Source organism: Mobilicoccus pelagius NBRC 104925 (assembly GCF_000247995.1).
Lineage (GTDB): Bacteria > Actinomycetota > Actinomycetes > Actinomycetales > Dermatophilaceae > Mobilicoccus > Mobilicoccus pelagius.
The window spans coordinates 1-115,343 of record NZ_BAFE01000027.1; the positions used below are offsets into that span (position 1 = coordinate 1).

Below are 115,343 nucleotides of genomic sequence, written 5' to 3' on the forward strand. Positions count from 1 at the left end.
ATTCGCATTCCCCGGCGTTGAACCGGGGCGTCGACCATCGGGGGACGAAGAATGCCACCCAGAAGGTGACCCGGCACGTGCGGCCCGGCGCCGAACGCGCCTTCCTCCTCCGGTACATCCGGATCAACCTGCCCCGCACGACCCGAGTTCTCCTGGCCGCGGTCGTGGCCGGCATCGGTGCGGCGGCGGTGGCCGTCGCCACGGGCGCGCACGCCCCCTTCCCGGCGGCCGGCCCGGTCCTGTGGGTCCTCGCCTGCGCCGCCGCGGCGTTCGCCGTCGTCGCCCTCCTCACCCGGCTGCGCGTGTGGGGGGTGGGAGCGGTGCTCGCCGCGGTGACCGTGCTCGTCTACCTCGCGGGCGTCGTCGGCGACGCGCCCTTCGTGTGGAACGGCGGCACGATCGCCCAAGCCGCCACCTGGAACCTTCTGCTGTTCCTCCCCCTCGCCTACCTGGCCCTCTACTGGGCCCTGCGGTACGGCATGATCGTCGCCTCCCCCGACGACCAGAACTTCACGGACTGAGAAAGGCAACGGTCATGGAATTCGGATTTCCCGTGTGGTTGCGGGTCGAGCATTTCTTGAACCTCGTGTTCGTGTCTTTTCTCATCCGGTCGGGCATCGAGATCCTGGGCACCTATCCCAAGCTGTACCGCTCCCAGCACACGGTGCCCGGCACCGCCTGGGCGCAGTTCACCGTGCAATCCCAGGCCAAGCACAAGTACTACACGGTAGGCGGCGAATACGACGACTACTCCCCGCGGCTGTCGATGCCCGGCAAGGGCATGCTCGGCCTCGGCCGGTACTGGCACTTCATGACGGTCACGTTCTTCGTGATCACGTGGGTGGCCTACCTGGTGCTGCTCTTCGGCACCGGCCAGTGGCGCCGCTACATTCCCACCGACCTCGGCGTCGTCGCCCAGGCCGGGCGCGACATGATCGCCTACCTCGCGTTCACCGTGCCGCACGCGCCGGAGGGCCTGCCGTTCAACGCGATCCAGCAACTGTCGTACGCGGGCGTGGTCTTCGTCCTCACCCCGCTCGTCATCCTCACCGGCGCGTTCCAGTCACCGGCGATCGCCAACCACTTCTCGCGGCTCAACCGTGCGATGGGCGGCCGCCAGGTCATCCGTTCCCTGCACTTCCTCTGCCTCGTCGCCTACCTCGTGTTCGTCGTGATCCACGTGGCGATGGTGCTGTTGCACGGGTGGGGTCACGAGACCTCCAAGATGGTGTTCGGCCACAGCGACAGCCCCGTCACGGGTGGAGTGATCTTCGCGGTCGCCCTGGCCCTGCTCGTCGTGGCGCACGTCGCCGCCACGAGGTGGAGCCTGCGCGACGGGCGCGCCGTGGAGCGCGTGCACAACGTCATCGTGCGTCCCTGGTCCAACCTGCTGTACCGGCTGCCGGCCCGCATGCACTACGACCGGGACAACGTCACGGGCACCGACGTCGGGCTCAAGAACGCCACCCAGAACTTCCGCGGCTCGGGCCGTCCCCCCGAGACCGACGAGTACCTCGCGCTCATGGCCAACTGCTACGTCGACGACTACGCCCTCGAGATCGGCGGCTACGTCGAGCGGCCCATGACCCTCACGGTGCCCCAGCTCCGGGAGCTCGCCCAGGGCCACTCGCAGACGACGTTGCACCACTGCGTGCAGGGCTTCAGCTCGATCGGCAAGTGGCGCGGCATCCCCGTCTCGGCACTGCTGGAGCTGGCCGGGCCGCTGCCCGGCGCCACCGACGTGGTCTACGTGAGCTTTCAGAACATGGGTCGGGACGACGCCCTGTACGAGGGCGGCCTCTACTACGAGTCCAACCCGATGATCGAGGCCCTGCACCCCCAGACGCTCGTCGCGTTCGAACTCAACGACGAAGGCGAGATCGCCGCCAAGAACGGCGCCCCGGTGCGGTTGCGGGTCGAGACGTCCACCGGATTCCGCAGCATCAAGTGGCTCGAACGCATCGAGGTCGTCAACCGCTACGACATCATCGGCCAGGGCCGCGGCGGCTACTTCGAGGACGTCGACTTCTTCGACCGCAACCAGCTCATCTGAGCAGCGTGACCCGACAGGAGAACCCCATGGAGCGATTCATCCCCGACCCGCTCGACCGGGCCACGATCGACCGGCCCACACCCGCACCCACGTCCACCCCGCGGCCTCGGACCCAGGCCGAGCTCGACGCCTACATCGCCCGTCACCCGCGCCCGACGCGGGACACCTACGACGGCATGTACCCGCTGCACCAGGACATGGAACTCACCGACGAACAGGTGCGACTCGTCCTCGACTACGTGCGGGAGGTGGACTTCCACCTGCCGGGAGCGGGCCCGGAGGAGTTCCTCGTCGTGCGCTGGGCCCGGTACACCGGGTTCCAGTTCCTCCACGAGGATCTCGAGGCGTACGCCGTGGGTCTGTGGTGTACCCACCCCGGCATGGAGGACAAGCACACGTTCATCCGCATGTCGTGGGGTCAGCTCATGGGCGACCCCGACGCGCCCCGGCTGCCGGTCAACGAGCCCGTCCTCGCGAGCGACATGATGACCCTCGCCCCGCTGCGGGACACCCGCACCGGCCCCTCACGCACCGGCGTCGACGCCTACGCCTCGGACGAAGGGCGGCCCGGCGTCGACTTCGACCTCGCCGTGCTGGAACGCGCGCTGCAGGGCGTCGTCGACCACCACGCCACCGGGACGGGGCAGGAACTCGACCACTGGTGGACCCCCGCCGTGAACTGGGGAGTCGGGCTGGCCGGGCGCTACCCGCGACTCAAGTACTTCGAGTCGCGCGGCGAGCTCACGCCGGCCCAGCAGGCCCGCCTCGCCGCCTTCGAGGCCGAGGCGGAGCGCATCGGCGCCGCTCTCGACCAGCTCGGACTGGCCCACCCCGCCCCCGTCGCCGCCCGGGCGCTGGAGCAGGCCGCACGCGCGGAACGGGGCGCCTTCCGCCCCCGCCTGCGCATCCGTAACCCCCGCCCCGCCGCTCCGCGCGCCCAGCCGCAGAACGAGACCTGGAAGTCCTGACCAGAAAGGCCGTACCCGCCGTGTCCACCATGGTGATCTTCGGGCTCATCGCCTCCGTCGCCCTGCTCGTCGCCTTCGCCCTGCTCAACCTGGGCAAGCTCACCCCCGACGACTACCCCTATCAGGTGCTCAACTTCGTCGGCGCAGGATTCCTCGCCGCCTCCGCTCTCAACCCCTACAACGCCGGGGTCTTCTGGACCGAGCTCATCTGGTCGCTCCTCGGGCTCTACGGCATCGTCAAGATCTGGTCGGCGCGCCGCAGGTCCTCCCACCCGGCACCGGCCGCCTGACCACGACATCCTCGGAAGGAACGACGAACCATGGCTCTCTCCTACGAGATCGGCATCGCCGCCGGGATCCTCTTCGTGATCGGCTACGCCCTCCTCAACTTCGGGGTGCTCTCGTCCACGTCGCCGCTGTACCAGACGCTCAACCTGCTGGGGGCGCTCGGGTTCACCTACACCGCGATCGCGCCGTTCAACCCCGGGCTGTTCGTGACGGAGGCGGTGTGGGCCGTCGTGGCCGCCTACGGTCTCTGGAAGATCTGGGCAGGCCCCCGCCACGACGCGCCGGAGACGGCCCCGGGCGTGGCTCCCGCCTGATCCGCGGTCGGCGCCGGTCGATCCGCTGCGGGAGTTCCCTGCGGGCCGTGCTCGGCCTCCTTTAGGTTGGGGTCCATGACGGACCAGGTACGCGCCCGTTCCCGCCGCCGACACGACCCGGAACGGCGCGACCGGATCATCGCCGCCGCGCTGCGGGTCATCGCCGAGCGCGGCGTCACCGGCACCTCCATGCGTCGGGTGGCCGACGAGGCCGACGTGCCCCTCGGATCCATGACGTACCACTTCGCGGGCGTGGAGGAGTTGCTCCTGGAGAGCTTCACCCGCTTCACCGACTCCTCCGTGGCGGACTTCGACGCCGCGTTCGAGAGCGTGTCGACGCTGCAGGAGGCGCGGGAGGCTCTCGTGCGCATCCTCACCGATTCCCCCTACATGCGGGCCGACAACATCGTCATCGGCGCGGAGCTGTACTCCGCGGCCGCTCACGACCCCACCTTCCGGCCCGTGCACCTGGCCTGGATGCACCGTTGCCGACGCACGATCCGCGCCTACTTCGACGAGCCGACCACGCTCATGCTCGACGCGATGATCGAGGGTCTGTCGGTCCACCGCACCTTCGAACAGCACGTCCACCCGGACGAGATGGTGCGGGAGTTGATCGCGAGACTCACGCCCCCGGGGTCGTTCGTGTCCGCTCGCGCGAACGCGTGAGGTCGCCGGGCACGCGCGCGATGGCGCCGGGTCACCCCGTGCGCCGCCACACCGCTCTCGTGGCGGGCGGCGGCGCACGAGCGGCGGCGTGGATCAGCCGCGGCAGAACTCGACGAGCAGGCGGTTGACCTCCTCGGCGTGGCTGATGCCGAGACCGTGGGGTCCGTGCTCGATGACCTCCAGTTGGCTGCCGGGGACGGCCTGGTGGGTGCGCAGACCGGAGCCCTCGAACGGCACGGCGGCGTCGGAGTCGCCGTGGATCACGAGCAGCGGCCCGGTGATCGCGGGCAGGTCGTCGCGGAAGTCGGTCTTGCCCCACGAGGTCATCGCCTCGAGCGCGGCGGCCTTGTCCGAGAGCTTCGCGAGCGCGAACGCCTGCTGACGCTCCTGCTCGGTGACCATGAGCGTCTCGCCCGCGGAGAAGAACATGCGGGTGAAGTCCTCGTAGAAGTCGTCCTCGTCCTTGGCCAGCTGCGCGGACATCTGCGCGGCGAGGTCGGGGGTGAGGGGGCCGTCGGGGTTGTCGGGGCCCTTCATGAGGTACGGCGGGACGGCCCCGAGGAGCACGACCGAGCGGATGCGCTCCCCGCCGTGCCGCGAGAGGTACCGCACGACCTCCCCGCCGCCCATGGAGAACCCGACGAGGGTGACGTCACGCAGGTCGAGCTCGTCGAGGATGCCGGCGAGATCGTCGGCGAGGGTGTCGTAGTCGTACCCCTTCTTCGGCTTGTCGCTGCGGCCGAACCCGCGACGGTCGTACGTGACGACCCGGAACCCGGCCTCGGTGAGCGCGGGCACCTGCGGCGCCCACGACGCCCCCGACAGCGGCCAGCCGTGGATGAGGACGATCGGCCGCCCCGACCCGCCCGTGTCGTCGACGTGCAGCCTCACCTTGCGGAACAGGCCCTTGTCGGTGGTCACTTCGGTCATCGTCGCTCTCCTCGCGTCGGTGGGTGCCCGGGACGGTGTGCGCCGCGCCCGGGCGGCTCCCGTCGACTTACCCCGCGTGCACGCCTCCCATCCCCGCGCGGCGCGGTGCCCCCACCCTTGACCGGAACACTATGTTCCGGATAACCGATACGGTAGCGTTCCGCTTGTGGGGTGGCAAGGTGCCACCGGGTGGGCCGGTGGGTGCGGCGCCCCGAGGAGGAGAGGGAGGCGGGCCGATGCGCGTCGACGCGGAGGAGAACAGGCGGGCGCTCATCGCCGCGGCGTGGCGGCTGTTCTCGGAGCAGGGCCCACAGGCGTCGATGCGGGCCGTGGCCGCCGAGGCCGGGGTGGGCGTGGCCACGCTGTATCGCCACTTCCCGGCCCGCGAGGACCTGCTGCTGGGCCTCGTCGCGGAGGTGCACGAGCGTGTCACCGCGGTGGTACAGGCCCACACCGATGGGTGGGACGCCGACCCGGCGCGGGAGTGGGCCGGGTTCGTGCGTGATGTGGCCGGGCTGCGGCTCGGCACACTCGTCGGCGAGATGGCGCCCGTCGCCGCAGGGATCACGGAGTTCGAGGAGCGCACCGCCGAGCTGCGCGGCCGCACCCTCGGTGCGATCGAGAAGGTGCTCGGCCGCGCGCGGCACGACGGTCTCGCCCGCGACGACCTCGACGCGCCTCGCTTCTTCGCCGCGCTGTCGGTGCTCAGCCGCCCCCTGCCCGAGCCCGCCTCACGGCTGCTTCCCGACGGGGGTGAGTGGATCGTCGAGGTGTTCCTCGACGGGCTCGCCTGCCGTCCGAGCCGTCTGCCTGAGGTGAGCTGACTCCCATGACGTCGGGTGGGCTCACGTGTGCACGTGAGCCCACCCGACTCGAGGTGAGTCGACTCACGTGAGTGCGTGGCGCGCAGGACGGTGTCGCGGGTCTACCGCGCCGCCTCGGCGTGGGCGGGTTACCCTCACCGATGGTGCCGAGCGCACCGTGGTCCTCGGGTCGGTGACAGCGAACCGGGTGCCGGGCACGCGAGGTCGGGTGACAGCGACCGGAGGTGCCTCGACCGATCTCTTCCCCCGCTGGAGGTCGGACGACGCTCTCCGCCGGGCCTCGACCGAGGCCACGGCTGCCGCCGCCTGCCCGAGGGCAGGCCCGCACGAGTGGGGACACATGAAGATCTTGGTGACGGGCGCGACCGGTTACGTCGGGGGACGGCTCGTGCCGTTGCTCCTCGACCGTGGCCACGAGGTGCGCACGACGACGTCCGACCCCTCCAAGGAGGGCCCGTGGTGGAGCGACCGCGACGAGACCGTCGAGATGGACATCCTCGACGCCGACCAGGTCGCCGCCGCATGCGAAGGCGTGGACGCCGTGTACTACCTCATCCACGGCATGAAGGGTGAGGACTTCGTCGAGACCGACCGACAGGGCGCCACGAACATGGCGGAGGCCGTGCGGGCGCACGGCGTCGGGCGGGTCGTGTACCTCTCCGGGCTGGTGCCGCCGGTGGACCACGACGAGCTCTCCCGCCACATCGCCTCCCGCCTCGAGGTCGAGGAGATCCTCAGTTCGACCCCCGCGGTGACCATCACGCTGCGGGCCGCCGTGCTCATGGGCAGCGGGTCGACGAGCTTCGAGGTCATCCGGCAGGTGAGCGAACGGTTGCCGCTGCAGACCGTGCCCGACTGGATGCGCTCGCAGGTGCAGCCCATCGCGATCGTCGACGTCCTCGAGGCCCTCTACGGCGCGCTGTCCGTGCCGGGCCCGTCGCGGCATTACGACGTCGGCGGCCCCGACCGCATGCCCTACCCGGAGCTGCTGGAGACCTACGCCGACCTCGCGGACCTCACCCGTCCGCAGGTGACGATCCCGCTGCTGCCGACCCAGCTCGTCGGCACCCTCGTCGGGTCGCTCACCGACGTGCCCGCCCAGACCGTCGAGTCGCTCATCGAGAGCCTCCACCACGACATGGTGTGCGGCGAGGACGACTTCACGCGCGACCTCCTCCCCGAGGGGTACGAACTCCTGGGCGTCGAGGAGTCGATCCGCCGGTCGCTCGCGCCGCGCACCGCCGAACCGGCGCAGGCCGACCCCATGGGTCCGCTGCCGCACGACCCCGCATGGACCGACGGTGGCGACGCCCGGCCCGCGGTCGCGAAGGCCGTCGACGCGGCCAAGTCGATCCTCCCCGGCCAGGACGACTGACACCCCGCCCGCGACTCCCGCACCCCGCTATCCCACGTCACATCAGGAGAACTCCATGAGCGTCCTCAGCACGACCGTCCGCGCCACCCATCTGCTCACGAACGCCGCCTGGTTCGGCGGCTCCCTCATGGGCGCCGTGGGCCTCAACCCGGCCACCCGTGAACCCGACACGGCCCGTGAACGGCGGGAGGCCGCCGACACCGGCTGGAACCGGTGGGGCCCGGTGCAGGGTGCGGCGATCGGCCTGCACCTGCTCTCCGGTCTCGGGATCGTCGCCGACAACCGCCGTCGCGTCTTCGCGCACCCGCCGACGACGGCCGCCGTCGTCCTCAAGACCGCGACGACCGGTGCGGCGATCGCGTCCTCCCTCGCGGCGTGGAAGGTGGGGGAGACGATCGGTGACACCGGCGCCTCCGCGGACGACCGGGCCCAGGCCCGTCGCCACATCTCGTGGCTCCAGTGGGCGACACCCGTGACCACCGGCGCCCTGCTCGTCCTCGACGCCTACCTCGGCGAGCAGCAGCGCGGCGTCGCGGGCCTTCTCGACCGACCGATGGGTCGACGCTGACCGATCCGATGACGAGGGCCGGGTGGACGCACCACCCGGCCCTCGTGCCGTGCTCTCCAGGATGGCTGGACCTGTCGGCGCGTCACCCCTTCACGGTCGCGCGCGCCGATGCGCGCGCCGGCTTCTGCATGGCCGGGGTCTTCGGCGCGACTCATCACCGCCCACGCCGGCGGCAGGGCGGCGCGTCGCAGCTTCGCTGGTGATCCCGCGGTAGATCGCCGGGAGTCGTCGATGCCTGCGGTCGCAGGGCCGCCCATTCTCCGTTCGTCAGTTCGTGTTCCTTGTCGAGGGCGTGTCGGTACGCCTGTTCGAAGGTGGGGAACGAGCAGTCGTAGACCGTGCGCCACCGCAGCCACCCCACCCGCTCCTGAACGAGGACGTGATGGGGCGCGCGGCCGAAGACCCGGCGCACCGTCACGGCCAGGAGTGACCCTCCCAGGGCGTCCAACGGACTTCCACCATCGATGTGCGGGCCGATCAGCCACGTCGCAACATGTGACGGCTTTGCGATCACGAGGTAGACCGTGCCGTCCAGCGAGATCGGTTCACTCGCGTAGGGCGATGTCTGGTCCGAACCCTTCACATCCGTCTCTCTTCTGCCCCGACCCTGCTCCGCACACCGAGGCCACCCACATCGTGCGCCGAAGGGTGTGGGCCTCGCAGACCCGCGGCTCACGGCATCGGCACGGCCGATCGCCGTTTCGGAGCAGCGCGTCGCTGTTCGGAGTTCGGAAGGCCAGGGCATACCGGTCAACTCACGTAGACGTCGACAGGTCGGCCCTGGGCAGGGCACTCGATCAGAGGGGTCCGACGTGCACGCCTGCGGTTGCGCTGTTCCGTCACGGATTCGAGACCACAGGGACGAGGCAGTCGATCTCGCCCTCACGGCGGTAGCTCTCGATGTGGGGGCGGGTCGGGTCGTGGTCCGCGAGGTCGAAGAGCACGTCGAACGCCTCTCCGATCCGCTCGTAGATCGCCGGGGGCTCACCACGCAGGCGGAGGCGGAGGTAGTCACCGCCCGGGACGGTCGTCTCGTCGAGGCCGAGGGAGTCGTTGGCGTCGCCTTCCAGACGGGTCGCGCACATCCGGTAGACCCCGGTGCCGGCGAAGCAGAGCCCCATCATCCGACGTCCTCGGAGCGAGTCGAACCCGCGCTCGAACTCGGGCCAGGCGGCCTGGACGGCCGAGAGGTCGAGCGGCACGTCGCGGCTCACCGCGGACAGGTCGTCGAGGGTGACGACGTCGATGCGCCCCAGGGCGTGGTCGCGAGCATGGGTGTCCATGTCTCAGGACTACCGACGACCCCGGGGGTTTTCAAGGGGATCGGGACGTGAGTTCGGCGGAAGGGAGGGGGCACTCGCACCGAACCGCCGGGAGTGCGGCGCAGGATTCTCCCGCGCTCGAAGGGTGTCGTCGGCGGGATCGATCCGCGTACCGTGCGGGAAGACGCCCCGCGCCGCGACCACCCCGCATGTCTCGGCCGCTCGCGGTGGCCGTCGTCCGACAGACACGCAACGAGGGAGCACGACATGGCCGACGACACCATCCGCAGCGCCGACGTCATCGAGGCCGACCACGCGCGCGTCCTGCACTCGTGGTCCGCGCAGGGGTCGCTGCCGCCGTTCGAGATCGCGGGCGGCTCGGGCTGCGAGCTGTGGGACCACGACGGCAACCGCTACCTGGACTTCTCGAGCCAGCTCGTGTTCACGAACATGGGTCACGGCCACCCGCGCATCGTCGAGGCCATCGCGCAGCAGGCGAAGCAGCTCGCGACCATCGCGCCCGCCACCGCCAACGCGACCCGCGCGAAGGCCGCCCGCCTGGTGCTCGAGCGGGCACCGCAGGGATTCGAGAAGGTGTTCTTCAGCAACGGCGGCGCCGACGCCAACGAGAACGCCATGCGCATGGCCCGCCTCGTCACCGGCCGCGACAAGATCGTCAGCCGGTACCGCTCGTACCACGGCAACACGGGCGCCTCCATCGTCGCGACGGGAGACTGGCGGCGCTCCTCGAACGAGTACGCCCGCGGCCACGTCCACGTGTTCGGCCCGTACCTGTACCGCAGCGAGTTCTGGGCCACCTCCGTGGAGGAGGAGTGCGAGCGCGCCCTGCACCACCTGGAGCGCGTCATCCAGGCCGAGGGCCCCGAAACGGTCGCCGGCATCCTCCTCGAGACCATCCCCGGCACGGCCGGCGTGATGATGCCGCCGCCCGGCTACCTGCCCGGCGTGCGCGAGATCGCCGACCGCTACGGCATCGTCCTCATCCTCGACGAGGTCATGGCCGGGTTCGGTCGCACCGGGGAGTGGCTGTCGCTCGACGCGTACGACGTGCGCCCCGACCTCGTGACGTTCGCCAAGGGCGTGAACTCCGGGTACGTGCCCGTCGGCGGCGTCATGGTCGACGGCCGCATCGCGCACGAGTTCGACGAGCGCGTGTTCCCCGGCGGGCTCACCTACTCCGGGCATCCTCTCGCCGCGGCGGCGATCGTCGGGAACCTCGAGGCGATGGCCGAGGAGAAGGCCGTCGAGAACGCCGCGACGATCGGCCGCGACCACCTGGGCCCGGCCCTGGAGGCGCTCGCCGACAAGCACGACGCCGTCGGCGAGGTGCGCGGCACCGGCGTGTTCTGGGCCGTCGAGCTGGTCGCGGACCGCGACACCCGCGAGCCCCTCGCCGCCGCCAAGATCGGTGCGATCAAGAAGGCCTGCCAGGAGCGTGGCGTCGTCGTGTTCCCCTCGGCCAACCGCATCCACATGGTGCCGCCGTGCATCGTCACGCCCGACGAGGTGGCCCGCGCCGTCGACGCGCTCGACGCCGCGCTCGCGGCGCTCTGACGCCCGAACGGCACCACACCCTCGAACGGTCCCCGGAGGATCCGATGTCCCCCCTCACCCCCGCCCAGCTCGACGACGGCGCCCGTGACGTGACGGCCGACGTCGTGCAGTGGCGGCACCATCTGCACGCCCACCCAGAGCTGTCCAACCGCGAGGAGAAGACGGCGGCATACGTCGCCGACCACCTGCGCGGCCTCGGCCTGGACGAGGTGATCACCGACGTCGCCGGTCACGGCGTCGTCGGCGTGCTGCGCGGGGGTGGGGCAGGTCCCGACGGGTCGGGCTCCAAGGCGGGCGCCCGTACGGTCCTGCTTCGCGCCGACATGGACGCGCTGCCCGTGCGGGAGGTCTTCGACGAACCGTTCGCTTCCACCGTCGTCGACGAGGACTACCCGGGCGGGCCGTTCCCCGTCGCGCACGCGTGCGGGCACGACGCGCACACGGCGATGCTCATGGGCGCGGCGTCCGTGCTCACGGACGTGCGCGACGAGCTGCCCGGCACAGTCGTGTTCTGCTTCCAGCCCGCCGAGGAGGGCCCGCCCGTCGACGAGGAGGGCGGCGCGCAGGCCATGGCCGACTCCGGCGTCCTCGACCGGTTCTCCCCGACGGCGGCGTTCGGCATGCACGTCGCGCCGCTGCCGACGGGGATGATCGCGTACTCGCGCGGCAACGCCTACGCGGCGTCGTGCGTCGTCAAGGTCACCGTCATTGGTCGCCAGGTGCACGGCTCGATGCCGTGGCAGGGCGTCGACCCCATGCCGCCCGCCGCCGACATCGTCGCCGCCATGGGCCAGCTCTACCGGCAGGTCCCCGCCGGGGAACGCATCGCCGTGAGCGTCGGGCACGTGCAGGACGTGGGCCGGTTCAACGTCATCGGCGAACACGTCACCCTGTGGGGTACCGCGCGCGCGCTGCGCGCCTCCGTCACGGACGACCTGCAGGAGCGCATCCGCCGCACCGCCACGCACGTCGCGCAGGCGTACGGCTGCGAGGCCGAGGTCGAGTTCCTGCAGGCCGTGCCCGCGCTGCACAACGCGCCCGACTGGATCGACGCCGTGCGGCCCGTTCTCGAGGACCTCGTCGGCGAGGAGAACGTGCTCGAGATGCCCGGCGGCATGGGGTACGACGACATGTCCGTGTTCATCGGCGCCTACGGCGGCGTGTGCGTCAACCTCGGCGCGCAGGACGCCGTGCTCGACGGCGAGGAGCTGCGGCCCGCCGAGGGGGGGCCGCGGCGTCGCGCCCAACCACAACCCGGGCTTCTACGTCGACGACGACGTCCTCGCCACCGGCGTCGCCCTCCACGCCCGCCTCGCGGTGGGGCACCTCAGCGGGGACGTCGCGCCTCAGGCCTGACGCGGCGCCTCAGACGCCGGCGGGGGAGTGGTGCGCCGTACGGCGGAGGAAGTCCGCGAGCCGCGCGATGTACCCGGGCCGGTCGGCGAAGTACGCGCCGCAGTGGTCGACGCCGGGGCAGGGCACGAACTCCACCGTGCCCGGCGCGGCAGCAGCGGCGAGCTGCTCCGCGTGCGAGAACGGGATGATGTGGTCGTCCCTGCCGTGGACGAGAAGGATGGGTCGCGGCGCGATCCTGTCGATGACGTCGATGGGACGGACCTCCGCGAACCGGTAGCCGTATCGCACCCGGTTGACGAGGTCGGCCACCGGCACCAACTGCCCCGGGGGCAGGCGGAACTGGCGGATACCTGCCCCGACGACGTCGCTCATCGTCGCGAACGGCGAGTCGAGGACGAGTGCGGCGATGCGGGGGTCCTCGACCGCGGTGAGCAGCGCGGTCGCCGCCCCCATCGAGAACGCGACGACGGCGATGCGCACGTCCGGACGCCGTTGCGCCACCCAGTCGACCGCGGCACGCAGGTCGAGCTGTTCGTGCAACGCGAGCGACTGCGGGCCGTCGCCGGAATCACCGTTGCCGCGGAAGTCGAACATGAAGACGGCGTTCCCGGCTCGGTGGAGGCCGGGGCCGACTCCGAGCATGTCCGACTTGTTTCCGCGGTGGCCGTGGCAGCAGATGACGACGGTGTCTGCGTCGGGGTCGTCGAGGAACCAACCGACGAGCGACACGCCGTCCTCCGCCTCGAACCGGGCGGTCTCCTCCTCGAGCCCCACTTCGAACGGGGTGAACGTGTACGGGAGGTCGGGGCGTCGAGGCGCATTGAGGATCCATGCCGCGGTCGCGCCGACCCCGGCCGCACCCAACCCGAGGCCGGTCGACACCAGCCCTGCCGTTCGCGCGATCCTGCGTCGTCGTGCCGCGTTCATCCCCACTCCTCACCCGTGGTCCAGGAGAGTGCGCTCACACACCTCCGCCAGGTCGGACAGTAACCCCCATCCCTCGCACGCCCAGAGCCGGGCCCGGACACGACGACGGGGGTGGATCACCGTCGCGGTGATCCACCCCCGTCGGGTGGGCTCGCCTTCGGAGAAGGCGGGCGGTGTCAGTAGGCGCCGCTGCTCGTGAGCACGGCCCTGAACGTGCGGAACAGGATCTGCAGGTCACCGATCGGCGACCAGTTGTCGACGTATCGCAGGTCGAGGCGGATCGACTGCTCCCAGTCGAGGTCGCTGCGGCCACTGATCTGCCACAGACCCGTCATGCCGGGACGAACGTGGAGGCGACGCATCGCGTCGGGCTCGTACTGCTCGACCTCGGCCTGGCTCTGCGGACGCGGGCCGACGAGCGACATGTTGCCGATGAGCACGTTGAACAGCTGGGGCAGCTCGTCGAGGGAGAACCGGCGCAGGAACGTGCCGATGGGCGTGATGCGCGGGTCCTTCTTCATCTTGAACTGCACCTCGTTGCCCTCGTTGTACGCGAGGAGGGCGGCGAGCTGCTTCTCCGCATCGACGACCATCGTGCGGAACTTGTAGATCGTGAAGAACTCGCCACCAACGCCGACGCGCTTCTGACGGAACAGCACCGGGCCGGGCGAGGTGACCTTGATCGCGATGGCGATGGCGAGGAACACCGGCGAGAGGAGCACGACGAGGATCGCTGCGAGCGTGCGGTCCATGAGGCTCTTGAGGATGACCGAGCGGCGCGTCGCCGCGGGACGCTCGATGTGGAGCAGCGACATGTCGTTCGACTGACGCAGCGAGAGCCGCGGGCCGGCGACGTCGAGCAGGCCGGTGGAGACGACGAGTTCGACGTCGCGCTCCTCGAGGGCCCACGCGAGACGGCGAAGAGCCTTGCCGCGGAGCTCGGGGTGGGCCGTGACGGCCACCACCTCGGCGTCGCACAGGTCGACCGCGGAGATCGTCTCCAGGGCGGACCCCATGACCGGCACGCCCTCGATCGTCGTCGTCGTGTCGTCGCCACCGGCCTGCGAGGTGCAGACGGCGACGACGTCGAGACCCTGGTCGGGCGAGGACTTGATGTTGCGGATGAGCTCGGCGGCGGCGTCGGCGCGACCGACGACGACCGTGCGCTGCATGAGCTGACCCTGGCGGCGGTTGCGGTGCAGCCACGCCCGCATGAGGCGACGCACGAGCAGCCCGAGGGTGAACAGCCCGATGACGAGGGTGATGACGTAGAGACGACTCCACTGGGCCTTGACGAACAGGCCCCCGATGGCGAGGAGCGAGAGCAGCCCGACGACGGCACGGCCGACGGAGCGGTACTCCTCCTCGCTCACGCCGAGGTAGCGGCGTTCGTAGGCCCGACAGAGGCCGAGCGCCATGACCCAGAGCAGCGGCATCGCGAGACTCGCCGCGATGTACGACGGACTCATGTCGGCGCGACCCGGCCCGACGGCGAGTGCGAGGGCCACGGTGGCGCAGGCGCTCACCACGTCCCAGAAGACGACGCGGTGCAGGTACCTCTGCGACCACGACCCGGCACGCGAGGCGACCGAGAAGATGTCGCCGTCGATCGATGGAGCGAACGCGGTGCTTCCCCCGGGCACCTGCACTCGCTCGGCCGCGACGCGCGGGCGGCGCGCACGACGGTGCGCCGGCCGCGCTGCGGCTTCACGTTCGTGAATGGACAAGACAGCCCTCCGTGTTTCGGACACGGCCCGGGACGATCGAGATCGCCCGGCCCCCAGATTCCCCTTCGAGGTCCGCATCGGGTTCCTCCCCGCTGCGCATCGAAGCGCCCGGTCTCGCCTCGTTCGGGCCCGCGGGTGCGGGTCGAGCGGGGCGTGGACAGCGCCTCGAGGAGCAAACGACCGACTTGGACGGTGGTCCCACTCTACCGACCATGGCGACGCCGGGCCACCCGCCCGGCGTCGTCGTCGCATCCGGGCGTTCGTCCTGGTCGCATGCCCAGATGAACACACTACAGCCACAGGACCGTTCGATACGGAAAGGGGTGTCCGGATCTCGTGTGCATCCCAGATCGGTTGCCGCGTGTCGGACGCCGCGGGCTAGGGTGACCGACGATGTCCGGGGCCATCCGGCCCGGCAGCGATCGAGACCTGGGGGATGAGGTCATGACGGCATTCGACACCGCCGGCGGCGCCAACGGGACGCGTACCCGCGAGGGAGCGGGGCACACCTTCGAGGTGGTCCTCGTCACCTACCGCAGCCGTGCCCACGTCGAGGAACTCGTCGGGAGGTGGGGCACCGAGGTGCCCGTCGCGCTCGTCGACAACGGCAGCGGCGTGGACGGGCTCATCGAGTGGGCCGCGCAGCGCCCGCAGGTGCGCTACCTCGACGGAGGAGGAGTGGGCTTCGCCCGCGCCGCCAACATCGGCGCGTTCTCCTCGGAGGCGGAATTCGTCGTCTTCGTCAATCCCGACTCCCGGCCCACGGTCGCCGACCTGCGGGCCCTCGTCGAGGGTCTCGCGGCCGACCCCGTCTCCGCCTCGCACGCGGCGACGATGGCGGGCGCCGACGGCGACGTCGAGATCGGCGTCGCCGGATGGGAGCCCGACGTGTGGCGTACCACCGCCTACGCCGCGGGCCTGCACAAGAGGTGGCCGCGCGCCGGCGTCTACGCCAAGCCGGAAATCGGTGAGCGGCTCGCGGTCGACTGGACCACGGGCGCCTGCATGGCCGTGCGCACGGTCCAGTTCCGCCGCCTCGGTGGGTTCGACGAGTCGTTCTTCGTCTACTCCGAGGACATGTCCTTCGGTCGCCGTGCCCGTGAGGCGGGCCTGCGGCAGGTGCTCCGACCGGACGTCGTCGTCGCCCACGGAGCCGGCTCCTCCGGTGCGCCGTCGGCGGAGATGATGCGCCTCAAGGGCGCCTCGTTCCGCAACTACGTGCACCGCTACCACCCGGGCGTGCCCGCCGCGGTGATGTCGGGGACCCTCGCCGCGGGGTACCTCGCCCGCTCGGCACAGAAGCGCCTCACCGGTGGTGAGATGGCGCCGCTGTTCCTCGCGCAGGCGGCGGGTCTGCTCACCGGCCGTGCGTCCGTGGGTGGCCGCGAGGTCGCCCGGGCCCGCATGGAGGAGACCGCCCCGGCCGCGCGTCGTGCGCCGACCGGTGGGGCTCCCGAGGCGGGACGTCGTCCGATCCTCCTCGTCACCAAGGAGTTCGGCGAGCCCGCGACCTCCGGCGGGATGCTCCGCACGCTCGCCATCGCGCGGTGGCTCGCCCGTCGCGCCAACGTCGTCGTCGTCGCCCCCACGGGGGTCACCGGTGTCCGACGTCTGCCCGGCAGCGACGAGATCGTCCTCGAGCCGCTGCGGCAGGCACCGCGTCGGTCGCTCCTCGCCGACGCTCTCACCCTGCCGCGCTACCGCTCCGTCGGTGCGCCCCGCACGTGCGGGGCGGCGCTGCTCACCCAGGTCTCCGACACGCTGCGCGTGCTCGGCCCGTTCGGCGTGGCAGTCGTCGACCACACGTGCCTCTTCGGGGTCGCCGATCTCCTGCCCGACGACCTGCCCGTCGTCCTCAGCACCCACAACGTCGAGTCCGACCTCATGCGCCAGCGGGCCGGCGCCGAGAGCGGCCCGATGAAGGTCGCGGCTCACCTCGAGGCGGGACTCCTACGTCGGCTCGAACGCACCGTCGGCTCCACGTACCCCACCGTCGTGTGCACCGAGCACGACGGGGAGGTCGCCCGCGAGGACGGAGCACCCGCCGTCGCCGTCGCCCGCAACGGCGTCACGCCGCCGACCGGTCTCGACCGTGCCCGCGCCGTCGCCGACAACCCGCTCGGGACCGAGCTGCTCTTCACCGGCGCCCTCGACTGGCGTCCGAACGTCGGCGGCATCCTCTGGCTCGTCGAGAGTCCGCAGTGGGCCCGATTCGTCGAGACCCATCCGGGTGTCGTCCTCACTGTCGCGGGGCGAAACCCCTCCGACGACTTCCGCGCCCGCCTCGAGGCCGCCCCCGGGGTGCGCGTCGAGGCCGACGTGCCGAGCATGCGTCCGCTCCTGGAGCGTGCCCGCCTCGGCGTCGCCCCGCTCCTCGAGGGTGGCGGGTCTCGCATCAAACTCCTCGAGTACGTCGCCCACGGACTGCCGTCCGTCTCGACCGTCGTCGGTGCCTCCGGGCTCGACGGGCTGCCCGAGGACGCCATCGTCCAGACGCCCGAGAACCTCGACGCGTTCTGCGCCGCCGTCGACGTCGCCCTCTGCGAGGGTCCGACGACGCTCCCCGCGGACCAGGTCGAGGCGATGCTCGCCGTCTACGGCTGGACCCAGGCGCTCGAGCCCGCCGCCGCGGTGCTGCCGGGGGCCTACCGAGGCTGAGCGCCGACGGGCGGGTGTGGGGGAGACCCGCGCCCGCCCGTCGCCGAGTCCTGCCCCCCCCACGCGGGCGGCCCGTGCCGAGGGTGATGTTCCGCCGCGCCGACGTCGTCTCACATGATGGATGATCGGGGCCGTCGTGGACGACGCGGTCCACATGCCCGCCACGCGCGGCGAGGTGGCCTGCGCCGCGCTGATCCGGTTGGGGAGCACCGGCGTTCGCCGACACCTCGGCGATCGACACCTCCCGGACGCGCTCGTGGACGCTGCCCGGGCTGCGGGGCGGGGCTCAGGTGCGGGGCGTCGGTGGTCGATCGGCAGGCGTCTCACCACCCTGCCGAAGGATCGATCGCCACATGCCTTCCTCCACCCTGCTCCGCCCTGCCTCCGTGCTCACGGCGGCCGCGCTCGCCCTCTCTGCCACGGCGACGGGTGCCCTCACCCTCACCTCCACCGCGGAGGCCGCCACCGGCGACATCCGCATGACCGTCGCCCCGTCCGCGTTCACCGCCTCCGACGGGACGACGTGGGCCGCACGCAGCGGCTTCGACGGTGGTGACTACTCGCGGTCGTACACGTCCGGCACCATCAAGGGCGCCACCGACTCCCGCCTCTATCACCCCGAACTCGTCCGGTTCCACTCGTGGGCGAGGCCCGTCGAGAACGGCACCTACCGCGTCACGCTGAAGATGCGCGAGCAGTGGTGGACAAAGCCCGGGCAGCGCGTCTTCGACGTCACCGCCGAGGGGCGCACCGCGCTCTCGAACGTCGACATCGTCGCCGCCGTCGGCAAGGACGCCGCCTACGACCGCACCTTCGACGTCACGGTCACAGACGGTCGCCTCGACCTCGGCTTCCCGTGGAAGAAGGACTCGCCGCTGCTCTCGGCGCTGCAGGTCACCCGCCTCTCGGGCACGCCCGCCCCGACACCCACGCCCGCTCCGACGCCGACCCCCGCCCCGGCACCGTCCGGCGCGGTCGTCGCCCGCGTCGGCGCGACGTCGAGCCCCGTCAAGGACGCCGCGGGGAACACCTACGAGGCCGCCTCGGGATTCGCCCGGGGTGACGTGTGGGTCGCGCCGTCGACCATCAAGAACACGCCCGACCAGCAGCTCTACCGCCCCGAGCGTGTCCGTCTCACGACGTGGAGCCGCGCCGTCCCCAACGGCACCTACGACGTCACCCTGAAGATGCGCGAGGCGTACTACGACGGCGTGGGCCGCCGCGTGTTCGACGTCGCCGCCGAGGGCGTCCGCGTGCTCAAGGACGTCGACGTGTTCGCCGCGGTCGGCAAGAACGCCGCCTACGATCGCACCGTGCGCACCACGGTCACCGACGGAAAGCTCGACCTCTCCTGGACATCGAAGGTCGACAACGCCCTCGTCTCCGGAATCGTCGTGACGAAGGCCTCCGGCACGATGCCGTCCCCGACGCCCACCCCGACCCCGACGCCCACGCCGACGACGCCGGAGTCGACGACCGCGCCGAAGGCCGCGAAGGGCAAGCTCAGCGGCATGCACTGGGACTCCGGGATGTACCCGATGAACCGTGCCGGTGAGGTGACGAAGTGGGAGCAGAACCGCGGCCGCAAGGTCGACGTCATCACCGTGTTCCCGAGCCGTGAGTCCTGGGGCGCGATGCAGAGCACGTGGTTCATGGACGGCCAGCGCATTCCCGCCGGGTACGCCGGCACCCTTGACGTCGGCGTGCCGCTGTGGCCGAACGACGGCAACCTCGCCACCGCCAAGGCCGGCGGGTACAACGCGCAGTGGGAGAAGCTCGCCCGCAACATCGCGGCGAAGTACCCCAACGCCTACATCCGTCTCGGATGGGAGATGAACCTCCCCGGCTGGAAGGCCGCCGCCCACGCGAACACCGCCGAGGACTGGAAGACCGCCTACCGCCAGGCCGTCACCTCCATCCGCAAGGGTGGGCCGAACCTGCGCATCGCGTGGGTCGTCAACGAGGGGCCCGGCCAGACCGGCACCCCCGACGCCCGCGTCTTCTACCCCGGCGACGCCTACGTCGACCACATCGGCATGGACGCCTACGACTGGGACCCGCGCTACACGACCGACGCGAACATCGCCTACCACCGCGACGGCGCGTACGGCTGGAACTTCTGGCTGAACTTCGCCAAGCAGCACGACAAGACGTTCGTGCTCCCGGAGTGGGGCATCGCCCGCGCCAACCCCAACGGTGGTGGCGACAACCCGAAGTACATCAATTTCGTCTACGACTGGATGCTCAAGAACCGCGACTGGATCGCCTACGAGAGCTACTTCGACGAGACCGAGAGCTACATCCGCTCCGACCTCTTCACCGGCTACAACCCGGCCGCCTCGGCCGAGTACAAGCGCTGGATGTCGCTCCTCGGTCGCTCCTGACCGACACCCGCGACGCGTGATCGCCGACGGCCTCCGCCGGTGAGGGACGCCTTCGACGGTCCGCCGCCCCGGCCCCGGGGAGGTGGGCCGTCGCCGTTCCCGGAGGGGGCCGGGCGCTTCCCGCAAACGCCGGACGAGAACATGCGGGCGGGTCGAGGATGGAACGACACCGCGCGAAGGAGACGACGATGTCCGACCGAGCCCAGCACGCCACCCCTGCCCGCACCGGCGGCGAGGGATCCGGCGATCCCCGCGTCCAGCTCGACCCGCACCCCCTCGTGCGGTTGCTCGGCAAGCCGGCGGCGGAGTTCACGCGCGACGACCTCGTGCGGGCCGTCGAGGAGCTCGGTATCCGCATGATCGACCTGCGCTACGTCGCGGGCGACGGGCGGCTCAAGAAGCTCGACTTCGTCATCAACGGTCGCGAGCACCTCGAGTCGATCCTCACGTACGGGGAGCGGGTCGACGGCTCGAGTCTCTTCTCGTTCGTCGCCGCCCGCTCGAGCGACCTCTACGTCGTGCCGCGGTACCGCACCGCGTTCCTCAACCCGTTCGCCGAGGAACCGACCCTCGACCTCCTCTGCTCGTTCTACGACGGCAGCGGCGAACCACTCGCGTCCGCGCCGGAGAACGTCCTGCGCAAGGCAGCCCGCACCCTCGAGGAGCGCACCGACACCCGCCTCGAGGCGCTCGGAGAACTCGAGTACTACGTCTTCGACGAGGTGGACACGATCTACCCCGTCGTCGAGCAGCGCGGTTACCACGAGTCCCACCCCTTCAGCAAGTGGGGGAGCATCCGTCGCGAGGCGATGATGCACCTCGCGGAGATGGGCGCCCAGATCAAGTACGGCCACGCCGAGGTCGGCAACATCGTCCACGAGGGTCGGGAGATGGTGCAGGGGGAGATCGAGTTCCTCCCCGTCCCCCTCGAGGAGGCGGCCGACCAGGTCGTCCTCGCCAAGTGGGTGTTGCGGGAGGTCGCCTACCGTCACGGCCTCGAGGTGAGCTTCGCCCCGAAGATCGTCGTCGGGCAGGCGGGAAGCGGCTTCCACGTCCACACCCGCCTCGTCCGCGACGGGGAGAACGCGTTCGTCGGCGAGGACGGCCTCAGCGACGACGCCCGCAAGGTCATCGCGGGTTACCTCGAGCTCGCGCCCTCCCTCACCGCGTTCGGCAACACGGTCCCCACCTCCTACCTGCGCCTCGTGCCCCACCAGGAGGCGCCGACGTCGATCTGCTGGGGCGATCGCAACCGCTCCGTCCTCGTCCGCGTCCCCCTCGGGTGGGCGGGCGTCGGTGACCGCATGCTGCGCGACGCGAACCCGAACGAGCCCGCCGGGTCGCTCCCGCACCGCATCGACCCGCAGACCGTCGAGATCCGCAGCGGTGACGGCTCCGCACAGGTGCACCTCTACCTCGCCGCGATCGCCGTCGCGGCCCGTCACGGGCTCGAGTCGCCCGCTTCCCTCGAGATCGCCGAACGCCTCTACGTGAGTGAGGACGCGAGCGAGATCCCCGACCTCGACCAGCTCCCCGCCTCCTGCGCCGAGTCCGCCCGGGCGCTCCGTGCGATGCGCGCCGTCTACGAGGAGGGCGGCGTCTTCCCGGCCGGGCTCGTCGACGCGACGGCCGAGGACCTCGAGTCCTACCACGACCTCGGGCTCAGCGAACGACTCGAGGGCGACGTCGCGGGCCTCCGCACCCTCGTCGAACGTCACCTCCACTGCGGCTGACCGGGTCGGACGTCCGGGCCCGTCGACGACGGCGGGCCCGGTCGACCCCCGTCGTCGCGGCGGCGTCCACGGGGGACAATCGGCGCATGCAGACCCTCGCCCTCACCGAAGCCGACGAGCAACGTCGCGCGGCGCTGTCGCGGATGCGCACGCTCGCGACCTCGCTGTTCGTCCTCGCGATCATCGTCTTCGCGCTCACGATCCACCGCGTCGGCGTCCTCGGCTACGTCAACGCGACCGCGGAGGCCGCGATGGTCGGCGCGCTCGCGGACTGGTTCGCCGTCACCGCGCTGTTCCGTCACCCGCTCGGTCTGCCGATTCCGCACACGGCCCTCGTGCCGCGTAAGAAGGACACGTTCGCCAAGTCGCTCGAGGACTTCGTCTCGGGGCACTTCCTCACGGGGGAGGCGGCGCGGGAGCGGCTCCTCGCCTCGGACGCCACGTCCCGCTTCGGTGGGTGGCTCGCCGTGCCGGAGAACGCCGACCGCGTGGTCGTCCACGGCGCGAGTCTCGCGACGCGCGCGATGGGGCACGTCACCGACTCGGAGATCCGTGAGGTCGTCGCCCAGTCGGTGATGCCGCGTCTCGTCGACGAACCCGTCGCACCCCTGGCCGGCGCTCTGCTCGACCAGGTCGTGCGCGACGACGTGCACCGCCGCCTCGTCGACCTCGTCGTCGTCGAGGCACACGACTGGCTCCTCGACAACCCCGACACGTTCGCCTCGGTCGTGGGGGAGCGGGCGCCGACGTGGACGCCGCTGTGGGTGAACAGCATGGTCGTCGACCGGCTCCACACCGAGGCGCTCAAGTGGGTGGGCGACGTCCGGGACGACCCACACCACCGCATGCGTCTCGCCGTGGACGACCTGCTCCGCGACCTCGCCCGCAACCTGCGGGAGGATCCGGCGACGAGGCAGCGCGCCGAGGAGCTCAAGGCGACGTTCCTCGAGCATCCGCAGACCCTCGAGACCGCGATGGGCCTCTGGGGGATCCTTCGGCGCACCCTCACCGACGCGCTCGACGAACCGGGCGGTCGGCTCCGGACCCGCATCCACACCGAGCTCGTCTCGCTCGGCGAACGGCTGCTGAACGACGCCGACCTGCGCGCCCGTGTCGACAGGCGCGTCGGTGACGCCGTCGCCGGGCTCGTCGACACCTACGGCGCCGAGCTCGTGCCCGTCATCTCACAGGTCATCGAGCAGTGGGACGGCAAGGAGGCGGCCGACCGCATCGAACTCCACGTGGGTCGGGACCTGCAGTTCATCCGCATCAACGGCACCGTCGTCGGTGGCCTCGCCGGGCTGCTCATCCACACCCTGAGTCAGATGGCGCTCTGAGGCCCGACCCGTCGTGGGGGTTTCACCTGGTGGCTCTCGACGTGAAGTGCGCGGATTCGTGTAGAGGGGGAGCCTGGAGCCGAGGGGCAGAGTGCGACCTGGAATAGTGATCAACGTCTTCACGGCTCAAGGGGCTCTTGCCTCGTCCAGACGCGTCAGCAAACCCCCGCCCCGACGATGGATCATGGCCGGAGCCATCATCGGGGCGAGAGGATATTTGCGAAAGGATCATTCCTTCACCCGTGAGCGTTGGCGCTGCGCCCAGCATCCCGTGAGGAACTCTTTCGAGGATGCCGATCAGTCATTCGATGTGAATCACAGACGATCTTCTCGTTGCACTGATTTGCCGGACCGCCTGGATGTCGGGCGGCTCAGTGATACGTCGGGCGACTCACTGATACATCGAGGTGATGAGGTCGGCGTGGCGGCGCTCCACGGGACCGCGGCGCACCTTGAGGGTGGGGGTGATCTCGCCGGCGTCCATCGTGAGCGGCTCGGAGAGGAGACGGAACTTCTGGATCCGCTCGTAGCGGGCGGAGTCCCGACCGACGCGGGCGATGAGGTCGTCGTAGTACTGCTCGACCTCGCCACGAGCGAGGAGTTCCTCGGTCGAGTCGCTGGCCCAGCCCTTCTCCCGGGCCCGATGCTCGAGTTCCTCGAACGACGGCTGGATGAGGGCCGTGAGGTAGGGGCGTCCGTCACCGATGACGACGGCGGCCTCGACGAGCGGGTCCGCGGTGAGGGCCGACTCGATGGGGCCGGGGGCGATGTTCTTGCCCTGCATCGTGACGATGAGGTCCTTGATGCGGTCGGTGATGAGGAGGTAACCGTCGGCGTCGAGGTGCCCGACGTCACCGGTGTGGAACCAGCCCTCCTCGTCGATCACCGCGGCGGTCTCCTCGGGCCGGTTGTAGTAGCCAGGGGTGACGTTGTCGCCACGGACGAGGATCTCGCCGGTCTCGTCCGAGATGCGCACCTCCGTACCCGGCACGGGGCGCCCCGCCGTGCCGCTCTTCACCGCCCCCGGAGCGTTGCAGGAGACGAGCGGGGCGGTCTCCGTGAGGCCGTACCCCTGGTAGATGGGCAGACCCGCGGCGAGGAAGAACTCCTCGACCTCCTGACGCAGCGGGGCCCCGCCCGCGGCCATGACGTACTTCTCGCCGCCGACGACGTCGCGCACGTTGTGGAGGACGAGCCGGTCGGCGAGGGCGTGGCGGGCGGCGAGGGTGCGGGGGACGGGGCGGCCCTCGCGGCGGCGCCGCTGGACGTCGGCACCGACACGCAACGCCCAGTCGAAGAGCCGCCGCTTGACCCCCTCCCCGGCGAGCTGGTGCGCACCCGCGTAGACCTTCTCGTAGAGGCGCGGCACGGAGACGAACGTCGCCGGGCGGATGTCGAGCATCGCCGCCGCCACCGTCTTCGGGTCCGTGACCGAGCAGTTCTCCATGCCGCTCGCGAGCGCGCAGTACGTCCATCCCCGCTCGTAGGCGTGGCTGAGGGGAAGGAACGACATGTTCCGCTCACCGCGGGGGAGGCCGAAGAGGGTGTCGATGACGTAGAGCTCGCGGGAGTACGCGCGCTGCGTGAGGACGACACCCTTCGGGGCGCCGGTCGTGCCGGAGGTGTAGATGATCGTCACCGGTGTGTCCGGGTCGACCTCCTCCTCCTTGGCGGCGAACTCCTCCCGCAGCCGGGTGAGGGTCTCGGCGTCGCCGGGCACGGTGTCGAGGATCTGCGCGAGCGTGCGGACGGAGGCGCCCTCCGCTCCGGCCGTGTCGTCGGCGTGACGATCACCCGGCAGGAGGACGCACGGCATGTGCGTGTCGAGGTCGTCGTCGGTGGCGAGGGCCTCCTGCGTGCGGGCGAGTAGTTCCTCGGTGCCGCAGACGACGACGCGGGCGCCGCTGTCGCGGAGCACGTGGGCGATCTGGCTCGGCGTGCTCGTCGTGTAGATGGGGACCGTGACGAGCCCCGCGCGGAGGCAGGCGATGTCGACCATCGTCCACTCGGGGGAGTTGCCGGCGTGGATGGCGACGCGATCGCCGGGGGTGAGCCCCAGCTCGAGGACCGCGGTGGCGAGGCGGGCGGAGATCTCGTCGAGCTCGCGGTACGTCGTCGTCACCCAGTCGCCCCGCCGTCGGACCCGCAGGGCCACGAGATCGGCGTTGTCACGCAGGCTCGTGGTGATCCACGACGTGAGGGTGCGGTGGGACACGGGGGTTCCTCCAGGGGTGCGGACGGGTGACTTACTCCACCGTAAGTTACGGGACCGTCGGTGCAAGCGCGCGGGGGACTCCGGTGCGATCGTGGTGGCCGTGGGCTACCGTCGTCACGGCTCGCCGTCGAAGCCCGGCGGCCGCCCCGGTCCACACGCCAACCAGGAGAGACACCTCCATGCGCCGACTCGCCGCGCTCGCCCTCGCCGGTTCCCTCGTGCTCACGGCCTGTTCGGCGGGAGCGGGCAGCTCGGGCACCGGCGGACCCTCGGGGGCCCCCTCGACGGATCTCGCCGTCGGCATGATCGCCGAGCCTGCCAATCTCGACTTCACGCGCACCGACGGTGCGGCCATCCCGCAGGCCCTCCTCGACAACGTGTACGAGGGGCTCGTCGCGGTCGACGACGACGGCCGCGTCGTCCCGCGCCTCGCGAAGAGCTGGGATGTCTCGCCCGACCGGCGCACGTACGCCTTCCACCTCGTCGAGGGCGCCACCTTCTCGAACGGGCAGCCGTTCACCGCCGCCGACGCCGTGTTCTCCATCGACCGGGTGAAGAAGGAGTGGACGACCTCGCTCGCCCGCGCCATGGACGTCGTCGCGAAGGCGGAGGCGAAGGACGAGCACACCCTCGTCGTCACCCTGACCCGCCCGAGCAACGACTGGCTGTACCGCATGACGACCCGCATCGGCGCGATGTTCAGCCGCACCGGCGTCGACGACCTCGCGACGACGACGGTCGGCACCGGCCCGTACACGGTCGATCGGTGGAAGCGGGGTGACTCCCTCCACCTCACGCGTCGCGACGACTACTGGGGGACGACGCCGTTCTTCACCGGCGTCACGCTCAAGTACTTCAAGGACCCGACGGCGCTCGACAACGCGCTCCTCACGAACGCGATCGACGTCGTGTCCACCGTGCAGGCCCCCGAGTCGCTCGGTCAGTTCACGAACGACCCCCGGTTCCAGGTCGTCGAGGGCACGACGAACGGCGAGGTCGTCCTCTCGTTCAACCACGCGCGCCCGCCGTTCGACGACCCCGCCGTGCGCCGGGCGGCGCGGCAGGCGATCGACGAGAAGTCCCTCCTCCAGAGCTGCTGGGCGGGCCGGGGCACACTCATCGGCAGCATGGTTCCGCCCACCGACCCCTGGTACGAGGACCTCACCGGCCTGCGCCCCCACGACCCCGAGGCCGCCAAGGCGACCCTCGCCAGGAGCGCCCACCCCGACGCGACCGTGCGGCTGCGCCTGCCCACCCTCCCGTACGCCACCTCGTGCGGCCAGGTCGTCAAGAGCGACCTCGAGAAGGCCGGGTTCCGCGTGACGCTCGACCAACTCGAGTTCCCCGCCGCATGGGTCACGCAGGTGATGAAGAACGGCGACTACGACGCCTCGATCGTCGCCCACGTCGAACCCCGCGACCTGCCCACGCTGTACGGCAACCCCGACTACTACCTCCACTACGACAACCCGAAGGTGCGGGCCGCGATCGCCGCGGGCGACGCCGGGGACGAGAAGACGCAGGTCGCGAAGATGAAGGAGGCCGCCCGCCTCCTCGCCGAGGACGACGCGTCCGAGTGGCTGTTCCTCCTGCCCAACCTCGTGGTCGCGAAGAAGGACGTCACGGGCCTGCCGACGAACTCCGTCGGGGAGTCCTTCGACGTCACCGGCCTCGCCCGGGGCTGACGCGGTCCGCCATGCGCATCCTCCGACGGGTCCTCGGACTCCTCGTCGCCCTCGTCGTCAGCTCGGTGCTCGTCTTCGCGTTCATGCAGATCCTCCCCGGCGACCCGGCGCGGGTCGCCCTCGGTCTCAACGCGAGCGAGGAGTCGGTCGCGCGGCTCCGCGCCGAGTTCGGCCTCGACCGGCCGCTCCACACGCGCTACCTCGACTGGATCGGGGGGCTCCTCACCGGCGACTTCGGCACGAGCTACCTCTCCCACCTGCCCATCGGGCCCCAGATCGCCGACCGCTTCGGCGTCACCGCCTGGCTCGTCGCCGCGGCGATGATCGTCGCCGTCGTCCTCGCCGTCCCGCTCGGCACGATCGCGGCATGGCGACACCGCCACCCGATCGGCGCGGTGCTCTCGGCGGTGTCGCAGGTGGGTATGGCGATCCCCTCCTTCCTCGCCGGTGTGCTCCTCATCGCGGTGTTCGCCGTGCGGCTCCGACTCCTCCCCGCCGGGGGATGGACACCGCCGTCGGTCGACGTCGTCGCGTTCCTCCGCTCGCTCGTCCTCCCGGCGCTCGCGCTCGGGCTCGTGCAGGCCGCCGTCCTCACGCGGTACGTGCGCTCGGCGATCCTCGACGTCCTCCGCGAGGACTACCTCCGCACCGCCCGCGCCAAGGGATTCCGTCCGCTGCCCGCCCTCGTCCACCACGGGCTGCGCAACGCGTCGATCCCCGTCGTCACCGTCCTCGCGCTCCAGCTCACGACGATGCTCGTCGGCGCCGTCGTCGTCGAACGCGTCTTCGTCGTCCCCGGGCTCGGCAGCCTCCTCCTCGACGCCGTCGCCTCCCGGGACCTCCTCGTCGTCCAGGACGTCGTCATGGTCCTCGTCGTCTCCGTCCTCACGGTGAACCTCCTCGTCGAGGTGCTCTACGCCGTCCTCGATCCGAGGTCGGTGCGCCGATGAGCCGCCCCCACCGCGACCCCGTCCGCCTCACCCCGCGGCGCCGCCGCCGCGTCGACCCCTCCCTCGTCGTCGGGGCGATCCTCGTCGGCGCGCTCGTGCTCCTCGCGCTCGTCTCGTTCGTGTGGACCCCGTTCGATCCCCTCGCGATGGACGCCGGCACCCGCCTCGCCGCACCCGGACCCGAGCACTGGCTCGGCACCGACAAGTTCGGCCGCGACGTCGCGAGCCAGATCATGGTCGGCGCGCGCACGACCTTGCTCGTCGGCGTCGTCGCCGTCGGCGTCGCCGCCCTCGTCGGCGTCCCCCTCGGCATCCTCGCCGCGATGGGACCCGCCTGGCTCGGGGCGCTCCTCATGCGGGGCTCCGACATCCTCCTCGCGTTCCCCGCGCTCCTCCTCGCGATCATGCTCAGCGCCGTCTACGGCGGCAGCACGACGATCGCGATGATCGCCATCGGCATCGCCTCGATCCCGACGTTCGTGCGGGTCACGCGCTCAGGGGCGATGTCCGTGCTCCACGGCGAGTTCGTCCTCGCCGCCCGCGCCGCCGGACGCAGCGGCCTCGCCATCGCGTGGCGCCACGTCCTGCCCAACGTCGTCGGGCTCGTCATCGTCCAGTCCTCCGTCGCGTTCGCCATGGCGATCCTCGCCGAGGCGGCCCTGAGCTTCCTCGGCCTCGGCACTCCGCCGCCGACGCCCTCGTGGGGGCGGACGCTCCAGGAGAGCCAGGAACTCCTCTGGTCCGCGCCCCGCCTCGCGCTGTTCCCCGGCGTCGCGATCGCGCTCGCCGTCCTCGGGTTCAACCTCCTCGGTGACGGACTGCGCGACGTCCTCGACCCCCGGATGGGGGGTCGCTCGTGAGCCCGGCCCACGTCCCCGTCCCCGGCGGCCGCGACCGCGACGACGCGCGGCAGGTCGTCCCCTCCGGCCACGAGGCCGTGCCCGGCGCCGACACCGTGCTCCGCGTCGAGGGGCTCGGGGTCACGGCACACGGCCGGGACCTCGTCTCCGGTGTCGACCTGCACATCGAGCCGGGCGAGCGCGTCGGCCTCATCGGGGAGTCCGGCTCCGGCAAGTCCCTCACCGCCCTGAGCATCATGGGTCTGCTCGGCGAGAGCCTCACCCCGCGCGGCTCGATCCGCGTCGCGGGCGTCGAGCACGACGTCGTCGGCGCGGGGGAGCGGGCCCTCTCGGCGATGCGCGGACGCGACGTGTCGATGGTGTTCCAGGAGCCGATGACGGCCCTCGACCCGACGATGCGCGTCGGCCGCCAGATCGCCGAGACGATGCTCATCCGGCGCGGCCAGGAGCGGCCCGTCCACACCGAGGAGACGGCGAAGGACGCCGCGCTCGTCCTCATGGAGGAGCTCGGCATCCCCGACCCCGAGAACGCCTACCGCGCCTACCCCCACCAGCTCTCCGGCGGGCAGCGGCAACGCATCGTCCTCGCCATCGCCCTCGCGAACGACCCGCGTCTCCTCGTCTGCGACGAGCCGACGACCGCGCTCGACGTCACCGTGCAGGCGTTCGTCCTCGACCGCATCGTCCGGGCGACGACCGACCGCGGGGCCGCCGTCCTCTTCATCAGCCATGACCTCCCCGTCGTCGCCTCGGTGTGCAGCCGCGTCTACGTGATGAACGGGGGCCGGATCGTCGAATCCGGGCCGACCGAGCGGGTGTTCACGCGCCCGGCCCACCCCTACACCCGGCGCCTCATCGACGCCTCCACCCTCCCTCCCCGCGCCGAGCGGACGGGCGCGACCGCCACCCCGTCATCGACGCCTCGTGCGGCGACGCGGCCGGCGACCCGGACGACGACACGGACGCGGTCGGTGCCTCCGCCCGTCCCCGCGGTGCCCGCCGTGCTCGACACCCCCGCCGTGCTCCAGGCGAACGGCATCACCCGCACGTACCGCCGCGGCGGCCGGTTCGGGGGTGGTCGACGCATCGAGGCCCTCCGTGGCGTCGACCTGCGCGTCGAGGCGGGGGAGAGGGTCGGCATCGTCGGCGAGTCCGGCTCCGGCAAGTCGACGCTCCTGCGCATCGTCGCCGGGCTCGACGAGCCGACCTCCGGCACCGTGCTCGTCGACGGCCACCCGACGCGCTCCGCGGCCGACCTGCGGCGGGTGCGCGAACGCCTGCAGCTCGTCTTCCAGGACCCGATGGGCAGCCTCGACCCCCGGATGCGGGTCGCGGACGTCGTCGCCGAACCCCTCGTCGGCCTCGGTCGACCCGGCGGACGCGAGCGGGTCGACGAGCTCCTCACCGCGGTCGGGCTCTCCCCGGAGGCCGGGGAGCGCTACCCGCACCAGTTCAGCGGCGGGGAACGCCAACGGATCTCGATCGCCCGCGCACTCGCCCCGTCGCCCGGCATCCTCCTCGCCGACGAGCCCGTGAGCGCGCTCGACGTCTCCGTGCGGGCGCAGGTCCTCGGGCTCCTCTCGGGCCTCGTCGACGACCTCGGCCTCACGCTCGTCATGGTGAGCCACGACCTGTCGGTCATCCGGCACACGTGCGACCGGGTCCTCGTCATGCGTGACGGGGAGGTCGTCGAGAGCGGCCCCACCGAGAGTGTCTACGAGGACCCGCAGCACCCCTACACCCAGCGGCTCGTCGGGGCGATCCCGACGTTGGACAAGGCGCTCGCCGGCGTGGACGCCACCCGCCTCGCTCGGCCGCCCGCGGCGGAGGCCGCGCGGCGCCGACCGCACCGTCGGCACCGTCCGCATCGCCCCGGAGGCTCCCGATGACCCAGGCTGCACCCACGAACTCCCTCCTCGACGTCCCCGGTCTGCGCGTCGGGCACGCGGCCGCCACGGCCGAGGGGGCGCTCTCGGGGACGACCGTCGTCGTCGCCGCCCCCGACCTGCTCGGGGCGGGGGACGAGGGCGGCATCGTCGCGGGCGTCGACGTGCGTGGCGGTGGGCCCGGCACGAGGGAGACCGATCTGCTCGACCCGCGCAACGTCGTCGAGCGGGTCCACGCGATCTGCCTCACCGGCGGGAGCGCGTTCGGGCTCGGCGCGGCCGACGGGGTGATGGCGGGGCTGTTCGAGCGGGGGATCGGGCTGCCGATGGGCGCCCCCGGCGACGTCGTGCCGCTCGTGCCGTCGGCCGTGATCTTCGACCTCGGGCGGGGCGGCACGTTCGGGGCGTACCCCGACGCGACGACCGGACGGGCGGCGCTCGACGCGGCCCTCGGCGGGGAGCGACCCGCCGCCCCGCTCGGGATCGGCTGCGTGGGTGCCGGCCGCGGCGCCAAGGCGGGCGGTTTCAAGGGCGGCATCGGCACCGCGAGCGCGGTCTGCCCCGACGGGTCGACCGTGGCGGCGCTCATCGTCTGCAACTCCCTCGGCGAGGTCGTCGCCCCCGACGGGACGTTCCACGCGGGCGACGTGCTGCTGCCCGGCGACGGCGGCCCGGTGCGGGTGCCGTCCGCGGCGGAGCTCGACGCGTCGCGGGCGGCAGCCACCCGGGTGCCCCCGCAACCGGTGGGGACGCCGGGGCTCGCGACGACGATCGGCGTGGTCGCCACCGACGCGACGCTGACGAAGGCGCAGTGCGCCAAGCTCGCGGGCGTGGGGCACGACGGGATCGGCATCGCGATCCGACCCGCCCACACGATGCTCGACGGCGATACCCTGTTCGGCCTGTCGACGACGCGGCGGCCCGCACCCGATCTGTCCGTGTTCCACGAAATCCTCACGGCCGCCTCGCTCGTCGTCGCTCGGGCCGTGGTGCGTGCCGTGCTCGCGGCCGAGACGACGACCACGCCCGCCGGCACGTGGCGCTGCTACCGGGACGCGTTCCCCGGCGCCTTCACCGACGCTGCGGGCGGCGGGGCCGACGCGTGAATGACGCCCCGTCCCTCACGACGATCGCCGCCCCGGTCGAGGCGGAGATCGAGGTCAAGCGCTCGCGGTTCCTCGCCCGTCTCGAGCCCGTGCGCGACGAGGCGGCGGCACGCGCAGTCGTCGAGGCCGCCCGCAAGAAGCACTGGGACGCCCGGCACCACTGCTCGGCGTTCGTCCTCGGCGTCGAGGGCGAGGTGGGCCGGTCGGGGGAGTCCGGCGTCGTGCACCGCAGTTCGGACGACGGCGAACCCGCGGGCACGGCCGGGGCGCCGATCCTCGAGGTCCTCACCGGGCGCGGCCTCACCGACGTCGTCGCCGTGGTGACGCGGTGGTTCGGTGGGACGCTGCTCGGCACCGGCGGTCTCATCCGCGCCTACGGCGACGCCGTGCGGCAGACGTGCGACGCGGCCCGGCCGGTGACGTATCGGCTCCTCGACCGGCTCGACGTCGACGTGCCCCCGGGCGACGTCGGGCGGGTCGAGAACGAGCTGCGCACGCGCGGCGTCACCGTCGCAGGCACCGACTACGCCGCCGTCGCGACCCTGCACCTCGACGTCGACCCGACGTCGGTGGACGACGTGTCCGCCCTCCTCGCCCAGCTCACCGGCGGCGCCGCCGACCCACGCCGCGGCAGGGCGCACTGGTCGCGACGGGCGTGATCGCCCCCCAGGGCCGAACGACGCATCGGTCTGTCCGCGGTCCGGACAGGGTGTCCGCCCCCCGGGACGTGCAGGCTAGGCTCGGAACAGGTCAAGAGCGCCAGCGCGAAGCCCCGGCTCGCTGGCCGGCAACCCTCCACCTGCGGTGGGGTGCCCCGGGTGACGACCTGGCCGACCGCGCCCGCGTGTCGGCAAGCGAGGTGACTCTCCGCGCACCTCAGTTCGACACGAGGAGCAGAGACCATGAGCGACTGGGCCTTCGAGACCCGTTCCATCCACGCCGGCCAGACCCCCGACCCCACGACGGGGGCGCGGGCGCTGCCGATCTACCAGACGACGAGTTACGTCTTCGACGACGCGCAGACGGCGGCCGACAGGTTCGCCCTCTCCGACCTCGGCCCCATCTACAGCCGCCTCGGCAACCCGACGAACGAGGTCGTGGAGAACCGCCTCGCCGACCTCGAGGGCGGCGTGGGGGCGCTGCTCTTCGCGTCCGGGATGGCCGCGACGACCGCCGCGATCCTCAACATCGCGCAGGCGGGGGACCACGTCGTCGCCGGAGCCGCGCTCTACGGCGGCACGTACAACCTCCTCAAGTACACGCTCAAGCGGCTCGGGATCGAGACGACGTTCGTCACCGAGCAGGGCGACCTGGACGCGTGGCGTGCGGCGATCCGGCCGGAGACGCGGCTCGTCTACGGCGAGACGATCTCCAACCCCGACCAGCAGGTCCTCGACATCGAGGGCGTCGCGGGCATCGCGCACGAGGCGGGGGTGCCGCTCGTCGTCGACAACACGGTCGCGACGCCGTTCCTCGTCCGGCCGATCGAGCACGGCGCCGACGTCGTCGTCCACTCGGCGACGAAGTACCTCGGCGGGCACGGGACGAGCATCGTCGGTGCGCTCGTCGACGCCGGCACGTTCGACTACGGCGCCGAGCCGGGCAAGTTCCCGCAGTTCACCGAGCCGAGCGAGAGCTACCACGGCCTCGTCTACGCCCGAGACCTCGGCGCGGACTCCCCACTCGGGGCGAACCTGTCGTTCGTCCTCAAGGCGCGTGTCGACCTCCTGCGCGACACGGGCGCGGCGGCCTCGCCGTTCAACGCGTTCCTCCTCGCGCAGGGCCTCGAGACCCTGAGCCTGCGGATGGAGCGTCACGTCGGGAACGCCCGCCGGGTCGCGGAGTTCCTCGCGTCGCACCCCCAGGTGGAGTCGGTGAACTATGCCTCGCTACCGGGCAACCGCGACCACGAGCGGGCCGCGAAGTACTGCCCGAAGGGCTCCGGGGCGGTGTTCAGCTTCGAGATCGCGGGCGGCATCGACGCGGGCCGGAGGTTCGTCGAGGCGCTCGAGCTGCACAGCCACGTCGCGAACATCGGCGACGTGCGCAGCCTCGTCATCCACCCCGCCTCGACCACCCACAGCCAGGGCAGCGACGAGGACCGACTCGGCGCGGGCGTCACCCCCGGCCTCATCCGCCTCGCCGTCGGCATCGAGCACATCGACGACATCCTCGCCGACCTCGAGAAGGGTTTCGCCGCCGCGGCGGGCTGAGCCGGACGCCCGCCCGCAGCCCGCACCGACGCTCGCCGTCGCGTCCGGGTGATCGACGTGCGGTGACGACGACGCGGGGCCCTCCACCTGCCGGTGGAGGGCCCCGCGTTCGTGCTCCTGTGGACGTTCGTGCTCCTGTGGACGGCAGGAGAGGGTGTCGTCAGTCGACGCTGATCTCGGCCATCTTGTCCCAGCCGGTGGCGGGGATCTGCCCGTTGACGATGTCGGGGGTGGCCGTGAGGTACTGCGGGAACTCCTCCTGCATGGCCTTGAAGTGGTCGGAGTTCACGTGCGCCTCGGCGCCGTCGTCCTCGAACGCCTCGAGGAGGACGTAGGTGTTCGGGTCCTCCACGCTGCGGGACCACTCGAACCAGAGGTTCTTCTCCTCGGCGCGGGTGGCCTCGGTGAACGTGCGCGAGATCTCCGGCCAGCGCTCGGCGTGCTCGGGCTTCACGGGGAACTTGCCGTTGATGAGGATCATCGGGGATCTCCTTCGGTCGGGGTCACTCCCAGCGTCTCATTCGCCACGACGCGTGCGGAACGGTGGGGCGGACCGCGGGGCGACGAGCCGCGCGGCGGCGACGACGCGCGGGTGTGGCCCAGGTCTCCGATCCCCCGCCTGGCGGGGGCCCGGCCCGGAGGTCTGAGAGAGTCGACGCGTGAACGATCTCCACCCCACCGACCGGCAGGACGTGACGCCTCCGAGGAGGACACCCCCGCGCGCGACGACTCCGGGCGACGGTCATCCGATCGTGGTCGTCAACGGGTTGCCCGGCGCAGGCAAGACGACCGTCGCCGCGGCGCTGGGGCGCCGGTTCGCGCGGGCCGCCGTCGTCGAGGGCGACCGGCTCCAGAACGACCTCATCGTGAGCGGCGGCGTCGACGTGGGGGAGGAGCCCGCCGACGAGGGGTGGCGGCAGTTGTCGCTGCGGTGGGCCAACATCGCCGCCCTCGCCGTCAACCTCGACGACGCGGGCTTCACCGTCGTCGTCGACTCCCTCACGATCCCGTCCCTCCTACAGACGCTGCGCGAATCCACCGGTGACCGGCCGCTCGCGTACGTCCACCTCGACCCGAGCATCACGGTGCGTCGGGCCCGCGACGCGGCGCGGGGTGTGCGGGCGATCGGCGACCGTCACGACGCGATCGCGAGCGAGTTCGAGCCGCTCCGTGGCCGGGGCGTGTGGATCGACTCGAGCGACCTCGACGTCGAGACCACCGTCGACGCCGCCCACGACGCCGTCGTCTCCGGCCGCGCCACCCTCTGACCCCCTTCCGGCACGCCGCGGCCCGCGACACCCGAAGGTGCCGCGGGCCGGAGGACGGAGAAGGAGGGCGGGTCAGGCGACGGCCGTGGCGCCGCGCTCTTCACGCCCGCGGCTGCGACGGGTGAGGGTGTCGACGATGGCGGCGATCGCGCCGTCACCGGTGACGTTCGTCGCCGTGCCGAAGGAGTCGATCGCGATGTAGGTGGCGATCATGAGGCCGACCTGCGGCTCCGTGAACCCGAGCATCGTCGTGAGGAGGCTCGTCGCGGTCATGATCGCGCCACCGGGCACGCCGGGGGCGGCGATCATCATGATGCCGAGCATCATGACGAACCCGATCATCGTGGGGATGTCGACGGGCTTGCCGTAGAGGAACATCACGGCGAGGGAGAAGCACGTGATCTTGATCGTCGACCCGGCGAGGTGGATCGTCGCGCACAGCGGGACGACGAACGACGACACGGGCTCGCTCACGCCCATCTGCATCGCCTGGCGGTGCGTGACGGGGATCGTCGCGGCGGAGGACGAGGTGCCGAGCGCGGTGGCGTAGGCGGGGAGCATCGTCTTGAGCATGACGAGCGGGTTCTTCTTGAAGAACGCACCGGCGATCGCGTACTGGATGAGCAGCAGCACGACGGTGAGCGCGAACACCATGAGGATGACGCCGAGGAAGGTGGTGATGACGTTCCACACCTGACCGGCGGCGGCCATGTTGAGGAACACGCCGAAGATGTAGAGCGGCAGCAGCGGGATGAGGACGCCCGCGATGACCTTGTTGACGATCTCGCGGAACTCGACGAAGCCCCGACGGACGACGTCACCGTCGACGAGGGTGAGGCCGACACCGATGATGAACGCCAGGATGAGGGCCGTCATGACGCCCATGAGCGGCGGCATCTCGACCTTGAAGAACGGCGTGAGGAGCGCGTCCTCCGGGTTGGTGACGGACTGGGCCGTCTTGCCGGCGAGCAGCGAGGGGAACACGGCCATGCTCGTCGCGAGGCCGACGAACCCGGCGAACAGGGTCGAGCCGTAGGCGATGGCCGCCGTGACCGCGAGCCACTTGCCCGCCCCGCGGCCGAGCTCGGCGATCGCGGGCGTGATGAGCCCGACGATGATGAGCGGGATGATGAAACCGAGGAAGTTGCCGAACAATCCGTTGAACGTCACGAACGCTCTCGTGAGCCACTCGGGGAAGAACAGCCCGCAGACGATGCCGAGGACGATGGCGATGAGGATCTTGGGAAGCAGCCCGATGGAGCGGCGTTCGGAGGTCATGAGGAAAGAGTAGGAAGCGTGGGCGCCCCATGAGGGCATCGTCGCGAACCCCGTCGGGGAACGTGTCGCACTTCGCACCATGGGTGATGTGACCCCCATCGGGTGGGGCCGCGTCCCCGGGCCGGGAAACCCGGTGGACGACGGCCGTATCCTGGAAGGCGTGTCCGATTCCCCCACGCCCGCGCAGTCCCGGCCCGCCGACCCCGTTCCGCGGTCCGAATGCGGCGACGGCGGGGACCGCACGCCTCGGCCGTCGCGCGGCCGACCGCGTCGGAAGGGCGCGCGCCGGGACGGTGACGGGGGAGGCGCACCCCGCGCCGACGCCCCGACGCGCGGTGAGGCGGGAGCGTCGGGCGAGGCCGCGCCGAAGGGCGAGGGCCCGCGACGGGGCCGTGCGTCCTCGACCGGTGAGTCACAGGCGTCGGCCCAGAACGACGATCGCGGGGGGCGTGGTCGTGGTCGCCGCGGCTCGGGCGGCCGCCGCGGGCAGGGGCGTCGGCAGGGCGGTCGTCCGCCGCTGACCCCCGAGCAGAAGGCGGAGCGTCGTGCCGCGTGGGAGCGCCGCGTCGAAGCACGTCGTCGAGCGGCCGAGGCGCTCGACGTCACCTATCCCGACCTGCCGGTCTCGGCCGTCAAGGACGACATCGCCGCGGCGATCCGTGACCACCAGGTCGTCGTCATCGCGGGTGAGACGGGCTCGGGCAAGACGACGCAGATCCCCAAGATCTGCCTCGAACTCGGCCGTGGCATCACGGGGCAGATCGGCCACACCCAGCCCCGACGTATCGCCGCCCGCTCCGTCGCCGAACGGCTCGCCCACGAGCTCGACGTCGAGCTCGGCGCGCAGGTCGGGTATCAGGTGCGGTTCACCGACGAGTCGAGCCGCGACACGCTCGTCAAGGTGATGACCGACGGCATCCTCCTCAACGAGCTGCAGCGGGACCGGGACCTGCGTCGTTACGACACGATCATCATCGACGAGGCCCACGAGCGGAGCCTCAACATCGACTTCGTCCTCGGCTACCTCAAGCAGCTCCTGCCGCGGCGCCCCGACCTCAAGGTCATCGTCACGTCGGCGACGATCGACCCGCAGCGCTTCGCCGAGCACTTCGCCGACGCACACGGCACCCCCGCCCCGATCATCGAGGTCTCGGGCCGCACGTACCCCGTCGAGATCCGGTACCGGCCGCTCGTGCGCGTCGAGCCGAACTCGACGCCCGGCAAGCCCGACGTCGAGGTCGAGATCGACCACATCACCGGCCTCTGCGAGGCCGTCGAGGAGCTGTGGACCGAGGGCGGCGCCGCCGAACGCGCCCGCGACGGCGGGGGCGAGGACATCTTGGTGTTCCTCTCCGGCGAGCGGGAGATCCGTGACGCCGCCGACGCGCTCGAGGGGATGAACCTGCCCGGCACGCAGATCCTCCCGCTCTTCGGCCGGTTGTCCGCCGAGGAGCAGCACCGGGTGTTCTCCCGCGGCGGCGGGCGGCGGGTCGTCCTCGCGACGAACGTCGCCGAGACCTCCCTCACCGTGCCGGGCATCCGGTACGTCGTCGACGCCGGCACCGCCCGCATCAGCCGGTACAGCCAGCGCACGAAGGTGCAGCGGCTGCCCATCGAACCGATCAGCCGGGCGAGCGCGAACCAGCGATCCGGTCGATGCGGCCGTGTCTCCGACGGCATCGCGATCCGCCTCTACTCCGAGGAGGACTACGAGTCCCGCCCGGAGTTCACCGACCCCGAGATCCTCCGCACGAACCTGGCGAGCGTCATCCTCCAGATGACCGCGCTCGGCCTCGGCGACATCGCGCGGTTCCCGTTCGTCCAGGCGCCCGACGCGCGCATGGTCACCGACGGTCTGCGCCTGCTCGAGGAACTCCGGGCGATCGACCCGAACGAGCCCGACCCGCGGCGGCGACTCACCGACGTCGGCCGCCGCATCGCCCGGCTGCCCGTCGATCCGCGCCTCGCGCGGATGATGCTCGCCGCCGCGGACGAGGGGTGCCTGCGCGAGGTGACGATCATCGTCGCCGCGCTCTCCATCCAGGACGTCCGCGAACGCCCCCTCGAGAAGCAGGCGCAGGCCGACCAGAGCCACGCCCGGTTCAAGGACGACACGTCCGACTTCACGACGCTGCTCAACCTGTGGAGGTACCTCCGCAAGAAGCAGAAGGAGCTCTCCGGCAGCGCGTTCCGGCGGCTGTGCAAGGCGGAGTTCCTCCACTACCTCCGCATCCGGGAGTGGCAGGACCTCGTCGGGCAGCTCACGACGACGATGCGCGAGCTCGACATCACCCCCAACACCCGTCCGGCGCCGCCCGAGGCGGTGCACAAGGCCCTCCTCACCGGGTTGCTCTCGCAGATCGGCCTCCACGACCGCGAGAAGCGCGACTACCTCGGTGCCCGCGGCGCCCGGTTCGCGATCCAGCCGGGCTCGGTGCTGCGCCGCGCCAACCCCGACTGGCTGATGAGCGCGGAACTCGTCGAGACGACCCGCCTGTGGGCCCGCACGAACGCCGCGACCGATCCGGCCACCATCGAGGAGGTCGGCGCGCACCTCCTCAAGCGCTCCTACAGCGAACCCCACTGGAGCCGAAAGCGGGCCGGGGTCGTCGCCGACGAGCGCGTCACGCTCTACGGCGTACCGATCGTCGTCGGACGCCCCGTGAGTTACGGCGCGATCGACCCCGTCGCCTCCCGCGACCTCTTCATCCGGCACGCCCTCGTCGAGGGCGACTGGGACACTCCGCACCGGTTCTTCCACGACAACCGCAAGCTCGTCGAGAAGCTCAGCGAGCTCGAGTCGCGGGCGCGGCGGCGCGACATCCTCGTCGACGAGGACACCCTCTTCGAGTTCTACGACCACCGTGTGCCCGCCTCCGTCGTGAGCGGCTCGCACTTCGACGCGTGGTGGAAGAAAGAACGTCGCCGCCGCCCCGAGCTCCTCACGTTCACCGAGGACTTCCTCGTCTCCGCCGACGCCGACGCCGTCGACGCGCGGGACTACCCGCACGAGTGGGTGCAGGGCGACCTCCACCTGCCGCTCACGTACCAGTTCGAGCCGGGCGCCGACGCCGACGGCGTGACGTGCCACATCTCCGTCGAACAGCTCAACCAGGTCGACGACGAGGGCTTCGACTGGCAGGTGCCCGGTCTGCGGCCCGAGCTCGCGACCGCGCTGCTCAAGAGCCTGCCCAAGGCGACGCGCAAGCACTTCGTCCCGACGCCCGACCACGCCCAGGCCGCCCTCGCCGAGGCCGACGAGGAGCAGATGGCCGCGGGCGTGCCGCTCACCGAGGAACTCGCGCGGGCCCTCTACATCCGCACGGGCCACCGCGTCGCGTCGGGGGAGTGGGACGTCACCCGCGTGCCCGACCATCTCCGGATGACGTTCCGCGTCGAGGATCCCCGCGGGCGTCGTCTCGGGGAGGGCAAGGACCTCACGGCCCTGCAGGAGGAACTCGCCCCCGCAGTCCGGACGACGATGGCCAAGGCGGCGGGCGACGTCGAACGCCGCGGCCTCGTGACGTTCGACCTCGAGGAGCTGCCCGCCACGTTCGAGCGCCGCGTCGGCAAACGGGACCTCCAGGGATTCCCGGCCCTCGTCGACGAGGGGGACTCCGTCGCCGTCCAGGTGCTCGCCGGACGCGCCGAGCAGGTCGCCGCGACCCGGCTCGGTCTGCGGCGCCTCATCCTCCTCAACACGACCGTGCCGTGGAAGCGGATCCTCGGGCTCCTCACCAACGCCCAGCGGCTCGCCCTCGGCAACAACCCGCACGGCTCGATGCAGGCGCTCCTCGACGACGTCCTCGCCGCCGCCGTCGACGCGATCGCCGCCCGGTCCCTCGCCGCCTCCGGTGTCGAACTCATCCGCACCCCGACCCAGTTCGACGAGGCGCTCGCCGCCGTGCGGCGGGAGATCGTGCCCACCGTCGTCGAGATCGTCGAGTGGGTGCACCCCGTCCTCGAGAGGGCGCTCGCGGTGCGGCTCGCCCTCGACACGATGAAGCCGTCGACGCCGGAGATGGCGGCGCTCAGGGACGACCTGGGCGCGCAGCTGCAGGACCTCGTCCACCCCGGGTTCGTCGCCGAGACCGGCCACGCCTATCTGCGGCACCTGCCCCGCTACCTCCAGGGCATGCTCGTCCGCCTCGACAAGGCCCCCGCCGAGCCGTGGCGGGACGCCCAGCGCCTCGAGATCGTCCGCACCGTCGAGGCCGAACGGGTCAAGGTCGTCGAGTCCCTCCCCGCGATCGAACGCGGCGCCGACGACGTCGTCGCGCTCCGCTGGATGGTCCAGGAGCTGCGCGTCAGCCTCTTCGCCCAGACGATCGGCACGGCCCACCCCGTCTCCGAGAAGCGCATCTACAAGGCGATGGACGCCGTCGAGGACGCCCACGCCGCCTGACCCATCGGACCCGCGGCGGGAATCGTCGACGCCCGCCGAGCGTTGTGTACGAGCGACGACGACGGAAGGAGACCCGGTGCAGGATCCCTCGATGCTCTACCGGCTTGAGACGGACACCGACCTGGTGGACCTGCGTGCGGACATGATGGTCGTGGCCTTGGGGGGGTTCCTCGACGCCGGCCACGCGCAACGCCTCCTCGTGGAGCACTTGTTGCGCACCCTCGACCACACGGTCGTCGCGACGTTCGACCTCGACCAGCTGCTCGACTACCGCGCACGGCGTCCGGTCATGACGTTCTCCCGCGACCACTACAGCGAGTACACCGACCCATGCCTCGCGCTCTACCGGGTCATCGACGACGCCGGCACCCCGTTCTTCCTCCTGTGGGGCCCCGAGCCCGACTACCAGTGGGAGCGGATGGTCGCCGCGGTGAGCGAGCTCGTCCGGCTCCTCACCGTCGAGCGCGTCGTCTCGGTCTACGGCATCCCGATGGCCGTGCCGCACACCCGGCCGGTCACGTCGACCCTCCACGGCACGACGGAGGAGATCCGAGAGGGCGCCCGCCCCGTCTTCGGCACCGTCGAGATCCCCGGCTCCCTCGCGGCGCTCCTCGAGCTCCGCCTCGGCGAACAGGGCCGTGCGGCGATGGGATTCGCCGTCCACGTGCCGCACTACCTCGCGCAGAGCGACTTCCCCGCAGGCGCCGCGCACGCTCTCGAACGGCTCGCCGACGTCGCCGGACTGTCGTTGCCACCTGCGGCGCTCGAACTCGCCGCCGCCGACAGCGCGCACGCCATCGCCTCGGAGGTCGCGGCATCGGCGGAGGCCGCCGAGATCGTCCGCGCCCTCGAGGAGCAGTACGACGCCCGCGTCGCACGCCTCGCCGCAGGCGACCTCGACGACGCCTCCGACGACGACGGCGACGACCAGGGTCTCGGCGGTGGACCGCTGCCCACCGGGGACCAGCTCGGAGCCGAACTCGAGGCGTTCCTCGACGAGATCAGACGCGGCCCCCACTGACGCCCCACCTGGCCGTGCACGGACCCACGTGAGACGTCACGTGTGGATCCCGGCCCGCCGGGGAACAGAGGGAACGAGGACCCGCACACACCGCGCGCGGGCGCACCACACACCACCGTCCACCGGGAGGACACACATGGGGATCTTCGACCGCAAGAAGGACACGCCGACAGCACCGGTCGCGACCGAGGACCTGGGCCTGCTCGGCAGCCAGGCGACGAAGTTCGTCGAGCGCGTCCTCGAGATCGGCATCGACGGCAAGGGCACGTTCGACTCCGCGCAGAAGGTCGCCGACGACGCCCGTCGCCGCCGCAGCGACCCCGAGCGCGTCGTCGACGACATCGTCGGCGCCCACCTGCGCCTCGCCGCGGGCAACGGGTTCGTCACCGGCCTCGGTGGGTTCGTCACGATGCCCGTCGCACTCCCGGCCAACGTCGTCGGGTTCTACGTCGTCGCCACCCGCATGGCGGCCGCCATCGCCGCCGTCCGCGGTTACGACATCCAGCAGCCGGCCGTCCGTTCCGCGATCCTCCTCTCGCTCATCGGCGCGGACTCCGACGACCTCCTCAAGAAGGTCGGCTACCAGTCCACCGGCAAGCTCGCCAATCTCGCCGCCGACAGGCTCCCCGGCGCGGTCGTCATGGCGATCAACAAGGGCGTCGGGTTCCGCATCATCACGCGGATGGGCCGTACGACCCTCACGAAGTTGGGCCGCCTCGTGCCCGTCGCGGGCGGTGCCATCGGCGCCGGGCTCGACTCCTACCTTCTCAAGAAGATCGCCGACGGGGTGCGCGAGCAGTTCCCGTTCAAGGCGACGCTCACCTCGCTGCCCAGCGAGAACTGACGCTCTTCCGGCACGACGGCCCGGGCACCCGCGACGAGCGGGACCCGGGCCGTCGTCGTCCGCGGTCGCGCTCCGTCCCGTGGCGGTCGAGGCCGTGCGGGGTGCCGATCCCGCGTCCGGTGGCGTCCTCGCGTCGACTCGGCGGTTCCTGCCCCACCCGGTCGGACTCCCGGCCGGACTCCGGCTCGACTTCGGCTCGGCTCGGGTTCGATCCGGGCCAGGTGCGGGGCCTCGTCCGCTCGTCCCCAGCCTTCTCCCGGTGGGTCCGCTCGTCCCCAGCGCCGCGTCGGGAGTCCACGGGGAGGGGGCGGTGAGGGGACCGTCGGGGGCATGACCCCGCTGCGATCCCTGCCGGACCTGCTCGCCTTCCTGCCCTACCACGTCGGATTCGAACTCCGGGACGCCCTCGTCGTCCTCGGCCTCGAGAAGGCGCGTCTCGCGCTCGTCGAACGTGCCGACCTGCCGGACTCCTGGCCGCTGCATCCAGAGGTGCTCGTCCGTCTCGTCGGGGGAGTGCGACGACTCGCTCCGTGCCTCGACACCGTGCTCGTCGTCGCCTACACGACGGGCGCCGACCCCGCCCCGGCGCTCCCACTCCTCGTCCACGCCCTCGACGACATCACTGTCGCGACCACCCGGGCCGTCGTCGTCTCGGGATCGACGTGGCGCGAGTGGGACGACGACGTCCCCCGCCCCCTGCCCGAACCCGCCGACGTCCCCCTCGTCGCCGAGTACGTGGGGCGGGGCATCGCGCCGCTCTCCGATCGCGCGGCGCTCCGGACGGCCCTCGCCCGCACCCCGTCGCCGGAGGTCGACGCCGCCGTCCGCACCCTCGTCGCCCACGGCGTGCACACGGGCGCGGGATTCCGCGCCTGGAACCGACTCGTCGCCGCCGGGGTCGACCTCCCCGGCCCCTTCCCCGGACCGACCGAGCACACGTGCTCCGGGGGGGCCGCAGGTCGTCTTCCCCCACGCGGCGGACGCGCCCTCCACGGAGGCGACCTCCGTCGCGACGGTGACACCCCTCGCGTCCGCCGCGGTGCATGCCGATCCTTCCGCCGCGGACACCGTCACGTCGACTGACCGAACCCCCGGCGCCTGGGGGCTCGACGACGCCGCGACGGTCCTCGCCTTCGTCTCCGACCTCACCCACCGCGACGCGTTGCACACCCGGCTCGTCCCACTGCGGGCGGACCCGATCGACCCACCGACGCCCGGCGCGGCGCGGGTCGCGCCGCCCGGGGCCAGGAACGAGCCGTTCGACACCGACGGCACCGATCTCGACGCGCTCGCCGCCCGGGTGGCCGTGCGGGCCACGCTCGTCCACCTCGCCCGCGTCGCCCCCACCCCGTTACGGGCGACGACGCTCTCGATGCTCGCCGTGTGGGCCTGGCACTGCGGTGACGGCGCCCTCGCCGCGGTCGCGTCCGCCGTGGCCCTGGAGGAGGAGCCGGGGTACGCCCTCGCCGACCTCGTCGCGCACCTCGTCCGCCTCGACGTGCCGCCGCCCCGGGCCCGGTGACCCTCGTCGATCGAGGCCGCGGCGGCCCGGTCGGGCGCGTCCGCGGCCGGGATCCGGGATCCCGAGGTCGGCGCCCACGGCGGGCCGCCCGCCCGGTCGCCGCCGTGGTCGGTCGAGCATGCACGACCGGGCGGCGGCGCCGTCACCTGCGCCGACGTCGTTGCGGCGGCGGGACCAACGGCGATTCTGGACGGTCGGTCGTGCAGGGTCGGGGCGCGTCGAATTATAATGGGGATCCGACACCGGCGGCCGGGATCGAAACGACGCCCCCGTCCACGCCCGTGACCATGCCTCGCACGCCGGGGCGAATCATCAGGACGAAGCCCTACGCAGCTTTGTCACCTCCGTCAGAAAGGTGTCAGGGTACCCCGTGGCGAACGCCCCCCAGTCGACCTCAACGCCGGCCAAGCTCCCTGCCGAGTTCTCCCACCCTGCGCTCGAGAACCTCCTCAAGCTCGGGATGACCCGCGGTTCCGTCGACAGCAGCGACCTCAAGGTCGCCCTCGAGACCGCCGAACTCACCCCCGCCCGTCAGAAGGCCGTCATCCGGGCCCTCGAGCAGAACGGCGTCCAGATCACCCTCGACACGGTGCACGCCGCGCAGGCGGTGGGTTCGACCAGCAAACGGGCTCCCCGCAAGACGGCGAAGAAGACGACGACCCGTTCCACGACGAAGTCGGCCACGAAGTCCGCCACGTCGAAGACGAGCACGGCGAAGAGCACCGCGTCCCAGAGCGGCGCCTCCAAGGGTGCCGCCAAGGCGACGTCGCCCGCGAGCGCCGAGACCGAGGACGCGACGAGCACCACGACCGCCCCCGCCAAGAAGACCGCCGCGACGAAGACGGCGGCGAAGAAGACGGCGGCGAAGAAGACGGCGGCGAAGAAGACGGCGGCGAAGAAGACGGCGGCCCGGAGCACCCGCAAGACCGCCACGTCGACCGCGAAGAAGGCCGCTGACGACCCGGCGATCGAGGACGTCGATCTCGAGGAGCTCGCCACCGTCCCCCCGGTCGAGGACACCGTCGAGGAGACGGAGGTCGACGGCGCCTCCGCCGACACCGACGACGAGACCACCGACGAGGCCGACGACACCAAGGGCGCCCGCAAGGCTCGCAGCACCCGCAAGGGCAAGAAGGGCTCCGAGGAGACGACCGAGGGCAGCGAGGAGTCCGGCTTCGTCCTCCGCGAGGACGACGAGGACGACGCCCCCGCCCAGCAGGTCGTCACCGCCGGCGCCACGGCCGACCCGGTCAAGGACTACCTCAAGCAGATCGGCAAGGTCGCCCTCCTCAACGCCGAGCAGGAGGTCGAGCTCGCCAAGCGCATCGAGGCCGGTCTCTACGCAGAGAGCCGCCTCAACTCGGGCGACTCCTTCGACTCGCAGATGAAGCGGGACCTGTGGTGGATCGCCCAGGACGGCAAGAACGCCAAGAACCACCTCCTCGAGGCCAACCTGCGTCTCGTCGTCTCCCTCGCCAAGCGGTACACGGGACGCGGCATGCTCTTCCTCGACCTCATCCAGGAGGGCAACCTCGGCCTCATCCGTGCGGTCGAGAAGTTCGACTACACCAAGGGCTTCAAGTTCTCGACGTACGCGACGTGGTGGATCCGCCAGGCGATCACCCGCGCGATGGCCGACCAGGCGCGCACCATCCGCATTCCGGTGCACATGGTCGAAGTCATCAACAAGCTGGCCCGCGTGCAGCGGCAGATGCTCCAGGACCTTGGTCGCGAACCCACCCCGGAGGAGCTCGCCAAGGAGCTCGACATGACCCCGGAGAAGGTCGTCGAGGTCCAGAAGTACGGCCGTGAGCCCATCTCCCTGCACACCCCGCTCGGCGAGGACGGCGACAGCGAGTTCGGTGACCTCATCGAGGATTCCGAGGCCGTCGTCCCGGCCGACGCGGTGAGCTTCACACTCCTGCAGGAGCAACTGCACTCCGTCCTCGACACGCTCAGCGAGCGCGAGGCGGGCGTCGTGTCGATGCGGTTCGGCCTCACCGACGGCCAGCCGAAGACCCTCGACGAGATCGGCAAGGTCTACGGCGTCACGCGTGAGCGCATCCGCCAGATCGAGTCGAAGACGATGAGCAAGCTGCGCCACCCGTCTCGTTCGCAGGTGCTGCGCGACTACCTCGACTGACCGATTCTGCGTCGTCCGGCCCGGTGTCCCCGTCGAAGGGGGCGCCGGGCCGTCGCGCGTGAGGGGTGCACAGGGGGCCATGGCAGTGGGTGCGGGGCGAGGGAACACACTAAGGGCGCTCTCTGCCCGTCCCCTCACGAATCCGAGGCCCCATGGACGTCTCCCTCAACCTCATTCAATCCGTCGCGCTCACCGTGCTGGTCGCCGTCCTCGGCGAATGGTGCCGTGAGCGGGTGTGGATCTTCCGCCGGTTCGCCATTCCGGGCCCCGTCATCGGCGGCTTCGGCTTCGCGCTCCTCGTCTTCGCCGCGCGAGTCTGGGGCGGCGTGTCCTTCACGATGGACACCACGCTCCAGACCCCGGCGATGATCGCGTTCTTCACGACCGTCGGCATCGCCGCGAGCTTCGGTCTGTTGAAGTTGGGCGGCAAGGTCCTCATGACCTACCTCGTCCTCTGCTGGGGGGTCGCCATCTTCCAGAATCTCATCGGCGCCGGTCTCGCCACCGTGTTCGGCATCCACCCCCTGCTCGGCATCATGGCGGGCTCCACCTCGCTCGAAGGTGGGCACGGCAACGCGGCCGCGTTCGGCCCCGTCGCGAGCAGCTCGGCGCCTCCGGTGCGACGACCGTCGCGCTTGCGGCGGCGACCTTCGGTCTCGTCTCCGGGTCCCTCCTCGGCGGTCCGACGGCGTCGTTCCTCATCCGCCGCCACGGGATCGATCCGACCCCTCGTCGCTTCGACGTGCCGCAGGCCGAGCTCATCGACAACGAGTCGCACACCGTGAGCAGCGAATCGCTCCTCTACGCCGGTGCGCTCGTCGCCGTCATCATGGCCGCGGGGAACGCCCTCGGTCGGTGGTTCACCGACCAGTTCGGGTACGCCCTGCCCGCCTACGTCGGCGCCATGCTCATCGCGATCATCGTCCGCAACGTCATCGACACCACCCGGGTCGTCCCGCTCCGCATGGAGGACATGGACGTCATCGGCAACCTCACCCTGTCGTTCTTCCTCACCCAGGCGATGATGACGCTGAAGATCTGGGAGCTCGCCAACGTCGCCGGTCCGCTCATGGGCATCCTCGTCGTCCAGGTCACCGTCCTGCTCGCCTTCGCGGTGTTCGTCGTCTTCCCCCTGATGGGCAGGGACTACGATGCGGCGACGATGGTCGGCGGTCTCATGGGGCACGGCCTCGGCGCCACCCCCAACGGCATCGCCAACATGGACGCGATCTCCAAGGCGCACCGTGCCCGGTCGACGCTCGCCTTCGTCGTCGTCCCCCTGGCCGGGTCGGTGCTCATCGACATCGTGTCCGTTCCGTGGATCACGTTCTGTCTCAACTTCTTCGCCTGACGCCTCGGTGCCCCACGGCGGGCCGCCGTCCGTCGGGGCGGTCCACCGCGTCGTCGGTGGGCGCCACGCGGCTCGCCCGAGGTCGGCGCCACCCGGAACGTCGCGGTCCCCGGCCCGGCGGGCCGAGCCGGGCGGGCCGGGCGGGCCGGACTCAGCGGTGCGTCGCGACGCCGGCCACGACCCGGTCGAAGAGGGCACTGTCGAGGACGGCACCCTCGCGGCGCACGGTGGCGGGGGAGAGGCGCACGATACGATCGAGGCGAACCTCGCTGGGGCGCCCGCTCGAGTCCCAGGCTCCGGAGCCGACGTCCATCCAGAACCGGCCAGCGGCGGCCTCCTGGCGGGCGTCGCGATCGTGGTCCTTGCTCGTGAGCGGGAGGGCGAGGAGCCACGGGCCGTCCTGACCGACGACGAGCGCGGGCCGATCCTTGCCCCTCCCGTGGTCCTCCTCGTAGGGGATCCACGCCCAGCACACCTCGCCCGGGTCGGGGCGACCGTCGGCGGTGGGGGTGTACTGCGGGGAGAGACGACCGCGGAAGTCGCCCGGATACGTCGTCGCCGGGGTCGTACGGGCGCGGCCCGTCCTCGGTCGCGGATGACGATCGCGCCGTGCCCGGACGGATCCGGTCACCTCCTGGCGCACCCCGCGGACGACGGCCTGACCGAGCTCGGTGAGAAGGCGCGTGAGAGTCACGGCCTCAGGTTATCGGCCGGGGTGGGGGCCTGGCGGGACGAACGGCCCCGCCGGTGGCGGCCGCACCCTTCCGATGGATCGCCTCGCCCCTCTCGGTGGCCGGGGCCACCCTCCACGGCGGGCCGTCCCGGGCGGTCCCGGGTGTGGGAGGATGGGGCGTTGCCCCGTGTCCCCGTCCCGATGAGGTCTGTCACCCGTGTCCCCCATGGCCCGCACCGCGTTGCCGCCGCACGCGACGCCGCCGGAGCTCATCCGCAACTTCTGCATCATCGCGCACATCGACCACGGCAAGTCGACGCTGGCCGACCGCATGCTGCAGCTCACGGGGATCGTCGACGAGCGCCTCATGCGTGCCCAGTACCTCGACCGCATGGACATCGAGCGCGAACGCGGCATCACGATCAAGAGCCAGGCCGTGCGCATGCCGTGGGAGGTGGACGGGGAGACGTTCTGCCTCAACATGATCGACACCCCCGGCCACGTCGACTTCACGTACGAGGTCTCCCGCAGCCTCGCCGCGTGCGAGGGTGCGATCCTCCTCGTCGACGCCGCGCAGGGCATCGAGGCGCAGACCCTCGCCAACCTCTACCTGGCGATGGAGAACGACCTCGAGATCATCCCCGTCCTCAACAAGATCGACCTGCCTGCCGCGCAGCCGGAAAAATACGCCTCGGAGATCGCCGGCCTCATCGGCTGCGACCCGGACGACGTGCTCAAGGTCTCGGGCAAGACGGGCGAGGGCGTCGAGCCCCTCCTCGACCGCATCGTCGAACTCATCCCCGCACCGAAGGGGGACCCCGACGCGCCTGCGCGGGCGATGATCTTCGACTCCGTCTACGACACCTACCGCGGCGTCGTCACGTACGTCCGCGTCATCGACGGCCACCTCACCCCGCGCGGCCGCATCCAGATGATGTCGACGAAGGCGACGCACGAACTCCTCGAGATCGGAGTCATCTCTCCGGAGCCGGTGCCGAGCGACGGGCTCGGCGTCGGCGAGGTGGGATACCTCATCACCGGCGTCAAGGACGTGCGCCAGTCGCGTGTCGGTGACACGGTCACCGATCAGCGCAACCCTGCCGACCAGTCCCTCGGGGGCTATCGCGATCCGCGGCCGATGGTGTTCTCCGGTCTCTACCCGATCGACGGGTCCGACTACCCGGTGCTCCGCGACGCGCTCGACAAGCTCAAGCTCAACGACGCCGCGCTCGTCTACGAGCCCGAGACGTCCGCGGCACTCGGCTTCGGGTTCCGCGTCGGGTTCCTCGGCATGCTCCACCTGGAGATCATCCGCGAACGCCTCGAGCGGGAGTTCGACCTCGATCTCATCTCCACCCTCCCCAACGTCGAGTACCAGGTGACGATGGAGGACGGTGCGGAGGTCGAGGTGACCAATCCGAGCGAGTTCCCCGCCGGCAAGATCAAGTCCGTCACCGAGCCCGTCGTCCGCGCGACGATCCTCGTGCCGAGCGAGTTCATCGGCGCCGTCATGGAGCTGTGCCAGAGCCGCCGCGGTTCGCTCCGGGGTATGGACTACCTGTCCGAGGACCGCGTCGAGATGCGGTACACCCTCCCGCTCGCCGAGATCGTCTTCGACTTCTTCGACCAGCTCAAGAGCAAGACCCGCGGGTACGCCTCGCTCGACTACGAACCCGACGGCAGCCAGGAGGCCGACCTCGTCAAGGTCGACATCCTCCTCCAGGGCGACCAGGTCGACGCGTTCAGCGCCATCGTCCACAAGGACGCCGCCTACGCGTACGGCGTGCGCATGGCTTCCAAGCTGCGCGAACTCATCCCGCGGCAGCAGTTCGAGGTGCCGATCCAGGCGGCCATCGGCAGCCGGGTCATCGCCCGCGAGACGATCCGCGCCATCCGCAAGGACGTCCTCGCCAAGTGCTACGGCGGCGACATCAGCCGCAAGCGCAAGTTGCTCGAGAAGCAGAAGGAGGGCAAGAAGCGCATGAAGATGGTCGGCACCGTAGAGGTGCCGCAGGAGGCCTTCATCGCCGCCCTCTCCAACGACGCCGTCGAGAAGCCCAAGAAGTAGACCCGCGACAAGGAGGACGCCTCGTGGAGGACGCCGCAGCCCGCGAACGCATCCGCCGCGAGGTGGTCTCCTTCGCGCGTCGGGACGGTCGGCTCTCGCACCGTCACCAGACGGCGTGGGACGTCCACCACGGGGCGTACGTCGTCGAGCCCGACCGGGACGTGCGGTCGACGTCGATCGCCCCGGGGTGGACGTTCGACGTCGAGGCCGTGTTCGGGCGTCGGGCGCCGCTCGTCGTCGAGATCGGCTCGGGCGACGGGGACGCCGTCCTCGCCTCCGCGGGGGCGAACCCCGATGTCGACCATCTCGCGGTCGAGGTCTACCGGCCCGGTCTCGCCCGCACGATCGTGAGGGCCTCCCGCGCCGGCCTCGCCAACCTCCGGGTGATCGCCGCCGACGCACGCATGCTCGTCGACCGCGCGCTGCCCGAGGCGTCCGTGCGCGAGTTGCGCGTCTTCTTCCCCGACCCGTGGCCCAAGGCCCGCCACCACAAGCGTCGTCTCGTCGACGACGACTTCGTCGCCGCAGCCGGCCGCGTACTCGAACCCGGCGGCGTGCTGCGCCTCGCCACCGACTGGCAGGACTACGCCGACGCGATGCGCGAGGCGTGCGAGGGGGCCGAGGGGCTCGAGTCGCTCCACCCGGACTCCCCGTGGGGGCCGCGGTTCGAGGGACGCGTCGTCACACGGTACGAGCGCAAGGGCGTGGCCCTCGGCCGCGACATCCGCGATCTCGCGTTCGGGCGACCGGCGCGACGCTGAGTCCGCCGGGAGGGCGACGGGCTCAGCGCCGCGCGGATCGCCCGCGACGCCGGATGCGGTGCTACGAAGTGGTCCCCGAGTCCTGAATTCCCCTGCGACGAGGAGCGATTGGCGTCGTCGTGACCGCTGTGGCCCCGTCGCGGCCCATCCTGCCACGGATCGGGTCGTCGTGTGGTGGCAGACTGCGCCTCGTGCCTGGACGACTCCCCGACGGTGACCCTGCCCCCCTCTCCGGTGAGCTGCCGGCTGCGGCCGTGGAGGAGTTCACCGACGCCGGGCGCCGCGGGTCCGGATCCTTCGGCGCCTACGTCCACGTGCCGTTCTGCCTCCGCCGATGCGGGTACTGCGACTTCAACACGTACACGCCCCGGGAGCTCGGCGGTGAGCACGCGAGCGCACTCACGGGCCCCTACCTCGAGGCGCTGCTCGCCGAGATCCGTCTCGCCGGACGTGTGCTGCCGCGGCGCCCGTTCGACACGGTGTTCTTCGGTGGCGGCACGCCGACGCTCCTCGAACCGGAACAGCTCGGCGCCGTCCTCACTGCGCTCGACGAGACGTTCGGCCTCGCGTCGGACGTCGAGGTGACGACGGAGGCCAACCCCGACACCGTGGATCCGGCGACCCACCCCGGGCGCATCGAGGCACTCGCCGGGATCGGCATCACCCGGATGAGCCTCGGAATGCAGTCCGCCATGCCGCACGTGCTCGCGACCCTCGACCGCACCCACGACCAGGGAGCGGTCGGACGCAGCGTCGAGGCGGCCCACGGCGTCGGTCTCGCGACGAGCGTGGACCTCATCTACGGCACGCCGGGGGAATCCCTCGACGACTGGCGGCGATCCCTGGAGGCGGCGATCGCCCTGCGCCCGGACCACGTCTCGGCCTACGCGCTCGTCGTCGAGGAGGGGACCCGGCTCGCGGCGCAGGTGCGTCGCGGCGTGGTGCCTGCGCCGGAGGACGACGACGAGGCCGACAAGTACGAACTCGCCGACGCCCTGCTGTCCGCCGCCGGGTACCGGTGGTACGAGGTGAGCAACTGGTCCGCGACCGACGTCGGGGTGTGCCGCCACAACGAGGGCTACTGGCGCAGTGATCCGTGGTGGGGGTTCGGGCCGGGCTCGCACAGCCACGTCGGTGGGGTGCGGTGGTGGAACGTCCGTCACCCGGCGGCCTACGCGAACCGTCTCGGCTCGGGGGAGTCCCCGGCGCAGGCCCGCGAGATCCTCGGCGCGGACCAGCGGTACGTGGAGGACGTCATGCTCCGCATGCGACTCGCCGAGGGGCTGCCGCCCAGGGCTCTCGCGCCCGAGGGGCGGGCGGCCGTGCCCGGCATCGTCAGGGACGGACTCGCGGTGCTCACGGGTGACACCCCCGAGGACGAGGTCGCCGGGTCGGACCCCGGTGGCGGCGTCGACGCGTCCGACGGTCGGATGGTCCTCACCGAGCGCGGGCGGCTACTCGCCGACACCGTGCTCCACCGTCTCCTCGGCTGACGGCGGGAACGGTCAGGACGCGACGGGCACCGGTCGGCGGGTCGTGCGCGCCGAACGGGTGAGGCGGTCCTTGACGGCCTGCGGCGGGTCGAAGAGCACTGCGAGGCCGACGGCCTTGAGGGCCTTCTCCAGAGTCATGCACACGACGATGACGACGGCGGTCGCGAGGATCGGGTAGGCGACATCGGCGAGTTCGCTCGTGAGCCACGGCCGGAACCATTCGGGCCGTACCATGCCGACCCACGTGAGCAGGGCGACGAGCGGCCAGTGGAGCACGTAGATTCCGAGCGTGCGCCGGCCCACCCAGGCGCCGGGCACGCGGAGGAACGGGACGCGGGCGACGATCTTCGCGATGGCCAGGAACGCGACGGCCGCGCACAGCCCACCCGCGACGACGGCCGGGTACGCGAATACGCCGTCGACCATCTCGACGACCAGCGTGAGACCGGCGTAACCGACGAGCGCGACGACGGTGGCGAGGCGGGAGGCGGTGAGCGCGACGAGTTGCTCCCCGAGGAGGGCGCCCACGGCGTAGAAGATCGCCCGGGGCATGCCGGCCGCGTCATGGGTGATCACCATCGCGGCCCATCCCACGACGAAGAATCCGGCAAGGACGATCGGGACGGGCACACGCCGCGTCGCGGCGAGGACGGCGAGCGATACGAAGAGGACGTAGACGAACCACAGCGGACCGCTCTGCGGATACAGCAGGCTCGCGAGGAGACCCGGCCACGACCGCCCCTCGTAGGGGGCGTCCCCCATCGAGGGGAAGAACAGGACACCGAGCGCGAAGAACACGAGGGTCCACACGAGGTAGAGGTGGAAGTTCGTCGCGATCGCGATGCGAGTGCGGGCGTAGCCGAGACCTTCGCGCACCTTCGTGCGGGCGAGGTAGCCCGAGAGGAGGAGCAGCAGCGGCATGCGCAGATCGGCGAGGATCGCCGTGTTGAACAGGACCCACGCGCGCGCGACCGGACGCCCGTGGGAGTCCGGTGCGAGCGGGAAGACGTGGAAGAGGCCGACGTGGAGGAGGACCACGGCGATGACGCAGAACCCTCGGGCCATGTCGATCCAGGCGAGGCGTGGTGCGGCCAGGCCCTGCGTCGACGATCCCGTATTCCCCTGCTGCGGATTCTCGTGCTGCGGCGTGACGCGCACACTCGTCCCTCCTGCCGTCACCCGACTGGGCGCCCCCGGTGCCCGGCCGGACGGTGCCCGGCCGGACGGTGCCCGGCCCGGTCAAGAGTAACGGGTGTCGGACGGGCGTCCATGGTCGGACGTTGCGCACAGAGTCCGTCGGGCAGTCCGGACACGTCCTCCCCGGCGGATCTCGCTGCCGGAACGGGCCACGTCGAGCGGGTGGCACCGTCCACGTGCGGAACACGCGCACGCCTGCGGCGCGGCGCGACGGGCGGCGGTGGGTCGGCGATCATCGGTGGTCGAGGCCGATGCCATGCCGCCCGCGAAGGCGGGGTGGCCGTCCTTGACGAGGACGGCGTCGTCGAGACCGAAGCGATGGTTCGCGCCACCGCCCGCCCGCACCGCGGCCTTCTCGAGCGCCCGCAGGCCCGGAGTCGTCGTGCGGGTGCAGCAGACGGCGGCCCCGGTGCACGCGACGGCATCGACGAGTTCCGCCGTGGCCGTCGCGACGCCCGACAGGTGGGAGGGGAGGTCGAGCGCCACACGCTCACCGGTGAGGAGGACGGGCACGGCGTCGTCCGACGTGCAGCACACGTCGGACTCGGCCTTCACGGCCGCCGACGTGTCGACATAGGTGACGACGGGGAGCCCGGGATGCGCGGCCCGTACGTCGCGGACGTCCTGCACGGTGACGCTCTACGCGAGGGAGCACCAGGCGAGGGGGCCGGGCACGAGGACGATCGCCTCGGGGTGAGAGGAGCCTGGCCGTCTCGGCCATGAAGTGCACGTGGAAGATCTCCGGCGTCTGGTAGAAGTGCGCGAGCACGACGGCGTTGCGCTCGGCGTCGAGGGCGTGGCTCGCGCCGACGTCGTCGGTGAACGTCGCCTACTCGAGGGCCGGGACGACGTCGGCGACGCGCTCGTAGGCGAGGTCGCTCGGGCGGGGGAAGAGAGAACGGTCATGCCTACCTCCTCGGGCTCATGTTCGAGGTGAGCATGAGGATTCTGTTCTTTCGGAGCACAATGGGTGGGAGGCATCACTCGGGCTCTGCCTGCACGTGCCTGCACGGGCCTGCACCGAGCTGCGGCCGGTCGTGCCCGACGAGTGCAGCGGCATGGCGTGGGTCACGCCGCGACGCCTCCACGCCGGTTGCGTCGGACGAGGTCGGGCGCCGGATCCCGGGCGGCGGCGAGGAAGTTCGCGCGCCACGGATCGGATCGGCCCGGCATCGCGGCAGCGGGCCCGGATCCGGATAGCGTCGGGGCCGTCGTCGGCGCTCAGGAAGGACGGGTGGCGGCCGACGGGAACGGCGGTGACGAGGAGGCCGGCGGTGAGCAACCCCACGAGCGTGCACCGCGGTCGAGCGCCGCGGCGCTGCGTGCTCTCCGCATCACGGTCGTCGACCCCGCGCCTCCCGCGCCGCACCTCCGCACCCCCTCGCCCGACCCAGGAGCCCGAGGAGATCGGCGGACGGGTCACCGCCCTCGACCGGATCCTCTTCGCCCTCGGGTTGGGACTCATCGCGGCGACGATGGTGATCCACGTCGACGATCCCGACGGGGTCGGCGAGTACGTGTACGCCGGCACGAGCGCGCTGCTCCTCCTCGTCGCCGCCCTCGGCCCCATCCTCCGCCGAGCCCGCCCACGACGGGCCTGGCTCTTCGGCTCGCTCGGCGCGTTCCTCTTCGCCTGCTCGAGCGGCGGGGTCGTCTTCCCCTACGAGGTCGGACCGTTCGAGCTGACGGACATGTCCTTCTTCGGCGGATACCTCGCGCTCGTGGTCCTCTTCGTGCGTCTCACCCGGTTGAGCAGCCCCAGGCGGGACGACTCCTACCTCCCGGACGCCCTCGCCGGGACGGCGGGCGTCGCCCTCGCCCTGTGGCCGTCCGTCCTCGCGCCGCTGAGTACGACCGACCTCCCCGGGGGGGTCGTGTGGGCCGCCTACCCGCCGCTCGACGCCACCGTGCTCGCTCTCGCCATCCACCTCACGTTGAGACTTGGGCGGGTGACGCGGCCCCTCGGGTGGTTCCTCGTGAGTCTCCTCCTCGGGTTCACGCTCGACACGGTCTCGACCGTGTGGAAGGTGCTCGGGGCGGACTCCACGCACGTCGTCCTCGAAACGGGCTTCCTCCTCGGTCACTTCACGCTCGCGTGCGCGCTGTGCCATCCGGCGCTCAACGAGCAGTGGGAACGTCCGGCCGAGGGGAGCGCCAGGCGACACCCGGAGCGGTCCGCGGCGTTCGCCGTCCTCACGCTCTCGCCCGCGATCCTCGCGATCACGATCCCCGTCGTCGGGCACGTCGACGCGGCCGTGCGGGCGCTGTTCGTCGTCGTCATCCTCGCGCTGCTCTTCGTCCGCATGCACCGGACGCTCCAGGAGCTCTCCCGTGCCGAGGAGGACAGCCACCATCGTGCGACCCACGACGAGCTCACCGGCCTCCTCAACCGACCCGCCCTCCTCGCCCACCTCGCGCGCCGCCGCGAGATCGACCGCCGCCTGGGGCGTCACACCGTCGTGCTGTTCCTCGACTGCGACGACTTCAAGTCCGTCAACGACACGTGGGGTCACGTCGCCGGGGACACCCTTCTCCAGGCCGTCGCCGACCGGTTCCGCTCGACGCTCGCCCGGTCGGAGACGCCGGGACGCCTCGGCGGCGACGAGTTCGTCGTCGTCGGATCCGTCGTCGGCCCCGAGGCCGGGATGGCCCTCGCCACGCAAGTACGGCGTCTCTTCGACGAACCGCTCGTCATCCTCCCTGGTCGTGTCCACGCGATGACCCCGTCGATCGGCGTCGCCGTCGCCGACCCCGAGGACGACGTGAGCACCGACACGCTGCTCGTCCGCGCCGACCTCGCGATGTACGAGGCCAAGCAGCAGGGCAAGGGCCGCGTCGTCGTCTTCGGGGAGGTGCTCGAGCGCCGCAGCGGTTGCCGCACCGCCGTGGCGGCACGTCTCGCCGACGCGCTCCGGACGGGGACGGTGGACGTCGTCCTGCGGCCGATCATGGGCGGACCCGATTACGTTCGCCTCGCCGGGTGGGAGGCCTGCCCGCGGTGGGACGACGCCGAGCTCGGCGCCATCGAACCGGAGATGCTCATCGCCCTCGCCGGCCGGCTCGACCTCTCCCGCGACCTCGACCAACTCGTCCTCCGTCGGATACGCGACCGCGTCGCCGCGCATCGACTCGACGTGCGCGACGTCGTCGTCCACGTCGACGTCTCGCCCTCGTTCCTCCGGCGGTCCGAGTCCGTCGGCCTCGTCCGCGAGATCGTCGGGGGCGCCGGACTTCCGCCGGGCCACCTTCACCTCCAGGTGCCCGAGTCGACGCTGATCGACCCCGACCCGGAGGTGCGGGGCGTGCTCGAGGTGCTCCGTCGCACGGGCGCCCTCCTCTGCGCCACCGGCGTCGGCGCGGGCCGCGCTTCCCTCCCCGCGGTCCTCTCGCTCGCGGCCGACGCGGCGACGATCGACCGGTCGCTCCTCACCGGCCTCGGCGAGGACGAGGAGGCCTCGCGCCGGTACGCCGCCGTTCTCGGGCTGCTCCGCGGCCTCGGCACGGACCGTGTCGTCGCCGACGGCGTGACCACCGCCGCGCAGGAGGCCGAACTCCTCCGCCTCGGGTGTCCCACCGTGCGTGGCCCGCGCTACGACGCCCCGATCGACGCCGACTCGACCTGGCGGGCCGACGCCGCGGGCTGACCCGTCGAACGCGACGCGATGCGGCGCCCGGTATCAGTACCCGCGGGAGGGAGACAGGTTCGTCCCCCGGCGTAGCGTCCGAGCTCGACCTCGTGGCGGAACCGGTAGAGCTTCGCGGGTCGTCCCCTGGTGGCCGGCTCCCGGTCCCCGGTCTCCTCGACGAGGTGCTGCTGCTGGACGAGGCGCCGGAAGTTCTGGGTGTGGAGCGTCGCGCCGGCGATGTCCTCGACGTACGTCTGGAGTTGCCCGAGGGTGAACTCGGTGGGCACGAGTTCGAAGACGACGGGCCGGTACTGGATCTCCGCCCGCAACCGGTCGACGCCGGTGGCGAGGACGCGCCGGTGGTCGTGGAGCATCCGGCGTCCTGTCGCGTCCGCGGTGGCCGCGTCGGCGCCGGACTCCGCCGTGAGGCCCGCCTCGTGGAGCAGCTGGTAGCGCTGCAGCGCGAACTCGCTCACCAACCGGGGCCCGAACGCCGCGTCGACGCGCCCGCGACGGTCCTCCCGGACGGCGTCGGTGGCACCCGTCGCGGCCCAGGCGTGCAGCCGCCCGTGGAGGCCCTCCGCGAGTTCGCGCGACGCGGCATCCCGCCGATCCTCCCCAGGGGGAGGAACTCCGACCACGGGCGCCACGCGAACGCCGTCGCCGGTCGTCGCGCCGCGATCATCGGGGCGGGAGCGTCGTCCTCGACATGGGTGAGGCCGAGGTAGCTCGCCGAGAGGAGTCGGTGGTGCGGGCCCACCCGTTCGCGGTCGGCGAAGGCGTGGAGCTGCTCGACGTAGCCGAGCGTGACGCCCGTCTGGTCCACGACCCACGCACGCAGGCTCGTGTGCAGGCTGCGGTGCTCGGCCCGCAGCGGCCCCGAGGGCAACCGCGGTACGCTCTCGGGCGCCCCGACGATGAGCACCTCGGCGCCCCGAGGCGTCACCGCGACGACGACGGCGCCTCACTGGCGACGAGATCCGTACCTCCGGGGGAGAGGGACACGTCAGCCATCCTGTCCGGCGATCGGCCCGCCCGAGGCGCCGACGGTGACGAAGTCGATGAGCTCTTCGACGCGGCCGAGGAGTTCGGGCTGGAGGTCGGCGTAGCTGCGCACGGTGCCGAGGATGCGCTTCCACCCGCGCGCGACGTCCGCCTGCGTCTCGTGGGGCCAACCGAGCTCGGCGAGGATCCCATGCTTCCACGACGTCCCCCGCGGGATCGTCGGCCACCGCTCCCAGCCGAGCCGTTCCGGCCGCACCGACTCCCACACATCGACGTAGGGGTGCCCGACGATGCACACGTGCTGCGCGTAGCGGCGCACCCGGCGCGCCTCCTCGACGATGCGGTACTCCTTCGTGCCCGGCACGAGGTGGTCGACGAGGACGCCCATGCGGCGGTCGGCGGTGGGCGCGAAGTCGCGGATGAGGGCCGCGAGGTCGTCGACGCCGTCGAGCATCTCGACGACGACGCCCTCGGCCCGCAGGTCGTCGCCCCACACCTTCTCGACGAGTTCGGCGTCGTGACGGCCCTCGACGAAGAGGCGGGAACGGCGGGCGACGCGCGCCGGGGTACGGGGCGCTGCGATGGAGCCGCTCGCGGTGCGGGACGCGGCCTTGCGTGCCTGCGCGAGGTCGGCCTTCCTCCGCGCGGTCGGCACGGTGAGCACGGCGGGCCGCCCCTCGACGAGGAACCCGGGGCCGAGGGGGAACCCCTTGACGCGTCCCCGCCGGTCCTCGAGGTGGACGACCTGCATGCCGCCCGCCTTCTCGACGGCGACGACGGCGCCGCACCACCCCGTCTCGACGTCCTCGACGACGAGGCCCGTCTCGGCCTCTATCGGGGTCGCCCTGCCTCCGCGGGCCGCCTTCCAGTCACCGGCGAGCACGTCACGGCCGTATCGATCGTTCACCGGAGCATCGTAGACTTGGCAGTCGGGCGCGCCGAGTGCCAACGGACGTCCGGGCGGCATGTCCCGGCGCGACCCGCACGACCGACCGGCCACCCCCGCCCGACCTCCGGGCCCACCCACCGGATCGACACGACCGGCCCGCACACCGCCACGGGCCACGCCCGGCCGGGCACCGCCACACGAGAGGAGCGCATGCGATGAGCGAGGAACGTCGTCTGGTGGTCCTGCGTGCCATCGTCGAGGACTACGTGAGCACCTCCGAGCCGGTCGCCTCCAAGGCGCTCCTCGAGCGCCATCAGCTCGGGGTGTCGGCCGCGACCATCCGCAACGACATGGCCGCCCTCGAGGACGCCGGGCTCATCGCCGCGCCGCACACGAGCGCCGGCCGGGTTCCCACCGACGCCGGATATCGGCTCTTCGTCGACCGGCTCAGCGAGGTCCGCCCCCTCACGCCCGCCCAGCGCACGGCCATCGCCCGGTTCCTCGAGGGCGCCGTCGACCTCGACGACGTCGTCGACCGCACCGTGCGGCTCCTCGCCTCGCTCACCCAGCAGGTCGCGATGGTGCAGTACCCCTCGCTCACCCGCTCCCGCGTCCAGCACATCGAGCTCGTCCCCGTCGGGCCCGGGCGCGTCATGGTCGTCCTCATCCTCACGACCGGCCGCGTCGAGCAGCGCGTCGTCCCCGTCGACCGAGACCTCACCACCGTCGAGGGCGAGAGCTGCCTCGCCTCCATCCGCGGCCGCCTCAACGCGGAGGCCCGCGACATCCCCCTCGTCGACGTCGCCGCCCGGTTCGCCGTGCTCCCCGAGGACATGGCACCCGAGGACCGCGAGCTCGTCCGCGCCATCGTCGACGCCCTCGACTTCGCCCTCGTCGAGGAGCGCGAGGAACGCGTCGTCCTCGCCGGCACCGCCAACCTCGCCCGCGTCGGCGCCGACTTCCCCCTCACCATCGGGCCCGTCCTCTCCGCGCTCGAGGAACACGTCGTGCTGCTCCGGTTGTTCGACACGTTGGCCACCGAGATCGACCAGAGCGACATCGCCGTCACCATCGGCCACGAGAACCCCCACGTCGGACTCGCCGAGACCTCTGTCGTCTCCGCGGGGTACGGTGCCGGGGACGACGTCGTCGGTGGGCTCGGCGTCCTCGGCCCCACCCGTATGGACTACCCACGCACGATGGCCGCGGTGCGCGCCGTCGCCCGCTACGTCTCCGGAATGTTCGGATGACCCGCCGGTGATCCCCGCCCGCCGTGACGACCCCGGCCTCCTCTATCGCCGAGCCGCCGTGCTCCCCGTGACCCACCTGTCCGCCTCCCGCGCGTCCGCGCGGGGGATCCCGTCGAAGGACCCGCTGTGAACGACTACTACGCCGACCTCGGGGTGAGCCGTGAGGCCACCGCCGAGGAGATCAAGAGGGCCTACCGCCGCAAGGCGCGCAAGCTCCACCCCGACGTCAACCCCGGCCCGGAGGCCGAGGCGGAGTTCAAGAAGGTCAGCCAGGCCTACGACGTCCTCGGCGACCCGGCCAAGAAGCAGCAGTACGACATGGGCGCCGACCCCTACGGCGGCATGTCCGGCAGCTACGGCCAGGGGTTCAGCTTCACCGACATCATGGACGCGTTCTTCGGCGGTGCCGCCACCGCCTCGCGCGGCCCCCGTTCGCGCGTGCAGCGCGGCCAGGACGCCCTCATCCGCGTCGACATCGACCTCGAGACCGCCGTCTTCGGCGGCGACCAGGAGGTCGTCGTCGACACCGCCGTCGTCTGCGAGACGTGCCACGGCGACGGCAAGCAGCCCGGCACCGGCACCCGCACCTGCGACATCTGCGGCGGCCGCGGCGAGGTGCAGCAGGTCCAGCGGAGCTTCCTCGGCCAGGTCATGACGTCGCGACCCTGTACCGCCTGCCACGGGTTCGGCGAGATCATCACCGACCCGTGCTTCGACTGCTCCGGCAACGGCCGTGTGCGCACGCGTCGCACCCTCACGCTCGCCGTGCCCGCCGGCGTCGACACCGGCACGCGCATCCAGCTTGCCGGCGAGGGCGAGGTCGGCCCCGGCGGCGGCACGCCCGGCGACCTCTACGTCGAGGTCCAGGTCAAGCCCCACGAGAAGTTCCAGCGTCGCGGCGACGACCTCCACTGCGTCGTCGAGGTGCCGATGACGGCCGCGGCCCTCGGCACGGTGCTCGAGTTCGACACCCTCGACGGCCCCACCGAGTTCACCGTCAAGCCCGGCGCGCAGTCCGGCGAGGTGACGACGATCAAGGACCACGGCGTCACGCACCTGCGCGGTTCCGGCCGCGGCGACCTCCTCGTCACCCTCCGCGTCGTCACCCCGACCAAGCTCGACCACGAGCAGGAGGAACTCATGCGGCGCCTCGCGGAGATCCGCGGGGAGAAGAACCCCTCCGGCCGGGTGAGCCACGTCGACTCCGGCGGGCTCTTCGGCAAGCTGCGTGACGCGTTCCTCGGTAAGTGAGCAGGCGGTGAGCAGGTGACCGCCGCGCTGTACCGCCTGCCCGAGGGGACCCTCGCCGCCCGTGCACCGGGCGACGTCGTCGTCCTCGACGGCGAGGAGGGTCACCACGCCGCCACCGTCAAGCGGGCCGGCGTGGGGGAGGAGATCCTCCTCGCCGACGGCTCCGGTCGTCTCGGTCACGGCGTCGTCGTCGCGACCGGGGACGGCACCGCCGACGTCCGTCTCGTGACGATCGAGGACGCGGCCGTCGCCGGTGCGCGCTTCGTGCTCGTCCAGGGCCTCGCCAAGGGTGGCCGAGACGAGCAGGCCGTCGAGGCCGCGACCGAGCTCGGCGTCGACGGCGTCATCGCCTGGCAGGCGCGACGGTGCATCGTCCGGTGGAAGCCGGAGCGGGCCGCGCGGTCGCTCGTGAAGTGGCGCACGGTCGCGACGGCCGCCGCCAAGCAGTCACGTCGGGCGACGACCCCCGAGGTCGACGGCCCCTGCTCGACCGCCGATCTCGTCCGGCGGCTCGGCGGCCCCGACGCACCCGTGCTCGTGCTCGTGCTTCACGAAGACGCCGAGGAGCCTCTCGCGTCGTTCGACCTCCCCGAGGCGGGCGACGTGTGGCTCCTCGTCGGCCCCGAGGGCGGCATCGCGCCCGAGGAGCTCGACACCCTCACCGCCGCCGGTGCCCGACCCGTGCGTCTCGGGTCGACGGTGCTGCGCTCCTCGAGCGCCGGCCCCGCCGCCCTCGCCGTCCTCAGCGCACGGACCCGCTGGCGCTGACCGTCCCGTGACACGCCCGTCGCGTCTCGCCTCGGACCCGCGCCGTCGGCCTCCGGGCCGAGGCGACGGAGGGTCGCCCGTGGGAGCACCTAGACTCGTCGATGACATGAGTGAGAACCCCACCGGCCGCAGGGCCGCATCCGTCCCCGACTCCTCGACGCCCGCGGCGTCCGGGTCCCCCGCCGACGCGAACGCCCCCGAGGCGTCGCGCACCGTCGTCATCCCGGCGGGCATGTCGATGGTCTCCCTCCTCGGCCCCCACGACCAGCTGCTCACCGTCATCGAACGGTCGTTGCCGCGTCTCGAGGTCTACGTGCGGGGCAACGAGATCCGCCTCGAGGGGAGCATCGGCGACGTCACGCTCGCCGAGGAGCTGTTCGAGGAGCTGCTCCTCGTCGCCGCCGCCGGCCAGTCGATCAACCGCGACGCCGTCGAACGGTCGATCCGGATGCTCGCCGCGCGCACACGGGAGCGGCCCGCGGAGGTGCTCACCCAGAACATCCTCTCCTCGCGCGGCCGCTCGATCCGACCCAAGACGCTCGGTCAGAAGCGGTACGTCGACGCGATCGACCGCAACACGGTCGTCTTCGGCATCGGCCCCGCCGGTACGGGCAAGACCTACCTCGCGATGGCGAAGGCCGTCGCGGCGCTGCAGGCCAAGCAGGTCAACCGCATCATCCTCACGCGTCCCGCGGTCGAGGCGGGGGAGCGGCTCGGGTTCCTCCCGGGCACCCTCACCGACAAGATCGACCCCTACCTGCGGCCCCTCTACGACGCGCTGCACGACATGGTCGACCCGGACTCCATCCCGCGCCTCATGGCCACCGGCACCGTCGAGGTCGCCCCGCTGGCCTACATGCGTGGCCGGACGTTGAACGACGCGTTCATCATCCTCGACGAGGCGCAGAACACCTCCGCCGAACAGATGAAGATGTTCCTCACCCGCCTCGGGTTCGGCAGCACGGTCGTCGTCACCGGCGACGTCACCCAGGTCGATCTGCCCGGCGGAACCCAGTCGGGTCTCCGGGTCGTGCAGGACATCCTCACCGGTGTCGAGGACATCCACTTCTCCTACCTCACGAGCGAGGACGTCGTCCGTCACCGCCTCGTCGGCGACATCGTCGACGCCTACGGCCGCTGGGACGAGGCGCGGCAGCGCCAGGAGCAGCGCGCCGGTGGACGACGGGGTACGACGTCCCAGGGCCATCGCGACCAGACCGTCGAGAGGGGAGAGGCATGAGCATCGAGGTCCTCAACGAGTCCGGCGTCGACGTCGACACCGAGGAGCTGTACGACTGCGCCCGGTACGTCCTCACCGAGATGCGGGTCCACCCCCGCGCCGAGCTGTGCATCACGTGCGTCGACGAGGCCGCGATGGAGGTCCTCCACGTCAAGTGGATGGACCTTCCCGGTCCCACCGACGTCATGAGCTTCCCCATGGACGAGCTGCGCCCCGGCAGTGAGGGCGCGACGAGCCTCGAGGGCGTCCTCGGCGACGTCGTCGTGTGCCCCCAGGTCGCGGCCCGCCAGGCCGCCGGCGCCGGTCACACCACCGCCGAGGAGATGCTCCTCCTCGTCACCCACGGCATCCTCCACCTCCTCGGCTTCGACCACGCCGAGCCCGAGGACGAGAAGGACATGTTCGACCGGCAGCGCACCCTCCTGCTCACCTACCTCGCCGGTCGGGGGCGGCCCGGCACGTGATGACCGACCTCCTCCAGCTCGGCGCGGGCTTCGCCTCCTGCCTCGTCGTCGCGTTCCTCCTTGCCGCCGGTGAGGCCGCGATCTCGCGTGTCTCCCACTCCGCCGCACTCGAATGCGTCGAGTCGGGCCGCCGCGGCGCGAAGGCACTCGCCACCATCGCCGAGGACGCTTCCGGTTACATCGCCGTGACGACGTTCGTGCGCGTCGCGGCCGAGACCACCGCGGCCGTCCTCGCGACGATCGTCGCGATCCAGTTCATCCCGGGCACGAGTCGCGCGACGGCCGTCGCCATCGCCGTCATGATCCTCACGTCGTTCGTCATCGTCGGCGTGAGCCCCCGCACCCTCGGCCGCCAACACGCCGAGTCGATCGCCCTGCGCGCTGCGCCCGGCATCGTCCTCCTCCGGCGCGTCCTCGGCCCGATCGCATACCTGCTCATCCTCGTCGGCAACGCCGTCACGCCCGGCAAGGGCTACAAGGACGGCCCGTTCGCCTCCGAGGCCGAACTGCGCGACCTCGTCGACCTCGCCGGGGAGTCCCGCGTGATCGAGGCCGACGAGCGGGAGATGATCCACTCCGTCTTCGAACTCGGCGACACCGTCGCCCGCGAGGTCATGGTGCCCCGGCCCGACATGATCGCCATCGACCGCGACAAGTCGCTCCGGCAGGCGATGTCGTTGTTCCTCCGCAGCGGTTTCTCCCGGTTGCCCGTCGTCGGGGAAGGTGCCGACGACCCCATCGGCATCCTTTACTTCAAGGACGTCGCCGCGCAGATCCACGCCAACCCGCGCACCGCACTCGACGGCGTCGAGTCCGTCATGCGGCCCGTGACGTTCGTTCCCGACAGCAAACCCGCGGGCGCCCTCCTGCGCGACATGCAGGCCGAGGCCATCCACATCGCGGTCGTCGTCGACGAGTACGGCGGCACCGCGGGGCTCGTCACCATCGAGGACATCCTCGAGGAGATCGTCGGCGAGATCTCCGACGAGTACGACCCCGAACTCCCCGGCGTCGAGGAGCTCGAGGGTGGCGCCGTCCGGGTGCCCGCGACGATGCACGTCGACGACCTCGGCGAACTGTTCGGCATCGAGCTCGAGGACGACGACGTCGACACCGTCGGAGGCCTCCTCACCAAGGCCCTCGGCCGCGTGCCCATCCTCGGGTCCACCGGCACCGTCGCCGGACTCACCCTCACCGCCGAACGCATGGCCGGTCGTCGTCACCGTCTCGCGAGCGTCGTCGTCACCCGGGAGGAACCCCCGGCCGAGGCCGAGCCCGAACCCGCTCCCGAGCACCACCGCGGGCACCGCCACGAAGGCGGGTCACACGTGTTCCACTTCGACCACAGCGACGACCACGAGGAGACAGCATGAGCGACCTCATCGGCGGGGCCACGCCGGACGGATACCGCGCCGGGTTCGCCTGCCTCGTGGGCCGCCCCAACGCGGGCAAGTCGACCCTCACGAACGCCCTCGTCGGCGACAAGGTCGCCATCACGTCGAGCAAGCCGCAGACCACCCGCCACACCATCCGCGGGATCCGCACGACGGAGGAGTCCCAGCTCGTCCTCGTCGACACCCCCGGCCTGCACAAGCCGCGCACGCTCCTCGGTCAGCGGCTCAACGACCTCGTCCGGGAGACGCTCCTCGACGTCGACGTCGTCGGCTTCTGCCTGCCGGCCGACCAGCGCGTCGGACCCGGCGACACGTTCATCGCCGCCGAGCTGGCCGACCTGCGCCGCGCACGCCGCACACCGGTCGTCGCCGTCGCGACGAAGAGCGACCTCGTCGACAAGCAGCGCCTCGCAGAGCACCTCATCGCCATCGACACGCTGGGGGAGTGGGACGCGATCGTGCCCTGCTCGGCCACCCGCGGCGACCAGGTCGACGTCGTCGCGCGCGAACTCGCACGGCGGCTGCCGCTCTCGCCCAAGCTGTACCCGGACGACGTCCTCACCGACGAGCCACAGATCGTCATGATCGCGGAGCTCGTGCGTGAGGCCGCGCTCGAAGGCGTCCGCGACGAGCTGCCGCACAGCCTCGCGGTCGTCGTCGAGGAGATCGTGCCGCGCGAGGGGCGTCCCGAGGGATCTCCCATATCCGACGTGCGCGTCAACGTCTTCGTCGAACGCGACAGCCAGAAGGCGATCATCATCGGCCGGGGTGGTTCCCGGCTCCGCGAGGTCGGGACGCGCGCGCGGGCCGGCATCGAGGAGCTCCTCGGGCAGCGGGTCTACCTCGACCTCCACGTCAAGGTCGCCAAGGACTGGCAGCGCGACCCCAAGCAGCTGCGCCGCCTCGGGTTCTGACGCGCACCCGACGTCGACGGGGTGAGGTCGACAGGGCGGGTTGCGGACCCGGGCGACGGCGCGCCGAAGTGTGAGACGGTGTCTCACACTTCGGCGCGCGCCACGCTACAGTGACCGGCATGCTGCGCGCGTCCACGGCTCCCCGCCCCCGGGGACGACTCCTTAGCCGCCGCGACGAGGTCTCCTGACAGGCCCCCTCGTCGCGGAGTTCGTGATGCCCGGCCTGACCCCTCAGCCGTCACGACCAGGAGCCCCGCATGAGCACCACCACCCCGACGTCGCCGTACACGACGAACCGCCAGCAGCCCTCGGGCATGCCGATCGCCAAGTACGTGCCGTTCCACGAGCAGATCGCCATCGACCTCCCCGACCGCACGTGGCCGGAGAAGACGATCACGAAGGCGCCCCGCTGGTGCGCCGTCGATCTCCGCGACGGTAACCAGGCCCTCATCGACCCGATGAACGCCGAGCGCAAGCTGCGGATGTTCGAGCTCCTCGTCCGCATGGGCTACAAGGAGATCGAGGTCGGGTTCCCCAGCGCCAGCCAGACCGACTTCGACTTCTGCCGTCTCCTCGTCGAGGGCGGCCACATCCCCGACGACGTGACGATCCAGGTCCTCACCCAGGCGCGGGACCACCTCATCGAGCGCACCTTCGACGCGATCGACGGCGCCAAGAGCGCGATCGTCCACCTCTACAACTCGACCTCGGTGCTGCAGCGCCGCGTCGTGTTCGGCAAGGACCAGGACGGCATCCTCGACATCGCGCTGCAGGGCGCGAAGCTGTGCAAGAAGCTCGAGGAGGCGATCCCGAACACGCACATCACGTACGAGTACTCCCCGGAGTCCTTCACGGGCACCGAGCTGGAGTTCGCCGTGCGCGTCGTCAACGAGGTCGCGGAGGTCTTCGACCCCACGCCGGAGAACCCGATGATCGTCAACCTGCCGGCGACGGTCGAGATGGCGACCCCGAACGTCTACGCCGACTCCATCGAGTGGATGTGCCGCCACCTCACGCGCCGCGACTCGATGATCGTCTCCCTCCACCCGCACAACGACCGCGGCACCGGCGTCGCGGCCGCGGAGCTCGGCTACCTCGCGGGTGCCGACCGCATCGAGGGCTGCCTCTTCGGCAACGGTGAGCGCACGGGCAACGTCTGCCTCGTCACCCTCGGCCTCAACATGTTCAGCCAGGGCGTCGACCCGCAGATCGACTTCACCAACATCGACGAGATCCGTCGCACCGTCGAGCACTGCAACCAGCTGCCCGTCCACGAACGTCACCCCTACGGGGGAGACCTCGTCTTCACGGCCTTCTCCGGGTCCCACCAGGACGCGATCAAGAAGGGCTTCGACGACATGGAACGTCAGAGCCGCGAGACGGGCAAGAGCGTCGACGAGCTCGTGTGGGGCGTCCCCTACCTGCCCGTCGACCCTCACGACCTGGGCCGCAGCTACGAGGCCGTCGTACGCGTCAACAGCCAGTCCGGCAAGGGTGGCGTCGCGTACCTCATGCGCAACGAGCACCACCTGGACCTCCCGCGCCGCATGCAGATCGAGCTGTCGGGTGTCGTGCAGAAGCACACGGACACCGCGGGTGGCGAGATGAGCGCCTCCGCCCTGTGGGAGGTCTTCAGCGACGAGTACCTGCCCGGCACCGGTGAGGGCGAGCGGGCGTGGGGGCGGTTCACGCCGCTCGGCGTGCGCAGCGTGAGCGAGGGTGAAGGCAGGGATCACGTCTGGGTGGCCGCCCGCGACGGTGACCGTGAGGTGGAGATCGAGGGTACGGGCAACGGCCCCATCGCCGCGTTCGTCGACGGACTCTTGCGCGTCGGCATCGACGTCCGCGTCCTCGACTACGCCGAGCACGCGATGACCTCCGGTCAGGACTCCCGCGCGGCCGCGTTCGTCGAGTGCGCCATCGGCGAGCGGGTCCTCTGGGGTGTCGGTCTGCACAACTCGATCGTCCGCGCCTCGATCTCGGCCATCCTCTCGGCCGTCAACCGCGCCGAGCGCGACCGGGCCGCGGCGCCCGACGGAGGCACCCGGATCAGCCGCCCCGGCGGCGGGCCCTGATGCGTCCGCCCTGCCGTCCGGTCTCCGGTGCCGGACGGTAGGGTGAGCCCGCTCGATCTTGGAGGTGTCATGGAGGACCCGGTTCTCGTCGCGCGCGATCTCATGGCCGACGGGTCGCAGGGAAGGATCTTCGGCCCCGTCGACCTCGCGCTCTACCCACGCCAGATGTGCGTGGTCACCGGGCCGTCCGGCTCCGGTCGCTCGTCACTGCTGCTCGCGCTGTGCGGGCGGTTCCGCCCCGCCACGGGCAGCCTCGAGATCGCCGGTGTCGACGCCATGGCACGGCCCTACGACGCGCTCGAACACACGACGATCGCCCGGCTCGGCGACTTCGTCGGCCCCGAGGATCGCCTGACCCTCGAGGAGTCGATCCTCGATCGGGCGTACATCGAAGGGGTCGACCCCGAGGTCGCGCTCGCACGCGCCGACCACATGGCCGAGGTGCTCGGCGTGCGGGGCGACTCCAAGGCCCTCCTCGAGGACATGGAGGCCTTCGACCGGGCGGTCGTCGCGGTCGCCCTCGCCCTCGTGCGTCCGGCGAGCATCATCGCCCTCGACGACGCCGACATGCGGATCCGCCACCGCGACCTGCCTCGCCTCTACTCCGCGCTGCAGCGCCTCATCGACATCGACGGGGCGGCCCTCGTCGTGTCGGTCTCCGACGACGACTGCATGCCCGAGGGATCGGTCGTGGTCCCGCTCGGCAGAGACGTGGCCCCCGCCTTCGAGCCGATCCCGGAGGAGGCGCCGGAGGGCGACCCCACCGCGACCTTCGACGCCGCGGCACCGGAACCGTCGCTGGGACGCCACGCGGCGCCCCCCGGGACCGGTCCGGGCGAGGAACCGGCGTCGCCGCAGGGGCCCCACGGGCCGGGTCGCCACGAGGCGCCCGGCGCGGACGCCCCCGGCGCACCCGATCCCCGATCCGCGGGAGGAGACCCCGTGGAGGGGTCGCGCCCGCGCCCCCGGGTGACACGCCCCGCCGACCCCGACGCACCCTCCACCCCCGCGGACTCGTGAGGACCACTCGATGCTCCTGAAGCGCTTTCTCATCCTCGTCAAGCACGAGTTCACGAGATTCCGGGGCCGTTCCCGGCTGGCACTCCTCTTCGTCCTCCTCATCCCGCTCCTCTACGGCGGCATCTACCTGCACGCCAACTGGGACCTCTACGGGCACATCAAGGACATCAAGGTCGCCGTCGTCAACCACGACAAGCCGGCCACGTTCGGCGACAAGCGCATCAGCGGAGGCAAGGACTTCGTCAACGCCCTCAAGGAGCGTCCGCAGTTCGACTGGCAGTTCCTCGGCGAGGACGACCAGAAGGCCCTCGACGGCCTCCGCGACGGCGACTACTACATGATCATCACGATCCCCGAGGACTTCTCGGAGAACCTCGTGAGCGCCGGCGACTTCACCCCGAAACGGGCCGGCCTGGAGCTGCGCCGCGACGACGCGAACGGCTTCATCGTCGGCACCCTCACCGGCAAGGCCGATGACGCCCTCGGCAAGACGCTCGACGCCACCGTCTCGGAGACGTACTTCCAGGCCCTCTTCGTCAACGTCGACAAGATGCGCCAGGGCCTCGTCGCCGCAGCGGACGGGGCGAAGAAGCTCGACACCAACCTCGCCAAGGCCGCCGACGGCGTCCACCAGCTCGACACCGCCGTCACCGCCGCGGTCGACGACAACCGCGGCGTGCAGAAGTCGGTCGACGCCGCCTCCCGCGGCATCACCCAGGTCGAGAAGGGCGGCGATCGGATCGCCGACGGCGTCGGCACCGCGGGCAAGGGAGCCGAGGCCCTCACCGGGGCGGCGCGGGGAGCCGTCGCGGACGTCCGTCGCGTCAACGACGCCGCACGCCCGCTCGTCGACTTCGCCGAGAAGGACATCCCCAAGGTCCTCGCCAAGTCCAAGGACCTCGTCGACGTCACCGGCACCCTCACGGGCCCGTCCGACGGCTCGGTGCTCACGGTCCGCCGCCAGGTCGACGTCGGCCGGGACTCCGTGCGCCGCCTCGGCGCCTCCCACCCCGAGCTCGCCGACGACCCCGACTACGTCGCGCTCACCCGCTCGATGGACGGGGCGCTCGAGTCGACGACGGAGGTCGAGTCCAATCTCGGCGTCGTCGCCCGCCTCAGCGGCGGTATCAACGCCGACCTCGACCCCGCGCGGCTCCAGGCCGCGGGCAACGCCGTCAAGTCCGCCGTCGCCACGGCCGACAACCGCGCCGCGCAGATCGACTCCGGCCTCGCCCAGGTCGAGAACGGTCTCGGCCAGGCGCAGGGCGGTGTCGCCGACCTCCGCGCCGGCGCCCGCCAACTCGGTTCCGCGGGGCGGGGGATGACCGACAAGGCGACAAAGGCGCTCTCCGGCCTCGTCGAGTTGAGCAACGCCCTCGGCCGCCTCGACACGGCGATGCCGCAGCTCTCGAGCGGTGCCCACGACCTCGCGGGTGGCCTCGCCAAGGGCGTCGCGCAGGTGCCCGCGCTCTCGGAGGACCAGCGCGCCAACCTCAGCTCCGTCATGGCGCAGCCCGTCGACATCCATCAGACCGTCGACCACGACGCGAAGTTCTACGGTCGAGGCCTCGCGCCGATGTTCTTCTCGATCGCCCTGTGGATCGCCTGCGTGTCGACGTTCCTCGTGCTCCGCACGATCTCCGGCCGGGCGCTCCTCGGCCGGGCAGGCGCGGCGCGCCGGGCGCTCCTCGGATTCGGGGCCCCCGCCCTCGTCGGCACGGCGGGCGCACTCCTCATGGGTGCGGGCGTGTGGCTCTTCCTCGGGCTCGACCCCGTGCACCCGGTGAAGTTCTGGCTGCTGCTCGTCGTCGCCTCACTCGCGTTCATGGCGTTGGCGTACTGGATCCGACTCGTGCTCGGCTCGCCGCAGACGGCCGTGTTCCTCGTGCTGCTCATCCTGCAGCTGCCCGCCTGCGGCGGCGTGTTCCCCACGACGATGCTCAACCCGTTCTACCAAGCGCTCTCGGTCGTCTCGCCGATGAAGTACAGCGTCGACGCGTTCCGAGTCGCGATCTCCGGTGGGCAGGACTCGCACTACTGGGTGGCGCTCGGCGTGCTCGGTGCGATCCTCGCCGTCTCGCTCGGGATCATCGGGTTCCTCGTCCACCGCAAGCAGCGGTTCGGCATGCGCGACCTGCACCCGCCGATGGTGACGTCGACGAGCACGGCCGACTATGCGTTCTCCGTCCACCCACGCTGACACCGATCCGCCCCGTCGCTCCGCCCCTCCAGGGCGCCGGAGCGACGGGTCGCCGTGGCCTTCGAGGGTGTCAGCGCACGTCGTAGGGCCGGAACTGCACGCTGATGCGCGGGCCCACGGCGCCGGCGATCTTGGGGATCGCGTGGTGCCACGTGCGCTGGCACGAACCGCCCATGACGACGAGGTCGCCGTGGCCGACGACGAAGCGCAACGTGCCGCCGCGGTGCTCGGCACGGGCGCGATCGGACACGGGGCGGAGCAGCAACGGCCGCGGCGTGCCGAGGGAGACGATGGCGACCATCGTGTCGTGCGTCGCCGACCGGCCGATGTCGTCGCCGTGCCAGGCGACCGAATCGCGCCCGTCGCGGTAGAGGCACATGCCCGCCGTGACGAACGGCTCGCCGAGCTTCGGGGCGTAGTGGCGGGAGAGGGCCTCACGGGCCTCGCGGAGGACCGGATGGGGGAGTGGTTCGCCCGCTCCGTAGAACCGGAGCAGGCGGGGTGTGTCGACGTCGCGGTCGTACATCCGGCGACGTTCGGCCCGCCAGTCGACGCGCTCGTGCAGGTGGGCGAACACCTCGTCGGCCCCGGTGAGCCAACCGGGGCGCACGTCGACCCACGCGCCGTCGGCGAGCGGTGTCCGCCGTGTCGCGGCCAACGGCCTCAGCCCGATCTCGTCGACGTCGTCGAGGAGCGACCCCTGCAGGTGGAACATGTGTACGAGTATCGCACGCGTGTTCGCGTCACCGCCATGCCCTGACAGCCGCACCGCCTCGTCGACCCGCCGGTCTCCGACACGACCCGGCCCGTGTGCTTTGCTGTCGGACGATCACGGAGTTCCTCCACGGCGGCCCGACCGGCCGCGTGAGAAAGGCGGGGCGCATGCTCGCAGCGTTCACGGGGGCCGGCCTGTCGGCGGCGGCCGGTCTCAACGCCTACGTCCCGTTCCTCGTCGTCGCGCTCGTCGCGCGGTTCACCGACGTCCTCGTCCTCCCACCGGAGTTCGCGTGGATCTCGAGCTGGCCCGCGATCGTCGTCGCATCGGTCCTGCTGCTCTCGGAGGTCGTCCTCGACAAGGTCGCAGTCGTCGACCACGTCAACGATGCGGTCGGCACGTTCGTGCGGCCTGCGACGGGTGGCCTCATCTTCGCGGCGACGTCGGCCGCCTCGACGTACGAGGCGCAGTCGGAGTTCATGGCCCGCAACCCGTGGGTGGGCGTGCTCCTCGGCATCGTCACCGCGGGGATCGTCCATGCCGGCAAGACCGTGACCCGCCCCGTCGTCAACACGACGACGGCCGGCCTCGGCACCCCGGTCGTCTCGGCGATGGAGGACGGGCTCGCCGTCGGGCTCTCGCTCCTTGCGGTGTTCGTCCCCGTGCTCGTCGCGGTCGGGCTGCTGCTCCTCGTCCTCCTGGGCGTGCTGCTCCGGCGCCGCGCCCGGGCTCACCGTGCCCGACGCACCGGACGCAACCTGCGCGGCGCCTCGGCCGCGGTCGACACCGACGGGCGTCCGGCGTCGTGAGGTCGGTCGTCCCCGCGGCCGCCCCGGGTCCCGACGTGCGCCGGGAGCGGGTGATCCGGGTGTTCGCCGTCCTCGGAGTGGTCTTCCTCGCCCTCCTGCTCGCGGGGCTCGTCGCCCTCGTCGGCCTCACCCGGCCGCTCTCGGGCGCACCGGGGTCGGAGGTGACGGCACCGTCCTCACCCACCGCGCCCGCGCCACCGACCGATCTCGCCGAGGGGGAGGCGTGGATCTCCGACGCCGACGTCGCATCCCCGCGGATCCTCCTCGGGGAGGGACAGGACCTGCGTGCCGTGAAGGCGAAGATCGGCGGAGTGCGACTCGCCGCCGACGGCACCATTCACCTCGCCCGCCTCGACCTCGACGGCGTCGTCCCGTTCTCCGTCGTCGAGGACGAGGTCGGCCGCGGCATCCGCCTCGCTCCCGCCGAGGACGGGCTCGTCCGCGTCACGGTGCCCGTCGGCGCCTTCGGTCGGGGCCTCGACGTCACGGCGCTCGCGCGCGTCCAGGCCGACGGCGAGCGCATCGCGGTCACCCCCGTCCGCGTCCTCGGCGAGGGGCTCCTCGACGGGGAACTCCCGGGGTTGCCCGCCATCCGTCAGCCCGTCCCCAACCTCCCTCCCGGCATGCGCCTCACCGACGTCGCTGTCGAGACGGGGGGATTCCGCATCCGCGCCGTGGGTGACGACGTCCGCCTCTCGCGCTGACCGGGACGAGCCGCGCACCTCTCGCAGCGACCGGGTGTGAACGGGTGTCGGTGGCGAGGGGCAGAATGGCGAGGTGCCCCTCTACCGCGACGCCGCCATCGTGCTGCGCACCCAGAAGCTCGGGGAGGCGGACCGCATCATCACGATGCTCACCCGCGGTCGCGGGATCGTGCGCGCCGTCGGCAAGGGGGTCCGCCGGACGAAGAGCAAGTTCGGTGCCCGCCTCGAACCCGGCATGGTCATCGACGCCCAGCTCTACGAGGGACGTAGCCTCGACACGGTGACGCAGGTCGACGTCCTCGCTCCCTACGGCGACCAGATCGCCCGCGACTACGTCTCGTGGACGGCGATGGTCGCCGCGCTCGAGACGGCCGAACGGCTCACCGAGGGGCAGGATGTCGGCACGGCCCACTTCACTCTCCTCGCCGGTGCCCTCGCGAGCCTCGCCGGGCACGACCACGACTCCGGGCTCGTCCTCGATGCCTACCTCCTCCGAGCCGTCGCGACGGCCGGGTGGGCGCCCAGCTTCCACGCCTGTGCCCGCTGCGGTGCCGAGGGGCCCCACCGGGCGTTCAACGTCGCCGCGGGTGGATGCGTCTGCCCCTCCTGCCGCCCCGCCGGATCGGTCGCGCCCGCACCCGCGACGTTCGTCCTCCTCGGTGCGCTCCTCGAGGGCGACTGGGCCACGGCCGAGGCGGTGAACCCGTTGCATCGCCGGGAGGGCAGTGGCCTCGTCGCCGCCTACCTCCAGTGGCACCTCGAACGCGGTGTCCGTTCCCTGCGCCTCGTCGAACGGCCCTGACCGACGCCGGGCGCGGCTCCGTCGCTCCCCGGGCGTCCCACGGCGCGCGGGTAGTCTTCGGGCGTGGCTCCGACCTCTCGTTACGACGACCCGTTCCCCCACCCCACCGGCGTGACGCCCCCGCAGATCCCCGGCGAGGTGATGCCGCGTCACGTCGCCGTCGTCATGGACGGCAACGGTCGCTGGGCGAACGAGCGGGGTCTGCCGCGCACGAAGGGGCACGAGGCGGGGGAGGGGGCCCTCCTCGACGTCGTCGCCGGGGCGCTCGAGGCCGGGGTGACGCACCTGTCGGCCTACGCGTTCTCGACGGAGAACTGGAAGCGCTCACCGGCCGAGGTGCGGTTCCTCATGGGCTTCAACCGCGACGTCATCCGGCGGCGACGCGACCAGCTCGACTCGTGGGGCGTGCGAATGCGCTGGGTGGGGCGTCGCCCCCGCCTCTGGAAGTCGGTCATCGACGAGCTCGAGATCGCCCAGGAGATGACGAAGGACAACGACAGGCTCACCCTCTACTTCTGCGTGAACTACGGCGGCCGCGCCGAGATCGGCGATGCCGCGCGGGCCATCGCCGAGGCGGTCGCCGCCGGGCGGCTCAAGCCGGGGTCCGTGGACGAGAAGACCGTCGCGAAGTTCCTCCCCGAGCCCGACATGCCCGACGTCGACCTCTTCGTGCGGAGCTCGGGGGAGCAGCGCACGAGCAATTTCCTCCTCTGGCAGAGCGCCTACGCGGAGATGGTCTTCCTCGACACCCTCTGGCCCGATTTCGACCGTCGCCACCTGTGGGAGGCGATCGACATCTACGCGCGCCGCGACCGTCGGTACGGCGGTGCCGTCGACGTTCCCGCCACCTCCGGCTCTTGAGGGGGAGGGGTCGGGGCTCCGTTCCGGCGTCGTGGGACGTCGTGCCCGTGCACGAGGGTCGCCGGTCGGCCTCACCGCGTGCCAGGGGGATTCGATCCTCGAGCGTCCACGGGTCGAGACACTTGCATGAGCATGCATGACTATGCATAAAATGGGCGCATGTCCAAGGTCCTCACCAAGCTCCCCGCCGGCGAAAAGGTCGGCATCGCCTTCTCCGGAGGCCTCGACACCTCCGTGGCCGTCGCCTGGATGCGCGAGAACGGCGCCATCCCCTGCACCTACACGGCCGACATCGGCCAGGCCGACGAGCCCGACATCGACTCCGTCCCGTCCCGGGCCACGGAGTACGGTGCCGAGATCGCCCGCCTCGTCGACTGCCGTCGCGCCCTCGTCGAGGAGGGCTTCGTCGCCCTCGCCTGCGGCGCGTTCCACCTCCGCTCCGGTGGCAAGACGTACTTCAACACGACGCCGCTCGGCCGCGCGGTCACCGGCACCCTCCTCATCCGCGCGATGATGGAGGACGACGTCCAGATCTGGGGCGACGGGTCGACCTTCAAGGGCAACGACATCGAGCGGTTCTACCGCTACGGCCTCCTCACCAACCCGCGGCTGCGCATCTACAAGCCGTGGCTCGACGAGGACTTCGTCACCCAGCTCGGCGGCCGCGCCGAGATGAGCCAGTGGCTGAGCGAGCGGGACCTGCCCTACCGCGACAGCAAGGAGAAGGCGTACTCCACCGACGCCAACATCTGGGGTGCGACGCACGAGGCGAAGAAGCTCGAGCAGCTCGACGCCGGCATCGAGATCGTCGACCCGATCATGGGCGTCCGGTTCTGGGACCCCGAGGTCGAGATCGCTCCCGAAGAGGTGAGCGTCACCTTCGAGTACGGCCGCCCCGTCGCGATCAACGGCGTCCGCTACGACCAGGACCCGGTCGCGCTCGTCCTCGAGGCCAACCGCATCGGTGGCCGCCACGGCCTCGGCATGGCCGACCAGATCGAGAACCGCGTCATCGAGGCCAAGAGCCGCGGCATCTACGAGGCGCCGGGCATGATGCTCCTCTTCGTCGCGTACGAGCGGCTCGTCAACGCGATCCACAACGAGGACACCCTCGCGAACTACCACACCGAGGGTCGCCGCCTCGGTCGTCTCCTCTACGAAGGTCGCTGGCTCGAGCCGCAGTCCCTCATGGTCCGCGAGTCCCTCCAGCGGTGGGTGAGCACGGCCGTCACCGGCACCGTCACGCTCCGCCTGCGTCGCGGCGACGACTACTCGATCCTCGACACGCAGGGCGAGAACTTCAGCTACCACCCGGACAAGCTCTCGATGGAGCGGACCGAGGGTGCCGCGTTCGGCCCGACCGACCGCATCGGCCAGCTCACGATGCGCAACCTCGACATCGCCGACTCCCGCAACCGCCTCGAGCAGTACGTCGGGATGGGCATGCTCGGCACCGCCGGTGAGGAGCCGCAGGTGGGCCGCGCGAGCACCCACCTCGTCGGCGAGCTCGAGCCGGGTGGCGCCAAGGCGATCGCCACGGCCGTCGCCCCGGCCGACGACGAGGCCCTCGACTACGCGGCCATGGAGGCCGGCAACGACTGACCGAGGACTTTCGGACGCCGCGGAGGTCTCCGGTGCGGTCGACACGATCGGCGTCACCGAGACCGGCGGTGCTCCTGGACGGACATGACACGATCCCCGTCCTCTCCAACGAGGGGGCGGGGATCGTCGTGTGTGGTGCGCGGGTGTCGTGCGTGCGCGGTGTGTCGCCGGCGTGTCGGTCGCTCCGGCACGCATGGCGTCGAGCGTGTGCTCAGGCGGCGGGGGCGATCCGGACGACGGCCACGGCGACGACGACGAGCGCGATCGCGAGGCGCATCATCCGTTCGACCGGCGGGATGTCGGGCCAGAGGAGCACGAGCATGCCGAAGAGGACGACGACGGCGAGGCCGAGCAGGACGGCGCCGATCGGGCCGCCGACGACGAGCCCGAGGACGATCGCGCCGATGAGCACGCCCGCGCTGACCGCCGTCGGCACGCGGAAGAGACGGTTGATGAGGTCTTCTCGAAAGGTCGCGTCGGTCACGGGCCCACCCTATGCGGTCCTCACGCCGTGGCCCTCGGGCCGCCTCGGCGTCGTCGCGCCGGCTGCCGAGGTCGCCACGGTCGCCCCGGTCGGCCTGTGAGGTGGGTCGGACCAGGGCGTGCGAGGCGAGGGAGTCGCTGTCCGTACAGTGGGCGGGCCGTGCGCGGGATGCCGCACCGTCGTCGGCTCCGGCGAGGAACGCGTCGCCGACGGCACCGAGAACCACGTCGACAGGACCCTCACGATGACCACGCCCCCGTCGTCCCCCACCTCCATTCCGGGAAACATTCCGGTGATCCCTGACGGCTCTGACGGCTCTGACGGCTCTGGCAGCCCGGGTGGCCCGGCCTCGTCCGCGGCCGGGGGAGGCGCCGCGGCCCGTGAGGCGGCGAGTCCCCGGCGGCTCCACTACGGCGCGTTCTACGGGCTCGAGCTCCTCCCCGAGGACGACGGTCGGCCCCTGGCGATCGTCCTCGGCAACTGTCAGGCCGAGAGCATCCGTGTCCTCCTGGGCGACGGCCCGGCGGCGGCGACGCGGAGCGTCCGGGTACCGCCCGTGTTCGAACTCGCCGAGGACGACCTGCCCCACCTCGCGCGTCTCCTCGCCGAGGTCGACGTGCTCGTCGCCCAACCCGTCCGCGACGACTACCGCGGGTTGCCGCTCGGCACGGCGCAGGTGGCGCGTGGCCTGCCGGATGGGGCGCGGGTCGTGCGCATCCCTCCGCTGCGGTACGCGGGCCTCTACCCCCGTCACGTCATCGTCCGTTCCGGGCCCGCGGGGGAGGCAGGCGATCCTCCCGTCGCCCCCTACCACGACCTCGCGACGGCCGCGCTCGCCGCGGGTCGCGCCCCGCTCGGTCCTGTCCCGGAGGTCGGCGTGCGGGCGATCGCCGCCGAGTCCGTCGCACAGGTCGAGCTTCGCGAGCGTCGGCACGACACCGTCGTCGCGAGCGACCTCCTCGTCCCCGCCGGCGTCGACGCGGCCCACACGATCAACCACCCGGGCAACACCGTGCTCCTCGGCCTCGCGGCGCGGGTGCTCGACCATCTCGCCCTGTCGGGGGAGGTCGTCGATCCGGGGCGCACCCTGCTCCGGTCGATCCTCGCGCCGGTGCTCCCCGAGACCTGTCGCGCCCTCGGGCTCCCCACGGACGCAGCCCGGGAGGCGTGGTCGATCAACGGCACCACCGTCGCCGACGAGGAGATCCGCGACCGGCACCTCGACTGGTATGCCGCCCACCCGGGCCTCGCCGAGCACGTCCTCGACGCCCGGGCCGACACCCTCGCCCACCTCGGCGGGTGAGGCGGCGGCGGCCCCGCGGATTTCCTCCACGCCGACGTCGAGAGGAGAATGGGCGGTCATGACCGCGACGCTCCCGTACCCCACCGGTTCCCGTGACACCACCGCGCGTGACACAGGGCGCGACACCGGCGTGAGCGACGTTCCGACGACGGACGCCCCCGCGACGCCGACCTCTCGTCCCGTGCTGCCGCCGTTGCAGCTCGGGTGTGTCACCGTGCCGACGCCGGTCGTCCTCGCGCCGATGGCCGGGATCACGAACCGGGCGTTCCGACGCCTGTGCCGGGAGTTCGGCGAGTCCGCCGGGGTGGGGGAGTCCGGCCGGTGCCTCTACGTGAGCGAGATGATCACGTCCCGCGCCCTCGTCGAGCGCACGCCGGAGTCGATGCGGCTCATCACCCACGACCCCGACGAGAACCCGCGCAGCGTGCAGCTGTACGGCGTCGACCCCGCCACCGTGCGCGCCGCGGTGCGACTCCTCGTCACCGAGGACCGCGCCGACCACATCGACCTCAACTTCGGCTGCCCCGTCCCCAAGGTCACGCGCAAGGGCGGCGGCTCGGCCCTGCCGTGGAAGACGGAGCTCTTCCGCGGAATCGTCGCAGGCGCCGTCGCCGAGGCGGAGCCCTACGGCGTGCCGGTCACCGTCAAGATGCGCAAGGGCATCGACGACGACCACCTCACCTACCTCGACGCGGGCCGCATCGCGCGTGACAGCGGGGCCGCCGCGGTCGCGCTCCACGGGCGTACGGCGTCACAGTCGTACTCGGGGACGGCCGACTGGGACGCGATCGCGCGCCTGCGCGAGACGCTGCCCGACGTGCCCATCCTCGGCAACGGCGACATCTGGTCCGCCGAGGACGCCCTCGACATGGTCGCCCGCACCGGCGTCGACGGCGTCGTCGTCGGCCGCGGCTGCCTCGGACGTCCGTGGCTGTTCGCCGACCTCGTCTCGGCGTTCGCTGGCGGCGACACGCGGGTGCGTCCCTCGCTCGGGGAGGTCGGGGCCGCGCTGCGACGCCACGCCGTCTACCTCACCGAGTTCTACGACGGCGACGAGAACCGGGCCTGCCGTGACATCCGCAAGCACATCGCCTGGTACCTCAAGGGATTCCCCGCCGGCCACGAGATCCGCCACCGTCTCGCGCTCGTCGACGCCCTCACCGACATCGACGACCTCCTCGCCGCACTCCCCGCCGACGCGCCGTGGCCCGGAGGACCCGCCGAGGGACCGCGCGGCCGTGCGGGGTCGCCCCGTCAGGTCGCGTTGCCCGACGGGTGGCTCGACACCCAGGAACTCACCGGCGCCGCGGCCCGCATCGTCGCCCAGGCCGAACTGTCCGTCTCCGGCGGATGACTCGCCCGGTGGGCTGACGCCGCCGTGTTGCCCGAGCCGTCGCGCCGGGAGCGCGAACCGCCGCCGAACGACGCCGCCGCCCGCACGCGGGTGGCGTGGAGCGGCGAGGACGGTGAGGCGCGGGATCGTCACATGTGGCCGGGTTCGGCTCCGACGGCGACGGGTCGGGAGGGGTCGCTGATCCAGTCGGACCACGAGCCGATGTAGACGGGCACCACGTCGCCGAGACCGGCGACGGCGATGGCGAGCGAGACGTGCGAGGCCTGCACGCCCGAGCCGCAGTACGTCGCGACGGGCGCCTCGCCGTCGACCCCGGCGGCGCCGAGCACGGCCCGGAGCTCCTCGCGGGGGAGGAACCGGCCTGCCTCGTCGGTGAGCGACCGGGCCGGGAGGTTGACCGCCCCGGGGATGTGGCCGTGGACGGGGTCGATGATCTCGTTCTCGCCGCGGTAGCGGTCGGCCGGGCGGCAGTCGAGGAGGAGACCCTGCTCGGCGAACATCGTCGCCTCGCGCGGGCCGAGGACGCGCGTGTTGCCGCGACGGACGGAGAAGTCCCCCTCGTCGACGAGGCGGATGCCCGACTCGAGCGGGTACCGGTGCGCCTTCCACTGCGAGAGGCCACCGTCGAGGACCTGCACGTCGTGCTTGCCGAAGTGCCGCAGGAGCCACCAGCAACGCGCCGCGGCGAGGGATCCGCTGTCGTCGTAGCAGACGACCGGCCGATCGTTGTCGACGCCGCACTCCGCCATGTCGAGCTCGAAGTCGTCGACCGTCGGCATCGGGTGTCGACCGCCGACACCGTTCTCGCCCGACTCTCCCGCGAGGTCGCGCTTGAGGTCGACGAACACGGCACCCGGCAGATGACCCTGCAGGTAGGAGTCGTAGCCGTCGTCGGCACCGAGCGCCCAACGGACGTCGAGGAGGAGAGGCGCCTCACCAGGACGGGCGCGGAGCCACTCGTACAGCTCGCTCGGGGAGATGAGGGGGTGACGATCCATGTCATGACCTTACGAGAGAGGGCGGAGGAGGTGGCTCCCGGCAGAACGTGTGGCATGGACTGAACCACGCGTGGATCGACCCTGGACTCTACAGTGCGGGTGTGACGGGTTACGACCGCGAGGACCGCACGAGGTGGGTGGCCGAGGATCCCACCCGTAAGAACGCACATCGCACCGACTTCGCGCGCGACCGCGCCCGACTCCTGCACGCCTCCGCGCTGCGTCGTCTCGCGAACAAGACGCAGGTGATGTCGCCGGGGAGTGACGACTTCGTCCGCAACCGGCTCACGCACTCCCTCGAGGTCGGTCAGATCGGCCGGGAGCTCGGCGCGGCCCTCGGCTGCGACGGCGACCTCGTCGAGACGGCGTGCCTCGCCCACGACCTCGGACATCCGCCGTTCGGCCACAACGGGGAGAGCGCCCTCGCACGCGCGTGCGCCGACATCGGCGGGTTCGAGGGCAACGCGCAGACGTTTCGACTTCTCACCCGGCTCGAGGCCAAGCGTTTCCGCCCCGACGGCCGGTCCGCGGGGCTCAACCTCACGCGGGCCGGTCTCGACGCCGCGACGAAGTACCCATGGTCCCCCGCCGAGAGGCCCGGCACGCGCAAGTACGGCGTCTACGAGGACGACGTCGAGGTGTTCACGTGGATGCGCGAGGGTGCTCCCGGGCACCGGCGATGCCTCGAGGCGCAGGTCATGGACTGGGCCGACGACGTCGGGTATTCCGTCCATGACGTCGAGGACGCCGTCGCCGCCGGGCGGATCGACCTCGGCGTGCTCACCCGCGAGGCCGACCTCGAGCCCGTCCTCGAGGTGGCGGTGCGGCTCTACGCCCCCGACCTCATCGAGGCCGACGTCGCCGCCGCCGCACGTCGTGTCCAGGGGGCGGGCTTCGTCGTCGAACGGAGCGACGGCAGCCGCGCCGCGCTCGCCGCACTCAAGGACATGACGAGCATGCTCATCGGCCGCTTCGCCCGGGCCGCGGAGGACGCGACGCGTGAGCGGTTCGGCGACGGGCCCCTCACGCGGTACGCCGGCGACCTCGTCGTGCCCGACGCGACCCGTGCCGAGTGCGCCCTCCTCAAGGCCCTCGCCGCCCACTTCGTCATGTTCCGGCCCGAGCTCGAGGAGGGGCGTGCCGTCGAGCGCCGCGTCGTCACCGACCTCCTCCACGTCTACCGGGAGGACCCGGGACTGCTCGACCCGCTCCACCGCGAGGATCACGCCCGTGCGACCGACGACGCCGCCCGTCTGCGCGCCGTCGTCGACCAGGTCGCCGGACTCACCGACGTCCGCGCCTGGGCCCTCCACCACCGCTGGTGCGGGGAGGAGGGCGCGCAGGCGCGTCGGGACGCCGCGGAACGGTCCGGCGGAGAGCCGGGCGAGTGGGCCGGCGGACGCCTCTGAACCGGTCCACCGTCCACAGGTGCGGCGGTGCGGCCGGGCGGATGCCGCGCGACGCCTAGACTCCGCACAGAGGAGGTCGCTCGTGGGAGGACGCATCAAGGCCGAGGACGTCGAGGCGGTCAAGGACAGGACGTCCGTCGAGGCGGTCGTGCGCGAGCACGTCACCCTCACCCGCGCAGGCGCGGGCCGACTCAAGGGGCTGTGCCCCTTCCACGACGAGAAGACCCCGTCGTTCACGATCCGCCCCGCCGTCGGCCGGTGGCACTGCTTCGGATGCGGCGAGGGCGGCGACGTCATCTCGTTCGTCCAGCAGGTCGACCACCTCACGTTCACCGAGGCGGTCGAGCGGCTCGCCGCCGCGGCCGGGATGGAACTCCACTACGAGGAAGGCGGCGGCCCGCGCGAGCCCGGCATGGGGCGTCGCGCGCGTCTCGTCGAGGCCCACCGCGTCGCCGAGGAGTTCTACCACGAGGCCCTCCTGCGCTCCCGGGACGCGCGCATCGGCCGTGACTTCCTCCGCGAACGTGGCTTCGACAGCGCCGCCGCCACCCGGTTCGGCGTCGGGTACGCCCCGCGTGGTGGCGAGGACCTCGTCCGGCACCTCCGCGAGAAGGGGTTCAGCGAGGAGGAGATGACCCTCGGCGGCCTCGCGGGCAAGGGCTCCCGCGGGCTGTACGACCGCTTCCGTGGTCGGCTCGTGTGGCCGATCCGCGACATCACCGGCGACACCGTCGGATTCGGCGCCCGACGCCTCTACGACGACGACCGCATCGCTGCGAAGTACCTCAACACCGCCGAGACGCCGATCTACAAGAAGACGCACCTCCTCTACGGGCTCGACCTCGCGAAGAAGGCCATCTCGACCGGGCGTCGCGCCGTCGTCGTCGAGGGGTACACCGACGTCATGGCGTGCCACCTCGCGGGTGTCAAGTCCGCCGTCGCGACGTGTGGCACCGCGTTCGGCGCCGACCATGTCTCCACGCTGCGACGCATCCTCCGCGACGACGCCGCCGGTGGCGCCCGCACGGTCTTCACGTTCGACGGCGACGCCGCCGGGCAGAAGGCCGCGATGCGGGCCTTCGAGCTCGACCAGCGGTGGGCGTCGCAGAGCTACGTCGCCGTCGCGCCCGACGGCATGGACCCGTGCGAACTGCGCCAGCAGCGGGGCGACGACGCCGTGCGGCGCCTCGTCGACGACGCGGTGCCGATGTTCGAGTTCGCCGTGCGCACCCTCCTCTCCCAGGTCGACCTCGACACCGCCGAGGGGCGCGTCGCCGGCATGAAGAACGTCGCGCGGATCATCGCCGAGATCCGCGACCCCACGCTGCGTCCGGAGTACACGCGCACCGTCGCAGGATGGATCGGCGTCGACATCGAGCAGATGCGCGAGGTCGTCGCGCACGCACCCAAGGGGTTGCCCCCGGTGGGGGACGTCGCCCCGCGGCAGCGGCGCGGCGATGCGGAGGCGGGGCGTCAGGAGGAGGACGAACCCTCGACGCTCCTGCCCGCGCCCGACCTGCGTGACCCGACAGTCCTCCTCGGCCACCTCTTCCTCCAGGTGCTCGTGCAGTTCCCGCGATCGATCGCGCCGGAGGACCTCTACCGGGTGGTCGAGGAGTCGTTCGTCGCGCCCGCGCACCGGGCGGTGTTCGTCGGCACGCTCACCGCGCTCGTGAGCGGGGCGGCCGACCGGCCGAACGAATGGATCGACGCGATCATCGACGCGAGCCCCGCGCCGGTGGACTCCCTCGTCGAGACGCTCGCGATGGAGCGGATCCAGGCCCGGGTCGACCCCGAGACGGGGGAGCCCGATGCGCGGTACATCACCGATCTCCTCACCCGCCTGTGGGAGGCGCCGCTGCAGGCGCGGATCGCCGACGCCGCGAGCGCGTTGCGTCGCGTCGAGCACGACGATCCGGCGCGGGCGCACGAGATCGCCGTCGAGCTGCAGGGGCTGCAGCTCGAACTCACCGAACTGCGCAGCCGGCGGGAGTGACCCGCAGCGTCGTCGAGGCGCGGTCGCGTACGGCCACGGTCGCGAGAGGTCGAGGCCCGGGGGCGCGCGGGGCGAGCACGGGCAGGCACGGCAGGCACGGGTAGGCACGGGTAGGCACGGACGAGTCGGCAGGGAAGGTGGACGGGTGGCGTTCTGGAGGCGAACCGAGGAGGGCCCTGCGGACGCGGCGGCGCGGCGGATGCGTCGCGCGCCGGGTGACCGGGTGATGGCGGCGGCCGTGGATGTGACGACGGGGTCGATCGTCGTCGGCACGGTGCAGGAGCTCGTCGTCCTCGCGCCCGACGGCACCGAGGTGCGGCGGCGTCGGTGGCTCGATGTCGACGCGGGCAGTTGGGAGAGCACGACGGGCAGCGTGTCGGTGACGTGGGTGGACGGCTCACGGGGCACGCAGTGGATGTTCGGCCCGGAGGAACGGAAGTTTCCGGAGGTGTTCCGTGACCGGGTCGAGGCGAGCCGGGTCATCGACACGCCCGTCGTCGACGAGGGGCGCACAATCGGTCGGGCGGCGATCCGCAAGGACCTACGCACGGGGGAGCTCGTGCCGCAGCTCCTCTACGAACGCCGCATTCGCCGCGACGACGCGATGGCGCACCTCGTCGGCGAACGGGCCCTCGCCGACCTCGAGGAGCAGGCCGGGCTGTGAGGACGCCCCGCATGCGACGGCGACCCGGATGCGGGGTGCCCGGCGGCCGCGCAACCGCGGTGGAAGGGCTGCCGACACGTCGGTTTCGCGCTGAGCGGGGTTCTTTGCTACATTGTTCGAGCGCCATTCCCCTGTAGCTCAACTGGCAGAGCATTCGGCTGTTAACCGGAGGGTTGTTGGTTCGAGTCCAACCGGGGGAGCAACGCGAACGGCCCCGACCTTGTGCTCGGGGCCGTTCACCATATCCGGGGCCTGTAGCTCAGCCGGTCAGAGCAGCGGACTCATAATCCGTCGGTCGTGGGTTCAAGCCCCACCGGGCCCACCGGCCTCCGACGATCGCGCGGCAGGACCCTGATATGACGCGTCGCCCGCAGCGGGCGGCATGACACGCGTTCGTCCCGCGTCCCGGCCCCCGAGTGCGGGTCGTCCTCCCCGAGACCCGACTGAGCCCCGCTGTCCTCTCCTGGGACCGCGACCAGCCGTGTCGCCCGCTTTCGGATGTCCCGCCGATGCCGCAACCGCCCAGGCGCGGGCGCGAGCGCTCCGACGGTGGGAGGCGCCCGTCAGCTCGCGACGGCGGGGCGGGAGGTGACGCCGCAGGTCTCGAGGATGATCGAGGCGACCTCGTGGTGGCGGGTGTAGTGCGGGTAGTCACCCGCATCCAGGCCACGCACCGTGACGAGGTCGTTCTCCAGCGCGAGGTCCCGCTCCCGGTTGGCGTGCTCCCGGTCCAGGCCGTCTCCGAGCTGCACGATGACGACCGGCACCCGCACCCGGTCGAAGAGCTTCTCCGCCGGATAGAAGCGGTCGCCCTCCTCGAACGAGATCATCGCGAGGATCGTCTGCGGCAGAGGAAGATTCACCCACCCACCCTCCGGGTGGGAACGGATCGAGTACATGATCTCCTCACGCAGGCCCTTGAACCCGATGACCCGCCAATCCTTCGCGAGGCGCACGGCGATGTGGTCGGCGAGTGCGTGCGCCTCCTTGCGCGTCCGCCCTCGCGATCCGAAGAAGAACCGCTGCCGCAGCAGTTCTGTGAACTGCGGCGACGTGTAGAACGCGATCTCGTCCTCGGCGTTCTCCTCCGACCGCACGCAGGCCCCACCGAAGGTGACGACGCCCGCGAACGTGTCCGGCTCCTCGATCGTCGCCGCGAGACACGCGTGGGACCCCTGGCTGATCCCCACGAGGAGCGGCTTCGTCAGCTCGAGCACCTCCGTGACGGCGATGATCGCCTTCCACGCGTCAGACGCGCGACGCATCGGCGCCGTCGACCCGCCGTGACCGGGAAGATCCAGCGCGACCGCCCGGACATGACCTCCGAGCGCCTCCCCGACCTGGTCCCAGGCGAGCGCACAGAACCCCGCCGCATGGACGAGGATGACGGCAGGTCCCTGCCCTCCGTAGTCGCGCACGGTGAGGGTCCCGGTGCCGTACGCGATCTGGTGTTCGGTGACGTTCACCCCTCCCCATTCGACAGCACACCCGCATCTCTGACGATTCACACGCACGTTGTCGAGTCGGATGAGACGAACGGACGTCCGCCTCACCAGAGTTCGCGGTACGTCGCGAGCGCGTCCGAGCGCGTCTCCGACGTGGGCGCCACGCTGTCGTAGGCGAGGACCGACGTGCGGGCCGAGACATCGAGCCAGTCCGCGACCCGTTCGACCCGCTCCGCGTCGACCGCCTCGTCGAGCTCCCAGTGCAGCGCCAACCGGCGCCGGTGCGCCCGCGCCCACGTCGACCAGTCGGCAAGCCCTCCCGGCCCCGCCACCTGCGCCGCCCACGACGGCTTCCGCGACAACGGCACCCCGACGACGTCGACGACGTCGTCACCCGGCCACGCGGCCGCCACCACCTCGGGGGACGCGCCCTCGCGGACGGCCCACTCGACCGCCACCCCCGGCGTGCGCCGCACCGCCACCGCGGCGCGTCGGAAGGCCGCCGCACACCGTTCGGCCTCCTGGCCGGCCGGCAGGACGATGCGGACGACGGACTGTCCGCCGTCCCGGGCGGCCAGCTGCCCCAACGCCGTCCACGCGTCGTCGTGTCTCCCCGACGCGATCTCCTCCAGCGGCGTGCGCTGCACGTCGAGCGGGACGGACCACACGACCCGCCGGCCACGCACGAGGTCGAACGCGCGGTTCGAGGACGACAACTCGTCCCACCGGTCGCCCGGCAATGCCACCTCGACGACGTCGCGCGGCCGCACGAGCTGTACGGCGGCGCGGGGAAGGTCCGCCGCCTCGATGCGGACACCCGACGCCCACGTCGGTCCCGAGGAGCGGTCGCGGCGAGCGAACGACCGCACCGCAGACGCCGCCGACTCGCGGGGAGGACGCCGGTCGACGACGGGGCCCGTCACCTCCACCGGCGGTGAGGCGGAGCCGGGCGGCGCCGGAGTCGGGCGGCTACGACCGGGCAACGCGGCCCCCGAGGACGACGAGGTGGGTGCCGAGGGGGAGGTCGGCGCGCTGCCCCGACCCGTGCCCGCCGTGAGGGGATCCGTTCCGCGGCGTCCGGGGTAGGCCGACGAGGGTGTCGCCACCGGGGGCGGGAACGTCGCCGACGTCCCGGAACCCGGCTCGGTGCCCTGCGGGCCGGGGGCGGTCGTCGACGTCGGGACGCCGGGGCCGGCGGGCGTCGTGGTCGGCGGTGTCGGGGGTCGGGGCGTGGCCGTCGACGGGGCCACTGTCGTCGGGGCCTGCGGGGCCTGCGGGGCCTGCGGGGCCTGCGGGGCCTGCGGGGCCTGCGGGGCCTGCGGGGCCTGCGAGGGGTGCGGGGCGTGCATCGCACCGGGCCGCCGACGCGTCGCTGGAGCGTCGGAGACACCACCGGTGGACCCCGTGCCCGGGACCACCGGTGGCGTCCAACCCTCGGTCGTGCCCGACCCCGTGGGCGGGGGCGCTGCCGTCGCCGGGGCCGACGTCGTCCCGCCGGGCGACGTCGGCCCCGAGGGCGTCGTGGGTGAGGTCGATGCGGGCGATGTCCGTGTGGGGGACGTGGGGACCGAGTTCGACTGGTGGAGAACACCACCCGTGTCCGTGGTCGTGCCCGTGGTCGTGCCCGTGGTCGTGCCCGCGGTCGTGCCCGCGGCCGTTCCCGAGCCCGAGGCGGGCGAGGTCGACGCACCCCGCGTTCCGGTCGGCGCGCCGCCCCTGTGGCCGGTGTCGCCGGTGACCCCGTGCCCTGGCCGGTGCGTGGAGGTCGCTCCGGGCGACGCAGACGGTGCCGCAGTCGTCGAGGGACGCTCCCCGGCAGGCGTCCTCGGAGGTGCGGGACGCGGGTGTGTCTCGGCCGGGCGTCGCCACGGCCGAGACGTGGCATCGCCGCTGTCTGCCGACGACGGCGTCGAGGTCGGTGTCGTCACTTCGCCCGTCGTCACTCCCACCGACCCGCTCGAGGCGACCGGTCCGTCCGGGACGTCACCGCGAACGGAGGACGTCTCGGCGTTCCGGACGCCCGCGGCGTCGGCGGGTGGGGGCGGGACGAACCCCGGGACGCCGGGAGAGACCGACACCGAGACGGGGCGTCGCCCGACGTCGACGGGAACGAGTGCCCGCACCCGTGCCTCCTCGCCGGCCGATCCGGCGGGGGTAGAGAGAACCTCGTGGCGTTCGTCGGTCGATGTCACGGCCCTCTGAGCAGCGACGGCACCTGGCGGCGGAGGCGCGGGAACGGAGGGGGACGCCGCGGGGACCGCAACGACCGACCACGCGACGATCGCGGTGAGGGAGACGCTCATCGGGGCACCGGACCGTGCCTGTCACCGGAGGACCACCCGGATCCCCCACCGGAGGTCGCCCCGCCGGGCGGGCGCGCCGCCTCACCGTCGCCGGAGCCGCGGTGCTCGCCGGTGGCACGATCGCCGCCGCCCCCGTCCCCGTTCTCACGGCGGCCCCGTTCGTCGGTCGTGCTCCCGCCTGCGCCCCCACCCGTCCCGTCCTGGCGGCGGGTGGGGGAACCGGCGGCGTCGGAACGTCCGTCCCGGACCGTCGGGGAGGAGGTGGCCCCGGTCGACGGGGCGGGCGAGGCGCCCGCCCCACTCGTACCCGAGGACCCTGCCGTGCCCGAGCCGCCCCCGGATGCCGCACCGGAGCGTGCGCCCTCACCCGTAGTACCACCGAGCGCGGCGAGTCGACCGGCGAGGGCCTCGCCCGCGAGCGGCACCTGCCCGTCGCCGATGGAGTTCGCGATGTAGCTCTCGGGCTCGTCGAAGTAGACGATCGAGTGGACGATCCCGTCCTTCGCATGCTCCGCGGCGAGGAAGTCCATGACGACGCCGATGTAGTACGGGTTGTCGCCGCCGCCGTGGTCGTTGCCGGGCGCGACGCCCCACTCGGGCACGGCGAACTTCTTGCCGTGGGAGCGGGCGAAGTCGACCCAGTACTTCCACCCTTGGTCGCCGTCCCGGTGCTCGGGCCAGGTGGATTCGCTGTACGCCGGCCACCAGTCGTAGGCATCGAGGGCGATGATGTCGACGGCTCCGTCACCGGGCCACGCCTTCGAGGCGTCGGCGAGGGAATCGCCCTTGCCCTTGTTGGGGTTCCACGTGACGAGCAGACTCGGTCCGCCCTTCTTGAGCGCGGCCGACGCCCGACGGAACGCCTCCGTCCACTGCTCGACGTTCTCGTCGGTCGCGTGGTGCATCCACCCGCCGAGGTTGAACTCCCACCCGATGCGGACGCTCGAACCCGGGTACTTCGCCTCGATCGTGCGGCCGAGTTCCTCCCATTGCGCGTCGTATCCGCCCGCGGCGGCGGTGGCGAGATCGCCGTCGTCCTGCCACAGGGGGACGCCGACGTCGAGCGTGCCCTGGAATCCGGGCGGGGCGGTGTCGAGCCACCACGTGTCCATGATCGTCTTCCACGACCCGCGGGCCGGGAACACGCCGAGCACCTCGACGGGACGCCCCACCTTCTCCTGGAACCGACCGACGCGATCGGCGCTGTGTCCGAACACCCCGAAGCGGAATCCGCCCGTGGCCGAGGACTCCTGCGAGCCCGGGGCGGTTCGGCGTGATGCGCTCGGGGCACCCGGGGCGGCGGAGGGCCCCGCGTCGGTGGCCTCTCCCAGGGGTGCCGACGACCCGCCGGGCGTGGGAACGGTCGTCGCGCCGGGCCCGGAGGAGGAGTCGGGGGCGGGATCCGTCGGGGGCGGCGTGGTGCTCCCACCCTCGTAGGTGGGGCGGGCGGTCGGTAGGGGCGGACACGTGCGCACGGAGCCCGTCGTCGGTGAGGTCGTCGTCGGCGAGCCCGTGGTCGGGGACGACGGCCCGGAGACTGCCCTCTCGTCGTCCGAGGTGCCCTCGGACGCCTCACCGGCGGCGACGGGGGCGGTCGGCGCCGTCGTCGACGGAGCGGTGACGGTGGGCGTGGCGGTCGGGGCCGGCGTCGATCCACCGGCGGGCGGTGGGGTCTCGGTGCACCTCGACGGAGTGGCGGCGGAAGGGGCCACGGGAGGGACGACCGACGAGGTCCCAGGAGGGGCCGGCGCGCCCGTCGTCCCGCTCGGACCGGCGCCGGGTGGCGTGGCCGTGCCGGGGGCGACGACGACGGTGATGCCGCCGTCGACGACGGGCAGGACGACCTGCACGGTGGGCGTCTCCGGTGCGAAGGTGGGGGCGGCCGCCGAGACGACGGCGGGGGCCCCGGTGAGCACGACGCACGAGGACGTGACGAGGAAGAGGCGGGTAGGGCGGGCGAGGCGGGTCATGAGGCGGTCCTTCGGGCGGGGAGGAGGTAGACGGTGTCGTCGCGGCGCCGGGGGTCGGTGCCGGCAGAGGTGTCGGTGTGGGGTGCCGGCCCGCGGACGAGCGCTCCGGCCGTCGTGAGCGCCACGGGGATCGCCTCGCCGGAGGCGAGGACGCCGCGGGGGATCGACGGGCCGACGACGACGGTCTGCCCCTCGATGTGGCCGTATGCGCGGTCGGCCGTGACGGTGCTCGTCGACCATCCGCCGAGGTCGTCGACGCGACCGGTGCGCAGGTCGACGAGTGCCCGGCCGAGCACTCCCCAACTGCCGGAGGGGGAGGCACTCCATGTCACGCGGCCGTCGGGCGGGAGGACGACGGGCCCGCCGAAGACGTGGCGGACGTCCGTCGTGCGGTCGGCGTGTGCCTCGACGGTGGCCGGGCCGCCGCCGGCGTCGGGGCGCACGAGGAGGACGAATCCGCCGGTGTAGCCGAGGACGGTCGGTGCCGGGCTCGACGCGTTCTCCCAGCCCCCGTGGGATCGGGTGGCGCCGTCGGGGCCGAGGTGGGCCCATCCCGTCGGTCCGGCGAGGGTGATCTGGCCGTCCTCGTGGGCGGCGAGGGCAACCATCCCGGGCGGGACGGAGACGGGGCGCGCGTGCCGCGTGGTCATCGGTGTCACCTGTGAGCCCGTCGCGACGAGAGGGACCTCGCCGAGGGTGGAGACGATCGAGCCCTCGGGGATCCCCGTCTCGTGGTGGGTGCCGTCCGCGGTCTCCCACCACCTGAGTCGGCCACCGACGTGGAGGGCGAGGACGTCGGTGCCGTCGATGCGGGTGAGGGCGGGTTCGCCGTGGACGTCCCCCTCGGGGAGGGCGGCCCGCCAGCGCACCGTGCCGTCGGCTGCGGAGACGAGCAGGAGGGTGCGGTCGGAGGAGACGAGTGCGACGGCATCGCCACCGACGACGACCGGGTCGACGTCGGGGAGGAGCGGCGGGGAGGCCCATGTCGCTGCCGGGCCCCACTCGGCGGGGGCGGTGCCGGGATAGCGGGCGACGTCGCGGATCGTGTCGACCCGCCCGGCGAGGAGCGTCCACACGGACAGGGTGACGACGAGGAGGAGGACGACACCGAGACCGACGAGCCACGGCAGGCCGACGTGGTCGACCACCGACGCCCCGGGACGCGTGCGAGCGCGGTGCCGGCCGCCTCCCCGGGGCGGGACGCCGACGGGTGGGGTGCCCGGACGGGCGGCGTCGCGACCGAAGGGACGCACGGGCCCGTCGGCGTGGGAGCGGACGAGGGAGGGGGGCACGGGAGCTCCTGAGGTCACGGTCGGGCGAGGTGGCAGAGGGTGGGGGCCTGTCCCCGGCGGGCGAGAACCGCGCGACCCGGCGGGAGGGGACGCATCGGGGCGCCGGGCCACGGCGGACCCTCCTCCGGATCGCCGGAGAGGAGGAGGCCGGGGCAGCCGAGTTCCTTGATGCGGCCGAGGACCGGGTCGTAGAGCGCCCGCGCCGCACCGCCCGAATGGCGGGCGACGACGAGGGTGAAACCGAGGTCGCCCCCCGTGGCGAGGTACGGCTCGAGCGGCCCGAGCGGGTCCGGCCCGGCGAGGAGTTCGGCGTCGTCGACGACGAGGACGATGCGGCTCGTGCGGCGTCCGCCCCCGCCACCGTGGCGTGGGGATGTGGCCTGCGGCGCACTCGTCGACCGGGCTCGGAGCTCCTCGGTGAGGGACAGGACGACGGACGACGTCTCCACCCCGGTGCTCGCGTAGGCGACGAGCCGCTCGGCGGGGAGGTCGTCGATGAGCGTGCGTCGCGGGTCGAGGAGGGCGACGACGGTGTCCTCCTCGTCGAGGCACTGGCGCAGGATGGTGCGCAGGAGCGAGGTGCGTCCACTGCGCCGGTCGCCGAGGACGAGCAGGTGTGGTCCGTCGGCGCCGACGCCGGTGGGGGCGAGATCGTCCTCCTCGACGCCGATCCACCATCGGGTCGCCGTGTCGAGGTCTCTCGTCGTGTCGACCCGGGCGAGCAGTTCGCCGAGACGGAGGTCGGTCGGCAGCATCGGCACGGGCCGCGCCCGGTGGGGGAAGACGTTGGCGAGGGCGACGTAGCGCTCGCGTTCGGCGTCCCCGAGGCCGACGACGGCGAGGTGGGCGATGCGCCCCGCCGCGACGAGGGCGCGCCCCGGGGTCTCCGCGGGGAGGTGTTCGGCGAGACGACGGTCGACGGCGGAATCGAGGGGGTCGTTGAGACGCAGCTCGAGTCTGGCGTGGACGGAGGTCTGGACCGGGGGTCGGAGGTCGTGCCAGCGGGAGGCCGTCATCGCGACGTGGACGCCGACATCGGCGCCCCGCGTGAGGATCGCGAGCACCTGCTCGTGGAGGTCCTCGCGCGACCGGAGGGTGCCGTACCCGTCGACGAGGAGGAGGACCTCCGGGGTGCCCGGCGCGCGCGGGGAACGGCGGTCGATCTCGCGGAGCGTCTCCCGGAGGATCCGCCGCAGCAGCTCCTCGTCGCGCCGACCCGCGATCGATCCGGCATGGGGGAGCACCTCGAGCGGCCGGAGGGCGTCGCCGTCGAGATCGATGCCGTGGACGACGAACTCCGCGGCCGTGTGGTGCCGCGCGACCGCGTAGGCGAGGGTGCGCAGGGCCGTGGAACGCCCACTGTCGGGTCCGCCGAGCACGGCGACGTGACAGGCGCCGTGGCGGAGGTCGAGGTCGAACGGCACGACGGTCTGCTGGGAGGGGAGGTCGAGCAGACCCACGCGTGCGACGAACGGGCCGGGCGCGGGGTGGCGGCTCAGGAGCTCGTCGACGCCGAGGAGATCGGGCAGGGGCGGCAACCAGACGGGGCGCGTGCGCGGCGCGGCGTCGGTCATCCGCGCGACCGCCGCGTCGAGGACGGTGACGGTGCCGGATGCCTCGTGCTCCGGTGGCGCCGCGGCGCACCCCGACGTCGATCCCGTCCGGCTCGTCGGCTCGGACGCGGACGCCGACGTGGAGGTGTGGGGGAGCCAGTCGACGACCTCCACGGGGGCCGCGGCCCGCCGGGCCCCGGCCTGGGGTGCCGAGACGTAGGCGGCCTCGAACCGCACTGTCGTGTCGGTGCGCAGGTAGCCGCCGCCGGGTGCCGATGGGAGGCCCGCCGCCGCGGTCGATCCGATGACGGCGCGGGACTCCTCGACGGTGAACGTGCGCAACGCGATGCGGTAGGAGAGGAACGCCTCGAGGCCGCGGAGGCGCCCGTCGTCGAGGCGTTGCGAGGCGAGGAGCTGGTGGACGCCGATGGAGCGGCCGATGCGGCCGATCGTCGTGAAGAGGTCGTGGATGTCGGGGACGGCCGTGAGGAGCTCGGCGAACTCGTCGATGACGACGACGAGGTGGGGGAGCGGCTCGCGGCACTCGGCGCGACCGGCGGCACGGGCCGCGCGGTAGGCGTACACGTCGGTGAGGCGGCCCGCGTCGTGGAGGACCTGCTGGCGCCGCCGGATCTCGCCGAGGAGGGCGGTGTGCATGCGGTCGACGAGGCCGAGGTCGTCGCCGAGGTTGGTGACGACGCCGGCGACGTGGGGGAGGGCCTCGAGGCCCGAGAACGTCGCGCCGCCCTTGTAGTCGACGAGGACGAAGGTGAGGTCGTCGGGGTGATGGGTGCCGGCGAGACCGAGGACCATGCTGCGGAGCAGTTCCGACTTGCCCGACCCCGTGGCCCCGACGAGCACACCGTGGGGTCCCGAGCCGCCATGGCCCGACTCCTTGAGGTCGAGGCGCAGCTCGGTGCCCCGCTCGTCGCGTCCCACGACGACGGTGAGGAGGTCGCGTTCGGCGTGGGGTGCCGTCCAGGCGACCTGGGGGTCGAACCGGTCGACGTCGTCGACGCCGAGGACGCGCGCCGGGGGGAGCGGCCCCACCGGGCCGTCGTCGTCGGGGGCCCCGAGGCGGGAACGGGCGGCGATCGCCCGAGCGAGCGTTTCGGCGAGTCCTGCCCCCACGGCGTCGGGGACGCCCTCGCGGTGGACGATCCCGTCGTGGAGGAGGACGAGGCGCGAGGCCCCGGACTCGACGAGCACCTCGGTGGGCACCGGGTCGCCTCGGTCGATGTCGTGGGCCGCCGTCGTCCCGGGCACGAGGTGGAGGACCCAGCGCCCCGGCACCGCGTCGGCGCCGAAGGGCGGCCGTGACGGCACGAGGACGGCGGGCCTGTCCGCGTCGTGCTCGACGACGACGAGATGGAGGATGGCGTCGTCACCTGCCCCCGTGTCCCACGGTCCGACGTCCGGGGAGTCGCCTCCGGCGTGCCGCTCATCCCCGGGGATCCCGTGGAGCCGTACCCGGCCGTCGGGGCCGAGGAGGTGGGGCAGCCACCGACACCACGCATGGTCGGCCGGGTCGGGGGCGACGACCGTGATCCGCAGCCGTTCGGGGCGTGCGGCCGCCGCGGCCTGGAGGAGGGCGGACCGGGCCACGGCCCGCACGTCGTCGATCCCACCCCGGAGGGCGACGTCGCCGTCCTCGGGACGCAGGAGGATCGGCGCGCCGGGGAGGACCCGGTGCGCCCGCGCGAGGGAGGCCATCGCCCGAGCCGTGACCGGATCCGTCTCGGCCTCGGGGACGACGACACGGACCGGATGCGGTGCGGCTCCGACGCCCACGCGGAGGGCCCACGCGTCGGCGTCCCGCAGTCGTCGGGCGCGGACCTCACCCGCGACGACCCGAGCGAGGAGGGCGACGGGATCCGGGTGGGCGTCGTCGTCGTGGCGCCGCTGGGCCCGCGCCTCCTCGCGGAGGTCGGCCCGCACGTCGTCGAGGTGACGCAGGTACTTCTCGCGCGCGAACGTGAACCGACGTCGACTCCCCGAGCGCGTCGAGACGTACATCCCCACGGCGCCACCGACGGTGACGACGAGCATGACCATGCCGGCGACGAGCAGGAGGACGTTGCCGCCCGCGATCATGAAGAGCACCATCCCGACGCCGCCGAGTGCGGGCAGGAGCACCTGCATGAGGCCCCCCGCGGGGGTGGCGTCCGCCGGCGGGGGCGGGCGATCGAGGACGCGGGTGCGGGGGAGCGGTGCGGGCGTCGCGCGATGGGACGCGGGAGCGAGGGACACACCGCCTCCTTCGGGTCGGGTCGTGATGTCGTCCCCAGCCTCGACGCCGGGTCGTCCGTCGTGGGCACCACGCGGAGAAGGCCTGGGGATACGCTCGCGTCCCCTCCCACGAAAGCGGCGAACACGAGATGACTGCCTCGATCCGCCGGGTCGTCCGGCTCACCGTCCTCCTCCCCGACGACCGCGTCGACGTCGCGGTCGCCGACGACGCCGTCGGCGCCGAGGTCGTGCGCGTCGCGCGCGCCGCCTCCCGCACACCCGTCGGTGGCGGTGACGTCGACGGATGGGTCCTCCTCCACCCCACCGCCGGGCCGATCCCCCTCGACGCGACCCTGCAGGAGTCGCTCGGCCGGGGGCGGGGCCCGGCCGACGGGGAGGTCCTCACCCTCGCTCCACGGGGCGCTGCGGACACGGCTCCTCCCGTCGACGACGTCGCCGAGCACTCCGCCGCCCTCCTCACGCCTCGGGGAGAGCCCCTCGGCCCGCGACTCGCGGCGACGATCGCCGTCCTCGTCCCGGTCGTCGCCGGTGGCGTGGCGTGGGCCAACGGCCGCGACGTGCGCGCGGTGGCCGTCGCCGGCCTCCTCATCGCGCTCGCGACGGCACTGTGGGGGCGTCTCCGGCCCGAGACCGGCGTCGTCGCCGTGCCCGTCGTCGGGGTCATGGGGGCGGCCGGAGCGCTCGCGGCCTCGGGGACCGGCCCCACCTGGGCGCTCGTCGCCGCCTGCGGTGCGCTCGTGCTCTGTGGGGTCCTCCTCCTGCCGACCGAACCCCGTCTGCGACCGTGGCTTCTCGCCGCGACCGCCACGGGCGCGCTCGCCGGGACCGCCGCGCTCGGGGACGCCGTCCTGCCCCGCCCGGGGGGCCTCGCTCCCGCAGCCCTCGCCGCCGCTCTGCTCGTGACGACGGCGACCCGGATCTCGCTCACCACCTCCGGCCTCGGCCGCCTCGACGACCGCGTCGCCCGCGGCGAGTACGTCGGTGAGGCCGGTGTGACCGCTGCGGTCGCGCGGGCGTCGGACGATCTTGCGGCGCTGCTCTGGCCGGCCTCGACGGCGGCGGTGCTCCTCGCCGCCCCGCTGGCGGCGACGGGACGCTGGGGTCTGTGCACCGCGCTCGCCCTCGCGCTCGTCGTGGGCACCGGGGCGAGGTCGATGATGCGGCCGCGGCACGTCACGCCGCTCGTGCTCGGTGGCGGACTCGCGGCCGTCGCCGTCGCGATGTGGGGGATGGGGGAGGCCTCCCCGAGAGCGATCCCCGCCGCCGTCACGGCACTCGCCGTGCTCGTCGGGATCGGCGGGGCGGGTGCGGGTGCCGGGCTCCACCCCGTGACGGTGAGCCGGTTGCGGCAGGCCGCGGACGTCGTGGGGAAGGCCGCGGTGCTCGCCGTCCCGCTCCTCGTCCTCGGCGTGTACGACCTCTACCGCGTGGTCTGGTCCGCCTCGCCGTTCTGAGCGGGTGGGGCGGCCGCTCCCGGTGCGATCCACGACCCGTAGGGGCGGGCACCGGTCTCGCCCGGGGAGGGGGCGGTCGACCCGGCGCCGTGCGAGGGACCCCCCAACGCCGGAGGGACGGGCCCGGGCACCGGTCGACCGGCGCCCTCCTGCGGGGCGGGCCCCGAACGGGCCGAGGAGTCGGGGGAACCCTGGGTCTCCGAGACGCCCGAGGTCGCGGGACGCGCGCCGGGGAGGTGCCGGTGGACCGCGGAACCGACGGCCGTGCCGCCGAGGGCGAGCGCGGCGAGGACGACGCCGACGGCGGCGGTGCGCCACGTCGGTCCGGGCCGGGGGGCGGTCGTGCCGCGACGGAGGGCGTTGCCGAGGCGGGTACGCCGGATGCGGTGCTCATCGACGACGTCGTGGTCGTCGAGCACCGGACTCGCGAGGTCGGCCGGGGCATCCGCGGTGGACGCGACCACCGTCGACCGGTCGGAGGCGCCCGCAGCGGGGTCGTCGACCCCGTCGGCATGGGCGACAGGAAGGGGCCCCGGCACGGCCGTACCCGTCCGCCGCGCGGACGACGCCGGTCCGAGGACGGCTCGGGCGTCGGATCCGCCACGAGACGCGTGTCCGGCGCCCGGCACGAGGCCGGACGCCGGACGCGGGGAGATGGTCATCGGGGATCGCTCACCCGGCGAGCATCGACCGCACCTGCTGGCGCATGCGGTCCACGGCCTGCGTGTTCGTGTTGAGCGCCTGGGTGATGCGGGTGAGGATCTCGTGGATCTCCCGCGCCGCGTTGTCCCAGCGGCGCTGGATGTCCTGGTAGAGGAGCTTCTCGTCGCCCTCCCAGCCCGCGCAGGCCCCGGCGACATAGGACGACAGCTCCTGCAGCGTCTGCTCGAGCTGGGCGGCGGTGGCGCGAAGGCCGGCCTCGGCCTCGCCTGCGGCGGCGGAGTCGTAACTGACGATCATGGCGGTCTCCCTCAGCCTCGGAACGAGCCGGCGGACCAGTCGACGGACTGGCCGACCTGGCGCAACGCCTGCGCCTGGTCGGTCTCGCCCGTGTCGTAGACCGCCGCGGACGTGGCGACCCGGGTGCGGATGTCGTCGAGGGCGCGGTTGAGCTCGGTGCCTGCGCTCTGCCAGTGCGCCTGGACCTCGCGGAAGGACGCGAACGAGGCACCCTTCCACACGGCGGGCAGCCCGGCGAGGGAGGTGCCGAACTTCTGCAGGGCGACGTTCATCGACCGGTGGGTGGCGTCGAGGTTGGCGGCGTGTCTCGCGACCGCGCCGTCGGAGACGGAGTAGCGGGTGCTCATGCTCATGGAGTCCTCCGGGAGTGGCTGGGATCTCCCACGCTAGGGAGAGCCGCCGTTCCCGATCGGGCCCCGCCCTGACCCTGTGGACAACGACGCCGCCCCACCGAGGGTGGGGAGGACACCTCGGTCACCCACGGACCGGGCGATGGCGAGCACCATGCGGAGCCTGGAAGGACGCGACCCTTCCCGACGCCCGCGACGGCGACATGGGCCCGGCCGGCCGACGCCGCCCGGCCTCGTCTTCCCGACCCTCGACACGTCCCCCGAGGGGACGCCACGCCACCGGCAGGCCCCTCCCGGCATCCGGGCGTCCGTCCTTCTGCTTCGGCCCCGGTACCCGTCGGCGGAGGACCATTTCTTCGTCAGGCCCCCGTCAAGAACCCCCGGGAAGCGACCTCGCCCGGTCGGGCCTCGGTCACCCTCGATGACCATGAGCCGTTTTCCCCTGAACGGTCTCGCCCGCTCCGTCGCCGTGACCGCAGCCAGTGCTGCCCTCCTCGTGACGACCGCCGGCCTGACCGCACCCCCCGCGTCCGCCCGTTCCTCCTGGGTCCCGCCGTCGGTCCGACTCGCCGAGACGGTGGCGAACCACCCGCAGTCGGCGTTCGAGTGCCGCCTCATCGACACCCCCGGAAGCCGGGGGCTGCGCAACTGGCCGTCGGCCGTGCGTTCCCGGATCGCCGCGCAGTTCGGCCTCACGGACATCGGTGGCTACCGCCCGGGCGAGGGCAGGAGCGACCATCACAGCGGCCGCGCCCTCGACATCATGGTGCGCGGTGACGCCGGCACCGAGGTCGCCGAGTGGGTCCGCGCCCACGCGGGTGAGCTCAACGTCAAGTACGTCATCTGGCAGCAGGGCTACTGGCAGCCCGGCATGAACGGCTACCGCCCGATGAAGGACCGCGGCAGTGAGACGGCGAACCACTGGGACCACGTCCACGTGTCGTTCTACCGCGGCTCGGGCACCTGCCCCTTCCGCTGACCCCGTTCCCGCCCTCCGGATGCCACGACGACCCGGCCCCTCCAGGGGCCGGGTCGTTCGTCGTGTGGGGGCGTCGCCCTGTCCGGCCCGGAGGCCCGCGCGTCGTCGCCCGGTGCGGCCTTCGCGGGGCCGCTCGACAGGTTCCGTTCGAGCTGCGCCGTCAGGCGTCGGCGAGCGTGAGGCCGATCGTCGAGAGCAGCTCGTACGGCGGGATCTTCGTGCCGCCGGAGGCGATCGCGAGGAGCGCCGAGGCGAGGCTCGCCATCGCCGAGGTGAGGATGAGCGGATCCTGCTCGTCCATCTCGTCACGGAGGACGTCGACGTACTCGTTGACCGTGCAGCCACCGTCCATGCTCTGAAGCCGGGCCGTGAGGATCGCCATCGCGCTCTGCATGCCGGGCGCCGGCGTCGTGGTGTTCTTGTTCATGGGTGTGTCCTCCCCGGTTCTTCGGGCGCTTCCGCCTCCCCCCGCGGTCGCGGCTTCGTCCGCGTCTGCCCGTCGGTGGACAGTGAATCGCACGTCTTGATCGGGTGTCCAGCAGAAAGAGCACGAATGGGATGCATCAGGTCATCCGACCTGGTCAGACGTTCAGGAGCGCCCGTACGGCCGACCTGGCGTTCTCTTTCTCGCCTTACCGGATCTTGACCCGGCAGGGGGTTGGTGGTGGGGGTGTCGCTGGGGCACAATGAAACGACATCGCCGGAATTCATATTTCTCCGATGTGTCACAGACGCGTTCGTGGGTCTTCGCCCGCGTCGCCATATATCGAGTTTCATCGGGCCTTCGGGTCCCGTCACGGTTCGGTCCGTCCGTGTCCTGCATCGAGGTCGTTGGGGAAGACGTCCCTCACACGCAGGAGGTCCGGATGTCTGTCGCGCCGTCGACGTTGATGACCACTGGGATGGTGTTCGTTCACTCCACCCCGGTGGCCTTGTGCCCCCATATCGGGTGGGCACTGGATACCGTGCTGGGTCAGCCCATCCGTCTGGACTGGCAGCCCCAGCGGCTCGGTCGTTCCCTCATGCGTGCCCAGTTCGCCTGGGGTGGTGAGGCGGGCACCGGTGCGCGCCTGGCCAGTGTCATGCGCGCATGGGAGAGCGTGCGTTTCGAGGTCACCGAGGACGCCAGCCCGGGCTGCGACGGCTCCCGCTGGTGTCACACGCCGAGCCTCGGCATCCACCACACGTGGCTCGCCGCCAACGGCGACGCCGTCGTCAACGAGGACCGGCTGCGTGCGGTCCTCCGTTCCGCCGACGGCCCCGCGCTGCGCGAGGAACTCGACCGCGCACTCGGCACCGCGTGGGACGCCGAGCTCGACCCCTTCCGTCACGCCGGTGACGGCGCGCCCACGCGGTGGCTGTACCGCGTGAGCTGATCATCCGTCCCCCTTGGGGGTGCCGGGACACCGTCTGCGTGGACGTCCCGGGTGACGTGGTGGTGAGGTCGCGCACCGACCCATGGGGATGGGGCCGGTTCGCGGCGAGGCACCGTCCGCGTCGGCAACGACAGAGCCGTCCGGGACCCTCGGGGGATCCCGGGCGGCTTCGTCGTCCCGGCACACCGTCGAGGGGCCAGCCGGGAGGCATCCCGGCGAGGACGACCCAGGGCTCGCCGGGGCGGCGGGAGTGGCTCGCCGTGCGCCGGGGCGGGTGCGCACCCGAACCGCGCCGGGGAGTCGTCCGTCGGGAGCGCGGCTCAGTGCGCGCCGTGCTCGTGGGCGGCGTGCGCGGCGGGTTCGAGCTGGAACGTCGAGTGCTCGACGTCGAAGTGTCCGGCGAGGCAGTCCTGCACTTCGTCGAGGAGACGCGGGGCGTGTCCGTCGTGGAAGCAGGAGTCGTCGACGACGACGTGGGCCGAGAGGGCGGGCAGGTCGCTCGAGACGCTCCAGGCATGGAGGTCGTGGACGGCGTGGACGTGGTCGAGCGCGAGGAGATGGGCGCGGACCGCGTCGAGGTCGACCCCGGGCGGGGTGCCCTCGAGCAGCACGGTGCCGGTGTCGCGGAGCAGACCGGTGGCGGCACGGAGCATGAGGGCGCACACGAGCAGCGAGGCGATCGCGTCGGCACGGGTCCATCCCGTGAGGAGGATGACGACGCCGGCGAGCAGCGTCGCGACGAACCCGTAGAGGTCGGTGAGGATGTGCTGGTAGGCGCCCTCGACGTTGAGGCTCGACCGGTTGGCGCGGGCGACGATCCAGGCGACGACGACGTTGACGACGATCCCCACGGCGGCGACGACGAGGACGGGGCCGCCTGCGACCGGGGGCGGGGCGACGAGGCGGCGGACGCTCTCGACCGCGAGGGCGAGCCCCACGACGAGGAGGGTCGCGCCGTTGACGGCGGCGGAGAGGATCTCGGCGCGACGCCACCCCCACGTGAACTGCTCCGAGGCCGGACGCCGCACGAGGCGGGTCGCCCACCACGCCATCGCGAGGGCGCCGACGTCGGAGAGCATGTGGCCCGCGTCGGAGAGGAGCGCGAGGGATCCCGAGGAGAGACCGACGACGACCTCGCCGACGAGGAACACGAAGAGGAGCACGAGAGCGAGAGCGAGCGGGCGCGCCTGCGCGTCCGGGGTGACGCCGTGATGGTGGCCCGCATGGTCGTGGCCGGTACCGTCGTGAGCTCCGAGGCGACGATGCGCGTGGGCGTGGCGACTCGCGCCGTCGGAACGCGTGGTGGCCGCGCGGCCGGTGTCCTGTTCATGGCCGGGGCCCGAGGAGGGCGAGTCGTGCGGCACACCGGCCCGGTCCCCGCGGGACGTCGGTGCGCCTCCGTCCACCGCTGTGCACCGGCCGCCCGCGGCGCGGGGTGGGGGCAGGGCGCACCCGCCGTTCGAGCAGGTGGTCATGATCCTCCTTCCTCGCGACGGTCGCCTCCGGTCACGGGAGGATCGGTGTCTCCCACACCACCTCCCGTGACCCGGCCGCTGCCCCGCCCCTCGTGGGGGGCAGCGGCCGGGCGGTGAGGTCAGACGCTGCGGAAGGCGAGGGCGACGTTGCAGCCGCCGAAGCCGAAGCTGTTGTCGAGGGCCACGATATCACCGGAGGGGAGCGGGCGAGGCTGCCCGACGACGACGTCGAGGTCGATGGCCGGGTCCTTGTCGTCGAGGTTGATCTGCGCCGGGGCGATGCGTTCGGCGAGGGCCTTGACGGTGAAGATCGCCTCGAGGGCGCCGGCGGCGCCGAGGAGGTGGCCGGTCATCGACTTGGTCGCGCTGACGGCGAGGTGGTCGATGCGGTCGTCGAACGCGGCGTGGATCGCCTTGCACTCGGCGATGTCGCCGACGGGCGTGGAGGTCGCGTGGGCGTTGACGTGCACGACCTCGCGGGGGTCGATGTCGCCGAGCTCCATCGCCTGTCGCATCGCGGCGGAGGCGCCGATGCCCTCCGGCTCGGGGGCGGCGGCGTGGAAGGCGTCGTTCGTCAGTCCGGCAGAGACGAGTTCGGCGTAGATGCGGGCACCGCGCGCCTTGGCGTGCTCCTCGGTCTCGAGGACGAGCATGGCTGCACCCTCGGCGATGACGAACCCGTCGCGGCCGACGTCGTAGGGCCGGGAGGCGCGCTGCGGTTCGTCGTTGCGGGTGGAGAGCGCCTGCATCGCGGCGAACCCGCCGATGGGCAGGGGGTGGATCGCGGCCTCGGTTCCGCCGGCGACGACCATGTCGGCGCGTCCCTCGCGGATCGTGCGGATTCCGCTGGCGATGCCTTCGGCGCCCGAGGCGCAGGCGCTCACGGGGGTGTGGCCGCCGCCGCGGGCCTCGAGGTCCATCGCGACGGCGCCGGTGGGGGAGTTGACGAGGAGCATGGGGACCGACGTCGGCATGACGCGACGCGGGCCGCGGGTGCGCAGGGCCTCCCAGGCGGTGATGAGCGTGTCGATGCCGCCGATGCCGGATCCGACGGCGACGGCGAGGCGCTCGGGTTCGATCCCCGGGGCGCCGGCGTCGGCCCAGGCCTCACGGGCCGCGATGAGGGCGTACTGGGCGCACGGGTCCTGACGGCGGACCTCGACGCGGGTGAGGACGTCGGAGGAGGGCACGGCGAGGGTCGCGCCCATCGTCACGGGGAGGGAATACTCGGCCACCCAGTCGGCGTCGAGGGCGCGGGCGCCGGAGGTGCCGGCCAGGAGCGCGTCCCACGTGGAGGGCACGTCACCGCCGAGGGGCGTCGTCGCGCCGAGGCCGGTGACGACGATGCGGTCACGGGTGGTGGACATGGTGGATTCCTCCTGCGGGACGTGCGGGGTTCGGCGGGTGCGTGGGGTGAGGGGCGGCGGATCGTCGGGCCGGGCGTGGGGCCCGGCCCGACGATCGGTGCTCAGGCCTGGGCGTTCTTGACGTAGTCGACGGCGTCGCCGACGGTGCGGAGGTCCTTGACGGCCTCGTCGGGGATCTTCACGCCGAACTTGTCCTCGGCCTCGACGACGATCTGCATCATCGAGAGCGAGTCGATGTCGAGGTCCTCCTGGAAGGACTTGTCGCGCTCGACGGCGCTCGTGTCGAGGCCGGTCTCGGCGTTGATGATCTCGGCGAGGCCCGCGAGGATCTCCTGGTCGGACGTGATGGTGGCCATGGGGTTCTTCTCCTTGTGTCGGTGCTGCTGGTGGTCGTGCTGCTGGGCTGGTGCGGATTGCGGTGCGTACGTGGGGTCCCGACGTACGGCGGGGGATCAGGGGCGGCAGGCCCGGTGCGGGGTGCGCAGGCGGGCGGGAGGGGCGTTCACGGGACGCGGACCACCTGCCCGGCCCAGGCGAGTCCGGCCCCGAACCCGAGGAGGAGCGCGAGGTCGCCGGAGCGTGCCCGGCCCTCGCGTCGGAGGCGGGTGAGGGCGAGAGGGACGGACGCGGCGGAGGTGTTCGCCATGTCGACGAGGTCGTCGCGGGCGACGACGACGTGGTCGGGCAGGTGCATCCGCTTGACCATCGCGTCGATGATGCGGACGTTGGCCTGGTGTGGGACGAACACGTCGAGGTCGTCGGCGGTGATCCCGGCGGTCGCGAGGACGTCGGCGGCGACGGCGGCGACGTGGGTCACGGCCCACCGGAACACGGCCGGCCCCTCCATGCCGATCGAGGGGAACGGTGCGAGGTCGTCGGGGACGACGCCGGAGTCGCGCATCGTCTCCCAGTCGTGACGGACCTGCGTCCAGTCACGCGTCTGGGCGATCTGACCGGCGCCGGCGCCGTCGGCGCCGAGGAACGAGGCGGAGATGCCGGGGGAGTCGGACGGGCCGACGACCGCGGCGGCGGCGCCGTCGCCGAAGATGAACGCCGTCGTGCGGTCGTGGGGGTCGCGGAAGTCGGAGAACTTCTCGGTGCCGACGACGAGGACGTGGCGGGCCGAGCCGGCGCGCACGGCGTCGTCGGCGACGGCGACGCCGTAGCAGAACCCGGCGCAGGCGGCGCCGAGGTCGTAGGCGGCGGCGCGGTGGGCACCGACCGCGTGCGCGACCATGGGGGCGGCGGCGGGGGTCTGCCAGGGGTGGGTGATCGAGGCGACGACGACGAGGTCGACGTCCTCGGCGGTGATGCCGGCGTCGTCGAGCGCGGCGCGGGCGGCCGTGGCGGACATCGTCACGACCGTCTCCTCGGCCGTGGCGAGGCGGCGGGCGGCGATGCCCGATCGGTCGCGGATCCACTCGTCGCTGCTGTCGATCGCCTCGACGATCTCGCTGTTGGGGACGACGTGGGCCGGGCGGAAGTCGCCAAGGCCGAGGATCGCCGTGAACTCGTGTCCGCGGCGCTGCGCGAGGCGCACCTCGCTCACGGCCGGCCGTCCCGGGCGGTGACGCCGGCACCCACGGGCTGCGGCGACGCGTCGACGGCGCTGGCGTGCTCGGCGACGAACGCCCGTGCCTCGTCGAGCGACTCGGGACCGGTGAGCGCGCAGAGCGCGACGCCCTTGAGTCCGCGCTTGGCAAGTCCGACGAGGGTGCCGGAGGGGACGAGCTCGAGGATGCCGGTGACGCCGAGGGCGGCGAACCGCTCCATGCAGAGATCCCAGCGGACGGGGTTGCTCACCTGGTCGACGAGTCGACGGAGGAACTCGGCACCGGACGTGACGGGCTCGCCGTCACGGTTGGAGACGATCGGCACGACGGGGTCGGCGACGGCCGCGGTGGCCGCGGCCTGCGCGAGCGCGTCGACGGCCGGGGCCATCCAGCGGGTGTGGAACGCGCCGGCGACGGAGAGTGGGACGACCCGGGTGCGGGCGGGAGGTTCGGCGGCGAGGGCCGCGAGGGCCTCGAGGTCGCCGGCGGCGACGATCTGTCCCGCGCCGTTGACGTTCGCGGGGGTGAGTCCGTGACTCTCGATCGCGGCGAGGACCTCCTCGGGGCGACCGCCGAGGGCGGCGCTCATCCCGGTGGGGTGGGCAGCGCTCGCCTGCGCCATGGCGCGCCCGCGGACACCGACGAGCGAGAGGGCCTCGGCCGGGGTGAGGGCGCCGGCGAGCGCGGCGGCCGTGAACTCGCCGACGGAGTGACCGGCGACGGCGACGGCGGGGGGCACGCGGAGGGCATCGTCCGTGCCGTCGGGGTCGAGGAGGGCAGCGTGGCTCAGGAGGCCGCTCGCGACGATGAGCGGCTGGGCGACCGCGGTGTCGCGGATCGTCTCGGCGTCGGACGTCGTGCCGTGGGCGAGGAGGTCGAGGCCGGCCGCGTCGGCGTACGACTCGAGCCGGGCCTGCATGCCGGGCAGCTCGAGCCACGAGGAGAGGAGACCGGGGACCTGGGAGCCCTGTCCAGGGCAGGCGATGACGAGCACTCGTTCAGCCTCCCGGACGAGCGTCTGCCGGTCAGTCTCGGACGGTGACAATTACCGACGGGTCTTTTGGAGGAATCCTCCAACTCGTGGGGCGCGTGTGGCTGCGACGCCGGGAACGACGGAGACCTGCGACCGCTCATACGAGGCCTCTCGGCATCCGGTGGCGACGGGGCAGGATTCAGTCGATTCAGTCGCCGGTGCGCCCGGAGCCGTGGAACCGCTTCTCGGAGTGCGCGAGCCGCCCGAGCGCGATGCCGGTCGCGAGGACGTGCGCCTCGCGGGGCGAGGTGGGGTCGAGCCCGACGAGGTCGCCGACGCGGCCGAGGCGGTACCGGACCGTGTTGGCGTGGACGAACAGGGACCGCGCGGTGGCCTCGAGGACCCGGCCGCACTCGAGGTAGGCCTCGACGGTGGCGAGGAGATCCCCGCCTGCGGCCTGGAGCGGGGTGAACGTACGGTCGACGAGGTGGGCGCGGGCGGGCCGCTCGCCGAGGAGGACCCGCTCGGGGAGGAGGTCGTCGGCCTCGACGAGGCGTGGTGCGCCGGGCCAGGCGGGGGCGGCGAGGAGTCCGGACATCGCGGCCCGGGCGGAGCGTCCGGCGGCGAAGAGCCGGGGCACGACGGGGCCGACGGCGACCGGCCCGTCTCCGAAGTGCGGGGCGAGGGCGGCGACGGCCTCGCGCACCTCCGCTCCGCCGAGCACGGCGACGAGGGTGCGCCCCTGGACGCCGAGGAGGCAGGCGAGGCCGCGTCGTTCGGCGTCGCGGCGCAGGGCGTCCATCCCGATGTCGGTGTGGTCGGGGGCGCGCCCGACCGCGACGAGGACGGGTGCCGTGTCGGCCCACCCGAGGGCGTTGGCGCGCAGCGAGATGTCCTCGTCGGTGTCGCCCCGCAGCAGCGCGTCGACGACGAGCGACTCCAGCCGGGCGTCCCACGCTCCGCGCCGTTCGTAGGCATGGGCGTAGACGTGCGCCGCGGCGAACGCGACCTCGCGGGAGTACCGGAGGATCGTCTCCGAGAGTGCCATCTCCTCACCCGGGGCGGCGAGGTCGTCGACCTTGGACTCGACGACCTCGAGGACCCCACGGATGAGGTCGAGGGTCTGCGAGAGGGAGATCGAGCGGGTGAGCTCGGTGGGGGCGGCGCCGAAGACGACCGAGCGGAGGCGGGCGGTCTCGTCCAGGCCCTTGCACCACCGGAGGAACGAGGTGAGGCCCGTGTGGGCCACGAGGGAGACCCACGACCGTTCCTGGGCGGGCAGCGCCCGGTACCACGGGAGGGTCGCCTCGAGGTGGCCGTTCGCGGCGGTGGTGAGTGCGCCGATCGAGCGTTCGAGGCGCTGGATGGTCTCCTCCCCGCACCTCGGTTCGCACATGGGCGTCACCCTAACCCGCCCGGCCGGGTGCCCCCGCGGTGGACGACGGGGCGCCCGGCCGGAGGGGGAGGACGGAACGCAGGAGGAGGGCTCGGGGTCGTCTGCCGTCGGGGCGTGGTCGGCGGACGACGGACGACGGACGACGGTCGGCGGACGACGGTCGGCGGACGACGGTCGGCGGACGACGGTCGGCGGACAGCGGTCGGCCGCAAGGTCGGCGGGGTCGCGACCTGCGCTGACGGTGACCTCCTCGATCTGCGCCCACATGGCCGGGGCGATCGTGATGCCGTCGTGGCCGAGCCGCTCACGGGAGCGGTGCTCGGGATCGCCGGGGAGGAGGACCTCCGCGGTGCTTTCGCGCACGTCGAGGACGCGGCCCAGCGACGGGTCGCCCGGCATGGTGGGCGACGCGCGTCTTGTCGAGGGCGAGGTGGCTGGTCGCGAAGTCCGCGAGCACGGTGCTGCCGTCGCCGCGGGGGGACGCCGGGGCGACGGGGTTGGTGCCCATCCGCGCGGCCGCGCCGTCGTGTGGGCGACGAGGTCTCGCCGGTGACGCTCACGAGGTGGATCGTCGCGGAGCCCGCAGCGGCGCACTGCTCGGCCCAGTGGCCGACCCGACCGATGTGGTGGGTACGGCGCAGACCGACGGCGGCGGCCTCGTGCGTCGCGGCCCGTTCGATGCCGAGACGCATCGCGTCGCGTGCCGTCACCTGGGCGGGACCCATCCCCGCGTCGAGGGTGACGACGACGCCGGTGTCGGCGACGACCTCCGGGTGGCGACCGAGGGGGAGGGGCCCCGCCGCGAGGGACGCCGCATACTCCGGGATCATCCCGACCCCGTGCCTCGGGTGGCCGGCGACCTCGGCGGCGACGAGGCGGTCGGCGAGTCGTCGGGCCTCCTCCGCGGGGCCACCGAGAGCCTGCCAGATCGCGAGCGTGACGGCGCGGAGGTGGTCCGGTGCGTGCGTGATCGTCGGGGCCGTCATGTCTTCGTCGGTATCGAGGCCGTCCTCCCGCCTCTCGCCTTGCCCCTGGTCACGGCCCCGTCGCGAGGCGTCCTGCACCTGTTCCGGGCCCCGCTGCTCCGGATCCGGCTTGCCCCCGGACGTGCGGACGCCCCGCATCCTCGAGGGGATGCGGGGCGTCCGGTCTCGCCTGGGCGAGGACGCGCGTACGGGTCAGCTCTCGCCGCCCGCATTGCCGGAGTCACCGGCGGTGACGTCGAGCAGCTTGTACTTGCTCGCCGCGGCGTGCGGCACCGAGTCCTCGACCTCGCCGCGCGCGGCGAGCATCTGCAGGGTGCGCACGACCATCGACGGGCCGTCGATGTGGAAGAACCGGCGCGCCGCCTGGCGGGTGTCGGAGAACCCGAAACCGTCCGCGCCGAGGGCGGAGAAGTCGCCGGGGACCCACGGGGCGATGAAGTCCTGCAGCTCGCTCGCGTAGTCGCTCGTCGCGACGACCGGGCCGGGGGCGTCCTCGAGGCACCGCGTGATCCACGGGGTGCGCTGGGGGGCATCGGGGTGGAGGAAGCGCTGCTCGTCGCAGGCCTTGGCCTCGCGGCGGAGTTCGCCCCAGCTCGTCACGCTCCACACGTCGGCGACGACACCCCAATCCTCCTCGAGGAGCTGCTGCGCCTCGAGGGCCCACGGCACGCCCACGCCGGAGGCGAGGAGCTGCGCACGCGGTGCGGAGTCGGGGTTGTCGAGGCCCCCGCCGTCACCGGCACGGAAGAGGTACATGCCGCGGAGGATCCCGTCGACGTCGACCTCGTCGGGCTCGGCCGGCTGCTGCATCGGCTCGTTGTAGACCGTGAGGTAGAAGATGACGTCCTCGGGGTCCTCGCCGAACATGCGCTCGAGGCCGCTCTCGACGATGTGCGCGATCTCGAACCCGAAGGCCGGGTCGTAGTGCACGACGGCCGGGTTCGTGTTGGCGAGCACGGGGGAGTGGCCGTCCATGTGCTGGAGGCCCTCACCGGTGAGGGTGGTGCGTCCGGCGGTGGCGCCGATGAGGAACCCGCGGCTCATCTGGTCGGCGGCCGCCCAGATCGCGTCGCCGGTGCGCTGGAAGCCGAACATCGAGTAGAAGACGTAGACGGGCAGCATCGGCTCGCCGTGTGTCGAGTAGCTCGTGCCGGCCGCGGTGAACGCGGCGACGGACCCGGCCTCGTTGATGCCGAGGTGGAGCATCTGCCCCGTCGCCGACTCCCTGTAGGCGAGCATGAGTTCCGCGTCGACGGCCGTGTAGTTCTGGCCGTGCGGGTTGTAGATCTTGCTCGTCGGGAAGAAGCTGTCCATCCCGAACGTGCGGGCCTCGTCGGGGATGATCGGCACGACGCGCTTGCCGAACTCCTTGTCGCGCATGAGGTCCTTGAGCAGCCGGACGAACGCCATCGTCGTCGCGACCTGCTGCTTGCCGGAGCCCTTCTTGAGCGAGCCGTAGGCGGAGGCGTCGGGCAGGTGGATGTGCTGCTTGCCGGAGCGGCGCTCGGGGACGAATCCACCGAGCTTCTCGCGGCGCTCCATCAGGTACTGGATGCGCTCGTCGTCGGGGCCGGGGTTGTAGTACGGCGGCTGGTACGGGTCGGCCTCGAGCTGCTCGTCGCTCACCGGGATGTGCAGGGTGTCGCGCAGCGCCTTGAGGTCGGCGAGGGCGAACTTCTTCATCTGGTGGGTGGCGTTGCGGCCCGCGAAGGAGCTGCCGAGGGTGAAACCCTTGATCGTCTTGGCGAGGATGACGGTCGGCTGGCCGGTGTGCCGCATCGCGCGGTCGTAGGCGGCGTACACCTTACGGTAGTCGTGACCGCCGCGGCGGAGCTTCCACCAGATGTCGTCGTCGGTCCAGTTCTCGACGAGCTTGCGGGTGCGCGGGTCGCGTCCGAAGAAGAAGTCGCGGACGTACTTGCCGTCGTTCGCGCGGAACGTCTGGTAGTCGCCGTCGGGCGTGCTGTTCATGAGGTGGACGAGCGCGCCCTGGCTGTCGGCGGCGAGGAGCTCGTCCCAGCCGCTGCCCCAGACGGTCTTGATGACGTTCCAACCCGCACCGCGGAAGAACGCCTCGAGCTCCTGGATGATCTTGCCGTTGCCGCGGACGGGCCCGTCGAGGCGCTGCAGGTTGCAGTTGACGACGAACGTGAGGTTGTCGAGCTCCTCCATCGCCGCCCACTGGAGGGCGCCGCGGCTCTCGACCTCGTCCATCTCGCCGTCGCCGAGGAACGCCCACACGTGCTGCTCGGACGTGTCCTTGATGCCGCGGTTGTGGAGGTACTTGTTGAACTGCGCCTGGTAGATCGCGTTGATCGGGCCGAGACCCATCGACACGGTGGGGAACTGCCAGAACTCCGGCATGAGCCGCGGGTGCGGGTAGCTCGGCAGGGCGAGCGGCCTGCCGTCGACGACGTGGCTGTGCTCCTGGCGGAACCCGTCGAGCTGCGCCTCGGGGATACGGCCCTCGAGGTAGGCGCGGGCGTACATGCCGGGGGAGGCGTGGCCCTGGAAGAAGACCTGGTCGCCGCCGCCGGGGTGGTTCTGACCGCGGAAGAAGTGGTTGAGGCCCACCTCGTAGAGGGTCGCGGCGGAGGCGTACGTGGAGATGTGGCCGCCGACGCCGACGCCGGGCCGCTGCGCACGGTGCACGAGGACGGCGGCGTTCCAGCGGATCAGACGGCGGAACGCGCGCTCCATGTCCTCGTCGCCGGGGAACCAGGGCTCCTGCTCGACGGGGATGGTGTTGACGTAGTCGGTCGTCGTGAGGGAGGGGACGCCCACCTGTCGCACGCGCGCGTGCTCGAGGAGGCTGAGCATGATGTAGCGGGCGCGCTGCTGACCGTGGGCGTCGATCAGAGCGTCGAGCGACTCACGCCATTCCTGGGTCTCCTGCGGATCGATGTCCGGGAAGTTGCTCGCGAGGCCGTTGATGATCGGGCCTTTGTCAACCGGTCGCACGGGGTGTCCTTTCTGCCGGTCACAGTCGCCGAAAGCGACCTTAGTCACGGTCAGAATAGTGCTCGCCGCACGCGCAGCGGTGCGCAGGGGCGCGTCGACGCGGCGTCGGGGGCCACCTGCGGCACGCGGTGGCGCGGCGCGTGACGCCGTGGGCGCCCTCGCGGCACGCGGTCCGCTCCCGGGGGCGGTGACGCGATCAGGAGACTCCGAGCCGTTCGGCCCCGGAGTACACGGTGAAGCGCGGCGGCCGCAGGAATCCGACGAGGGTGAGACCGGCGCGGTCGGCGAGATCGACCGCGAGGCTCGTCGGGGCGGACACCGCCGCCATGACGGGGACGCCGGCGAGGACGCACTTCTGCACGAGTTCGAAGCCCGCCCGCCCACTGACGAGGAGGACGTGGTCGCGCCGCAGGGACCGGCCCTCGCGTGCGGCCCACCCGACGAGCTTGTCGACGGCGTTGTGCCGACCGATGTCCTCGCGCAGCGCGACGAGGTCCCCGTCCGTCGTGAACAGCGCCGCGGCGTGGACCCCTCCGGTGCGGTCGAAGCCCACCTGGTGGGCGCGCATCGTGTCGACGAGACCGCAGAGCACCTCGGGGTCGACGCGGACGTCGCCGCCGCTCGCCCTCAGATCGGGCGTGTCGGCATTCATCACGGCCTCGATGCTCTCGGAGCCGCAGATGCCGCAGGCGCTCGAGGTGTAGCTGCGACGCGCCGAGACGCCTTCGGCGAGTTCGGCGCCGGGGGTGAGGGTCACTTCGACGACGTTGAACGTCGGGGAGCCGGACTCGTCGACGTCGGTGCAGTGCATCATCGCCGCCACGTCCTCGGCCTGCGAGATCGCGCGCTCGGACAGCAGCCAGCCGAGGGCGAGGTCGAAGTCGTCGCCGGGTGTGCGCATCGTCGTCGTGAGCGGGGTACCGTCGACACGGATCTCGAGGGGCTCCTCGACGGCGACGGTGTCGGGGCGGGGTCGCGTCGTGGGCCCCGAGGGGGTCGTGTCGACCCGTATCGCGGGGGTTCGCGCCGTCCGTCGGCCCACAGTCACATCCTCGTCCGGGGGCGTTCTCGCCCGCCTCCACGGGGGCGAATCGCCCGGCGATCGGGCCCGCGTGCTTGCAAGATCGCACGTGAGCCGCTGCACTAGAGTCGAAACGGTACATCGGGACGGCCAAGCCGCCCACTCATGAGAGGTTGATGCGCGTGGTTGGCACGTCCACGGCGGGTCCGGTTTCCAAACTGGGTCTGGCCGAAGACCAGGTAGTTCTCGAGCTCGGGTACGACGACGACGTCGACGACGAGCTCCGTTCCCAGATCGAGGCCGTCGTCGGCCGTGGCCTCGAGGACGAGGACTACGAGGAGGTCGTGGACGCGGTTCTGCTGTGGTGGCGCGACGACGACGGTGATCTCACCGACGCACTGGTCGACGCCCTCGTCACGCTCGAGGACCACGGCTTCATCGTCCTGCTCACTCCCAAGGTGGGTCTCGACGGTGACGTCGACGCGAGCGACGTGGCCGAGGCCGCCGAGACGGCGGGGCTCCACGCGTCCGTGAGCGTCAACCTCACCCCGGAGTGGTCGGCGACGCGCCTCGTGGCGCCCAGGACGAACCGCCGCTGACGAGTCGGGGGCCGCTCCGCGACTCGCCGCTCTCGGGCTCTCCCGAGCGCAGGCGAGGAGCGAACGTTCTTGGCAGACTGGGGGGATGACTCCCCTCTCGATCGGTGACGCGGCTCCCGCCTTCGCCCTGACGAACCAGTTCGGCAAGGTCGTCACGCTCGAGGAGCTGACGGCCGACCGGGCCGCGCTCCTCGTCTTCTACCCGTTCGCGTTCTCGGGGATATGCACCGGGGAGCTCCAGGCGATTCGTGACGATCTCGCGCGGTTCCAGAGCGAGCACGTGACGACGGTGGCGATCAGCTGCGACCCGATGTTCACGTTGCGCGCCTGGGCCGACTCCGACGCGTTCTTCTTCCCGCTGCTGTCGGACTTCTGGCCGCACGGGCAGGTCGCCCGCTCCTACGGCGTCTTCGAGGAGGAGGGCGGGTTCGCCACACGGGGCACGTTCCTCGTCGTCCCCGACGGCACGATCGCGTGGACGCTCGTCACGGGACCGGGTGAGCAGCGTGACTTCTCGGGCTTCCACCGCACCCTCGCCGACCTCGTCGGCGCCTGACACGTCGTCGCGGCGGGGAGGGGTCCACGTCGCGAACGTCGTTCCTGCCTCGGCGTCCCCGGATGCGATAATGGACGTCGTGCGTCCGCCGGGCTTCTCGGTGGCGTCGACTCGCCCGTCCGCGGGCACGGGCCTGTAGCTCAGGTGGTAGAGCACCGCGTTTACACCGCGGGTGTCGTCGGTTCGAGCCCGGCCGGGCCCACCATCTCCCCCCTGGGCGCTCGCCCGCCGTCCCGGCACTCCGGGGTCGGGTCGTCCGCGACACCGTCGCCGCTCAGTAGGCTGGCCGTCACGAGAGACCGGCCTCACGGGCGGGCCGAGCGAGGGGAAGGCACGAGACATGACGAACGACAATCGCGACGCCGGGAGTCCCCGCACCACCGGGGCCACGGGGGACGACGCGGACATGGTGACGCTCGCGCAGGTCGTCGAGCTCCTCGAGGGTTTCTACCCGTCGGGCACGGCGCAGTCATGGGACCGGGTAGGCCTCACCACCGGAGATCCCGACCAGCCGGTCCGTCGCATCCACTACGCCGTCGACCCGACCCTCGGCGTCGTCGAGGAGGCCCGTGACGCGGGCGCCGATCTCCTCATCACCCACCACCCCCTCCTCCTGCGTGGCGTCCACTCCGTCGCGTCGACGAGCGCGAAGGGCGCGACCGTGACGGCACTCGTCGTCGCCGACATCGCGCTCTACTCGGCCCACACGAACGCCGACGTCGCATGGCCGGGGGTGTGCGACGCCCTCGCGCAGGCGTGCGGACTCGGCGAGGTCGAGACGCTCACCGTCGAGGAGGGCCAGGATCTCGGCCGGGTCGGTGACCTCGCCGAGTCGATCTC

At 72.2% G+C, this 115,343-nt stretch carries 93 protein-coding genes, 3 tRNA genes, 4 pseudogenes and 1 riboswitch (1 of these 101 running past the window's edge); of the genes and pseudogenes, 64 read left to right on the forward strand and 36 right to left on the reverse strand.

What is annotated here, in order from left to right; genetic code table 11:
- From MOPEL_RS04235 to MOPEL_RS04260, 6 genes are all read left to right on the forward strand, one after another.
- Nucleotides 1-521, forward strand: a 521-nt coding sequence (locus MOPEL_RS04235; RefSeq protein WP_009481620.1) for a hypothetical protein, incomplete at its 5' end; no start/stop codon positions are given.
- A 14-nt stretch (nt 522-535) separates the two neighbouring features.
- On the forward strand, nt 536-2,053 hold the full coding sequence (locus MOPEL_RS04240) for a molybdopterin-dependent oxidoreductase (RefSeq protein ID WP_009481621.1): 1,518 nt from the start codon (nt 536-538) through the stop codon (nt 2,051-2,053).
- A gap of 26 nt (nt 2,054-2,079) precedes the next feature.
- Nucleotides 2,080-3,021: a hypothetical protein gene (locus MOPEL_RS04245; protein WP_009481622.1), complete on the forward strand. Its 942-nt coding sequence runs from the start codon at nt 2,080-2,082 to the stop codon at nt 3,019-3,021.
- Between the two features lie 29 nt (nt 3,022-3,050).
- On the forward strand, nt 3,051-3,311 hold the full coding sequence (locus tag MOPEL_RS04250; RefSeq protein ID WP_373279731.1) for a CBU_0592 family membrane protein: 261 nt from the start codon (nt 3,051-3,053) through the stop codon (nt 3,309-3,311).
- 30 nt (nt 3,312-3,341) lie between these two features.
- Entirely contained in the window at nt 3,342-3,623 is a 282-nt protein-coding gene (locus tag MOPEL_RS04255; RefSeq protein WP_009481624.1) for a CBU_0592 family membrane protein, read from the forward strand.
- A gap of 75 nt (nt 3,624-3,698) precedes the next feature.
- A complete protein-coding gene (locus tag MOPEL_RS04260) occupies nt 3,699-4,292 on the forward strand; it encodes a TetR/AcrR family transcriptional regulator (RefSeq protein ID WP_009481625.1) in 594 nt (197 codons plus the stop codon).
- Nucleotides 4,293-4,385: 93 nt separating this feature from the next.
- On the opposite strand, the gene MOPEL_RS04265 is transcribed toward MOPEL_RS04260, so the two are convergent.
- The gene (locus tag MOPEL_RS04265; RefSeq protein WP_009481626.1) at nt 4,386-5,222 is read right to left on the reverse strand and encodes an alpha/beta fold hydrolase; all 837 of its coding nucleotides are present in this window, start codon (nt 5,220-5,222) and stop codon (nt 4,386-4,388) included.
- A gap of 236 nt (nt 5,223-5,458) precedes the next feature.
- Between MOPEL_RS04265 and MOPEL_RS04270 the strand changes: the two genes are divergently transcribed.
- The 3 genes from MOPEL_RS04270 to MOPEL_RS04280 all read left to right on the forward strand — a co-directional run bounded on the left by MOPEL_RS04270 (nt 5,459) and on the right by MOPEL_RS04280 (nt 7,989).
- Nucleotides 5,459-6,046 (forward strand): TetR/AcrR family transcriptional regulator, encoded by a 588-nt coding sequence (locus MOPEL_RS04270; protein WP_009481627.1) that lies wholly within the window; start codon nt 5,459-5,461, stop codon nt 6,044-6,046.
- Nucleotides 6,047-6,386: 340 nt separating this feature from the next.
- A complete protein-coding gene (locus tag MOPEL_RS04275; protein ID WP_040632886.1) occupies nt 6,387-7,421 on the forward strand; it encodes an NAD(P)H-binding protein in 1,035 nt (344 codons plus the stop codon).
- Between the two features lie 55 nt (nt 7,422-7,476).
- Nucleotides 7,477-7,989, forward strand: coding sequence for a hypothetical protein (locus MOPEL_RS04280; protein ID WP_009481629.1), 513 nt, complete (start codon nt 7,477-7,479; stop codon nt 7,987-7,989).
- 154 nt (nt 7,990-8,143) lie between these two features.
- On the opposite strand, the gene MOPEL_RS17080 is transcribed toward MOPEL_RS04280, so the two are convergent.
- On the reverse strand, nt 8,144-8,572 hold the full coding sequence (locus MOPEL_RS17080; RefSeq protein WP_009481630.1) for a hypothetical protein: 429 nt from the start codon (nt 8,570-8,572) through the stop codon (nt 8,144-8,146).
- A gap of 256 nt (nt 8,573-8,828) precedes the next feature.
- Entirely contained in the window at nt 8,829-9,272 is a 444-nt protein-coding gene (locus tag MOPEL_RS04285; RefSeq protein ID WP_009481631.1) for a GyrI-like domain-containing protein, read from the reverse strand.
- A 246-nt stretch (nt 9,273-9,518) separates the two neighbouring features.
- On the opposite strand from MOPEL_RS04285, the gene MOPEL_RS04290 reads away from it, so the two are divergent.
- Both MOPEL_RS04290 and MOPEL_RS18350 read left to right on the forward strand, forming a co-directional pair.
- Nucleotides 9,519-10,826: an aspartate aminotransferase family protein gene (locus MOPEL_RS04290; protein ID WP_009481632.1), complete on the forward strand. Its 1,308-nt coding sequence runs from the start codon at nt 9,519-9,521 to the stop codon at nt 10,824-10,826.
- Between the two features lie 44 nt (nt 10,827-10,870).
- Nucleotides 10,871-12,370: a M20 metallopeptidase family protein gene (locus MOPEL_RS18350; protein ID WP_009481633.1), complete on the forward strand. Its 1,500-nt coding sequence runs from the start codon at nt 10,871-10,873 to the stop codon at nt 12,368-12,370.
- Here the strand turns inward: MOPEL_RS18350 and MOPEL_RS04300 are convergent.
- Nucleotides 12,276-13,109: pseudogene (locus MOPEL_RS04300) on the reverse strand (alpha/beta hydrolase); the annotation flags it as partial. The gene MOPEL_RS18350 and the pseudogene MOPEL_RS04300 sit on opposite strands and share 95 nt — an antisense overlap.
- A 176-nt stretch (nt 13,110-13,285) precedes the next feature.
- Nucleotides 13,286-14,752 (reverse strand): sugar transferase, encoded by a 1,467-nt coding sequence (locus MOPEL_RS04305; protein ID WP_009481635.1) that lies wholly within the window; start codon nt 14,750-14,752, stop codon nt 13,286-13,288.
- A 528-nt stretch (nt 14,753-15,280) separates the two neighbouring features.
- Here MOPEL_RS04305 and MOPEL_RS04310 point away from each other — a divergent pair.
- The 4 genes from MOPEL_RS04310 to MOPEL_RS04330 all read left to right on the forward strand — a co-directional run bounded on the left by MOPEL_RS04310 (nt 15,281) and on the right by MOPEL_RS04330 (nt 22,948).
- Nucleotides 15,281-17,494 (forward strand): glycosyltransferase, encoded by a 2,214-nt coding sequence (locus MOPEL_RS04310; RefSeq protein WP_009481636.1) that lies wholly within the window; start codon nt 15,281-15,283, stop codon nt 17,492-17,494.
- 353 nt (nt 17,495-17,847) lie between these two features.
- Entirely contained in the window at nt 17,848-19,878 is a 2,031-nt protein-coding gene (locus MOPEL_RS04320) for a malectin domain-containing carbohydrate-binding protein (RefSeq protein WP_009481637.1), read from the forward strand.
- Between the two features lie 188 nt (nt 19,879-20,066).
- The gene (locus MOPEL_RS04325; protein WP_009481638.1) at nt 20,067-21,611 is read left to right on the forward strand and encodes a glutamine synthetase family protein; all 1,545 of its coding nucleotides are present in this window, start codon (nt 20,067-20,069) and stop codon (nt 21,609-21,611) included.
- Nucleotides 21,612-21,697: 86 nt separating this feature from the next.
- A complete protein-coding gene (locus tag MOPEL_RS04330) occupies nt 21,698-22,948 on the forward strand; it encodes a DUF445 domain-containing protein (protein ID WP_009481639.1) in 1,251 nt (416 codons plus the stop codon).
- Between the two features lie 391 nt (nt 22,949-23,339).
- On the opposite strand, the gene MOPEL_RS04335 is transcribed toward MOPEL_RS04330, so the two are convergent.
- A complete protein-coding gene (locus MOPEL_RS04335) occupies nt 23,340-25,163 on the reverse strand; it encodes an AMP-dependent synthetase/ligase (RefSeq protein ID WP_009481640.1) in 1,824 nt (607 codons plus the stop codon).
- A gap of 179 nt (nt 25,164-25,342) precedes the next feature.
- Between MOPEL_RS04335 and MOPEL_RS04340 the strand changes: the two genes are divergently transcribed.
- The 7 genes and pseudogenes from MOPEL_RS04340 to MOPEL_RS04370 all read left to right on the forward strand — a co-directional run.
- Nucleotides 25,343-26,848, forward strand: coding sequence for an ABC transporter substrate-binding protein (locus tag MOPEL_RS04340; RefSeq protein ID WP_009481641.1), 1,506 nt, complete (start codon nt 25,343-25,345; stop codon nt 26,846-26,848).
- A gap of 11 nt (nt 26,849-26,859) precedes the next feature.
- Nucleotides 26,860-27,798 carry an ABC transporter permease gene (locus MOPEL_RS04345; RefSeq protein WP_009481642.1) on the forward strand — a complete coding sequence of 313 codons (939 nt, stop codon included), beginning with the start codon at nt 26,860-26,862 and terminating at the stop codon, nt 27,796-27,798.
- Nucleotides 27,795-28,658 carry an ABC transporter permease gene (locus MOPEL_RS04350; RefSeq protein ID WP_009481643.1) on the forward strand — a complete coding sequence of 288 codons (864 nt, stop codon included), beginning with the start codon at nt 27,795-27,797 and terminating at the stop codon, nt 28,656-28,658. The genes MOPEL_RS04345 and MOPEL_RS04350 overlap by 4 nt, the downstream gene beginning before the upstream one ends.
- Nucleotides 28,655-30,547, forward strand: coding sequence for a dipeptide ABC transporter ATP-binding protein (locus MOPEL_RS04355; protein WP_009481644.1), 1,893 nt, complete (start codon nt 28,655-28,657; stop codon nt 30,545-30,547). Before MOPEL_RS04350 ends, MOPEL_RS04355 begins: the two co-directional genes overlap by 4 nt.
- Nucleotides 30,544-31,650, forward strand: coding sequence for a P1 family peptidase (locus MOPEL_RS04360; protein WP_009481645.1), 1,107 nt, complete (start codon nt 30,544-30,546; stop codon nt 31,648-31,650). The genes MOPEL_RS04355 and MOPEL_RS04360 overlap by 4 nt, the downstream gene beginning before the upstream one ends.
- Nucleotides 31,647-32,309: an IMPACT family protein gene (locus MOPEL_RS04365; RefSeq protein WP_009481646.1), complete on the forward strand. Its 663-nt coding sequence runs from the start codon at nt 31,647-31,649 to the stop codon at nt 32,307-32,309. Before MOPEL_RS04360 ends, MOPEL_RS04365 begins: the two co-directional genes overlap by 4 nt.
- Before the next feature lie 89 nt (nt 32,310-32,398).
- Nucleotides 32,399-32,513, forward strand: a riboswitch (SAM riboswitch).
- Nucleotides 32,514-32,549: 36 nt separating this feature from the next.
- A pseudogene (locus MOPEL_RS04370) lies at nt 32,550-33,863 on the forward strand (bifunctional o-acetylhomoserine/o-acetylserine sulfhydrylase); the annotation flags it as partial.
- Nucleotides 33,864-34,023: 160 nt separating this feature from the next.
- Here MOPEL_RS04370 and MOPEL_RS04375 read toward each other — a convergent pair.
- On the reverse strand, nt 34,024-34,344 hold the full coding sequence (locus tag MOPEL_RS04375) for a putative quinol monooxygenase (protein WP_009481648.1): 321 nt from the start codon (nt 34,342-34,344) through the stop codon (nt 34,024-34,026).
- A gap of 178 nt (nt 34,345-34,522) precedes the next feature.
- Here MOPEL_RS04375 and MOPEL_RS15705 point away from each other — a divergent pair, with 178 nt between their 5' ends.
- On the forward strand, nt 34,523-35,131 hold the full coding sequence (locus MOPEL_RS15705; protein WP_141631179.1) for an AAA family ATPase: 609 nt from the start codon (nt 34,523-34,525) through the stop codon (nt 35,129-35,131).
- A gap of 72 nt (nt 35,132-35,203) precedes the next feature.
- Here MOPEL_RS15705 and MOPEL_RS04385 read toward each other — a convergent pair whose 3' ends face one another.
- Nucleotides 35,204-36,409, reverse strand: coding sequence for a dicarboxylate/amino acid:cation symporter (locus tag MOPEL_RS04385; protein WP_040632895.1), 1,206 nt, complete (start codon nt 36,407-36,409; stop codon nt 35,204-35,206).
- 79 nt (nt 36,410-36,488) lie between these two features.
- Between MOPEL_RS04385 and hrpA the strand changes: the two genes are divergently transcribed.
- The 7 genes and pseudogenes from hrpA to gltS all read left to right on the forward strand — a co-directional run bounded on the left by hrpA (nt 36,489) and on the right by gltS (nt 47,695).
- Nucleotides 36,489-40,814: an ATP-dependent RNA helicase HrpA gene (gene hrpA, locus MOPEL_RS04390; protein WP_009481651.1), complete on the forward strand. Its 4,326-nt coding sequence runs from the start codon at nt 36,489-36,491 to the stop codon at nt 40,812-40,814.
- Between the two features lie 76 nt (nt 40,815-40,890).
- Entirely contained in the window at nt 40,891-41,835 is a 945-nt protein-coding gene (locus tag MOPEL_RS04395; RefSeq protein ID WP_009481652.1) for a PAC2 family protein, read from the forward strand.
- Between the two features lie 136 nt (nt 41,836-41,971).
- Entirely contained in the window at nt 41,972-42,679 is a 708-nt protein-coding gene (locus MOPEL_RS04400) for an EcsC family protein (RefSeq protein WP_009481653.1), read from the forward strand.
- A 330-nt stretch (nt 42,680-43,009) separates the two neighbouring features.
- Entirely contained in the window at nt 43,010-43,762 is a 753-nt protein-coding gene (locus MOPEL_RS17085; protein WP_009481654.1) for a DUF4192 family protein, read from the forward strand.
- Complete coding sequence (locus MOPEL_RS17090; RefSeq protein WP_169316277.1) at nt 43,719-44,201, forward strand: DUF4192 family protein; 483 nt, start codon at nt 43,719-43,721, stop codon at nt 44,199-44,201. The genes MOPEL_RS17085 and MOPEL_RS17090 overlap by 44 nt, the downstream gene beginning before the upstream one ends.
- A gap of 370 nt (nt 44,202-44,571) precedes the next feature.
- Nucleotides 44,572-46,344, forward strand: a complete 1,773-nt coding sequence (locus MOPEL_RS04415; RefSeq protein WP_009481656.1) for an RNA polymerase sigma factor — start codon at nt 44,572-44,574, stop codon at nt 46,342-46,344.
- Between the two features lie 152 nt (nt 46,345-46,496).
- Nucleotides 46,497-47,695 (forward strand): annotated as a pseudogene (gene gltS / locus MOPEL_RS18360) (sodium/glutamate symporter).
- 151 nt (nt 47,696-47,846) lie between these two features.
- Here the strand turns inward: gltS and MOPEL_RS04425 are convergent.
- Nucleotides 47,847-48,389, reverse strand: a complete 543-nt coding sequence (locus MOPEL_RS04425; protein ID WP_009481659.1) for a type II toxin-antitoxin system PemK/MazF family toxin — start codon at nt 48,387-48,389, stop codon at nt 47,847-47,849.
- 205 nt (nt 48,390-48,594) lie between these two features.
- On the opposite strand from MOPEL_RS04425, the gene lepA reads away from it, so the two are divergent.
- The 3 genes from lepA to hemW all read left to right on the forward strand — a co-directional run bounded on the left by lepA (nt 48,595) and on the right by hemW (nt 52,690).
- The gene (gene lepA, locus MOPEL_RS04430; protein WP_040632898.1) at nt 48,595-50,436 is read left to right on the forward strand and encodes a translation elongation factor 4; all 1,842 of its coding nucleotides are present in this window, start codon (nt 48,595-48,597) and stop codon (nt 50,434-50,436) included.
- A 23-nt stretch (nt 50,437-50,459) separates the two neighbouring features.
- Nucleotides 50,460-51,197, forward strand: coding sequence for a tRNA (guanosine(46)-N7)-methyltransferase TrmB (trmB, locus tag MOPEL_RS04435; RefSeq protein WP_009481661.1), 738 nt, complete (start codon nt 50,460-50,462; stop codon nt 51,195-51,197).
- 191 nt (nt 51,198-51,388) lie between these two features.
- Nucleotides 51,389-52,690 carry a radical SAM family heme chaperone HemW gene (gene hemW / locus MOPEL_RS04440; RefSeq protein WP_009481662.1) on the forward strand — a complete coding sequence of 434 codons (1,302 nt, stop codon included), beginning with the start codon at nt 51,389-51,391 and terminating at the stop codon, nt 52,688-52,690.
- A 12-nt stretch (nt 52,691-52,702) separates the two neighbouring features.
- On the opposite strand, the gene MOPEL_RS04445 is transcribed toward hemW, so the two are convergent.
- Nucleotides 52,703-53,848: an acyltransferase family protein gene (locus MOPEL_RS04445; protein WP_009481663.1), complete on the reverse strand. Its 1,146-nt coding sequence runs from the start codon at nt 53,846-53,848 to the stop codon at nt 52,703-52,705.
- Between the two features lie 81 nt (nt 53,849-53,929).
- Nucleotides 53,930-54,517 (reverse strand): nicotinate-nucleotide diphosphorylase, encoded by a 588-nt coding sequence (locus MOPEL_RS18905; protein ID WP_009481664.1) that lies wholly within the window; start codon nt 54,515-54,517, stop codon nt 53,930-53,932.
- Nucleotides 54,518-54,617: 100 nt separating this feature from the next.
- Between MOPEL_RS18905 and MOPEL_RS18910 the strand changes: the two genes are divergently transcribed.
- Together MOPEL_RS18910 and MOPEL_RS04460 are read left to right on the forward strand one after the other, a co-directional pair.
- Complete coding sequence (locus tag MOPEL_RS18910; protein WP_169316276.1) at nt 54,618-54,824, forward strand: hypothetical protein; 207 nt, start codon at nt 54,618-54,620, stop codon at nt 54,822-54,824.
- A 337-nt stretch (nt 54,825-55,161) separates the two neighbouring features.
- Nucleotides 55,162-57,531: a GGDEF domain-containing protein gene (locus MOPEL_RS04460; protein ID WP_009481665.1), complete on the forward strand. Its 2,370-nt coding sequence runs from the start codon at nt 55,162-55,164 to the stop codon at nt 57,529-57,531.
- Here MOPEL_RS04460 and MOPEL_RS17915 read toward each other — a convergent pair.
- Genes MOPEL_RS17915 through MOPEL_RS04470 form a run of 3 tightly spaced genes read right to left on the reverse strand, consistent with a single transcriptional unit; the run spans nt 57,477 to nt 59,425 of the window.
- Nucleotides 57,477-57,989, reverse strand: a complete 513-nt coding sequence (locus tag MOPEL_RS17915) for an NUDIX hydrolase (RefSeq protein ID WP_009481666.1) — start codon at nt 57,987-57,989, stop codon at nt 57,477-57,479. The two genes, MOPEL_RS04460 and MOPEL_RS17915, sit on opposite strands and share 55 nt — an antisense overlap.
- Nucleotides 57,986-58,459, reverse strand: coding sequence for a hypothetical protein (locus MOPEL_RS17920; protein WP_009481667.1), 474 nt, complete (start codon nt 58,457-58,459; stop codon nt 57,986-57,988). The genes MOPEL_RS17915 and MOPEL_RS17920 overlap by 4 nt, the downstream gene beginning before the upstream one ends.
- A gap of 60 nt (nt 58,460-58,519) precedes the next feature.
- Nucleotides 58,520-59,425: a DUF3097 domain-containing protein gene (locus MOPEL_RS04470; RefSeq protein WP_040632901.1), complete on the reverse strand. Its 906-nt coding sequence runs from the start codon at nt 59,423-59,425 to the stop codon at nt 58,520-58,522.
- 197 nt (nt 59,426-59,622) lie between these two features.
- Here MOPEL_RS04470 and hrcA point away from each other — a divergent pair, with 197 nt between their 5' ends.
- The 10 genes from hrcA (at nt 59,623) to MOPEL_RS04520 (ending at nt 71,983) form a co-directional block, all read left to right on the forward strand.
- Entirely contained in the window at nt 59,623-60,657 is a 1,035-nt protein-coding gene (gene hrcA, locus MOPEL_RS04475) for a heat-inducible transcriptional repressor HrcA (protein WP_009481669.1), read from the forward strand.
- A gap of 126 nt (nt 60,658-60,783) precedes the next feature.
- Nucleotides 60,784-61,908 carry a molecular chaperone DnaJ gene (gene dnaJ, locus MOPEL_RS04480; protein ID WP_009481670.1) on the forward strand — a complete coding sequence of 375 codons (1,125 nt, stop codon included), beginning with the start codon at nt 60,784-60,786 and terminating at the stop codon, nt 61,906-61,908.
- 15 nt (nt 61,909-61,923) lie between these two features.
- Nucleotides 61,924-62,676, forward strand: a complete 753-nt coding sequence (locus MOPEL_RS04485; protein WP_009481671.1) for a 16S rRNA (uracil(1498)-N(3))-methyltransferase — start codon at nt 61,924-61,926, stop codon at nt 62,674-62,676.
- Nucleotides 62,677-62,782: 106 nt separating this feature from the next.
- Nucleotides 62,783-63,916, forward strand: a complete 1,134-nt coding sequence (locus MOPEL_RS04490) for a PhoH family protein (RefSeq protein ID WP_040632902.1) — start codon at nt 62,783-62,785, stop codon at nt 63,914-63,916.
- A complete protein-coding gene (ybeY, locus tag MOPEL_RS04495) occupies nt 63,913-64,380 on the forward strand; it encodes an rRNA maturation RNase YbeY (RefSeq protein ID WP_009481673.1) in 468 nt (155 codons plus the stop codon). Before MOPEL_RS04490 ends, ybeY begins: the two co-directional genes overlap by 4 nt.
- Nucleotides 64,380-65,753: a hemolysin family protein gene (locus MOPEL_RS04500; protein ID WP_009481674.1), complete on the forward strand. Its 1,374-nt coding sequence runs from the start codon at nt 64,380-64,382 to the stop codon at nt 65,751-65,753. Before ybeY ends, MOPEL_RS04500 begins: the two co-directional genes overlap by 1 nt.
- Entirely contained in the window at nt 65,750-66,688 is a 939-nt protein-coding gene (era, locus tag MOPEL_RS04505; protein WP_009481675.1) for a GTPase Era, read from the forward strand. Before MOPEL_RS04500 ends, era begins: the two co-directional genes overlap by 4 nt.
- A 257-nt stretch (nt 66,689-66,945) precedes the next feature.
- Nucleotides 66,946-68,763 (forward strand): 2-isopropylmalate synthase, encoded by a 1,818-nt coding sequence (leuA, locus tag MOPEL_RS04510; protein ID WP_009481676.1) that lies wholly within the window; start codon nt 66,946-66,948, stop codon nt 68,761-68,763.
- A gap of 69 nt (nt 68,764-68,832) precedes the next feature.
- Nucleotides 68,833-69,783 carry an ATP-binding cassette domain-containing protein gene (locus tag MOPEL_RS15720; RefSeq protein WP_009481677.1) on the forward strand — a complete coding sequence of 317 codons (951 nt, stop codon included), beginning with the start codon at nt 68,833-68,835 and terminating at the stop codon, nt 69,781-69,783.
- 10 nt (nt 69,784-69,793) lie between these two features.
- Entirely contained in the window at nt 69,794-71,983 is a 2,190-nt protein-coding gene (locus MOPEL_RS04520; protein ID WP_009481678.1) for a YhgE/Pip family protein, read from the forward strand.
- 70 nt (nt 71,984-72,053) lie between these two features.
- Here MOPEL_RS04520 and MOPEL_RS04525 read toward each other — a convergent pair whose 3' ends face one another.
- Nucleotides 72,054-72,698 carry an alpha-ketoglutarate-dependent dioxygenase AlkB gene (locus MOPEL_RS04525; RefSeq protein WP_009481679.1) on the reverse strand — a complete coding sequence of 215 codons (645 nt, stop codon included), beginning with the start codon at nt 72,696-72,698 and terminating at the stop codon, nt 72,054-72,056.
- Between the two features lie 167 nt (nt 72,699-72,865).
- Here MOPEL_RS04525 and MOPEL_RS04530 point away from each other — a divergent pair, with 167 nt between their 5' ends.
- From MOPEL_RS04530 to argG, 5 genes are all read left to right on the forward strand, one after another.
- Entirely contained in the window at nt 72,866-73,507 is a 642-nt protein-coding gene (locus MOPEL_RS04530) for a DUF4126 domain-containing protein (RefSeq protein ID WP_009481680.1), read from the forward strand.
- A gap of 50 nt (nt 73,508-73,557) precedes the next feature.
- Nucleotides 73,558-74,211 carry an LmeA family phospholipid-binding protein gene (locus MOPEL_RS04535; RefSeq protein WP_141631180.1) on the forward strand — a complete coding sequence of 218 codons (654 nt, stop codon included), beginning with the start codon at nt 73,558-73,560 and terminating at the stop codon, nt 74,209-74,211.
- 73 nt (nt 74,212-74,284) lie between these two features.
- The gene (gene recO / locus MOPEL_RS04540; protein WP_009481682.1) at nt 74,285-75,013 is read left to right on the forward strand and encodes a DNA repair protein RecO; all 729 of its coding nucleotides are present in this window, start codon (nt 74,285-74,287) and stop codon (nt 75,011-75,013) included.
- Nucleotides 75,014-75,076: 63 nt separating this feature from the next.
- Nucleotides 75,077-75,874 carry an isoprenyl transferase gene (locus MOPEL_RS04545; protein ID WP_009481683.1) on the forward strand — a complete coding sequence of 266 codons (798 nt, stop codon included), beginning with the start codon at nt 75,077-75,079 and terminating at the stop codon, nt 75,872-75,874.
- Nucleotides 75,875-76,033: 159 nt separating this feature from the next.
- A complete protein-coding gene (gene argG / locus MOPEL_RS04550) occupies nt 76,034-77,476 on the forward strand; it encodes an argininosuccinate synthase (protein ID WP_009481684.1) in 1,443 nt (480 codons plus the stop codon).
- 211 nt (nt 77,477-77,687) lie between these two features.
- Here the strand turns inward: argG and MOPEL_RS04555 are convergent, their stop codons facing one another.
- The gene (locus MOPEL_RS04555; protein ID WP_009481685.1) at nt 77,688-77,960 is read right to left on the reverse strand and encodes a hypothetical protein; all 273 of its coding nucleotides are present in this window, start codon (nt 77,958-77,960) and stop codon (nt 77,688-77,690) included.
- A 244-nt stretch (nt 77,961-78,204) separates the two neighbouring features.
- Here MOPEL_RS04555 and MOPEL_RS04560 point away from each other — a divergent pair, with 244 nt between their 5' ends.
- The gene (locus MOPEL_RS04560; protein ID WP_169316278.1) at nt 78,205-79,263 is read left to right on the forward strand and encodes a WcbI family polysaccharide biosynthesis putative acetyltransferase; all 1,059 of its coding nucleotides are present in this window, start codon (nt 78,205-78,207) and stop codon (nt 79,261-79,263) included.
- 58 nt (nt 79,264-79,321) lie between these two features.
- Nucleotides 79,322-80,617, forward strand: coding sequence for a tRNA dihydrouridine synthase DusB (dusB, locus tag MOPEL_RS04565; protein ID WP_009481687.1), 1,296 nt, complete (start codon nt 79,322-79,324; stop codon nt 80,615-80,617).
- Nucleotides 80,618-80,745: 128 nt separating this feature from the next.
- On the opposite strand, the gene MOPEL_RS04570 is transcribed toward dusB, so the two are convergent.
- Complete coding sequence (locus MOPEL_RS04570; protein WP_009481688.1) at nt 80,746-81,615, reverse strand: sulfurtransferase; 870 nt, start codon at nt 81,613-81,615, stop codon at nt 80,746-80,748.
- A 101-nt stretch (nt 81,616-81,716) separates the two neighbouring features.
- Between MOPEL_RS04570 and MOPEL_RS04575 the strand changes: the two genes are divergently transcribed.
- The 5 genes from MOPEL_RS04575 (at nt 81,717) to MOPEL_RS04595 (ending at nt 86,006) form a co-directional block, all read left to right on the forward strand.
- Nucleotides 81,717-83,024, forward strand: coding sequence for a deoxyguanosinetriphosphate triphosphohydrolase (locus tag MOPEL_RS04575; RefSeq protein WP_141631181.1), 1,308 nt, complete (start codon nt 81,717-81,719; stop codon nt 83,022-83,024).
- A gap of 82 nt (nt 83,025-83,106) precedes the next feature.
- Nucleotides 83,107-85,020, forward strand: coding sequence for a DNA primase (gene dnaG, locus MOPEL_RS04580; RefSeq protein WP_009481690.1), 1,914 nt, complete (start codon nt 83,107-83,109; stop codon nt 85,018-85,020).
- A 145-nt stretch (nt 85,021-85,165) separates the two neighbouring features.
- Nucleotides 85,166-85,684, forward strand: coding sequence for a hypothetical protein (locus tag MOPEL_RS04585; RefSeq protein WP_009481691.1), 519 nt, complete (start codon nt 85,166-85,168; stop codon nt 85,682-85,684).
- 127 nt (nt 85,685-85,811) lie between these two features.
- Nucleotides 85,812-85,884 (forward strand) — tRNA-Asn (locus MOPEL_RS04590).
- A gap of 48 nt (nt 85,885-85,932) precedes the next feature.
- Nucleotides 85,933-86,006 (forward strand) — tRNA-Ile (locus MOPEL_RS04595).
- A gap of 241 nt (nt 86,007-86,247) precedes the next feature.
- Here the strand turns inward: MOPEL_RS04595 and MOPEL_RS04600 are convergent.
- From MOPEL_RS04600 to MOPEL_RS04630, 5 genes are all read right to left on the reverse strand, one after another.
- Nucleotides 86,248-87,150 (reverse strand): alpha/beta hydrolase, encoded by a 903-nt coding sequence (locus MOPEL_RS04600; protein WP_009481692.1) that lies wholly within the window; start codon nt 87,148-87,150, stop codon nt 86,248-86,250.
- 83 nt (nt 87,151-87,233) lie between these two features.
- On the reverse strand, nt 87,234-88,052 hold the full coding sequence (locus MOPEL_RS17565) for a hypothetical protein (RefSeq protein WP_040632907.1): 819 nt from the start codon (nt 88,050-88,052) through the stop codon (nt 87,234-87,236).
- A gap of 1,376 nt (nt 88,053-89,428) precedes the next feature.
- Nucleotides 89,429-91,402, reverse strand: a complete 1,974-nt coding sequence (locus tag MOPEL_RS15725) for a glycoside hydrolase family 26 protein (protein ID WP_009481695.1) — start codon at nt 91,400-91,402, stop codon at nt 89,429-89,431.
- On the reverse strand, nt 91,399-92,694 hold the full coding sequence (locus MOPEL_RS04625) for a hypothetical protein (RefSeq protein WP_009481696.1): 1,296 nt from the start codon (nt 92,692-92,694) through the stop codon (nt 91,399-91,401). Before MOPEL_RS04625 ends, MOPEL_RS15725 begins: the two co-directional genes overlap by 4 nt.
- A gap of 14 nt (nt 92,695-92,708) precedes the next feature.
- The gene (locus MOPEL_RS04630) at nt 92,709-96,497 is read right to left on the reverse strand and encodes a type VII secretion protein EccC (RefSeq protein ID WP_009481697.1); all 3,789 of its coding nucleotides are present in this window, start codon (nt 96,495-96,497) and stop codon (nt 92,709-92,711) included.
- A gap of 128 nt (nt 96,498-96,625) precedes the next feature.
- Between MOPEL_RS04630 and MOPEL_RS04635 the strand changes: the two genes are divergently transcribed.
- Nucleotides 96,626-97,951: a hypothetical protein gene (locus tag MOPEL_RS04635; RefSeq protein WP_009481698.1), complete on the forward strand. Its 1,326-nt coding sequence runs from the start codon at nt 96,626-96,628 to the stop codon at nt 97,949-97,951.
- Here the strand turns inward: MOPEL_RS04635 and MOPEL_RS04640 are convergent.
- Genes MOPEL_RS04640 through MOPEL_RS04650 form a run of 3 tightly spaced genes read right to left on the reverse strand, consistent with a single transcriptional unit; the run spans nt 97,918 to nt 99,264 of the window.
- Nucleotides 97,918-98,613, reverse strand: coding sequence for a hypothetical protein (locus MOPEL_RS04640; protein ID WP_040632911.1), 696 nt, complete (start codon nt 98,611-98,613; stop codon nt 97,918-97,920). The two genes, MOPEL_RS04635 and MOPEL_RS04640, sit on opposite strands and share 34 nt — an antisense overlap.
- Before the next feature lie 10 nt (nt 98,614-98,623).
- A complete protein-coding gene (locus tag MOPEL_RS04645) occupies nt 98,624-98,911 on the reverse strand; it encodes a WXG100 family type VII secretion target (protein WP_009481700.1) in 288 nt (95 codons plus the stop codon).
- Nucleotides 98,912-98,922: 11 nt separating this feature from the next.
- The gene (locus MOPEL_RS04650) at nt 98,923-99,264 is read right to left on the reverse strand and encodes a WXG100 family type VII secretion target (RefSeq protein WP_009481701.1); all 342 of its coding nucleotides are present in this window, start codon (nt 99,262-99,264) and stop codon (nt 98,923-98,925) included.
- Between the two features lie 424 nt (nt 99,265-99,688).
- Here MOPEL_RS04650 and MOPEL_RS18375 point away from each other — a divergent pair, with 424 nt between their 5' ends.
- Nucleotides 99,689-100,240: a VldE C-terminal domain-containing protein gene (locus MOPEL_RS18375; RefSeq protein WP_051992209.1), complete on the forward strand. Its 552-nt coding sequence runs from the start codon at nt 99,689-99,691 to the stop codon at nt 100,238-100,240.
- Between the two features lie 160 nt (nt 100,241-100,400).
- Here MOPEL_RS18375 and MOPEL_RS04660 read toward each other — a convergent pair whose 3' ends face one another.
- The gene (locus tag MOPEL_RS04660; RefSeq protein ID WP_009481703.1) at nt 100,401-100,667 is read right to left on the reverse strand and encodes a hypothetical protein; all 267 of its coding nucleotides are present in this window, start codon (nt 100,665-100,667) and stop codon (nt 100,401-100,403) included.
- A gap of 439 nt (nt 100,668-101,106) precedes the next feature.
- On the opposite strand from MOPEL_RS04660, the gene MOPEL_RS04665 reads away from it, so the two are divergent.
- Complete coding sequence (locus tag MOPEL_RS04665) at nt 101,107-101,616, forward strand: DUF3145 domain-containing protein (RefSeq protein ID WP_009481704.1); 510 nt, start codon at nt 101,107-101,109, stop codon at nt 101,614-101,616.
- 320 nt (nt 101,617-101,936) lie between these two features.
- Here the strand turns inward: MOPEL_RS04665 and MOPEL_RS04670 are convergent, their stop codons facing one another.
- The 10 genes and pseudogenes from MOPEL_RS04670 to fdhD all read right to left on the reverse strand — a co-directional run bounded on the left by MOPEL_RS04670 (nt 101,937) and on the right by fdhD (nt 113,369).
- Nucleotides 101,937-103,091 (reverse strand): cation diffusion facilitator family transporter, encoded by a 1,155-nt coding sequence (locus MOPEL_RS04670; protein WP_083841735.1) that lies wholly within the window; start codon nt 103,089-103,091, stop codon nt 101,937-101,939.
- A gap of 119 nt (nt 103,092-103,210) precedes the next feature.
- The gene (locus MOPEL_RS04675) at nt 103,211-104,458 is read right to left on the reverse strand and encodes a beta-ketoacyl-[acyl-carrier-protein] synthase family protein (RefSeq protein ID WP_009481706.1); all 1,248 of its coding nucleotides are present in this window, start codon (nt 104,456-104,458) and stop codon (nt 103,211-103,213) included.
- A gap of 101 nt (nt 104,459-104,559) precedes the next feature.
- Nucleotides 104,560-104,805 (reverse strand): acyl carrier protein, encoded by a 246-nt coding sequence (locus MOPEL_RS04680; protein ID WP_040632966.1) that lies wholly within the window; start codon nt 104,803-104,805, stop codon nt 104,560-104,562.
- Nucleotides 104,806-104,960: 155 nt separating this feature from the next.
- Nucleotides 104,961-106,007, reverse strand: coding sequence for a beta-ketoacyl-ACP synthase III (locus MOPEL_RS04685; protein ID WP_009481708.1), 1,047 nt, complete (start codon nt 106,005-106,007; stop codon nt 104,961-104,963).
- A complete protein-coding gene (locus MOPEL_RS04690) occupies nt 106,004-107,005 on the reverse strand; it encodes an ACP S-malonyltransferase (RefSeq protein ID WP_051992210.1) in 1,002 nt (333 codons plus the stop codon). Before MOPEL_RS04690 ends, MOPEL_RS04685 begins: the two co-directional genes overlap by 4 nt.
- Nucleotides 107,006-107,192: 187 nt before the next feature.
- Entirely contained in the window at nt 107,193-108,380 is a 1,188-nt protein-coding gene (locus MOPEL_RS04695) for a PucR family transcriptional regulator (protein ID WP_040632970.1), read from the reverse strand.
- A gap of 304 nt (nt 108,381-108,684) precedes the next feature.
- Nucleotides 108,685-108,888: a hypothetical protein gene (locus MOPEL_RS18915; RefSeq protein WP_083841736.1), complete on the reverse strand. Its 204-nt coding sequence runs from the start codon at nt 108,886-108,888 to the stop codon at nt 108,685-108,687.
- Nucleotides 108,869-109,504: pseudogene (locus MOPEL_RS18920) on the reverse strand (Ldh family oxidoreductase); the annotation flags it as partial. The pseudogene MOPEL_RS18920 and the gene MOPEL_RS18915, both read right to left, overlap by 20 nt.
- Before the next feature lie 54 nt (nt 109,505-109,558).
- Entirely contained in the window at nt 109,559-112,327 is a 2,769-nt protein-coding gene (aceE, locus tag MOPEL_RS04700) for a pyruvate dehydrogenase (acetyl-transferring), homodimeric type (protein WP_009481711.1), read from the reverse strand.
- Between the two features lie 196 nt (nt 112,328-112,523).
- Entirely contained in the window at nt 112,524-113,369 is an 846-nt protein-coding gene (gene fdhD / locus MOPEL_RS04705; RefSeq protein WP_009481712.1) for a formate dehydrogenase accessory sulfurtransferase FdhD, read from the reverse strand.
- Nucleotides 113,370-113,524: 155 nt separating this feature from the next.
- On the opposite strand from fdhD, the gene MOPEL_RS04710 reads away from it, so the two are divergent.
- The 4 genes from MOPEL_RS04710 to MOPEL_RS04725 form a co-directional block, all read left to right on the forward strand.
- Nucleotides 113,525-113,947 (forward strand): DUF3052 domain-containing protein, encoded by a 423-nt coding sequence (locus MOPEL_RS04710; protein ID WP_009481713.1) that lies wholly within the window; start codon nt 113,525-113,527, stop codon nt 113,945-113,947.
- Between the two features lie 85 nt (nt 113,948-114,032).
- The gene (locus MOPEL_RS04715; protein ID WP_009481714.1) at nt 114,033-114,503 is read left to right on the forward strand and encodes a peroxiredoxin; all 471 of its coding nucleotides are present in this window, start codon (nt 114,033-114,035) and stop codon (nt 114,501-114,503) included.
- A 129-nt stretch (nt 114,504-114,632) separates the two neighbouring features.
- Nucleotides 114,633-114,708 (forward strand) — tRNA-Val (locus MOPEL_RS04720).
- A 135-nt stretch (nt 114,709-114,843) separates the two neighbouring features.
- Nucleotides 114,844-115,343, forward strand: the 5' portion of a protein-coding gene (locus MOPEL_RS04725) for a Nif3-like dinuclear metal center hexameric protein (RefSeq protein ID WP_009481715.1). It continues 457 nt past the right edge of the window; 500 of the gene's 957 nt are visible here — the first part of the coding sequence; the start codon lies at nt 114,844-114,846; the stop codon falls past the right edge of the window.

What these genes read in the sequence shown, in the direction of transcription:
- MOPEL_RS18350 (WP_009481633.1), top strand. Translation starts at nt 10,871, where the DNA reads ATGTCCCCCCTCACCCCCGCCCAGCTCGACGACGGCGCCCGTGACGTG.
- MOPEL_RS04635 (WP_009481698.1), top strand. Translation starts at nt 96,626, where the DNA reads ATGACTGCCTCGATCCGCCGGGTCGTCCGGCTCACCGTCCTCCTCCCC.
- MOPEL_RS04250 (WP_373279731.1), top strand. Translation starts at nt 3,051, where the DNA reads ATGGTGATCTTCGGGCTCATCGCCTCCGTCGCCCTGCTCGTCGCCTTC.
- MOPEL_RS04560 (WP_169316278.1), top strand. Translation starts at nt 78,205, where the DNA reads ATGACCACGCCCCCGTCGTCCCCCACCTCCATTCCGGGAAACATTCCG.
- MOPEL_RS04645 (WP_009481700.1), bottom strand. Translation starts at nt 98,911, where the DNA reads ATGATCGTCAGTTACGACTCCGCCGCCGCAGGCGAGGCCGAGGCCGGC.
- MOPEL_RS04325 (WP_009481638.1), top strand. Translation starts at nt 20,067, where the DNA reads ATGTCCGACCGAGCCCAGCACGCCACCCCTGCCCGCACCGGCGGCGAG.
- MOPEL_RS04695 (WP_040632970.1), bottom strand. Translation starts at nt 108,380, where the DNA reads ATGTGCGAACCGAGGTGCGGGGAGGAGACCATCCAGCGCCTCGAACGC.
- MOPEL_RS04245 (WP_009481622.1), top strand. Translation starts at nt 2,080, where the DNA reads ATGGAGCGATTCATCCCCGACCCGCTCGACCGGGCCACGATCGACCGG.
- MOPEL_RS04345 (WP_009481642.1), top strand. Translation starts at nt 26,860, where the DNA reads ATGCGCATCCTCCGACGGGTCCTCGGACTCCTCGTCGCCCTCGTCGTC.
- MOPEL_RS04320 (WP_009481637.1), top strand. Translation starts at nt 17,848, where the DNA reads ATGCCTTCCTCCACCCTGCTCCGCCCTGCCTCCGTGCTCACGGCGGCC.
- MOPEL_RS15725 (WP_009481695.1), bottom strand. Translation starts at nt 91,402, where the DNA reads ATGACCCGCCTCGCCCGCCCTACCCGCCTCTTCCTCGTCACGTCCTCG.
- MOPEL_RS04500 (WP_009481674.1), top strand. Translation starts at nt 64,380, where the DNA reads ATGACCGACCTCCTCCAGCTCGGCGCGGGCTTCGCCTCCTGCCTCGTC.
- MOPEL_RS04265 (WP_009481626.1), bottom strand. Translation starts at nt 5,222, where the DNA reads ATGACCGAAGTGACCACCGACAAGGGCCTGTTCCGCAAGGTGAGGCTG.
- MOPEL_RS04290 (WP_009481632.1), top strand. Translation starts at nt 9,519, where the DNA reads ATGGCCGACGACACCATCCGCAGCGCCGACGTCATCGAGGCCGACCAC.
- MOPEL_RS04490 (WP_040632902.1), top strand. Translation starts at nt 62,783, where the DNA reads ATGAGTGAGAACCCCACCGGCCGCAGGGCCGCATCCGTCCCCGACTCC.
- MOPEL_RS04255 (WP_009481624.1), top strand. Translation starts at nt 3,342, where the DNA reads ATGGCTCTCTCCTACGAGATCGGCATCGCCGCCGGGATCCTCTTCGTG.
- MOPEL_RS04715 (WP_009481714.1), top strand. Translation starts at nt 114,033, where the DNA reads ATGACTCCCCTCTCGATCGGTGACGCGGCTCCCGCCTTCGCCCTGACG.
- hrcA (WP_009481669.1), top strand. Translation starts at nt 59,623, where the DNA reads ATGAGCGAGGAACGTCGTCTGGTGGTCCTGCGTGCCATCGTCGAGGAC.
- MOPEL_RS04400 (WP_009481653.1), top strand. Translation starts at nt 41,972, where the DNA reads ATGGGGATCTTCGACCGCAAGAAGGACACGCCGACAGCACCGGTCGCG.
- lepA (WP_040632898.1), top strand. Translation starts at nt 48,595, where the DNA reads ATGGCCCGCACCGCGTTGCCGCCGCACGCGACGCCGCCGGAGCTCATC.
- MOPEL_RS04530 (WP_009481680.1), top strand. Translation starts at nt 72,866, where the DNA reads ATGCTCGCAGCGTTCACGGGGGCCGGCCTGTCGGCGGCGGCCGGTCTC.
- MOPEL_RS04260 (WP_009481625.1), top strand. Translation starts at nt 3,699, where the DNA reads ATGACGGACCAGGTACGCGCCCGTTCCCGCCGCCGACACGACCCGGAA.
- MOPEL_RS04385 (WP_040632895.1), bottom strand. Translation starts at nt 36,409, where the DNA reads ATGACCTCCGAACGCCGCTCCATCGGGCTGCTTCCCAAGATCCTCATC.
- dusB (WP_009481687.1), top strand. Translation starts at nt 79,322, where the DNA reads ATGACCGCGACGCTCCCGTACCCCACCGGTTCCCGTGACACCACCGCG.
- MOPEL_RS04520 (WP_009481678.1), top strand. Translation starts at nt 69,794, where the DNA reads ATGCTCCTGAAGCGCTTTCTCATCCTCGTCAAGCACGAGTTCACGAGA.
- MOPEL_RS04270 (WP_009481627.1), top strand. Translation starts at nt 5,459, where the DNA reads ATGCGCGTCGACGCGGAGGAGAACAGGCGGGCGCTCATCGCCGCGGCG.
- argG (WP_009481684.1), top strand. Translation starts at nt 76,034, where the DNA reads ATGTCCAAGGTCCTCACCAAGCTCCCCGCCGGCGAAAAGGTCGGCATC.
- MOPEL_RS04275 (WP_040632886.1), top strand. Translation starts at nt 6,387, where the DNA reads ATGAAGATCTTGGTGACGGGCGCGACCGGTTACGTCGGGGGACGGCTC.
- MOPEL_RS04340 (WP_009481641.1), top strand. Translation starts at nt 25,343, where the DNA reads ATGCGCCGACTCGCCGCGCTCGCCCTCGCCGGTTCCCTCGTGCTCACG.
- MOPEL_RS18915 (WP_083841736.1), bottom strand. Translation starts at nt 108,888, where the DNA reads ATGGGCACCAACCCCGTCGCCCCGGCGTCCCCCCGCGGCGACGGCAGC.
- MOPEL_RS04665 (WP_009481704.1), top strand. Translation starts at nt 101,107, where the DNA reads ATGTCTGTCGCGCCGTCGACGTTGATGACCACTGGGATGGTGTTCGTT.
- MOPEL_RS04650 (WP_009481701.1), bottom strand. Translation starts at nt 99,264, where the DNA reads ATGAGCATGAGCACCCGCTACTCCGTCTCCGACGGCGCGGTCGCGAGA.
- MOPEL_RS04240 (WP_009481621.1), top strand. Translation starts at nt 536, where the DNA reads ATGGAATTCGGATTTCCCGTGTGGTTGCGGGTCGAGCATTTCTTGAAC.
- MOPEL_RS04330 (WP_009481639.1), top strand. Translation starts at nt 21,698, where the DNA reads ATGCAGACCCTCGCCCTCACCGAAGCCGACGAGCAACGTCGCGCGGCG.
- MOPEL_RS04280 (WP_009481629.1), top strand. Translation starts at nt 7,477, where the DNA reads ATGAGCGTCCTCAGCACGACCGTCCGCGCCACCCATCTGCTCACGAAC.
- MOPEL_RS04710 (WP_009481713.1), top strand. Translation starts at nt 113,525, where the DNA reads ATGCGCGTGGTTGGCACGTCCACGGCGGGTCCGGTTTCCAAACTGGGT.
- MOPEL_RS04660 (WP_009481703.1), bottom strand. Translation starts at nt 100,667, where the DNA reads ATGAACAAGAACACCACGACGCCGGCGCCCGGCATGCAGAGCGCGATG.
- MOPEL_RS15720 (WP_009481677.1), top strand. Translation starts at nt 68,833, where the DNA reads ATGGAGGACCCGGTTCTCGTCGCGCGCGATCTCATGGCCGACGGGTCG.
- ybeY (WP_009481673.1), top strand. Translation starts at nt 63,913, where the DNA reads ATGAGCATCGAGGTCCTCAACGAGTCCGGCGTCGACGTCGACACCGAG.
- MOPEL_RS04310 (WP_009481636.1), top strand. Translation starts at nt 15,281, where the DNA reads ATGACGGCATTCGACACCGCCGGCGGCGCCAACGGGACGCGTACCCGC.
- hrpA (WP_009481651.1), top strand. Translation starts at nt 36,489, where the DNA reads ATGGGTGATGTGACCCCCATCGGGTGGGGCCGCGTCCCCGGGCCGGGA.
- MOPEL_RS04285 (WP_009481631.1), bottom strand. Translation starts at nt 9,272, where the DNA reads ATGGACACCCATGCTCGCGACCACGCCCTGGGGCGCATCGACGTCGTC.
- MOPEL_RS18375 (WP_051992209.1), top strand. Translation starts at nt 99,689, where the DNA reads ATGAGCCGTTTTCCCCTGAACGGTCTCGCCCGCTCCGTCGCCGTGACC.
- leuA (WP_009481676.1), top strand. Translation starts at nt 66,946, where the DNA reads ATGAGCACCACCACCCCGACGTCGCCGTACACGACGAACCGCCAGCAG.
- MOPEL_RS04640 (WP_040632911.1), bottom strand. Translation starts at nt 98,613, where the DNA reads ATGACCATCTCCCCGCGTCCGGCGTCCGGCCTCGTGCCGGGCGCCGGA.
- MOPEL_RS17085 (WP_009481654.1), top strand. Translation starts at nt 43,010, where the DNA reads ATGACCCCGCTGCGATCCCTGCCGGACCTGCTCGCCTTCCTGCCCTAC.
- MOPEL_RS04570 (WP_009481688.1), bottom strand. Translation starts at nt 81,615, where the DNA reads ATGGATCGTCACCCCCTCATCTCCCCGAGCGAGCTGTACGAGTGGCTC.
- MOPEL_RS04525 (WP_009481679.1), bottom strand. Translation starts at nt 72,698, where the DNA reads ATGTTCCACCTGCAGGGGTCGCTCCTCGACGACGTCGACGAGATCGGG.
- MOPEL_RS04360 (WP_009481645.1), top strand. Translation starts at nt 30,544, where the DNA reads ATGACCCAGGCTGCACCCACGAACTCCCTCCTCGACGTCCCCGGTCTG.
- era (WP_009481675.1), top strand. Translation starts at nt 65,750, where the DNA reads ATGAGCGACCTCATCGGCGGGGCCACGCCGGACGGATACCGCGCCGGG.
- MOPEL_RS04675 (WP_009481706.1), bottom strand. Translation starts at nt 104,458, where the DNA reads ATGTCCACCACCCGTGACCGCATCGTCGTCACCGGCCTCGGCGCGACG.
- MOPEL_RS04350 (WP_009481643.1), top strand. Translation starts at nt 27,795, where the DNA reads ATGAGCCGCCCCCACCGCGACCCCGTCCGCCTCACCCCGCGGCGCCGC.
- MOPEL_RS04375 (WP_009481648.1), bottom strand. Translation starts at nt 34,344, where the DNA reads ATGATCCTCATCAACGGCAAGTTCCCCGTGAAGCCCGAGCACGCCGAG.
- MOPEL_RS04670 (WP_083841735.1), bottom strand. Translation starts at nt 103,091, where the DNA reads ATGACCACCTGCTCGAACGGCGGGTGCGCCCTGCCCCCACCCCGCGCC.